The organism is Pseudomonas helmanticensis, assembly GCF_900182985.1.
GTDB lineage: Bacteria > Pseudomonadota > Gammaproteobacteria > Pseudomonadales > Pseudomonadaceae > Aquipseudomonas > Aquipseudomonas helmanticensis.
Map to the genome: position 1 here is coordinate 1,606,159 of NZ_FXUY01000001.1, position 115,343 is coordinate 1,721,501.

99 protein-coding genes, 4 pseudogenes and 2 riboswitches (1 of these 105 running past the window's edge) are annotated in these 115,343 nt (G+C 59.4%); of the genes and pseudogenes, 56 read left to right on the forward strand and 47 right to left on the reverse strand.

Annotated elements, in window-relative coordinates; all coding sequences use genetic code 11:
* Positions 1-388 precede the first annotated feature (388 nt).
* From QOL84_RS07165 to QOL84_RS07205, 9 genes and pseudogenes are all read right to left on the reverse strand, one after another.
* Positions 389-709, reverse strand: coding sequence for a hypothetical protein (locus QOL84_RS07165; RefSeq protein WP_283436724.1), 321 nt, complete (start codon positions 707-709; stop codon positions 389-391).
* A 54-nt stretch (positions 710-763) separates the two neighbouring features.
* Positions 764-1,144, reverse strand: coding sequence for a hypothetical protein (locus QOL84_RS07170; protein ID WP_129393045.1), 381 nt, complete (start codon positions 1,142-1,144; stop codon positions 764-766).
* Complete coding sequence (locus QOL84_RS07175; RefSeq protein WP_283436725.1) at positions 1,144-2,469, reverse strand: hypothetical protein; 1,326 nt, start codon at positions 2,467-2,469, stop codon at positions 1,144-1,146. The genes QOL84_RS07170 and QOL84_RS07175 overlap by 1 nt, the downstream gene beginning before the upstream one ends.
* A gap of 306 nt (positions 2,470-2,775) precedes the next feature.
* Positions 2,776-3,135, reverse strand: a complete 360-nt coding sequence (locus tag QOL84_RS07180; protein WP_008087957.1) for a DUF6124 family protein — start codon at positions 3,133-3,135, stop codon at positions 2,776-2,778.
* A 365-nt stretch (positions 3,136-3,500) separates the two neighbouring features.
* Positions 3,501-3,884: a hypothetical protein gene (locus QOL84_RS07185; protein WP_283436726.1), complete on the reverse strand. Its 384-nt coding sequence runs from the start codon at positions 3,882-3,884 to the stop codon at positions 3,501-3,503.
* Positions 3,885-4,067: 183 nt separating this feature from the next.
* On the reverse strand, positions 4,068-4,445 hold the full coding sequence (locus tag QOL84_RS07190) for an Ltp family lipoprotein (RefSeq protein ID WP_074907285.1): 378 nt from the start codon (positions 4,443-4,445) through the stop codon (positions 4,068-4,070).
* Positions 4,446-4,668: 223 nt separating this feature from the next.
* Complete coding sequence (locus QOL84_RS07195; protein WP_283436727.1) at positions 4,669-5,076, reverse strand: hypothetical protein; 408 nt, start codon at positions 5,074-5,076, stop codon at positions 4,669-4,671.
* A 10-nt stretch (positions 5,077-5,086) separates the two neighbouring features.
* Entirely contained in the window at positions 5,087-5,557 is a 471-nt protein-coding gene (locus tag QOL84_RS07200; protein ID WP_283436728.1) for a DUF6998 domain-containing protein, read from the reverse strand.
* 8 nt (positions 5,558-5,565) lie between these two features.
* Positions 5,566-5,788: pseudogene (locus tag QOL84_RS07205) on the reverse strand (antirestriction protein ArdR).
* Positions 5,789-6,125: 337 nt separating this feature from the next.
* Between QOL84_RS07205 and QOL84_RS07210 the strand changes: the two are divergent.
* From QOL84_RS07210 to QOL84_RS07220, 3 genes and pseudogenes are all read left to right on the forward strand, one after another.
* Positions 6,126-7,657 (forward strand): annotated as a pseudogene (locus QOL84_RS07210) (TIGR04141 family sporadically distributed protein).
* A 107-nt stretch (positions 7,658-7,764) separates the two neighbouring features.
* Positions 7,765-8,115, forward strand: a pseudogene (locus QOL84_RS29460) (S-type pyocin domain-containing protein); the annotation flags it as partial.
* Between the two features lie 167 nt (positions 8,116-8,282).
* A complete protein-coding gene (locus QOL84_RS07220) occupies positions 8,283-8,636 on the forward strand; it encodes a DUF6572 domain-containing protein (protein ID WP_283436730.1) in 354 nt (117 codons plus the stop codon).
* Positions 8,637-8,714: 78 nt separating this feature from the next.
* On the opposite strand, the gene QOL84_RS07225 is transcribed toward QOL84_RS07220, so the two are convergent.
* Positions 8,715-9,146, reverse strand: coding sequence for a type II secretion system protein N (locus QOL84_RS07225; protein WP_283436731.1), 432 nt, complete (start codon positions 9,144-9,146; stop codon positions 8,715-8,717).
* Positions 9,147-9,266: 120 nt separating this feature from the next.
* Here QOL84_RS07225 and gspH point away from each other — a divergent pair, with 120 nt between their 5' ends.
* Together gspH and QOL84_RS07235 are read left to right on the forward strand one after the other, a co-directional pair.
* A complete protein-coding gene (gspH, locus tag QOL84_RS07230) occupies positions 9,267-9,719 on the forward strand; it encodes a type II secretion system minor pseudopilin GspH (RefSeq protein WP_129393015.1) in 453 nt (150 codons plus the stop codon).
* Positions 9,716-10,324: a type II secretion system protein GspJ gene (locus QOL84_RS07235; protein ID WP_283436732.1), complete on the forward strand. Its 609-nt coding sequence runs from the start codon at positions 9,716-9,718 to the stop codon at positions 10,322-10,324. Before gspH ends, QOL84_RS07235 begins: the two co-directional genes overlap by 4 nt.
* A gap of 704 nt (positions 10,325-11,028) precedes the next feature.
* On the opposite strand, the gene QOL84_RS07240 is transcribed toward QOL84_RS07235, so the two are convergent.
* From QOL84_RS07240 to QOL84_RS07250, 3 genes are read right to left on the reverse strand one after another with little or no spacing between them, the layout of a single operon-like run.
* Positions 11,029-11,967: a FecR family protein gene (locus tag QOL84_RS07240; RefSeq protein ID WP_283436733.1), complete on the reverse strand. Its 939-nt coding sequence runs from the start codon at positions 11,965-11,967 to the stop codon at positions 11,029-11,031.
* A 31-nt stretch (positions 11,968-11,998) separates the two neighbouring features.
* Positions 11,999-12,550 carry an RNA polymerase sigma factor gene (locus tag QOL84_RS07245; protein WP_129393006.1) on the reverse strand — a complete coding sequence of 184 codons (552 nt, stop codon included), beginning with the start codon at positions 12,548-12,550 and terminating at the stop codon, positions 11,999-12,001.
* Positions 12,547-13,269 (reverse strand): secretin and TonB N-terminal domain-containing protein, encoded by a 723-nt coding sequence (locus tag QOL84_RS07250; protein ID WP_129393003.1) that lies wholly within the window; start codon positions 13,267-13,269, stop codon positions 12,547-12,549. The genes QOL84_RS07245 and QOL84_RS07250 overlap by 4 nt, the downstream gene beginning before the upstream one ends.
* 150 nt (positions 13,270-13,419) lie before the next feature.
* On the opposite strand from QOL84_RS07250, the gene QOL84_RS07255 reads away from it, so the two are divergent.
* The gene (locus QOL84_RS07255; RefSeq protein ID WP_283436734.1) at positions 13,420-13,734 is read left to right on the forward strand and encodes a hypothetical protein; all 315 of its coding nucleotides are present in this window, start codon (positions 13,420-13,422) and stop codon (positions 13,732-13,734) included.
* 136 nt (positions 13,735-13,870) lie between these two features.
* On the opposite strand, the gene QOL84_RS07260 is transcribed toward QOL84_RS07255, so the two are convergent.
* Complete coding sequence (locus QOL84_RS07260; protein WP_129393000.1) at positions 13,871-14,311, reverse strand: carboxymuconolactone decarboxylase family protein; 441 nt, start codon at positions 14,309-14,311, stop codon at positions 13,871-13,873.
* Between the two features lie 424 nt (positions 14,312-14,735).
* Between QOL84_RS07260 and pdxR the strand changes: the two genes are divergently transcribed.
* From pdxR to QOL84_RS07280, 4 genes are all read left to right on the forward strand, one after another.
* Complete coding sequence (gene pdxR, locus QOL84_RS07265; protein ID WP_283436735.1) at positions 14,736-16,169, forward strand: MocR-like pyridoxine biosynthesis transcription factor PdxR; 1,434 nt, start codon at positions 14,736-14,738, stop codon at positions 16,167-16,169.
* A gap of 124 nt (positions 16,170-16,293) precedes the next feature.
* Positions 16,294-16,587, forward strand: a complete 294-nt coding sequence (locus QOL84_RS07270; protein WP_016984406.1) for a putative quinol monooxygenase — start codon at positions 16,294-16,296, stop codon at positions 16,585-16,587.
* Positions 16,588-16,775: 188 nt separating this feature from the next.
* The gene (locus QOL84_RS07275) at positions 16,776-17,180 is read left to right on the forward strand and encodes a cupin domain-containing protein (RefSeq protein ID WP_283436736.1); all 405 of its coding nucleotides are present in this window, start codon (positions 16,776-16,778) and stop codon (positions 17,178-17,180) included.
* A 228-nt stretch (positions 17,181-17,408) separates the two neighbouring features.
* Positions 17,409-18,122: an ATPase gene (locus QOL84_RS07280; RefSeq protein ID WP_283436737.1), complete on the forward strand. Its 714-nt coding sequence runs from the start codon at positions 17,409-17,411 to the stop codon at positions 18,120-18,122.
* 167 nt (positions 18,123-18,289) lie between these two features.
* Here QOL84_RS07280 and QOL84_RS07285 read toward each other — a convergent pair whose 3' ends face one another.
* Positions 18,290-23,185 carry an NAD-glutamate dehydrogenase gene (locus QOL84_RS07285; protein WP_283436738.1) on the reverse strand — a complete coding sequence of 1,632 codons (4,896 nt, stop codon included), beginning with the start codon at positions 23,183-23,185 and terminating at the stop codon, positions 18,290-18,292.
* A gap of 504 nt (positions 23,186-23,689) precedes the next feature.
* On the opposite strand from QOL84_RS07285, the gene QOL84_RS07290 reads away from it, so the two are divergent.
* The 7 genes from QOL84_RS07290 to QOL84_RS07320 all read left to right on the forward strand — a co-directional run bounded on the left by QOL84_RS07290 (position 23,690) and on the right by QOL84_RS07320 (position 31,155).
* On the forward strand, positions 23,690-24,043 hold the full coding sequence (locus QOL84_RS07290; RefSeq protein WP_283436739.1) for a hypothetical protein: 354 nt from the start codon (positions 23,690-23,692) through the stop codon (positions 24,041-24,043).
* Positions 24,044-24,312: 269 nt separating this feature from the next.
* Positions 24,313-25,272, forward strand: coding sequence for an AAA family ATPase (locus QOL84_RS07295; protein ID WP_003218556.1), 960 nt, complete (start codon positions 24,313-24,315; stop codon positions 25,270-25,272).
* 5 nt (positions 25,273-25,277) lie between these two features.
* On the forward strand, positions 25,278-26,222 hold the full coding sequence (locus QOL84_RS07300; protein WP_283436740.1) for a DUF58 domain-containing protein: 945 nt from the start codon (positions 25,278-25,280) through the stop codon (positions 26,220-26,222).
* Complete coding sequence (locus tag QOL84_RS07305; RefSeq protein WP_129392979.1) at positions 26,219-26,716, forward strand: DUF4381 domain-containing protein; 498 nt, start codon at positions 26,219-26,221, stop codon at positions 26,714-26,716. The genes QOL84_RS07300 and QOL84_RS07305 overlap by 4 nt, the downstream gene beginning before the upstream one ends.
* On the forward strand, positions 26,709-27,788 hold the full coding sequence (locus QOL84_RS07310) for a vWA domain-containing protein (protein ID WP_129392976.1): 1,080 nt from the start codon (positions 26,709-26,711) through the stop codon (positions 27,786-27,788). Before QOL84_RS07305 ends, QOL84_RS07310 begins: the two co-directional genes overlap by 8 nt.
* Positions 27,785-29,521 carry a vWA domain-containing protein gene (locus tag QOL84_RS07315; RefSeq protein ID WP_283436741.1) on the forward strand — a complete coding sequence of 579 codons (1,737 nt, stop codon included), beginning with the start codon at positions 27,785-27,787 and terminating at the stop codon, positions 29,519-29,521. Before QOL84_RS07310 ends, QOL84_RS07315 begins: the two co-directional genes overlap by 4 nt.
* Positions 29,518-31,155, forward strand: a complete 1,638-nt coding sequence (locus QOL84_RS07320) for a BatD family protein (protein WP_283436742.1) — start codon at positions 29,518-29,520, stop codon at positions 31,153-31,155. Before QOL84_RS07315 ends, QOL84_RS07320 begins: the two co-directional genes overlap by 4 nt.
* Positions 31,156-31,259: 104 nt before the next feature.
* Here QOL84_RS07320 and QOL84_RS07325 read toward each other — a convergent pair whose 3' ends face one another.
* Genes QOL84_RS07325 through QOL84_RS07335 form a run of 3 tightly spaced genes read right to left on the reverse strand, consistent with a single transcriptional unit; the run spans position 31,260 to position 32,311 of the window.
* The gene (locus QOL84_RS07325) at positions 31,260-31,493 is read right to left on the reverse strand and encodes a hypothetical protein (RefSeq protein WP_283436743.1); all 234 of its coding nucleotides are present in this window, start codon (positions 31,491-31,493) and stop codon (positions 31,260-31,262) included.
* Positions 31,494-31,502: 9 nt separating this feature from the next.
* Complete coding sequence (locus tag QOL84_RS07330; RefSeq protein ID WP_283436744.1) at positions 31,503-31,901, reverse strand: hypothetical protein; 399 nt, start codon at positions 31,899-31,901, stop codon at positions 31,503-31,505.
* A gap of 41 nt (positions 31,902-31,942) precedes the next feature.
* Positions 31,943-32,311 carry a hypothetical protein gene (locus tag QOL84_RS07335; RefSeq protein ID WP_283436745.1) on the reverse strand — a complete coding sequence of 123 codons (369 nt, stop codon included), beginning with the start codon at positions 32,309-32,311 and terminating at the stop codon, positions 31,943-31,945.
* 222 nt (positions 32,312-32,533) lie between these two features.
* Between QOL84_RS07335 and QOL84_RS07340 the strand changes: the two genes are divergently transcribed.
* The 3 genes from QOL84_RS07340 to QOL84_RS07350 are packed head-to-tail and all read left to right on the forward strand — an operon-like array spanning position 32,534 to position 37,997.
* The gene (locus QOL84_RS07340) at positions 32,534-33,778 is read left to right on the forward strand and encodes an exonuclease SbcCD subunit D C-terminal domain-containing protein (protein WP_283436746.1); all 1,245 of its coding nucleotides are present in this window, start codon (positions 32,534-32,536) and stop codon (positions 33,776-33,778) included.
* Positions 33,775-37,416 carry an AAA family ATPase gene (locus tag QOL84_RS07345; protein ID WP_283436747.1) on the forward strand — a complete coding sequence of 1,214 codons (3,642 nt, stop codon included), beginning with the start codon at positions 33,775-33,777 and terminating at the stop codon, positions 37,414-37,416. Before QOL84_RS07340 ends, QOL84_RS07345 begins: the two co-directional genes overlap by 4 nt.
* Positions 37,413-37,997, forward strand: coding sequence for a glutathione S-transferase (locus QOL84_RS07350; protein WP_283436748.1), 585 nt, complete (start codon positions 37,413-37,415; stop codon positions 37,995-37,997). Before QOL84_RS07345 ends, QOL84_RS07350 begins: the two co-directional genes overlap by 4 nt.
* A 164-nt stretch (positions 37,998-38,161) precedes the next feature.
* Here QOL84_RS07350 and QOL84_RS07355 read toward each other — a convergent pair whose 3' ends face one another.
* The 8 genes from QOL84_RS07355 to QOL84_RS07390 form a co-directional block, all read right to left on the reverse strand.
* Complete coding sequence (locus QOL84_RS07355) at positions 38,162-38,419, reverse strand: hypothetical protein (protein ID WP_283436749.1); 258 nt, start codon at positions 38,417-38,419, stop codon at positions 38,162-38,164.
* Positions 38,416-38,628 (reverse strand): hypothetical protein, encoded by a 213-nt coding sequence (locus tag QOL84_RS07360; protein WP_283436750.1) that lies wholly within the window; start codon positions 38,626-38,628, stop codon positions 38,416-38,418. Before QOL84_RS07360 ends, QOL84_RS07355 begins: the two co-directional genes overlap by 4 nt.
* A gap of 334 nt (positions 38,629-38,962) precedes the next feature.
* Positions 38,963-39,142 carry a hypothetical protein gene (locus QOL84_RS07365; RefSeq protein ID WP_129392952.1) on the reverse strand — a complete coding sequence of 60 codons (180 nt, stop codon included), beginning with the start codon at positions 39,140-39,142 and terminating at the stop codon, positions 38,963-38,965.
* A 156-nt stretch (positions 39,143-39,298) separates the two neighbouring features.
* Positions 39,299-40,474 carry a lactonase family protein gene (locus tag QOL84_RS07370; RefSeq protein ID WP_283436751.1) on the reverse strand — a complete coding sequence of 392 codons (1,176 nt, stop codon included), beginning with the start codon at positions 40,472-40,474 and terminating at the stop codon, positions 39,299-39,301.
* A complete protein-coding gene (locus QOL84_RS07375; RefSeq protein ID WP_008088034.1) occupies positions 40,461-40,772 on the reverse strand; it encodes a DUF5629 family protein in 312 nt (103 codons plus the stop codon). The genes QOL84_RS07370 and QOL84_RS07375 overlap by 14 nt, the downstream gene beginning before the upstream one ends.
* Positions 40,773-40,948: 176 nt before the next feature.
* Complete coding sequence (locus tag QOL84_RS07380) at positions 40,949-42,529, reverse strand: aldehyde dehydrogenase (NADP(+)) (RefSeq protein WP_283436752.1); 1,581 nt, start codon at positions 42,527-42,529, stop codon at positions 40,949-40,951.
* Between the two features lie 9 nt (positions 42,530-42,538).
* Entirely contained in the window at positions 42,539-43,531 is a 993-nt protein-coding gene (gene araD1 / locus QOL84_RS07385) for an AraD1 family protein (protein WP_283436753.1), read from the reverse strand.
* A gap of 145 nt (positions 43,532-43,676) precedes the next feature.
* On the reverse strand, positions 43,677-44,999 hold the full coding sequence (locus QOL84_RS07390) for an MFS transporter (protein ID WP_283436754.1): 1,323 nt from the start codon (positions 44,997-44,999) through the stop codon (positions 43,677-43,679).
* A 193-nt stretch (positions 45,000-45,192) separates the two neighbouring features.
* On the opposite strand from QOL84_RS07390, the gene QOL84_RS07395 reads away from it, so the two are divergent.
* Entirely contained in the window at positions 45,193-46,929 is a 1,737-nt protein-coding gene (locus QOL84_RS07395) for an IlvD/Edd family dehydratase (protein WP_053121166.1), read from the forward strand.
* Positions 46,930-47,165: 236 nt separating this feature from the next.
* Positions 47,166-47,885 (forward strand): FadR/GntR family transcriptional regulator, encoded by a 720-nt coding sequence (locus QOL84_RS07400; RefSeq protein ID WP_129392937.1) that lies wholly within the window; start codon positions 47,166-47,168, stop codon positions 47,883-47,885.
* A 305-nt stretch (positions 47,886-48,190) separates the two neighbouring features.
* Here QOL84_RS07400 and QOL84_RS07405 read toward each other — a convergent pair whose 3' ends face one another.
* On the reverse strand, positions 48,191-50,575 hold the full coding sequence (locus tag QOL84_RS07405; RefSeq protein ID WP_283436755.1) for an efflux RND transporter permease subunit: 2,385 nt from the start codon (positions 50,573-50,575) through the stop codon (positions 48,191-48,193).
* Positions 50,572-51,615: a WD40/YVTN/BNR-like repeat-containing protein gene (locus QOL84_RS07410; RefSeq protein ID WP_283436756.1), complete on the reverse strand. Its 1,044-nt coding sequence runs from the start codon at positions 51,613-51,615 to the stop codon at positions 50,572-50,574. The genes QOL84_RS07405 and QOL84_RS07410 overlap by 4 nt, the downstream gene beginning before the upstream one ends.
* Before the next feature lie 427 nt (positions 51,616-52,042).
* Here QOL84_RS07410 and QOL84_RS07415 point away from each other — a divergent pair, with 427 nt between their 5' ends.
* The 7 genes from QOL84_RS07415 (at position 52,043) to QOL84_RS07445 (ending at position 57,380) form a co-directional block, all read left to right on the forward strand.
* Entirely contained in the window at positions 52,043-52,633 is a 591-nt protein-coding gene (locus QOL84_RS07415) for an amino acid synthesis family protein (protein ID WP_122594276.1), read from the forward strand.
* Between the two features lie 31 nt (positions 52,634-52,664).
* Positions 52,665-53,498 carry an alpha/beta fold hydrolase gene (locus tag QOL84_RS07420; RefSeq protein WP_283436757.1) on the forward strand — a complete coding sequence of 278 codons (834 nt, stop codon included), beginning with the start codon at positions 52,665-52,667 and terminating at the stop codon, positions 53,496-53,498.
* Positions 53,495-54,976 (forward strand): aldehyde dehydrogenase, encoded by a 1,482-nt coding sequence (locus QOL84_RS07425; protein ID WP_283436758.1) that lies wholly within the window; start codon positions 53,495-53,497, stop codon positions 54,974-54,976. Before QOL84_RS07420 ends, QOL84_RS07425 begins: the two co-directional genes overlap by 4 nt.
* 12 nt (positions 54,977-54,988) lie before the next feature.
* The gene (locus QOL84_RS07430) at positions 54,989-55,474 is read left to right on the forward strand and encodes a flavin reductase family protein (RefSeq protein WP_283436759.1); all 486 of its coding nucleotides are present in this window, start codon (positions 54,989-54,991) and stop codon (positions 55,472-55,474) included.
* A 129-nt stretch (positions 55,475-55,603) separates the two neighbouring features.
* Positions 55,604-56,008, forward strand: coding sequence for a carboxymuconolactone decarboxylase family protein (locus tag QOL84_RS07435; RefSeq protein WP_053121180.1), 405 nt, complete (start codon positions 55,604-55,606; stop codon positions 56,006-56,008).
* A 42-nt stretch (positions 56,009-56,050) separates the two neighbouring features.
* Entirely contained in the window at positions 56,051-56,815 is a 765-nt protein-coding gene (locus QOL84_RS07440) for a GntR family transcriptional regulator (RefSeq protein ID WP_283436760.1), read from the forward strand.
* A 1-nt stretch (position 56,816) separates the two neighbouring features.
* Positions 56,817-57,380, forward strand: coding sequence for an NUDIX hydrolase (locus QOL84_RS07445; protein ID WP_008088079.1), 564 nt, complete (start codon positions 56,817-56,819; stop codon positions 57,378-57,380).
* A 146-nt stretch (positions 57,381-57,526) separates the two neighbouring features.
* On the opposite strand, the gene QOL84_RS07450 is transcribed toward QOL84_RS07445, so the two are convergent.
* Complete coding sequence (locus QOL84_RS07450; protein ID WP_283436761.1) at positions 57,527-57,823, reverse strand: DUF1330 domain-containing protein; 297 nt, start codon at positions 57,821-57,823, stop codon at positions 57,527-57,529.
* Between the two features lie 69 nt (positions 57,824-57,892).
* Here QOL84_RS07450 and ribBA point away from each other — a divergent pair, with 69 nt between their 5' ends.
* From ribBA to QOL84_RS07480, 6 genes are all read left to right on the forward strand, one after another.
* Entirely contained in the window at positions 57,893-59,002 is a 1,110-nt protein-coding gene (gene ribBA / locus QOL84_RS07455; protein WP_283436762.1) for a bifunctional 3,4-dihydroxy-2-butanone-4-phosphate synthase/GTP cyclohydrolase II, read from the forward strand.
* Positions 59,003-59,321: 319 nt separating this feature from the next.
* On the forward strand, positions 59,322-60,347 hold the full coding sequence (locus QOL84_RS07460; RefSeq protein WP_129392910.1) for an ABC transporter substrate-binding protein: 1,026 nt from the start codon (positions 59,322-59,324) through the stop codon (positions 60,345-60,347).
* Positions 60,344-61,291: an ABC transporter permease gene (locus QOL84_RS07465; protein WP_283438637.1), complete on the forward strand. Its 948-nt coding sequence runs from the start codon at positions 60,344-60,346 to the stop codon at positions 61,289-61,291. The genes QOL84_RS07460 and QOL84_RS07465 overlap by 4 nt, the downstream gene beginning before the upstream one ends.
* 6 nt (positions 61,292-61,297) lie before the next feature.
* On the forward strand, positions 61,298-62,107 hold the full coding sequence (locus QOL84_RS07470; RefSeq protein ID WP_007918021.1) for an ABC transporter permease: 810 nt from the start codon (positions 61,298-61,300) through the stop codon (positions 62,105-62,107).
* A 17-nt stretch (positions 62,108-62,124) separates the two neighbouring features.
* A complete protein-coding gene (locus QOL84_RS07475) occupies positions 62,125-63,279 on the forward strand; it encodes an ABC transporter ATP-binding protein (protein WP_283436763.1) in 1,155 nt (384 codons plus the stop codon).
* Between the two features lie 271 nt (positions 63,280-63,550).
* Positions 63,551-64,435, forward strand: a complete 885-nt coding sequence (locus QOL84_RS07480; RefSeq protein WP_283436764.1) for an alpha/beta hydrolase family protein — start codon at positions 63,551-63,553, stop codon at positions 64,433-64,435.
* A gap of 215 nt (positions 64,436-64,650) precedes the next feature.
* On the opposite strand, the gene map is transcribed toward QOL84_RS07480, so the two are convergent.
* From map to QOL84_RS07495, 3 genes are all read right to left on the reverse strand, one after another.
* Positions 64,651-65,442, reverse strand: coding sequence for a type I methionyl aminopeptidase (gene map, locus QOL84_RS07485; RefSeq protein WP_283436765.1), 792 nt, complete (start codon positions 65,440-65,442; stop codon positions 64,651-64,653).
* Positions 65,439-65,666: a ParD-like family protein gene (locus tag QOL84_RS07490; protein ID WP_007918027.1), complete on the reverse strand. Its 228-nt coding sequence runs from the start codon at positions 65,664-65,666 to the stop codon at positions 65,439-65,441. The genes map and QOL84_RS07490 overlap by 4 nt, the downstream gene beginning before the upstream one ends.
* A gap of 67 nt (positions 65,667-65,733) precedes the next feature.
* On the reverse strand, positions 65,734-66,591 hold the full coding sequence (locus tag QOL84_RS07495) for a LysR substrate-binding domain-containing protein (protein ID WP_283436766.1): 858 nt from the start codon (positions 66,589-66,591) through the stop codon (positions 65,734-65,736).
* A 109-nt stretch (positions 66,592-66,700) separates the two neighbouring features.
* Here QOL84_RS07495 and phnD point away from each other — a divergent pair, with 109 nt between their 5' ends.
* From phnD to QOL84_RS07550, 11 genes are all read left to right on the forward strand, one after another.
* Entirely contained in the window at positions 66,701-67,567 is an 867-nt protein-coding gene (gene phnD / locus QOL84_RS07500) for a phosphonate ABC transporter substrate-binding protein (RefSeq protein ID WP_283436767.1), read from the forward strand.
* Positions 67,564-68,355 carry a phosphonate ABC transporter ATP-binding protein gene (phnC, locus tag QOL84_RS07505; protein WP_283436768.1) on the forward strand — a complete coding sequence of 264 codons (792 nt, stop codon included), beginning with the start codon at positions 67,564-67,566 and terminating at the stop codon, positions 68,353-68,355. The genes phnD and phnC overlap by 4 nt, the downstream gene beginning before the upstream one ends.
* Positions 68,356-68,357: 2 nt before the next feature.
* Positions 68,358-69,176: a phosphonate ABC transporter, permease protein PhnE gene (phnE, locus tag QOL84_RS07510; protein WP_283436769.1), complete on the forward strand. Its 819-nt coding sequence runs from the start codon at positions 68,358-68,360 to the stop codon at positions 69,174-69,176.
* Positions 69,177-69,285: 109 nt separating this feature from the next.
* Positions 69,286-70,377 (forward strand): iron-containing alcohol dehydrogenase PsrA, encoded by a 1,092-nt coding sequence (psrA, locus tag QOL84_RS07515; protein WP_129392883.1) that lies wholly within the window; start codon positions 69,286-69,288, stop codon positions 70,375-70,377.
* A gap of 130 nt (positions 70,378-70,507) precedes the next feature.
* The gene (locus tag QOL84_RS07520) at positions 70,508-71,803 is read left to right on the forward strand and encodes an MFS transporter (RefSeq protein ID WP_283436770.1); all 1,296 of its coding nucleotides are present in this window, start codon (positions 70,508-70,510) and stop codon (positions 71,801-71,803) included.
* A 10-nt stretch (positions 71,804-71,813) separates the two neighbouring features.
* The gene (locus QOL84_RS07525) at positions 71,814-72,683 is read left to right on the forward strand and encodes a LysR substrate-binding domain-containing protein (RefSeq protein ID WP_283436771.1); all 870 of its coding nucleotides are present in this window, start codon (positions 71,814-71,816) and stop codon (positions 72,681-72,683) included.
* Between the two features lie 73 nt (positions 72,684-72,756).
* Positions 72,757-73,584 carry a phosphonoacetaldehyde hydrolase gene (gene phnX, locus QOL84_RS07530; RefSeq protein WP_283436772.1) on the forward strand — a complete coding sequence of 276 codons (828 nt, stop codon included), beginning with the start codon at positions 72,757-72,759 and terminating at the stop codon, positions 73,582-73,584.
* A 370-nt stretch (positions 73,585-73,954) separates the two neighbouring features.
* Positions 73,955-74,890 (forward strand): Ppx/GppA family phosphatase, encoded by a 936-nt coding sequence (locus QOL84_RS07535; RefSeq protein ID WP_283436773.1) that lies wholly within the window; start codon positions 73,955-73,957, stop codon positions 74,888-74,890.
* Between the two features lie 41 nt (positions 74,891-74,931).
* Positions 74,932-75,126: riboswitch (cobalamin riboswitch) on the forward strand.
* A 144-nt stretch (positions 75,127-75,270) separates the two neighbouring features.
* Positions 75,271-76,284 (forward strand): ABC transporter substrate-binding protein, encoded by a 1,014-nt coding sequence (locus tag QOL84_RS07540; RefSeq protein ID WP_283436774.1) that lies wholly within the window; start codon positions 75,271-75,273, stop codon positions 76,282-76,284.
* Complete coding sequence (locus QOL84_RS07545) at positions 76,281-77,297, forward strand: FecCD family ABC transporter permease (RefSeq protein WP_488168962.1); 1,017 nt, start codon at positions 76,281-76,283, stop codon at positions 77,295-77,297. The genes QOL84_RS07540 and QOL84_RS07545 overlap by 4 nt, the downstream gene beginning before the upstream one ends.
* Complete coding sequence (locus tag QOL84_RS07550; RefSeq protein ID WP_283436775.1) at positions 77,294-78,058, forward strand: ABC transporter ATP-binding protein; 765 nt, start codon at positions 77,294-77,296, stop codon at positions 78,056-78,058. Before QOL84_RS07545 ends, QOL84_RS07550 begins: the two co-directional genes overlap by 4 nt.
* A 230-nt stretch (positions 78,059-78,288) precedes the next feature.
* Here the strand turns inward: QOL84_RS07550 and metE are convergent, their stop codons facing one another.
* On the reverse strand, positions 78,289-80,577 hold the full coding sequence (metE, locus tag QOL84_RS07555; protein ID WP_283436776.1) for a 5-methyltetrahydropteroyltriglutamate--homocysteine S-methyltransferase: 2,289 nt from the start codon (positions 80,575-80,577) through the stop codon (positions 78,289-78,291).
* A gap of 414 nt (positions 80,578-80,991) precedes the next feature.
* On the opposite strand from metE, the gene QOL84_RS07560 reads away from it, so the two are divergent.
* The 3 genes from QOL84_RS07560 (at position 80,992) to QOL84_RS07570 (ending at position 84,660) form a co-directional block, all read left to right on the forward strand.
* On the forward strand, positions 80,992-82,368 hold the full coding sequence (locus QOL84_RS07560) for a pyridoxal-phosphate dependent enzyme (protein ID WP_129392857.1): 1,377 nt from the start codon (positions 80,992-80,994) through the stop codon (positions 82,366-82,368).
* On the forward strand, positions 82,365-83,537 hold the full coding sequence (locus QOL84_RS07565; RefSeq protein WP_283436777.1) for a cystathionine gamma-synthase: 1,173 nt from the start codon (positions 82,365-82,367) through the stop codon (positions 83,535-83,537). Before QOL84_RS07560 ends, QOL84_RS07565 begins: the two co-directional genes overlap by 4 nt.
* Before the next feature lie 553 nt (positions 83,538-84,090).
* A complete protein-coding gene (locus QOL84_RS07570; RefSeq protein WP_283436778.1) occupies positions 84,091-84,660 on the forward strand; it encodes a phage infection protein in 570 nt (189 codons plus the stop codon).
* 130 nt (positions 84,661-84,790) lie between these two features.
* On the opposite strand, the gene QOL84_RS07575 is transcribed toward QOL84_RS07570, so the two are convergent.
* Positions 84,791-85,789 (reverse strand): bile acid:sodium symporter family protein, encoded by a 999-nt coding sequence (locus QOL84_RS07575; RefSeq protein WP_283436779.1) that lies wholly within the window; start codon positions 85,787-85,789, stop codon positions 84,791-84,793.
* An 84-nt stretch (positions 85,790-85,873) separates the two neighbouring features.
* Here QOL84_RS07575 and QOL84_RS07580 point away from each other — a divergent pair, with 84 nt between their 5' ends.
* Both QOL84_RS07580 and QOL84_RS07585 read left to right on the forward strand, forming a co-directional pair.
* The gene (locus tag QOL84_RS07580; RefSeq protein WP_283436780.1) at positions 85,874-86,662 is read left to right on the forward strand and encodes an AraC family transcriptional regulator; all 789 of its coding nucleotides are present in this window, start codon (positions 85,874-85,876) and stop codon (positions 86,660-86,662) included.
* A 137-nt stretch (positions 86,663-86,799) separates the two neighbouring features.
* The gene (locus QOL84_RS07585) at positions 86,800-88,503 is read left to right on the forward strand and encodes an amidase (RefSeq protein WP_283436781.1); all 1,704 of its coding nucleotides are present in this window, start codon (positions 86,800-86,802) and stop codon (positions 88,501-88,503) included.
* A 44-nt stretch (positions 88,504-88,547) separates the two neighbouring features.
* Here QOL84_RS07585 and QOL84_RS07590 read toward each other — a convergent pair whose 3' ends face one another.
* Positions 88,548-89,492 (reverse strand): Dyp-type peroxidase, encoded by a 945-nt coding sequence (locus QOL84_RS07590; RefSeq protein ID WP_283436782.1) that lies wholly within the window; start codon positions 89,490-89,492, stop codon positions 88,548-88,550.
* Between the two features lie 175 nt (positions 89,493-89,667).
* Here QOL84_RS07590 and QOL84_RS07595 point away from each other — a divergent pair, with 175 nt between their 5' ends.
* Positions 89,668-90,645 (forward strand): TerC family protein, encoded by a 978-nt coding sequence (locus QOL84_RS07595; RefSeq protein ID WP_283436783.1) that lies wholly within the window; start codon positions 89,668-89,670, stop codon positions 90,643-90,645.
* Between the two features lie 103 nt (positions 90,646-90,748).
* Here the strand turns inward: QOL84_RS07595 and QOL84_RS07600 are convergent, their stop codons facing one another.
* Both QOL84_RS07600 and QOL84_RS07605 read right to left on the reverse strand, forming a co-directional pair.
* Positions 90,749-91,849, reverse strand: a complete 1,101-nt coding sequence (locus tag QOL84_RS07600; protein WP_129392836.1) for a polyamine ABC transporter substrate-binding protein — start codon at positions 91,847-91,849, stop codon at positions 90,749-90,751.
* A 359-nt stretch (positions 91,850-92,208) separates the two neighbouring features.
* Positions 92,209-93,615, reverse strand: a complete 1,407-nt coding sequence (locus QOL84_RS07605) for a purine-cytosine permease family protein (protein ID WP_283436784.1) — start codon at positions 93,613-93,615, stop codon at positions 92,209-92,211.
* Positions 93,616-93,939: 324 nt separating this feature from the next.
* Between QOL84_RS07605 and QOL84_RS07610 the strand changes: the two genes are divergently transcribed.
* A complete protein-coding gene (locus tag QOL84_RS07610) occupies positions 93,940-94,425 on the forward strand; it encodes a flavin reductase family protein (RefSeq protein WP_122594237.1) in 486 nt (161 codons plus the stop codon).
* A gap of 148 nt (positions 94,426-94,573) precedes the next feature.
* Here QOL84_RS07610 and QOL84_RS29465 read toward each other — a convergent pair whose 3' ends face one another.
* Both QOL84_RS29465 and QOL84_RS29470 read right to left on the reverse strand, forming a co-directional pair.
* Positions 94,574-95,341 (reverse strand): methyl-accepting chemotaxis protein, encoded by a 768-nt coding sequence (locus QOL84_RS29465; protein WP_400772405.1) that lies wholly within the window; start codon positions 95,339-95,341, stop codon positions 94,574-94,576.
* A gap of 90 nt (positions 95,342-95,431) precedes the next feature.
* Positions 95,432-96,520 (reverse strand): annotated as a pseudogene (locus tag QOL84_RS29470) (cache domain-containing protein); the annotation flags it as partial.
* A 202-nt stretch (positions 96,521-96,722) separates the two neighbouring features.
* On the opposite strand from QOL84_RS29470, the gene QOL84_RS07620 reads away from it, so the two are divergent.
* Positions 96,723-97,766 (forward strand): LLM class flavin-dependent oxidoreductase, encoded by a 1,044-nt coding sequence (locus QOL84_RS07620; RefSeq protein ID WP_283436786.1) that lies wholly within the window; start codon positions 96,723-96,725, stop codon positions 97,764-97,766.
* 553 nt (positions 97,767-98,319) lie between these two features.
* Here the strand turns inward: QOL84_RS07620 and QOL84_RS07625 are convergent.
* The 6 genes from QOL84_RS07625 to QOL84_RS07650 all read right to left on the reverse strand — a co-directional run bounded on the left by QOL84_RS07625 (position 98,320) and on the right by QOL84_RS07650 (position 111,263).
* The gene (locus tag QOL84_RS07625) at positions 98,320-98,568 is read right to left on the reverse strand and encodes a hypothetical protein (RefSeq protein ID WP_283436787.1); all 249 of its coding nucleotides are present in this window, start codon (positions 98,566-98,568) and stop codon (positions 98,320-98,322) included.
* A 196-nt stretch (positions 98,569-98,764) separates the two neighbouring features.
* The gene (locus QOL84_RS07630; protein ID WP_430458707.1) at positions 98,765-99,166 is read right to left on the reverse strand and encodes a DUF6911 family protein; all 402 of its coding nucleotides are present in this window, start codon (positions 99,164-99,166) and stop codon (positions 98,765-98,767) included.
* Between the two features lie 264 nt (positions 99,167-99,430).
* Entirely contained in the window at positions 99,431-99,904 is a 474-nt protein-coding gene (locus tag QOL84_RS07635; protein ID WP_283436789.1) for a hypothetical protein, read from the reverse strand.
* Positions 99,904-108,960 carry a two-partner secretion domain-containing protein gene (locus QOL84_RS07640; protein WP_283436790.1) on the reverse strand — a complete coding sequence of 3,019 codons (9,057 nt, stop codon included), beginning with the start codon at positions 108,958-108,960 and terminating at the stop codon, positions 99,904-99,906. Before QOL84_RS07640 ends, QOL84_RS07635 begins: the two co-directional genes overlap by 1 nt.
* Positions 108,961-108,985: 25 nt before the next feature.
* The gene (locus QOL84_RS07645; RefSeq protein WP_129392804.1) at positions 108,986-110,692 is read right to left on the reverse strand and encodes a ShlB/FhaC/HecB family hemolysin secretion/activation protein; all 1,707 of its coding nucleotides are present in this window, start codon (positions 110,690-110,692) and stop codon (positions 108,986-108,988) included.
* Positions 110,693-110,813: 121 nt separating this feature from the next.
* Positions 110,814-111,263 carry a winged helix-turn-helix transcriptional regulator gene (locus QOL84_RS07650; RefSeq protein WP_283436791.1) on the reverse strand — a complete coding sequence of 150 codons (450 nt, stop codon included), beginning with the start codon at positions 111,261-111,263 and terminating at the stop codon, positions 110,814-110,816.
* 178 nt (positions 111,264-111,441) lie between these two features.
* Between QOL84_RS07650 and QOL84_RS07655 the strand changes: the two genes are divergently transcribed.
* Both QOL84_RS07655 and mntP read left to right on the forward strand, forming a co-directional pair.
* Positions 111,442-112,260, forward strand: a complete 819-nt coding sequence (locus QOL84_RS07655) for an alpha/beta fold hydrolase (protein WP_283436792.1) — start codon at positions 111,442-111,444, stop codon at positions 112,258-112,260.
* Between the two features lie 100 nt (positions 112,261-112,360).
* A riboswitch (yybP-ykoY riboswitch) is annotated at positions 112,361-112,532 on the forward strand.
* Positions 112,533-112,540: 8 nt separating this feature from the next.
* On the forward strand, positions 112,541-113,104 hold the full coding sequence (mntP, locus tag QOL84_RS07660) for a manganese efflux pump MntP (protein ID WP_129392794.1): 564 nt from the start codon (positions 112,541-112,543) through the stop codon (positions 113,102-113,104).
* 1 nt (position 113,105) lies between these two features.
* Here mntP and QOL84_RS07665 read toward each other — a convergent pair whose 3' ends face one another.
* Both QOL84_RS07665 and QOL84_RS07670 read right to left on the reverse strand, forming a co-directional pair.
* Entirely contained in the window at positions 113,106-113,822 is a 717-nt protein-coding gene (locus QOL84_RS07665) for a DUF72 domain-containing protein (protein ID WP_283438639.1), read from the reverse strand.
* Between the two features lie 116 nt (positions 113,823-113,938).
* Positions 113,939-115,343, reverse strand: partial view of a thiamine pyrophosphate-requiring protein gene (locus QOL84_RS07670; protein ID WP_129392791.1) — the 3' portion only. 383 nt of this gene lie beyond the right edge of the window; 1,405 of the gene's 1,788 nt are visible here — the last part of the coding sequence; its start codon lies beyond the right edge, outside the window — the gene reads right to left on this strand; its stop codon occupies positions 113,939-113,941.

A 115,343-nucleotide genomic window follows, 5' to 3' on the forward strand; every position in this document is an offset into this window, starting at 1 on the left:
GCACAGCCACCATATCGTCATCGCAAACGTCTGCGACAAACTGGAGCGTCGTTGAACTTATACCTGGTCGGGTCGCTAAACCCGGTCGCTGGGTTGCCAGCGACCCATAGACGATATAGACCAGGTACAAAGCCCACAAGCCGACGGATTCTGGCGTAGCTGTAGGCAAAGGCGCAAGGGCGTGTAGCCTGAGAGAGTGTCTGGAGATGTCTTTTTAAACGTTGGCGTTTATCGAGACCTCATTTCGTCACGCACCAGCAACAGATCCGTCCCCTTATCCCAACAGACGTAAGAAAATGGCGAGATTGCTAGCCTGGTGCTTACTCGAACAGTCCTAAATATTCCGCCCAACCATACAAAGCCAGAATTCCCAGCAGAGAAAATGCATTCAATCGATATGGAATTTCGACCCACCGCCGCAATTCAGCGGAAGGCTCCGGACATCTTCTAGGGCACCCGGATTATCCGGCAACAGGCGCGAAGGACGTTTACGAAGTAACGCAGTGATCAGATTGAGCCTGTACCTGCGCGCCAAAAAACCAGAACGTCCCATCTGCGGGCAGTTGTGGAGCAGGAAGCAATTTTCAAGGTGCAATTCAATTTCGGAAAGCTTGAAATACCCGACATAGATCATCACCAGAACGTTGGAGATGACCAGCACCAGTAACGCAATGCCGGTGGCGGCGAACAGAAGTTTGATTTCAGTCATGGGGAGAGTCTTCGTAAACGACCTCACCGATGGACTGATTTTCTTTTTGCCCCATTACAAAAAACCTCTGTATTTCCCATACAGCCAAAGCAGTGACGTCCCGCCGCACACGAAATAGCCAACATGAAACGGACACGTCGCCCAGAACCTGAGTCCTCTGGGAAGGCGTTGAACGGCGTCGATCAGCAAGGGTTCCTGCCGTTGGATACTCTTGGACGTAATCAACCGACTGACAGCGGTCATCCGCTGAGTTCTCGAGTAAAAACTTCCCCCTGATGAACCACAGTCCATGGATAGATACAGCCACTCATCAAAGTGTTTTTCCAGAGCGTCGAGTTTTGTATAAACGGCGTAGAAAATCATTGCGCAGTTGATCACGCCCATCACGATCTGCGCCCCACATGCCCAGGCAAATACTGTGCTGGTGATTTCCATTACTCGGAATACTCATGAATTTCTTGCCCCAATAACTCTCCTAGCTCCGTCATCTGAGTTCCTGTCTCCACGGACCCTGCCGCACCGACCACAAGCACACACACAAGTTTTCCCATTCCTTTCAATTTCGCGCATACCGCCAAACCTACTTTCCCTCCGATATATCCACCTGCAAGAGCTCCAGCGGTACCGCCGACCATTTTCCCTCCCTCTACAAACCTCACTTGCCTGCATTCCGCCTCGCGGTCGGACGCGCAGACCTCGTAGATTTTTGAGCTGGATGCGCCCAGTTGCAGACCTATGCCGAGATAACCACCTCCCTTCATGAACTTCGCTGCTCTGGCAACGCCCGCAATGTTAGTTGCATATCCGGGCAGTTTTGCCGGTGCGCCTGCTTTGCCCCATCGGTGAACAATTCGGCGACTGGACAATCCCAGTGCACGTTTGAGTTTTGGTTGATCTGGCAAACCGGTGCCCTTGCGTACCAGCGGCCCAAGGCTCGCATCAAGTTTCGCCATCAGACGTTTGCGTTTGGCAAAGAACTCCGGCGAATGCAGATGGCGATGTTGGGTGTATTGCTGCTGATGCAGATGCTCCAACTCTTTGAGGGTGTTTTTCAATCCTTCCAGATGCTGCCCAATCATGAATGACGCAACGCCCAATGTGCCTGCCGACACCTCCAGAAACGGCTCAATGACCTCATGATGCTCAACCATGAACGAAGCTTCTTCATCCGAAAGGTCTTTCAACGCCTCGTTCACCTTCTCCGCAGCGGCCATCATCTGTGCTTCTTCGCGCCGGCACATGTAGTTACGTGAGTCGCTGAACAAGACCATTTGCCCAGGCTTGACCCGCTCACCGAGATGTCGATTGAGTGAACGGAATTCGCGACGCAGTGAGTCGCCGGGACTGATTTCGTACAACTCCCGTTCAAGCGCCTCGAGCGTCATGGGTTTCTGAACGATGTGGAAACCCGATTCAGCCGGTTGCGGCAAGGTGTAGGCGTGTTCCTCCACCAAGTGTTGTGCAGGAGGAGGCTCGGGTTTGGGGTTGAAGGCATTCCAGGAGGCGCCGCCGTTGTCTGTAGCCATGCGTGGCTTCACCAGTGCCCAATCACCGTTACGCACAGCATCGATGAGTTTTTGCTCATTCGCGCCTTGCATGTAGTTGGAACGATGCAGGCCCATGGCGTTTAACAAGTCGTCGAATCCGGGCAAGTCGTCCGGGCGACTCAATGCCTGTCGGAAATGTTCCATGGATTGATAGGAATCGAGGATCTGCTCTCGCTGGCCATGGACCTCGCTTTGTGGGATGAGTCTGGTCACGTCCGTGTCCCGTTCTGAAAACGCAGAACTTTGGCGAACGGACTCAGGTTTGAATGCAGGATGGATCGGTGTTCGTTGTAGGGAAAATCCGGTTTTCTGACTTGCAGACGCCGCGCTCAAATCATCAATGTTTTAAGGCGGTACTGGGTGGGGCAGAAAATAGATCCGTCGCCAATGTTTGCTCCCACAGGTATCAGCGTCGTACACAGCATCTGCAATCAGCATAAAACCCTGTGGGAGCGAGCCTGCTCGCGAAGGCGCCAGAATGAACACCCGATCAATCACCAGGTGATCCCGGCACCCGCATCACTCCGGCAATTGCAAATTATCCAACGCCCGATTCACCGCCAACTCCCCAAGCATGATCAACTGCGCAATCCCCGCCAGCGCATGGCGCTGTGATGCCGGCAACAGGCTGGAGACGTTCTGGGCGATGGTTTTGGCCGAAGCGAGTGTTGCACTGGCATCGACCAGCAGTTCTTCGGTTTTGTTGTCCGCCGTCACGGCGTACATCCCACGGTTTTTACGTGGGGGCGGCGTGGAACCGGGTGGACAGAGATAATGGTCGAGCGCGCGGTCGGCGGCTTCGTGGAGTTTTTTTGAATCGATGGATTCGTAGGGGGAAACCGAGGCGGTTTCGGGTGGGTTGGGTGTTGGTTTGATCATGGTGAAGCTCCAAATTTATACCTGGTGGAACCACCAGCACCTGTCGCTAAACAAGTAAGGGTGGCAGCTGTACGCGGGTTAGCGAACCGAGAGGTATAAGACCCGGCAGACCCGAAGGTCTCCCACGCACAGCCACCATATCGTCGTCGCAAACGTCTGCGACAAACTGGAGCGTCGTTGTACTTATACCTGGTCAGGTCGCTAAACCCGGTCGCTGGGTTGCCAGCGACCCATAGACGATATAGACCAGGTACAAAGCCCACAAGCCGGCGGATTCTGGCGTAGCTGTAGGCAAAGGCGCAAGGGTGTGTAGCCTGAGAGAGTGTCTGGAAATGTCTTTTTAAACGTTGGTGTTTATCAGAACCTTACAATTTAAAGACTCGATCCAGAAACTCCTCAGATGCCTTATCTTTCGAAATTTCCGAACGTGCAATACCTTGTCTTCTCCAACTGCAAGATAAGTTCTCGAAGTATAATTCCTCCAGTTTTCCTGGATCTGCACCTTTAACTTTATCTAACTCCCCAATGAAAGCTGTCACCTTCACACACTTCAAGTAATTATTAATATAATCGAGACTATTTAAAGGCAAATACGCAACTTCTGCATGAGACCAATACAAGACAACGCCCTCTTCCCGAAGCCAAATACTCACTTCACCATCTTTTTTAGCCTTTAGAAGCTCGATATGTTCTGCCGCTTTTTTTTGATGTCTATCTACAAGACTTTTGACATAATCTATAGTTAACATTTATCCACCCATTTCCTACTGGTTCACGTTGTCCGCAGCGGCACGAGCCAAATCGGCACGGGCAAACTATGCTTCGTGGTGACATTGGTCAACATCTTGCTATTTCAGCCCAACGGCCTAGAACGATGGTTGTAGGCGGATTCGATTATTCCAATGTAACTATCGTTTGAACCACGCCATTTTTCAGCAACCATCTGCATGTTTTGCCCCGTAGGTTGCTTGGTCCACAGTGTATTTTTCTCCAGCACTCGAGGAAAGTTGCTTAATGAGGCCTTTGCACGAGAAGCCCATCATATTGAGATACTGCTTCGCAGACCTCACCGCCTGCTGGTTCCAATCAATGTTCATGCTGTCCACCGCTATCGTAGCGTCAGAAACATCGAAACCCTCTCCAGCATCAGATGAAAGCTGATGAATAAGCCCATTCCGTGAGAAGCCCGTCATGCTGAGATACTGCTTCGCTGATCTGACTGCATTATTTTGAGGTCCAGTCAAATCTCCAGCCCATGAGGGCCCAGCAGCAAAAAAAGTGACGGCCAATATTACTTTCAAAAAATTCATCGAGATATCTCCAGAACCCATGCAGCGCCTTTAACGGCCTTAATATTCTTGTTTTACGGGTTAACTTTAGATGACACGTCCCTTTGAGGGAACTCAGCGAATTTCCTCGGCTTTCACCTGGTCACTCAGTGTCTGCAGCTGCGGCGGTAGGCCAAGAATCACGTTTATCACGAGAGTCATTTTTTCCGAGGTCAGTTGAATAACCGATGAAGTCCCACCGGCTTCAACCGGCGAACCTCTCCCATTTTTTGATCCCTAGTCGAGCGTTCCTTTCTTCATCGCCATTCTTGCTCGCAAAGACATCAATAAATTTCAAATGAGCGTCCATGTAAGAATCGAAATCCTTAACCGGCACCCCATAGTCAAGGGCGCGGCTCCACCAAGAGAACGCAATAGCCAGCTTGCCAATTTCAGGATCGCTATTTATATAGTCGCTTTTCAGACGATCTAGCCCGCCATCATTGCAGGCGACCGCCCAGCCAAATGCTTTCGAAAACTCCCTAACTTTTCGCAGTTGTACGCCAGAAGCTAACTTTTTGTGTATCGTTTTGTGGGTTTTTATATCGCCCTCGTCGGTTGGGTCATACATAAGTCCACAGACACGACACTCACCATTTTCATTCATTTGCATCGTCTTTTTCCTAAACTGAGGCCCGCTCCCAGCGTAGCGAACTTATTGCTTTGAATTGGCTGATACCGACTGATCCACGCTCGTTCCTAGCTTTTGATCCAGGCCTTGTCAGCAACGCCTCTACCGAAGGCCTGGCTGCTTCATAAATCTGAAAGGCGTTGTAATCGGCATCGAGCAGCACCAGGAGAACCGTATCGAAAGACTGCTTTAGATCGATTGATCCCACTCGGCCGCCTCGCATTTGAGGATCGGAAAAATACCTCCCCTTAATTTGAATCTTGAGAGTCTCCCCGTCTCTCGTTTCCGTCGCGTCATACCCCGCCTGCCTAGCCAACTCCAATTTGAGATTGAGGATCCGGGCGGCCTCATACTCCGCAACCTCACCCGTAACACCCAGCGGCTTGCCTGTGAGGTGATAATACCGCCGAGCAAGGACTTTCGCGTCGCTCAGGATCTGATAAACCTCATCGGTTGCTTCCATGCTTTTTCCTATGCTCGGGCCGGGTCAGCTGCGACCCAGCACTCTGCACCGTTGTACTCGTCGCCGCCTTCGGCAATGAAGACGTGGCCATGTTCGTCCACGGCGTACACGCCAGAGCGTTCGTGGCTTGCATCACGCAACGCAAACCAGCACGACGCCGCCATGGTGTTCCTGGTTGCCTAATCGCCACTTTTTGGCAGTTGCGCGTAGCGCCTCGATGAGTTGTGCCATGGTCGGTCCTTTCAGTTGAAGTCGTGGGTCACTCGGGCAGTCGGTCAATCTGCTCGCTTATGCTTCGCGCCAAGGCTACAGCAGCACGATTTGCCTGCCACGTAGTGTTTTAGACTTAAGGGGACTGATTTATTTTCTAGAAATAAATCAGTCCCCTTAAATTATGGGTGATACGAAAGCGTAATGCGTCCTCGCTCATAAACCTCGAAATTCGCAGGGGGGAGGTTTAACGGTGGTTTTTAACCACATCGTGCATGCCTTGACGGAAAGAGAGGCAGATGCCAATTTAACATCAAAGCGAGAGGTCAAGGAGTGACGTGTGAAGATCACCATCAACGTGTTCCTGCTCAAGGACGGGCGAACCGCCCGGGACGCACTTTCCGATGAGGTCAACTTGCGACCTATCGCTTTTTCATTGGGCGATGTTGAGTGCCTCTTTTACCATCAGAAAAACCCTTCTCATCCTAAGTGGACCCAACTATTCAGTGCCATCCCAGAAGTGGCTGGCCTAGACCTTACCGGCAGATCGCTCAAAGCTCTGCTCGTCCTGGCAGTCCACGGCAGGGTCTTTTGCTTCACTTTTGGCCACGCCAGACACCTAATCGATCAGCTAGCCATTGAGCGTTATTTCGGGTTGCGCACGGCGCTTAGCTTGACTGATCCACTACTGATCAAGTCCGTGGAAAAGTCCAATATTGATCGTACACCGCTGCGCTCAAAGGCGCAGTCATCGAGGCTACTGTCGATTTCGGAGTTCGATTTTAAGTTCGACTCGGAGATCCTGAAATCGCTAACCGGCGTCGTGGAGAACGAGCAGGATGAGGGCGAGTACGTTAGCGGTTCGGACTCATTGGCGTTGCATTCCGATGTAAAGCTCGAAGACTTCCCGGAGATCGCACTTCGACTGTTGACGGCGTACGAAGACGAGCATTGCAAGGATAAATACCCTTGGATGGATTTCATTGTCCCAGTACGCGACTCCACACTCATGGGCCAACTCGATGGGCTTCTAGTGGCTGCGATAAATACAGAGCAGTTCGACCGCGTCCGCGCGGCGCCACCCGAGCTACTTGGCAACGACATCAGCGGCTTCGGTTATGTGAAACACAGCGCCCGGTCTCGCAACGGCCCGACCATTGCGTTCGACCTCGATCTGCGGCAGGCGCTGCTCGCAAAGCACCTTCTGCGAGGTATCACCCGACAGGCGCTGGCATCCGAACGTATCTACCTTTATGGTGCAGATGAGCAACGACTTGCTGCGTGGCCTCTGTATACGTGCCTTGAGGCGGAAATCGAACACGAAGGAAAAATCTATCTGCTAGCGAGGGTGATTGGTACCAGATTGACCGCGATTACACCGAGCAAGTGAACCGCTTTTTTGACGCTGCAGTTCCATGCAATCTGGTGTTTCCTCCGTATGATACCGACCACGAGGGCGCTTACCTTAGACGCATCGCAGACAACATAAATTTCTATCTGCTGGATCAGAAATTAGTGAGGTTGACGGGTGCTGGTGGCCCATTCGAATTTTGTGACCTGCTCACGCCGGATCACCACATCATTCACGTCAAGAAGTACTCATCGTCGAGCGTGCTGAGCCATCTCTTTTCTCAGGCCTACGTATCCGCTGAAGCTCTGATCAATACCCCCGATGTCGTTACGCAGGTGAACGCCTATCTGGCGGAGTTGGGTAATTTTCAGTTCGACTTCAACCCTGTCACGCAACCGCGCAACAGAATCGTGTTCGCTATAATGCAACCCAACAATACGTTACACATGCCGTTTTTCTCGAAGGTTAACTTCCGACAGTTTGCCCAGCGGCTCGGTGCAATGGGCTACCAGGTTGAGGTTTGTAGAATTGGTAATTGACAGAACTGGCCACGGTCAATCAGACCGGCCGGGACATTTCGTGCACTCAAAGTCAAATGGAAGGTTTACTTTTCGAAAATAAATCCGTCCCCTTTGTCTCAGACACGAAACCCACCCCCATGGGCTGCGTCTTCGCCAAAAGCTGCAACCTGCCCGACGGCGAAATCAACCACACCAACCCCGCTGGATTCGTCCCCGTTGAAAAACTGGCGGACTACGGTCTATGGGCCGTACTGGCCACAGGCGCAGCAATCACCGCCGAAGGCACCTCGCTCCAGTTAGTTGGCGGATCCACAACCGGCAGCGCTATAGCCCAACGACTAGGCGGCTCCCTCGCGCTAGGTTTGCTTGAGAGTGCAGGTACATTGGCAGCAGGCGCCGCCATCGGCACCGTCGCGCTATTAATGCCCAACACCTGCCTCGCCCCCGACAGCGCTTTCTACAAAACCGACCAATACAGAAACAGCGCCGCTCACACGCAACCAAAAACTCGGCTTTCCAGAAATAGAAAAGACCGGCGCAACAGTCGTTGGCAAAGGCAAACCCGGTTTCACCGGCGGTACCATAATCCCACCCACCAGAGTCGACATCATTCGACCTGACCCGACCCTCTGAGGGAGCAGACATGTCCATCACCGAAACGAAAGTCGTCGACATCATCGCAGTACCCGAGTGGGAGCCCGACAACGTCGTACTCGTCATCACCGATCACCTGGAATGGGGCGACAAAGCCCAACAGGGCGAACACCTGCTGTTGCTTCAAGAGAAGATCAACACCTACATCGCCTTCATTGAGAGCGGCGAATTGCTGGATAGCTACCCGCCAGCCAAGGGCAAAAACCCGAAGATCCGCATCAATGGCCTTTACCAATTGCCTGAGCAAGGTGAGTCCTTCATCGACCGCGTCACAGAAGTGCTCAAAGGCGTGGGCATTGGAATGGAATTTGTCCTCAAGGACGAATTAGCATTACGCCACTAGTCGTCAGGAGGGTGAGAAGGAATCGCGCTGGCGCATTCATAGTTCAGTGCAATACCTTACTCACTTCAATCCCGCAAATCACTGCCTCACCAACCTAGGCAACACGCCCCCCTCCGCCAACCTCTCCACCCCCAACCGCACCCTCTCCCCACCCTGCTCAATCACCACCCCATCCCCCTCCACCGCCACCAACTTCACCCCAGGCCCCACCCTCTCCCCCGGCAAAAAACTCCTCGGCGGCCCATCGTTCAGACTCAATATCGCCACCGCCGCCGAACCACCCGCCATCACCCCACTCACCTTGATATCCACCGGGGCCATCTGATTGGAAAACCACTGCAACGCCGGACTATCACTGCGCACTGCCAGCAATTGCGGAGCCACTGCCGGAGTGTGGGATTCGGCGGTGGTCAGTAGCAGCGACGACCATGTCGCGACGCCGACCAGCGCTGCAACCAGTGCCAATACCTGAACCATTTGTGGTGGCGAAACACGTGTGGCGAATGTCATGGGCTGAATCTCCTTTTTATCCCTGCGCTCAGCCTACGCGGCAATTCTCTCCGTTTTATTTCACACGCCTTACATGTTCGCCGTGCACTCTGGAAATTGACGCAAAGGAGCGCGCAATCGATGAACGTGGGCAAGCAACAGGGCTTCACTCTGATTGAGCTGATGGTGGTGCTGGTGATCATTGGGATCGCGAGTGCGGCGATCAGTCTGAGTATCAAACCGGATCCGCTGCAGTTGCTGCGCAAGGATGCCGAGCGCGTGGCGCAGTTGCTGCAGGTGGCGCAGGCGGAGGCGCGGGCGGATGGTCGGCCGATTGTGTGGTTGAGCGATGCCAAGGGGTTTCGGTTTAGTCGGCGTGGCGACGGTGGCAAGGGGTTTGATCATTTTGCGCAGGATCAGCAGTTGCGTCCGCGTGCCTGGCAGAGTCCGAAAATTGATGTGCGGGTGGAGCCGAAGCAGCGGGTTGTGCTGAATGCTGAGTGGATCAATCCGCCGCTGCAATTGATGTTGTCGGATGGCTTGAATCGGTTGAGCGTAGTGCGCGATGGCGCTGGGCGGATCAGTATCCAATGAAGAATCAGCACGGGTTTACGTTGATTGAGGTGATGGTCGCGATTTTGCTGATGGCGGTGGTGAGTCTGATTGCCTGGCGGGGGCTGGACAGTGTGACGCGGGCGGACAGTCATTTGCAGGCGAGTGGTGAGCAGAGCGACAGTTTGTTGCGGGCGCTGAATCAGTTGCAGCGGGATGTGGAGATGCGGGCGGGGGTTGAGCTGACTGAGCCGAAGAAGGTTGGCGTGGATGATGAGCCGCTGACGGCGCCGCCGGCGATTACTGTGCGTAGCAGTGACAGTAAGGGGTTCCGGCTGGACATTATTCGCACTGCGGCGGATCAGCCGGGGGCGTTGCAGCGGGTGCGGTGGTGGGTCAAGGGCGACACTTTGTATCGGGCGGTGGCTGAGGCGCGGAGTCGGTATCCGCTGCCGGCGCCTGGGAATGGGGTTGCTGTTTTGAGTGATGTCAGTGATGTGCAGGTGCGGGTTTGGGAGGTGGATAAGGGGTGGCGGCAGTTGAGCGGGAATCGGCGGGAGGATCCGTTGGGGTTGGAGATTCGGTTGAGTCGGGGGACGGCGCAGGGGGTGGAGAAGTATCGGCAGGTGATTGGGCCGTTGGAGTGACGGACATCGGATGTCACTGTAGGAGCTGCCGGAGGCTGCGATCTTTTGACTTTGATTTTCAAGATCAAAAGATCGCAGCCTTCGGCAGCTCCTACATTGGGATTTGGGTGCGGTCAGTTGGAGGGTGGTTGCGTGGTAGGCCGTCTTCGCGAGCAGGCTCGCTCCTACAGTTTTAAATTTGCGTACAACCCAAGCGGCGAAGCCGCACCACTCAACAGGATGAGCGCAAGCTCGGCTGCAGCTTTTGATCTTGTTCCACGGGCGACGTCGGAAGGCTTCGTTCCGGGATTCATCCGGGGGTGGGAGCGCAGCGACCGTTTGGCGCAGCCAAATGCAGCGAGAGGAGGTGCAGCGAAGCAAACCGTAGGCGATGCGCCCGGATGGATCCCGCAGCGAAGGAACCCCGAGCTTTAGCGAGCGGGCCGCACGCAGGAGCAAGCCTTTTGGGTTACCTTTTCGCTGGGCCGGCACTCCGGCGTTTGGAAAAGGTGACCCGCCGTAAGGGCGGAACCCTAAGCAGCCATTACCGCAGCAACGGATATGTATTCGGTCATCCCCGCAAAAAAGCCAAGATCAAAAGATCGCAGCCTTCGGCAGCTCCTACAGTGGGGTTGGATGTAGTCAGTTAGAGAATTGTTGGATGGCAGGCCGCAATCGCTGGCAAGCCAGCTCCCACAGGGATTGGTGGTATTGGCGGGAATGGATTAACTGAGGACGACTACTCCGCCGGGCAGCTCAGTGCATTTGACGCCGTAGGCGTCGCGGATGAGCAGCGCAACGCCAGCGAGTTGGTCGAGGCTGAAGCGGGCCTGGACGCGGCGTTGTCCGAGTTCGCGGTTAAGCAACAGCAACATCCCCGGCCGATACCGATTGATCTCATCAATCATCTGGCTCAGCGTAGCGCCGTTGAACACCAACACTTGCTGACGCCAATTCATCACCGCCGCCGTGTCGACACTCTGCACACTGCCAACCTGCCGCGCGTCGTAGGTCACCTGCTGCCCCGGTTCAAGCCGCAAACTACGCCCCTCAACATCCACTTCAACCGCACCATCAAGGCAAGTCACACAAACTTGCTGATCAGTGTTACGCAAGTTGAAACGCCCCTGACTGGCACGCAACCACCCTCCCCCAGCCTGCATCGCCAGCGGCAACCGCGCGGTCTGCACTTCGACTTCGCCGCTGACCAGTTCAAAGCCTTGCACGCCGTTATCGATTGAGCGCTGATTGATCCGCGTCTGGGTGTTCAGCTCCAGGCTCACGCCTTGCGCCGGTTCGAAGCGGCGCTGTTGGCCAACTTCAGTGATGTAGTCGGCACCGAGCCCTTCGAAGCCGCCGGGAATCGTCCCGCGCACCAGCAAAAACGCCGCCGATGCGGCAATCGCGCCGCCGAGAAACGCACGACGGCCAAACCCGCGCGGCGCCTGCATTTGCTCCAAGGCCGGTTGCAGTTGCTGCCATAACCGCTTGGCATCTTCGAACGCGCGGGCATGATCGGCGCTCTGCGCGCACCATTCGCGCAGGGCGCGGGCGTCGGCCACGGTGGCGCGGCCCGAGGTCAGCAGGATCAGCCAGTCGTGAGCTTCGCTGTGCAGATTGTCGGCCACCGATGGCTCGGCAGGTGTCAGTCGAAAGATGTTCAAACGCGCAGATTCTCAACGGATTAATCGGGCACTACTCTGAAGACGGTTTTCCGGCCCCGCGACCGAACCGCTGAAACACTTTTCTTTCCAGTTTTGCGGCGCAGAAGCCCAATGCGGCTTTGATTTCCTTTTCGACCATGCGCGTGGAGATGCCGAAACGCTGGGAGATTTCCAGGTGCGGCGCCTCTTCCAGACGCGCGGCGATGAAGATTCTGCGGCGCCGCGCTGGCAGCTCGTAGAGGGCGCTGAGCAGCGACTGGATTTCCTTTTGCCCGCCTACCACGCGCGCCGGATCGAGGGCTTCGTCGCCGATTTGCAGCAGCTCTTCGACTTCCTCGCCGGTGAGCAGGCGCGCGTCGGCCTGACGGCGGTCGGCGGCGATGTTCAGGGCCATGCGATAGAGGTAGGCGTTGGGCCGGGCGATATTCGCCGGCGTTTCCATGCGGTCGACGCGCAAGTAGGTTTCATGCAGCACGTCGTTGGCCAGATCCTCTGAGCCGAGACGCCTGCGCAGACGCACCCGAAAGTCCTCGTAGGACGTCAGGAACAGTTGGACCATCGAACCTTGTCCGGTGTCTTTCATCCCCCGGAAACTCCTTCCCATTTGGTGCATTCCATGCGTTTCCCTGACGACTCCGGTAACAACAGCAACGTGACCGGCTGGCGTAACGCGCTGGGCGTTGGCCGGTCGATCCTTAGATTGCGAAAGCTTTCCACCAGCGCGGTATCGCGCCGTACATCACCGGTCGAGGTGACCAACCGGTTGTGCTGCACCACGCCGTCGCGACCGACCCATACCTGCAACACCGCGCGATAACTGCCGGGCCGGGTCAGCGGCGAACGACAGAGGTTGCGCTCGATCGCCGCTTGCACGGCGGTGGCGTAGCTGCGGCTGACGGCGACGCTTTCCGGCGTCTGTCTTTGTGTCGGCGCCGGCACGTCTTCGACCTGCGCCACTTGCAGGGTGAACGCATCGTTGCGCGCGTAACGCGCCATCAAGCCGCTGCCACCGAGCAAACGGCGCAAGGCGTCGGCGGCGGTGTATTCGCCATCGACGGCCAATGAACGTCGGCCACGACTTAGCTGACTGTCGACCAGCACTGCAACGCCGGTGGCGCGGCTGTACTGATCGAGCGCCCGGGCCAGATCCTGCGCGGGAATGTGCAGCGTCATGCGCAAGTCCGCCGGCACCGGTTCCGCCGTCGCTTCAACCGCCAGCAAGGCACACAGCAGCCCCAGCCACACCCGGTGCACAAGAGTCGTTGAACGCTGAAGACCGTCCCTGGAACTGCCTCGCTGCACGGCTGACGAATCCTTGGAAATCGTCATCCTGAGGGCTGTTTATGACTCTGGTGTGACGGCCGGTGCAAAAAAACCATCACGGGAATTGCGCGAGGCTTGCACTAGACTCAAGCCATAGCGCGGCCCCGTCGGGCCGGCCAGGAGGCGAGCATGAACACACTGTGGCGATCAAGCCTTGGCGGGCTGTTGTTGATGGCGCTGTCGAGCGCTTATGCCGAGCAGCCGCTGGGCTGCGTGGAAGTGACGGTCGGCGGCTACAAAGCGCCGAATTACGATTGCTTGAGCCAGCAGATGGGCAACAACCCTGAAGGGGCTGCGGCGGCGGAAAAGAATCAGGAGGCGCTGAATGTGCCGGTAAACAAGCGCCCGCCGAATCAGGTGGGCCTGGCGACACCGGCCGCGACCAGCACGCGGATGGGCAATACCTTTGGCACCTCGGTAAAACCGCAACGCCCCCCACAATGACATCGACCAACCGATTGATCGTTCCCACGCTCCGCGTGGGAATGCAGCCCGGGACGCTCCGCGTCCCATTCAGAGCCGAACGCGGAGCGTCCGTTGAGGCATTCCCACGCAGAGCGTGGGAACGATCATAGGGGGTTCAATCGCTGGGGGTTTGGCGGAAGCTGACGGCCAGGCGGTTCCAGCTGTTGATGGTGGTGACGGCCATGGTCAGGTCGACCATTTCGCCTTCGCTGAATTGCTCGCGGGCTTGCTGATAGACATCGTCGGGCACGTGGCTCTCGGCTAACAGTGTCACCGCTTCGGCCCAGCCCAGCGCCGCACGTTCGCGCGGATTGAAGAAGTTGCTGTCGCGCCACACCGCGATCGCGTACAAGCGCCGATCACTCTCCCCGGCCCGGCGCGCATCCACCGAGTGCATGTCGGTGCAGAACGCGCAGCCATTGAGCTGCGAGGCGCGGATCCGGATCAGTTGCAGCAGCGGTTGCTCGATGCTCAGGTTGCTGGTCAGCGCCTCCATGGCGATCATCGCTTTCATCGCCTTGGGCGAAGCGTTGTAGTAATCCAGACGCGGGGACATGGCGGGTCTCGGGGAGGCGGAATAATGAGTTCACCGTAAACGCCGACAGCGGCGCATTACAGCCCCAATTGCACGAAAAACCGCTACACCACTGAATCCCCGCTAAACACCAATGATCGTTCCCACGCTCCGCGTTGGAATGCAGCCATGGACGCTCCGCGTCCACTGTGACGCAGAGCGTCACGGGAGGAGTTACCACGCGGAGCGTGGGAACGATCAAAACACCAATCTCCTGTAGGAGCTGCCGAAGGCTGCGATCTTTTGATGTTGTTTTTTGAAAAGCAAGATCAAAAGATCGCAGCCTTCGGCAGCTCCTACAGGGGTTCTGCGCCAATTTTGGTTTTTTGGGCTGCGCAACTATTGTGGATCGTGCAACGGCGGTACTCTGGCGGGCACCTCAATCAGTCTCGGGAGCCTTGTCGGTATGGAACTTCACGTCGTGATCAACGGCCGCAAGGATCTCGCCGGTCAGTTGTATCAGCAACTGCGCGGGGCCATCGAAACCGGGCGCCTCGCGGCTGGCACGCAGTTGCCGCCGAGCCGTCTGCTCGCCGAGCAACTGGGCATCTCGCGCAAGACCATTTCCGACACCTACGCGCAACTGACCTACGAAAACTTCCTCACCGGGGTGATCGGCAAAGGCACCTACGTCAACGCGCGCCCGGCGCAGGCCCAGCGCAAACAAAGCCACACCGAGCTGGCCAGTGCCGAGGTGATCGAGAGCTGGCGCAATCTGCCGGTGTTCCTGCGTCATCCGACGCTGGAAGGCTCGTTGCGCTACGACTTTATCGGCGGCGCCACCAGCAAGGGCCAGTTTCCGCAGGACGAGTGGCGCCGCTGCGTGTCCCATGCGATGCGTCAGATGGCCCAGTCGAAAGGCTTCTACAGCGTCGCCGAAGGCCTGCCCGCGCTGCGCAATGCGATTGCCCGGCACATCGCGTTTTCCCGTGGAATCAACTGTCAGGACGAAGACATCGTCGTGTGCAACGGCGCGCAACAGGCGCTGGATCTGATCACCCGCGTGCTGATCCGCCCCGGCAGTCTGGTGGCGACGGAAGACCCCGGTTATCCGCCGGCACGCCTGCTGTTCGGCACGCATGGCGCCGAGGTGGTCGGGATTCCGGTGGATGCCGAGGGCATTCAGGTCGAGCACATTCCCGAGGGCACGCGGCTCATCTATGTGACGCCGTCGCACCAGTTTCCGCTGGGCATGCCGATGAGTCAGGCGCGCCGTGAAGCCTTGCTGGCTCGCGCGCATGAGTTGGGCGCGATCATCATCGAGGACGACTATGACAGCGAGTTCCGCTACGAAGGCCGGCCGACCGATTCGCTGTTCAATCTCGATCAGCGTGGCATCGTCGCCTACGTCGGGACCTTCTCGAAGACCCTGCTGCCCGAGCTGCGCCTGGGTTACGCGATTCTGCCGCCGGCCATTCTCGAGGCGGTGATCCGCGCCAAGCAGCTCACCGATCTGCACGCTTCGACGCTGCCACAATGGGCGTTGGCCAAGTTCATCGCCGAAGGTTATCTGCTCAAGCACATTCGCCGCTGCCACGCGATTTATGCGCAGCGCCGCGAGCGTATTCTGGCGCGCATGGCCAGCGATCTCGCGCCGTGGCTTGCGGCGGTACCGGCCAGCGCCGGGTTCCACATGGCGGTGTTCTGCAAGGTGCCGATCGACTTGCCGCTGCTGATCGAGCTGGCGAAGAAGGTCGAGGTCGGTTTGTACTCGATCAACGGCTTCTATTATCAGCAACCGCCGAAAGACGGTTTGTACTTCGGTTTCGGCGCCATCGACACGCTGGACATCGATATCGCCCTCGATCGCCTGCGCGACATCCTGCAGCAGGTCGCCTGAAGGCATTGGTCTGAAGATTTAACCGCCGATTGGTTATTGGTGTTCCGGGGGTGCAGGCCTATCCTGCACAGACGTTATCCCTCAGTGAGCAGGATTCGTCCGGCCTGATTCAGGAGTGTGAGCAATGTCCAACGAAGTGATCAATACGGTCCAGGTGCAGGCTGCCGCCGGCCGCTCGGATGAACTGGGCAGGCAACTGCAGAAGATTGTCGAAACCCTGCGCGAAACGCCGGGCTGCGATTCCTACCTGGTCGACCGCTGCCCCGAGGACAGCCACCGCTGGACGGTCAGTGCCCGTTGGCAGTCCGAAGCGGCGATGCAGGCGCATTTCAACCGTCCTGAGGCGCAGGGGTTTATCGACCTGATCGATAGCCGGCTGGCCAATAGCGTCGACTTCAACAGCTTCCCTATTGTTTAAAGCAAGATCAAAAGATCGCAGCCTTCGGCAGCTCCTACAGAGATCGGTGTAGGAGCTGCCGAAGGCTGCGATCTTTGGCTTTTGGATTCCCTGAATTGGTCACCTGATCTTCCCGAATATTGGCCGTTTGAATGCTCCACCTCGCGGACTACTGTGATTGCACCCCCAACCCTCACAGGTAACCCGCCATGAAAGCCCTGCCCTTCTTCGCCGCCGCCCTCGCCCTGAGCCTTTTCACTTCGGCCGCTTTCGCCCACGACCCGTCGGAAAAAGTCACCGTCCTCCAAGACCAGGTGCTGAAAAACGCCCCTGGCAAAAAAGCCATGATGATTGAGGTCGACTACAAACCCGGCCAGGCCTCCATCGCCCACAAACACGACGGCACCGCGATGGCTTACGTGCTCGAAGGCGAAGTGATCTCTCAAGTGAAGGGCGAACAGGCGATTACCTACAAGAAAGGTCAGTTCTGGTACGAACCGGCTGGCTCCGAGCATCTGGTGTCAAAAAACGCCAGCGCCACCAAGCCTGCCAAGTTGCTGGTGTTCATGGTGCTGTCCCCGGACGAGCAAGTGTTGATCCCGCTGAAAAACTGATGGATGTTTAATCAGCCATAAATAAAAAGGCGCAAATCATCGATTTGCGCCTTTTTATTTCCCGACGCAATTAACCGGGTCGGGTTACAGCAAATAAAACTATTCAACACTAAACAAGACAGCAAATTGTCAGGTTACTTACAGCCCGCCAGGTTTAGTCTGAATTAACGGTCGTCGTCGACGACTACTCAAACTTTCCGACTGATGTTGTTTCACGGGAGAAACACCATGAAACTTGCCTTTGCCAGTACCTTGGCGATATCGGTTTTAGCCTTGTCCGCCTGTTCTGTCCCCACCGCACCCAAAGCGGTTTCGTCCCTCGACACACTCTTCACCCAACCGGTCGGCCGCAGCAGTGCCGCCCAGGTGAAAAGTGGTCCCGGCGTGTCGCTCGGCGTGGTCTACAGCCCAAGCACGCAAAGCAACCGCGAATACCTGCGCGACTATCAGGCCAACGCCGGCACCGGTTTCGGCCAGAGCCTGCTGGTGCAACCGATACATGACGCCTACGTCGCCACCTCGAAACCGGACATGGCGGTGGAATGGGTGAATGCTTCGCTGCAACGTCAATTTGGCTCGGTGACGGTCTATCCAGACATGCAAAGCCTGCGTGCGGCCAAGCCGGATGTGGTGGCAATCGTCGACACTCACAGCCAGTTGATTACCTCGCGCAGCTCCGATATCAAGGCCGATGTCAGTGCCGATTTTTATGATGCGCAGTTGAACTATATCGGTACGGCGAAAGGTTCGGATGCACGTGAGTTGACGCCGGTGTGGGCGGACTTCAAGCGGTCGGAAGAGATTGTTGCGGATATTAATCAGCAGCAGGATGTGCAAGTTAGGGCGTTGCAGAAGTTTGACCAATCGCTCAACAATTTAGTCGCTCGGCCTTCGGACAAAGTATCGATGCTCGATAACAAACAAGGTCAGAAGTTGTATTGATACCTGCCCCCTGTAGGAGCTGCCGAAGGCTGCGATCTTTTGATCTTGATCTTTAAAAGGCAAAAGATCGCAGCCTTCGGCAGCTCCTACACCGGTCGGTACGAATCCAGAGACATAAAAAAGCCCCGGCATCTCTCGACACCGGGGCTTTTTCATTCAGCCACTACTTACGCCAGTTCAAGCTCGGCATTCGCAGTCACCGCAGGCACTACCGCTTGCCCACTCAACGCCAGATCCAGCAGTTCACGGTTGGCCACTGCATACATGGCGTAGTCCGTGCCGCTCGCCGCACGGATTTCCACCAGCATGGCGCGCCAGCGCGAGATCATGCTTTCGTGTTGTTCCATCCACAGCGCCAGACGTGCTTCCACGTCCAGTGTGCCGTCGCCCTGTTGCAGGACAGAGATGGTGATCGCACGTTGCTGCCAGTCGACATCGTCACGGAACGCTTCACGGGCCAGAGCTTGCCAGTTGTTTTCAACCGGCAGTGCGCTGATCTGTTGCAGGTACCAGGTGATGTCCAGCGCACTGCCCACAGCGAAGTAAGCCTTGGCCACTTCTGCAGGGTTCTGGCCAGTCACGTCGGAGGCTTCGATGATCGGCAGCAGCGTGTACAGGTGCGAAGTGCCCGCAACCATACGCGCCAGCAATTCCGGGACACCGGCTTCGACGTAAGCCTGATAGCGCGCCTGCCAGTTTTCACGGATTTCGCCGCTCAGCAGTTCGTCGAGTTTCAGGCCCAGCTCTTTCAGGTGCGGACCGAAATGCGCGACGTCACGGGCAGCGTTCTGCTCGTTGCGACGGGCACGCAGGAACCAGCGCGTGGCGCGACGGCCCAGACGCATCAGCTCGTCCATCAGCTCCAGCTGCACGTCAGCGCTGACTTGGTAGTCCAGCGCTTCGATCTGACGGAACCAGTGCGGGAGGTGGAAGATGTCGCGCACGATCACATAAGCGCCAGCGACGTTCGCCGGGCTCATGCCGGTCGACTCTTTGAGTCGTTGAACGAAGGTGATGCCCATGTGGTTGACCAGGTCGTTGGCGATCTGGGTGCTGACGATCTCGCGCTTCAGACGGTGACGACGCATGGCTTCGGAGAACTTGCTGACCAGGGTCGGCGGGAACGCCGTTTCCATGTCGCGGGTCAGGTAATCGTCGTCCGGCACCAAGGAACCCAACAGCTGCTCCTTGAGGTCGATCTTGCTGTAAGAGATCAGCACCGACAGCTCAGGACGGGTCAGACCGTGGCCTTCGGCAATGCGCTCGTTGATCTGCTCTTCGGTCGGCAGGAACTCGATGGCGCGGTCCAACTTGCCACGGCCTTCCAGATCGCTCATCAGACGCTTGTACTCAGCGATGCGCGCATACGCACGACGCGCCGCCAGGGACAGGGCCTGAGTCTGCTTGTAGTTGTTGCCCAGCACCAGATTGCCGACTTCGTCGGTCATGCTCGCCAGCAACTGGTTGCGTTGCTTGTCGGTCATGTCACCGGCCTGAACCACTTCGTTCAGCAGGATCTTGATGTTCACTTCGTGGTCGGAGCAGTCCACGCCACCGGCGTTGTCGATGAAGTCGGTGTTGGAACCGCCGCCATTCAGACCGAATTCGACACGACCCAGTTGGGTCATGCCGAGGTTACCGCCCTCGCCCACGACCTTGCAGCGCAACTCGTTGCCGTTCACGCGCAGTGCATCGTTGGCCTTGTCGCCGACATCGGCGTGGCTTTCGGTGCTGGCTTTGACGTAAGTGCCGATACCGCCGTTCCACAACAGATCCACCGGCGCCTTGAGCAAGGCGTTGAGCAGTTCGGTCGGGGTCAGCTTGTCAGCCTTGATGGCGAAGCGTTCCTGCATTTGCGGCGAGATCGCGATGCTCTTCGCGCTGCGCGAGAAGATACCGCCACCTTCGGACATGATGCTCGTGTCGTAGTCGGTCCAGGCCGAACGCGGCAGGTCGAACATGCGCTGACGCTCGACGAAGCTGGTCGCCGGGTTCGGGTTTGGATCGATGAAGATGTGCAGGTGGTTGAAGGCCGCGACCAGTTGCAGCTTGTCGGACATCAACAGGCCGTTACCGAACACGTCACCGGCCATGTCGCCGACGCCGACCACAGTGATGCTGTCTTCCTGAACATTGATGCCGCGCTCGCGGAAGTGACGTTGTACGCCGACCCACGCGCCTTTGGCGGTAATGCCCATTTTCTTGTGGTCGTAACCGGCCGAACCACCGGACGCAAACGCGTCACCCAGCCAGAAGCCGTAGTCGATGGCGATGCCATTGGCGATGTCGGAGAAGGTTGCAGTGCCCTTGTCCGCTGCCACGACCAGGTACGGGTCGTCATCGTCGTGGCGAACCACGTTCAATGGCGGCACCAGCGCGCCGTCTTTCAGGTTGTCGGTGATGTCCAACAGGCCGGAAATGAAGATGCGGTAGCAGGCGATGCCCTCGGCCGCGATCTCGTCACGGCTGCCGCCCAGTGGCAGGCGACGCGGCAGGAAGCCGCCCTTCGCACCCACTGGCACGATGACCGAGTTTTTCACTTGTTGAGCTTTCACCAGGCCGAGGACTTCGGTACGGAAGTCTTCTTCACGGTCGGACCAGCGCAGACCACCACGGGCAACGTTACCGAAGCGCAGGTGCACGCCTTCAACGCGAGGCGAGTAGACGAAGATTTCGAACTTCGGCACTGGCTTCGGCAGTTCAGGGATCGCGTGCGGGTTGAACTTGAAGCTGAAGTACGACTTGTTCTGGCCGTTGGCATCAGTCTGATAGAAGTTGGTACGCAGGGTCGCTTTGATCAGGTCGAGGTAACGACGCAGGATGCGGTCTTCGTTGAGCACCTGGACGTCGTCCAGTGCGGTCAGAATCGCTTGTTCCAGACGCTGTTGCTTGTCTTCCAGATCTTCATCGCTGAGTTTGCGCGCCAGATAGAAGCGGGTCTTGAACAACCGGGTCAGTTCGCGAGCGATGTCGGTGTGGTTGTTCAGGGTGCTGGCGATGTAGCCCAGATCGAAGCCCAGACGAATCTGCTTCAGGTAACGCGCGTAAGCACGCAGCAGCGCAACGTCGCGCCATGGCAGGCCGGCGGTCAGTACCAGACGGTTGAACGCATCGTTCTCGGCTTCGCCACGGACGATGTGGACAAAGGCGTCCTGCAGGGTGTCGTTGAGTTGCTGGATGTCGAGGTCCAGACCTTCAGCGGCGGTGAACGCGAAGTCGTGAATCCAGAACTCGCGGCCATTGGTGTGACGCAGACGGTACGGGAATTCACCCAGTACGCGCAGACCGAGGTTTTCCAGGATCGGCAGCACGTCGGACAGCGCCAGCGGGGTGTCGGCGTGGTACAGCTTGCAATGCAGCTCGCGCTGGCCGGAGACCTGACCGAGCGGCTGATAGAAGCTCATCACCAGCGGATTTTTTTCGTTGAGGCTCAGCAGGTGCTGCATGTCGACCACGGCCGAATGCGCAGCGAAACGCTCGCGGTAGCCGGCCGGAAAGCCTTTCGGGAAGTCCGCCAGCACGTTGGTGCCGTGGGCTTCGCCGAAGCTTTCGACGGTCAGTGCGGCGTAGTCGTCCTGCCAGCTGCGGCACGCTTGCACGACTTCTTTTTCCAGCAGCACCGGGTCGATGTCGAGACGGTTTTTCGGGTCGACACGCAGGATCAACTGCACGCGCGCCAGTACCGACTCGGAGAAGAACGTCCAGAATTCGCAATCGGAAGCCTTCAGGCGTTCCATCAGCACTTGCTGGATCTTCTGGCGAACTTCGGTGGAGTAGATGTCGCGCGGCACGTAGGCCAGGCAGTAGCAGAAGCGACCGTACGGGTCTTTGCGCAGGAACACGCGGATCTTGTTGCGTTCCTGGATCTGCACGATCGACATCACGGTGGTGAACAGTTCGTCGACCGGGGTCTGGAACAGGTCGTCACGCGGCAATACTTCGAGCACCTGCGCCAGTTCCTTGCCCAGGTGAGCCTTGGACTGGAAGCCGGAGCGGCGTTCGATTTCTTCGACCTTGCGGCGGATGAACGGGATGACCCGCACGCTCTCGCCATACACCGAGGAGGTGTACAGGCCCATGAAGCGGTGTTCCTTGATGACTTTGCCGTCGGCGTCGATTTCACGGATCGACACGTAATCCGGGTACGCCGGACGGTGTACACGGCTCGGGTGCGCAGCCTTGGCGAACGACAGCAGGGTCGGTTCGCGCAGGTAGTTCACCGCGTAATCTTCGATGCGCAGGTCATCGTAGGTCAGGCCGGTGCGCAGCAGTTTGGTCAGGCCGAGGAAGGAATTCTGGTCGTACTCGATGTGGCCGCCATCGGCCTGATCGGTAACCACGAACTCTTCGTAGCCGAGGAAGGTGAAGTGGTTGCCCACCAGCCATTCCAGGAAGCTCTTGATCTCGTTCTTTTCGTCGGTATCGACGGCGAACGCGCTGTTGTCGAGCCGGGTGAGGATGTCCTGCACCTTGGCTTTCATCGGCTCGAAATCGGCGACCGCGACGCGGACTTCACCGAGAACCTGTTCCAGCTCTTTGCTCAGCACATTCAGTTCGGCCGCGTTGGCGCAGCGGTCGATTTCCAGGTACATCAGCGATTCGTGCAGAACGCCTTCGCCGGTGCTGCCTTTTGGCAGGATTTCCAGCAATTCGCCCTTGCTGCCACGACGCACGCTGAGCACGGTGGTTTGCAGGGTGTGGATGCTGTAGCCGCGACGGTTCAGTTCGGTGCGGACCGAGTCGACGAGGAATGGCAGGTCGTGGTGCAGGACTTCGACCGCGGTGTGGGTCGACTGCCAGCCATGACGCTCGTAATCAGGGTTGTAGACGCGCACTTGCGGTTGCGCGTGATCGAAGCGCTCAAGCAGGCGCCACGCGGAAAGAGTACAGCCAGCGAGGTCGGAGAGGCGACGTTGAGTCAGCTCGTCCAGGGAAATGATGCCGAAGAATTGTTCAGCGAACAGCGCCACTTGTGGCAGTGCCTGTTCACTGATGTGCTGCGCCAGTGCCGCTTGCAGTTGGTGCTGGAAGTCGGCTTTGCTGGCTGCGGTGAAGAACGCCATCTGTGGTACTCCGCTTAAGCTTGTTATTGATGGAAAGCGTCGCGTGCAACACCCCTCTCGGGGCTACTGTCGCCCTGTTCCTGAATCTCGGGCAGAGGAAACAGGGTGACAGGTGGGTGAAGCTGGACGAGACACTCAGGTCACATTCACCTTCCATTGAATGGGCATCTGCAAAAACGACTGCCAACGGTGCCGACAATGCCTTTACGGGTGCTCATCCGTTGCGCAGCTTAATGGGTGCGACAATGTGTCTGCTTGCGGTGCTGCGACATATTCGGTCATTGGCACGTAAACGAGGGCTTTGGCACCGGTAAACACTAGCACTCGTGGCGCAAAACGCTGGTCTGAATGCCCGTTTTTACGGTACATGCGAGCCAGAAATGACCATTGACCCACGTCGCGTTCACGACACATCCTCTGACACTCTCACATGCAGAAATTCCCGAGGGCTGGCAGAATCGCGCCCAATTGCGACCAACACGCCCCTTGAGGCAGGAATTCCCCATGCAAATGACCACCGCGCTACTCATCGTCAACCCGTGCGATGACGAAGAAGACAACATGGCCATGCTCTGCTGCCACAGCGACAAGGGCGACATGTTCCTGATGAGCCGCTACCCGGATGAGGATGAGTTGGAGATCACCCTGGATGGCGAGCCGTCGACGCTGGATGGCGTGAAGGTCACGCTGACGTCGACGCTGCTGAAAATCGAGATCGCGGCAGGGGATGCCGATGCGCTGAATGGCGATGATGTGCTGGAGATCAGCTTTAACCCGGACATGGTGGACATGGATGAGGTGGTCGAGACCTTGACGAATATCCTTGACGGGACTGGCACGTTCATTAACGAAGTTTGATGGTGTCTGGGCCGACGCCATCGCGAGCAGGCTCACTCCTACAGGTCGGTGTACGGCGATCCATTGTAGGAGTGAGCCTGCTCGCGATAGGGCCAACACAGGCAACCAATCACTCCCCGGCTACAAAAATCCAACAATTGCCCCGGTCATTTCCCGCACTTTGCGCAAAATGCCGTTAGTCGCCACCCCCCGCGATGGATTAAAGTAACGCCCCCAGCCCCGGCGTTATCCGAACGCCTGGGGCCACCCCTTTCCAGGAACAGTCACCGATGGAACATCGTGAAGCGCTGCTGGCGCTGCGAACCTTTCTTTCAACGCAGATTCTCGGCCAGGAAAAACTCATCGAGCGTTTGCTCATCGCCCTGCTCGCCGACGGCCACATGCTGGTCGAGGGCGCGCCGGGTCTGGCCAAGACCAAAGCGATCAAAGAACTCGCCGAGGGCATCGAAGCCCAGTTCCATCGCATCCAGTTCACCCCTGACCTGCTGCCCGCCGACATCACCGGCACCGAGATCTATCGCCCGGAAACCGGCAGCTTTGTGTTCCAGCAAGGGCCGATCTTCCACAACCTGGTGCTGGCGGACGAAATCAACCGTGCCCCGGCCAAGGTGCAATCGGCGCTGCTCGAAGCCATGGCCGAGCGTCAGGTCAGTGTCGGTCGCAGCACCTATGAACTGTCGCCGCTGTTTCTGGTGATGGCCACGCAGAACCCGATCGAACAGGAAGGCACCTACCCGCTGCCGGAAGCCCAGCTCGACCGTTTCCTCATGCACGTGAAGATCGGCTTCCCCGATGCCGCCGTCGAACGGCGCATCCTCCAGCAGGCCCGTGGCGAAGCGTTGAACGGTGAAACCAAGCCTGAACGCCGCGTCAGCCAGCAAGCGATCTTCGCCGCGCGCAAGGAAATCCTCGGTCTGTACATGGCCGACGCCGTGGAGGAATACCTCGTGCAACTGGTCATGGCCACGCGCACACCGGCCAAGTTCGACCCGGAAATGGCCGAGTGGATCGCCTATGGCGCCAGCCCGCGTGGCTCGATCGCCCTTGACCGCTGTGCCCGCGCCCACGCCTGGCTGGCCGGTCGCGACTTCGTCAGCCCGGAAGACATTCAAGCGGTGCTGTTCGATGTGTTGCGTCACCGCATCATTCTGTCGTTTGAAGCCGAGGCCGCCGGCATCGATCAGGATCGGGTGGTGCAGCGGATTCTCGACGTCGTAGCCGTCGCTTGACCCCCATGAACACCCCCTTGCCGTCCGAACCCGGTATTCGCGTCAGCCTCGCCGAGCTGATCGAGATGCGTCACCGGGTGCGCGAAGTACAGCTGTTTTCCACGCCGAGCCAGCGCAGCCCGCTGATCGGCCTGCATCACTCGAAATTCCGTGGTCGCGGTGTCGACTTCGATCAGGTGCGGGTCTATCAGGCCGGCGACGACGTGCGCACCATCGATTGGCGTGTCACGGCGCGCACGCAAGAGCCACACACCAAGATGTTCCATGAAGAACGTGAACGACCGATTTTCATCATGGTCGAGCAAAGCACGCGACTGTTTTTCGGGTCCGGGCTGATGTTCAAATCGGTGCTGGCGGCGCAAGCGGCAGCGTTGATCGGCTGGGCTGCACTCGGCCATAACGATCGGGTTGGCGGGCTGGTGTTCGGCGACAACGAGCACTACGAAATCAAGCCACGGCGCAGCAAACAAAGCCTGCTGCAATTGCTCAACCGCTTGGTCAAGGTCAATCAGTCGCTGCACAGCGAGCGCGAGCCGGACCGCGATGCCTTTGGCGTGGCTCTGCGCCGGGCGCGTGAGGTACTGCGTCCGGGCAGTCTGGCCATCGTGATTTGCGATGAGCGCGCGTTGTCCGACAGCGCCGAGCAACAGCTGAGTCTGCTGTCGCGCCATTGCGACCTGTTGATGCTGCCGATTTCCGATCCACTCGATCACGCCCTCCCCGCTGCCGGCCTGCTCAGGTTCGCCGAACGCGGCGCACAGCTGGAACTCGACACGCTGAATTTCGACCTGCGCCAGACCTATCGCGCCCAGGCCGAAGCACGCATCGCGCGCTGGGAATTGCTCGCGCAAAAGCTGCGGGTGCTGTTGATGCCGTTGAGTACACAAAGTGAAATGGTCGAGCAGATGCGTGAATTCCTCAATCCGCAGCGTCCGGGGAAAGGTCGATGAACGGCCTCGAACAACTGCAACCGCTGATCTCGCCGCCACCGATTGCCTTTTGGCCGCCGGCGCCGGGCTGGTGGCTGCTGTTGCTGTTATTGCCGTTGCTCGGTTTGGCGGCGTGGAAGCTGCGCCGTTTCATTCCCATGAAGAAGCGCCCAATCGTGCGCGCCGAACAACCGCTCGACCCGGTGCGCATCGCCGCCCTCGCCGAACTCGCGCAAATGCCCAAACCCTACGACGGCGCGCCGGCCGGTGCCTGGCTGCAGCAACTCAACGGCCTGCTCAAACGCCTGTGCCGCAACCATTATCCCTACAGCCAGAGCCACACCCTCAACGGTCGCAAATGGCTGGCGTTCCTCGACAACCGTTGCCCGGCGGCGGGCCTGACTCGCTGGATGGTGCTGGTCGAAGGCGCGTACAAACCGGAATGCAAACTCGACGACAAAGCCATCGCCGGCCTGACCCAAGCGGTCGACACGTGGATTCGCAAACATGTTTGAGTTCGCCTGGCCGTGGATCTTTGCGCTGTTGCCGCTGCCGTGGTTGATGCGCCTTGTGTTGCCGGTGGCCGACAGCGGCGAGCCGGCGCTGAAAGTCAGCTTTCTGTCCGACCTCGAAGGCCTCGCCCGGCGTCGCGCCCGCGCCAACTTGCCGGCGTGGCGCCAACAGGCACCGTTCATGCTCTTGTGGTTGCTGCTGTTGACCGCCGCCGCCCGTCCGCAGTGGCTCGGCGAACCGTTGCCGATTGCCGCCAGCGGCCGAGATTTGCTGGTGGCGGTGGACGTGTCCGGCTCGATGGATTTCCCCGACATGCAGTGGCAGGACGAAGACGTCAGCCGTCTCTCGCTGGTTCAGCACCTGCTCGGCGACTTCCTCGAAAGCCGCGACGGCGACCGCGTCGGCTTGATCCTGTTCGGCAGCAAAGCCTACCTGCAAGCGCCATTGACCTTCGACCGCCACACCGTGCGCGTCTGGCTCGACGAAGCGCGGATCGGCATCGCCGGCAAGAACACCGCCATCGGCGACGCTATCGGTCTGGCGCTGAAACGCCTGCGCATGCGTCCGGCGCAAAGCCGCGTGCTGATTCTGGTCACTGACGGCGCCAACAATGGCGGTGAAATCGATCCGCTGACGGCCGCGAAACTGGCAGCCAGCGAAGGCGTGAAAATCTATCCGATCGGCATCGGCGCCAATCCCGAGGACAGCGGTTCGACCGGACTGCTCGGGGTCAACCCGAGCCTGGATCTCGACGAGCCCGCACTCAAGGCGATCGCCGCAGCGACCGGTGGCCAGTACTTCCGTGCCCACGATGGCAAAGAACTGCAAGCGATCAAGGACACCCTCGACCAGCTCGAACCGGTAACCCAACAACCGACCCAGGCGCGTCCGGCGCAAGCCTTGTATCACTGGCCGCTGGCATTGGCGCTGTGGTTGAGCCTGCTGCTGGTGGCGCGCGAATTGTGGCCGGACAATTTCTTGCAACGCCTGTTCACCAAGGAGCTGTATCTGCAAAGCCCGTTACCTGACTGGCGCGAGCGTCTCAAGCGCCTGCGTCTGCGGAGGCGTCGATGATCGCCCTCTGGCCGCACTGGTTCCGTCCTTGGTGGCTGTTGCTGTTGCCGCTGCTCGGCTGGTTGCTTTGGCAGCTCTGGCACCGGCAAAAACGCGCCGGACGCTGGCAGATGATTCTGCCGCCGGCGTTCCACGCCACTTTGCTCAGCGGTGGTAACGGACGCGACAGCAAATTGCCGTGGATCGCCCTCGGCGTGGCGTGGTTGCTGACCATTCTGGCGCTGCTCGGGCCGAGTTGGGAGCGTGTCGAACAGACCAGCCAGAAACCTGCCGATCCGTTGGTGGTTGTACTGGAACTGACCCCGGAAATGCTCGCCACCGATGCGCCGCCGACCCGCCTCGAGCAAGCGCGGCGCAAGCTGTTCGACCTGTTGCAGGCGCGCAGCGATGCGCAGACCGCCATCGTCGTCTACGCCGGCAGCGCGCACACGCTGGTGCCGCTGTCGGATGATCTGGCGACCAGTCGCAATCTGCTCGACGCGCTCAAGCCATCGCTGATGCCAGAGAGCGGTCATCGCGCCGATCTGGCGGTGAGCAAGGCGCTGGCCTTGTTGAAACAGGGCGCACTCGGTCAGGGGCGGATTCTGTTGATCGGCTCGTCCTTGAGCGAAGAGGAACGCCAAGGCATTCGTCGTGCCTTGAGCGGTGAATCTGCGCAACTGTTGATGCTCGGCGTCGGCACTGCCGAAGGGGCACCGATTGCTCAAGAGGACGGCAGTTTCCTGAAAGACGACCAAGGTGCGATTCGCGTGCCGCAACTCGACAGCCCGGGCCTTGGCGCGTTCCTCAACAGTGTTGGCGGTGAATACCACGCTGCACGGCTGGACGAAGCTGATCTCGGCGCGCTCGGCCTGCTCAATGGCCCGCGCAGTTTGCGCAACGATGGCCAGACCGTGCGCCTCGATACCTGGGCCGATCAGGGTTATTGGCTGCTGTTGCCGCTGTTGTTGCTGGCCGCGTGTGCCGGGCGGCGTGGCTGGTTGTTCTGCCTGCCGCTGCTGTTGTGTCTGCCGCAGCCGAGCTACGCGTTCGACTTCGAAGATTTGTGGCTGCGCCCGGATCAACAGGGCCTGCATTTGCTCAAGCAGAAGCGCCCCGCCGAGGCCGCCGCCCATTTTGACGATCACCAATGGCAAGGGGTGGCGTTGTACGAGGCCGGCGATTACAGTGGCGCCGCCCAGCGCTTTGCCGAAGGCAGCGATGCCCGCGCGCACTACAATCGTGGCAACGCTTTGGCAAAAAGCGCTGAGCTGGAAGCCGCCATCGATGCCTACGAGCAGGCGCTGGAACTGCAACCGGATCTGCGCCCGGCACAGACCAACAAGGCACTGGTGGAGAACCTGCTGAAGCAGAAAAACACCCCGCCGCCCGTTGAGCCGGAAAACAAGCCAACCGAACAGAGTCTGCCGGGCGACGAAACTCCGCCAGTGACCGCACCACCGCCAGCGGTGAAAAGTGAAACCCAGGGCGATGCGCAACCGGCCGAACCGGCCAGCGAACCGCCGCCGGCCACGCCACCGCAACCCGGTCCCAACGAAGTACCGGGCAGCGATGAGGAAGAGCAGACGGACACCGTGCCGACCCTGCGCCCAAGCGAGGACAACCTCGAAGGCGAGCAGCGTCAAGCACTGGAGCAATGGCTGGGGAAGATCCCGGATGATCCGGGCGAACTGCTGCGACGCAAATTCTGGTACGAACAGCAACAACATCAGGATCAGGAAAACACTCGATGACCCGCTTCACCGCTCTCTTGCTGCCCCTGCTGATCTGCACGGCCACCGCCCAGGCGGCCGAGTTGACCGCCAGCGTGGATCGCAGTCGCCTGAACTCCGGCGAGACGGTCGAACTCACCCTCGAAACCAGCGACGTTACCCAGTTCGGCAAACCTGACCTGACCCCGCTGGAACCACTGTTCGAGGTGCGCGGCACGCGTCAGGTCAACCAGTTGAACACGCTCAATGGCGACAACCGCGCGACCACGCGCTGGATCATCACGCTGCTACCGAAAGAGAACGGCAGCGTGGTGATTCCGCCGTTGCAGATGGGCGACGTGCAGAGCCAGCCCATCACCGTGCAAGTGGTCGAAAGCGACACCCACGAAGACAAGAACAGCCTCGACCCGGTGTTCATCGAGGCCAGCCTCGATCAGTCCAGCGTGTATGTGCAGGCGCAAGCGATCCTGACCCTGCGCATCTACCATTCGGTGTCGCTGTACGACGACAGCAGCCTGACCCCGCTGCAAATCGCCGATGCGCGCGTCGAACAACTGGGCGACACCCGCACGTACGAAAAAGACATCAACGGTGTGCGCCACGGCGTGATCGAGATGCGCTATGCCATCTATCCGCAACACAGCGGCTTGCTGACCATCGCCCCGCAAACCTTCAGCGCCACGCTGGTCGACACCCAGCCGTCCGCAGACGCCACCGCGCAAGGGCCGAAGCCGGGCAAATTGATGCGCGTCAGCTCCGCCGACATCCCGTTGACGGTCAAGCCGAAACCGCTGACCTACCCGCTCGACGCCCCGTGGTTACCGGCGCGCAGCCTGAGCCTCAGCGAAAGCTGGAACCCGGAACCCGAACACACCCAAGTCGGCGACTCGCTGACGCGCAGCCTGATCCTGAAAGTCGAAGGCCTCGCCAGTTCGCAACTGCCGGCGCTGCCCGCCACCGACGTCAACGGTTTGCGCCGCTATCCTGACCAACCGGTGCTCACCAACCAGAGCACTGACCGGGGACTTGTCGGCAGCCGCGAAGAACGTGAAGCACTGGTGCCGAGTCGCAGCGGTTCGATCGAGCTGCCAACGGTCGACGTGGTCTGGTGGAACACTTTCGAAGATCACCTTGAACACAGCAGCTTGCCCGCGCGCACCCTGCAAGTGGCGAACAATCCGAGCCTGCAAGTCGACACCCCGGCGGGCAGCTTGCAACCGAGCGCCGTCGATAACGATGTGTTGTGGTGGTGGAAACTGAGCACGCTGATCCTCGCCTGCACCACCCTGCTCGGCTTCGGCCTGTGGTGGCGTGCGCGCTGGCAACCGGCGATCCTGCGCGCCGCGCAGACCGGGCCAAGCCCGCGCACGCTGCTTGACGACATCAAACGCGCGAGCCAGGCCAACGATCCGCAAGCGACGCGGCAGGCGCTGGATGCATGGGCGCGGCAGCAGCCGGAAACGCTGGCGGATATGGCGGCGCGGTTTGTGCCCTTGTCGGATGCGCTCGACGGCCTCAATGGCGCGCTGTACAGCGAGACCGGGCAGCATTGGCAAGGTGAGGATTTGTGGCGCGCGATCCGCACTATTCCGACCGCTGAGCGCGTCCACGATCCAGTAGGCGACAGTGGGTTGCCACCGCTTTATCCGAAGTAAAAGATCAAAAGATCGCAGCCTCCGGCAGCTCCTACATTTGATCTCTGTAGGAGCTGCCGCAGGCTGCGATCTGTTGACTTTGAGACGTCTGACTCAATCGATCTTCAATCAGTGTTGGAAACAAAAGGGTCAACACCCTCACGGATCAATCGCTCCTGCAACTCAAACAAAAACTTCATAACTGCTTCCTCACCCATGGCTGCGGTCAGCGCTTCCTGTTCCGAAATCTCATCCTCACGCCTGACATCCACATGACTGCCCGCGTCGTACTTGATGAAATAACGCTCATGGCGCCGGCAAATTTCCACATCACGAAACTTGAATAACAATTTATCCATGTCGACTTCTCATTGGAAAGTCGAAAGCAAACTCACTTTCCCCGTCGTTTGCCTCGCACGTTCAGTCGCAGCATTGATCTCATCCGCATACGCCGACACGTCCAGACCCAGACTGATCATCGACCTGATCGATTCCAATGCGACGTAAATCGCCTGGCTTCCCCGACGTGAAGTCACCTTCAGCAATACGACCAGTGCTCTTTCATCCGGGTCTCCCAACGTCTCGCATAACCGCAATACCCAGAAATCGCTTTTGCTGTCTACGACTGTCAATAGCTCCAGCCAATCGGCGTCAGAAAAGCCATCCAGCATTTCGGAGGCGCTGATAATGGCGACATCAGACCAGAAATCGCTTGGGTACTCTTCATCAGCAAACATCTCGATAAATTTATCAAACTTAATAAACATCGTCGCTTGGCTCACCCTGTGAAGAAACCACCTACCGACTTCTAAAGAAGAAAAAGCTTTCGTACAGTTTCCATGTCCGATTGGATAATCTCCAACTCCTCGTCATCGGCATCTGCCTCAACCAGGCTCTCAATGCTGCACTGGCTGTAGGTCTGCGCCAAAATATCCAACATATCGCTCGTGTATGAATCTTCTTTCGACAGCTTCAGACCGCGACGATGCCCCTCCATATAAATGGCCGTCTGAAGAATTGCATTCGGGCCGGGCGCATCTTTGCGCAGCAAGAGTTCCAGCTCATCCTGAACATAGGCAAAAGCTTGTTCCGGACGAAACCCAAGCTCATCCATCGCGTGGAAATAAAGCCCTTTAACCATGCCTCTGGCCTGATTGAACAAGCTTTCAACCCGCATTTCTGTTTTCCTCCGGCTTCAACCAGCGGCGAATCGCCACCAGCCAAAAATGACATCAATATAGTGGCGCGATGGTAGGCAGCGGGTTTCAGGTCGTCAATTGACGAATTCACCCCAATCGCGCACAAGCCCTCCGCCCGCAATAGTCTGTAAACTCTCCCCTCTTTCGCCGCCCTCATTTCACCTGCGGCCATCACCTCTTTAATTGTTGCGGAGTCCGCCTTGCGTCTGTTTCACACCTCCGACTGGCACCTTGGGCAAAACCTCCACGGCCAGGAGCGCGATTTCGAGCACGCCTGTTTTCTCGAATGGCTGCTGGGTCAACTGAAACTGGCGCAGCCGGATGTGCTGCTGATCGCCGGTGACATTTTCGACACGGTCAATCCGCCGGTCAAAGCCCAGGAACGCCTCTACGATTTCATCGTCAGCGCCCATGAACAGCAACCGTTGCTGACCATCGTGATGATTGCCGGCAACCACGATTCCGGTTCACGGATCGAGTTACCCGCGCCACTGATGCGCCGTTTGCGCACGCATGCGCTGGGTCGGGTGTTGTGGCTGGATGACGGGCAATTGGATGCCGAGCGTCTGTTGCTGCCGCTGCCGGATAAAACCGGCGAAATTGCCGCGTGGTGCCTGGCGCTGCCGTTCCTGCGCCCGGCGGAAGTGACCGGCGCGCATTTGGGTGACAACTATTTGCGCGGCATCGGTCAGGTGCACGAATGGCTGATCGAAGCGGCCAACGCCAAGCGCACACCCGGTCAGGCTTTGATTGCCATCAGCCACGCGCACATGGCCGGCGGCTCGGTATCGGAAGATTCCGAGCGCAGCCTGATCATCGGCAATGCCGAAGCCCTGCCCGCCAGCCTGTTCGGGCCGAGCATCAGCTATGTTGCCCTCGGCCATTTGCACAAGCCGCAGAAGGTCAACGGTGAGGAACGCATTCGCTACAGCGGTTCGCCGATTCCGTTGTCGTTCTCCGAAATCGGCTATCAGCACCAGATTCTCGACGTCACCCTCGATGGCGAAAGCCTGGTCAGTGTTGAATCAAAACTGATTCCGCGCTCGGTCAATCTGCAACGCATCGGCCCGGCACCGCTGGCCGAGATCCTGCTGCAACTGGCAGACCTGCCGAACATCGACCTGCTCGCTGAAACCCAGCGCCAGCCGTGGCTGGAGGTGCGCGTGCGCCTCGACGAGCCGCAACCGGATCTGCGCCACCAAGTGGAAAACGCCCTGCAAGGCAAAGCCGTGCGGCTGGTGCGCATCGCCGCTGAATACGCCGGCAACCGGGGCGCTGACGGCGAGGCGGACGGCACCACGCTGATCGAACTCGACCAACTGACGCCGCAGGAGTTGTTCAGCCGCGCCTGGCTCGACAACTACGGCAACGAGGTTGATGAGCAGACGCTGAAGGACTTCGCCGAACTGCTGCAAGACGTGCAACTGGAGGGCGAGCAGCCATGAAGATTCTCGCCATTCGGTTGAAAAACCTCGCCTCGCTGGCCGGCCCGTTCGAGATCGATTTCACCGCTGAACCGTTGGCCAGCGCCGGCTTGTTTGCGATTACCGGGCCGACCGGCGCCGGCAAAAGTACCTTGCTCGACGCTTTGTGCCTGGCGCTGTTCGGTGCCGTACCGCGCCTGAACAACACCGGCCGCGACGCGAAAGTCCCGGATGCCGACGGCGAAATCGCCACGGGCGACCCGCGCACCTTACTGCGGCGCGGCACCGGTGAAGGCTATGCGGAAGTCGATTTTGTCGGTGTCGATGGCCGGCGCTATCGAGCGCGCTGGGAAGCCAATCGCGCTCGCGAGAAGGCCGGCGGCAAGCTGCAAGCCAGCCGCCAGAGCCTGCGCGATATCGATCAGGATCAACTGCTCGCCAGCCAGAAAGGCGAGTACAAAACCCAGCTGGAAACCGCGCTCGGCCTGAACTTCGAACAGTTCACCCGCGCCGTGCTGCTGGCCCAGAGCGAGTTCAGTGCGTTCCTCAAGGCCGACGACAACGACCGCAGCGAACTGCTGGAAAAACTCACCGACACGGCGCTCTACACGCGGCTCGGTCGTCGCGCCTTCGACAAGACCAAAGAGGCCCGCGAAGCGCACAAGCTGTTGCAGGATCAGGCCACTGGCGTCACGCCGCTGAGCGCTGAAGCCCGCGCCGAGCTGGATGAGCGTTTCAACAACGCCCAGCAACAACTGAAACTGCAACAGGCGCAGCTGAAACAGCTTGAGCAGCAGCACACGTGGCTCAAGGATTTGCGCCTGTTGCAGGACGCGCAGCACGCCGCCAGCGAGCAACTGCACAGCGCTCAGCAACAACGCGAAGGCCTGGCTGGCGAACGGCTCAAGTTGACGCGACTCGAGCAACTCGGCCCGCAACGCCATCAGTTCGCGCGCAAAAACCAGCTCGATGCGCTGCTGACGCCGTTGGCGGCACAGATCGCCGAACACACTCGCCAGCATGCCGAACTGACTGAGCGCCAGACGCAACTGGAGCAGAATCTCGAAGCAGCGAAAGTCGCACTGAGCGAGGCGCAGCAACGCCAGTCTGGGAATGCGCCGCTGTTGCGTCAGGCCTTCGAGGAGCAAAGCACCCTCGCCCGTCTGGCCAAGGATGTCGCCGCTGGCGCTGAAGCCAAAGCCGCAGCACAACAGGCGTGCAGCGACGGTCAGGGCGCGATTCAAGCCTTGCTGGAAAAACAGGCCCAGGTCGCCGAGCGCTTGCAACGCATTGCCGCCGAGCTTGAGCAAAGCGCTCATCTGGCACCGTTAAGCGATGCGTGGAATGCCTATCGCGATCGTCTGCAGCAGTTGATGCTGATCGGCAATCGCCTGAACAAAGGTCAGGCTGAACTGGCCAGTCTCGAGCAGAACGCCGCCCACAGCGCCGAAGCGTTCACCACCCAGAAGCAGCAGCTTGAAGTGCTGTTCAAAGAGGCCGGCGCCGAACCGGATGCCGTTGCCGAGCAGATCGGCATTCTCGGCACGCTGTTGCAGGACAACCGCAAACAGCTGCGCGCCTTTGAAGATTTGTCGCGCCTGTGGGCCAGCCAGCAGGATCTGCTCAAGCGCGGCGCCGAGCTGCAACAACGCCAGCTCAGCGCCCAGCAGGAGCGCGAACGGTTGACCCAGGACGGGGTGAAAAGCAAAGCCGAACTGACCGTCGCCGAGCAAACCCTCAACGTCACCCGCGAACTGCTTGAACGCCAGCGCCTCGCGCGCAGTGCCAGCGTCGAAGAGTTGCGCGGGCAGTTGCAGGATGACCAGCCGTGCCCGGTGTGCGGGAGCAACGAGCATCCGTATCACCAACCGGAAGCGCTGCTGCAAAGCCTCGGCCGCCACGATGAGAGTGAGCAGGCCAACGCGCAGCTAGTGGTCGATCAGCTCAAGGAAAAGCTCATCGAACTGCGTGCCGAAGTCGGCGGCGTCATCGCGCAACAGAAAGAATTGTTGCAACAACAGGAGCAACTGGCCGCCCAGCAACAGGTCTTGGCACCGAGCCTCGATGCTCATCCGCTGTCCGCCCAATTGCTCAATCAAGATGCCGACAAACGCGATGCCTGGCTCAGTCGTCAGAACGAACAGCTCAACCAGAGCATCGCGCAGGACGAACAACGCCAGAGCGCCCTGCTCACTCTGCAACAGGATGCCGCGCGGCTGACGCAACAATTGCGTCAGGCGGAAACCGCGCATCAGCAAGCCGCGCAGCACCTGGGCAATCAGCAGCGCGAACTGAGCAGCGACCGCCAGCGCCTCGACGAGGAACTGACGGCGTTCGCCACTCTGCTGCCGGCCGACACCCTTGAAGCCCTGCGCCAGGAGCCTGCGGCGACGTTCCTGCAGCTCGACCGGCAGATCGCCGAACGCTTGGCGCAAGTCGAGCAGCAGAAGGAAGAATTGAGCGAGCAGCAGCAACGTCAGCAGACACTGGAGAAAGACCAGGATCGTCAGCAGACGCGCCTGCAACAAGCGCAAATCGCTGAACAGCAGTACGCTGCGTTAGCCGAGCAACAGCAGCGCTGCCAGGAGAAACTCGCGCAATTGCTTGGCGAGCACAGCTGCGCCGAGCAGTGGCAGCAGCAACTGGAACACGCCGTCGAACAGGCGCGCAACACTGAAACCAGCACGGCGCAGGAGCTGCAAAGCGTGCGCACGCAGCGGGTGCAGACCGGCGCTGAACTGAAGGCGCAGCAGGAGCGTTTGCAGGCGCTGGAAAGCGAAGACCAGGATCTCACCGGCAAGATCGCCGACTGGCGCGCGGGTCATCCCGAGCTGGACGATGGCGGCCTCGAAGACTTGTTGCGGGTCGATGACGCGCAACTCGGCGAACTGCGCCAGCGTCTGCAACTCAACGAAAAAGCGATCGAGCAAGCCTCGGTGTTGTTGCAGGAGCGTGAGCGCTTGTTGGTCGACCATCAAGCCCACAGCAATGGCGATCTCGACGCTGAGCAACTCGCCACCGCGCTGGTTGATCTGCAACAGCAGTCCACTGTCAGCGAGCAGCAATGCGCCGAACTGCGCGCCGAACAAGTCGAAGATCAGCGCCGGCAGAATGCCAATCAGGCACTGGCGCAGCAGATCGCCGACGCCTATGCCGAATACCAGCGCTGGGCGCGGCTGAGTGCCTTGATCGGATCGGCCACCGGCGACACCTTCCGCAAGATCGCCCAGGCCTACAACCTCGACCTGCTGGTGCACCACGCCAATGTGCAACTGCGCCAACTGGTCAAACGCTATCGCCTGAAACGCGGCGGCAGCATGCTCGGCTTGTTGGTGATGGACACGGAAATGGGCGACGAACTGCGCTCGGTGCATTCGTTGTCCGGCGGCGAAACGTTCCTCGTGTCGCTGGCGCTGGCGTTGGGTCTGGCATCGATGGCGTCGAGTACGCTGAAAATCGAATCGCTGTTTATCGATGAAGGCTTTGGCAGTCTCGATCCGGAGTCGCTGCAATTGGCGATGGATGCGCTCGACGGCTTGCAGGCGCAAGGCCGCAAGGTCGCGGTGATTTCCCACGTACAGGAAATGCACGAGCGGATCCCGGTGCAGATTCAGGTCCAGCGTCAGGGCAACGGTTTGAGCACCGTGGAGGTGAAATGAACAAGCTGTATTCCTTCCGCCGCTGCCCCTATGCGATGCGGGCGCGGATGGCTCTGCGTTATTCCGGCGTGCCAGTGGAGATGGTTGAAGTCAGCCTCAAGGCCAAACCACCGGAGATGCTGGCGATCTCGCCGAAAGGCACGGTGCCAGTGCTGGATGCCGGTGGCCGGGTGATTGATGAGAGCCTGGAAATCATGCACTGGGCGTTGGCGCAGAATGATCCGCAGGGTTGGTTGCTGGAGGGTGATGCGCGGATTGCCGAATTGATCGAGGCGAATGATCAGGGGTTCAAGGTGCATCTGAACCGCTACAAATATGCCGAGCGCTATCCGGAACAACCGATGGAGGTTTATCGGGCTGAAGGGGCGGTGTTTTTGCAGCGGCTGGAGGCGCTGCTCAAGGATCGCGATTACTTGCTGACTGATCATCCGAGCCTGGCCGATATCGCCTTGCTGCCGTTCGTTCGGCAGTTTGCCCATGTTGATCGTGAGTGGTTTGCGCAGACGCCTTATGTACGGTTGCAGGTTTGGTTGCAGCGCTTCCTCGAATCCGAGCTCTTCACCTCGATCATGAAAAAGTAACTACAGCGCCTCAACCCCTGTGGCGAGGGGATTTATCCCCGTTCGGCTGCGAAGCAGTCGTGAAACATTCTATGCGGTGTGACAGGCAAATTTGAGTTGCAGGATTTGGGGCTGCTTCGCAGCCCAACGGGGATAAATCCCCTCGCCACAATGGATTGCGGTGTCTAGGCGAGTGCATTGCACATCCCAAGCGCCATGCAATCAACTTCGAAGGGACCGAGGAAATTGGTCGAAACCTTCACCGGTGGATTCCCCGCCATCAACCCCAGCGTATTCGCCCGTTCGATGTTATGCGCGATGGTGTGATTAGCCTCTATGGCCCGCGCCAACCCGCCCACCGAGCCTTGACCAACGCCCAGTAACGAAGCGCCGTTGGTCATGACCGCCAGACTGGCAATGACCCAAAGTCTGTAACCTTTCATGCGCCGCCGACTCCTGCGAGTTCAGCCCGGTCGACCGTCACGCTTTGCGAGCGGACTTCGAACTGGATGCCAGGGTGGGCGACGTCAATCGGTGCGCTGAAGCGATGTTCCATTTGCGAGGCGACGCTGACAACGAGCACCACGGCCAGGTAAAGACCGATGGCCAGGTAGGCGCCGCGTTTGGCTGAAGTGATGATTTCGCTGGCCATGGTGTTCTCCCGTGGGCATGTTTCGATGGCCACAGAATCGATCAAAACAGCGGTGGCAACCACTCAGGGTTTTCCATAGTGAACATCAGCTTCGTTGATTATTTAGCCGGTCTATTTGCGTGTTGAAGAAAACCTATGACGCTACGAAACGCACACGAGGGCGACGGTCTTTACCGATCGTTCCCACGCTCTGCGTGGGAACGATCAACAACGATCAACAACGCACACGTGTAAGAGCTGCCGAAGGCTGCGATCTTTTGATTTTGCTTTTTAAAAACAAGATCAAAAGATCGCAGCCTTCGGCAGCTCCTACAGGGGAGTTGTGTGCTGGTGCTCAGTGTTGGCTTTTGTGATCCAGGGCGGCGTAGAAGTTGGCGCTCTGTTGCAGGTATTTCTGGGTGTAGCTCTGGGTGTGGGATTTTTTGCTGGCGATTTCAACGTTGGCACCGGCTGGCAGAACCACGGTGGCGGAGATGGCGGAAGCGGCGATAACGGAGAAGAGATTGAAGTTCATGGCGGTAACCCTCGTGTTCGGTTGGCTTGCTCGCCCGGTTGGGCCGTGAAGCAAACTTAACGCTCGAGGGCTGATCGCTTGAAATGCTTTGTAACGTTAGCGCATATCAGTGCAATTAATACAACCAGACAGGCCCCGTAAACCGGGGCCTGTGGCTTATTGTCGCACTATAAACTTGAGGTCACTCGGGGCGTCCATCGGCAGTTTCTGCACGGTTTTGCCGAGCAGACCGGTCTTGCTGTCGCGCTCGACGACAACAATCTGGTTGCTCTTCTGGTTGGCAATCAACAGGAACTTGCCACTCGGATCGAGGCTGAATTCGCGTGGGTGATCACCTTCCACCGAGCGCTTTTGCAGCTCTTTGAGCTGGGCAGTCGCCGGATCGATGCTGAATACCACCAATTGATTGGCGGTGCCGCGATTGCTGACATAGAGGAACTTGCCGTCCGCCGAGGTGTGCAGCGCGGCGCCGGCCTTGTCCGACGTCGGCTGACCTGCAGCCAGATCGACCAATTGGGTCTGGGTCAGCACGCCGTCGTTGTAATCAAACACCGCGACCTGCGCGCTCATTTCCATGCTCAGCCAGGCGTGCTTGCCGTCAGCGCTGAACAGCAGATGACGCGGGCCACTGCCTGCCGGGAGGGACACCGAGGCGGATTTCGCCGGGGTCAGCGGCAAATCCGGATTGGCCTTTGGGTCGAATTTGTAGATGAAGACCTTGTCCGCACCCAGATCGTTGGAGAACACGTAGCGACCGTCCGGCGAAGAGACCGTCGAGTGCACGTGGTTCGAGGCCTGACGCTCAGGATTGACCCGGCTCGCCGGGTGCGCGCTCATCTGTACGACCGGCTTCAGTTTGCCGTCAGCACCGACCGGCAGCACCGCGAGGGTTCCACCCGGATCTTCCATTACCGAATAGTTGCTGACGAACAGGTGACTGGCGTCAGCGCTGAGGCTCGAATGAGTCGGTTCGTTGCCCAGGCTCTGCACCTGATTGATCAGGCTCAGCGCGTGGGTCTTCGGATCGATCGCATAGCTGCTGACGCGGCCGACCGGGTCTTTCTGGCCCGGGCCGTTTTCATTGACCACGAACAGGCGATGCTGGTCTTTGGACAAGGTCAGCCACGACGGGTTTTCGCTCTTGACCACTTGCAATGGCTTGGCATCGATCTGGCCGGTGGCGCTGTCGAAGTTCATGCGATAGATGCCCTGGCTGGTGCCAGCGGTGTAGGAGCCGACCAGCAACTGGAAGCTTTCTGCCGATGCCGTGGACAGGCCCATGGCGCCGACGCTGCCGGCCATCAGCAGCGGCCAGAATTTACGCATTTTCATCAGTGTCATCCTCGTCGTCGCTGCTGCTGACTACATCGCCATGACAAACCAGGCGATGTTCGCCGATCGCTTTGGTTTCGTTGAAATAGCCGACGATCAACCAGCTCTGCAAAGAGTCATCGAAGGTTGCCGCGGCAACCTGCGCCGGAGTGAATTCCCAATGTTTGGCCGCTCGGCCGTCGATGCATTCGATGTGCAGGTTATCGTCTTCATCGAGGGCGAATTCGAAGGCGTGCAGGCCGTCGATTTCGACCATACCGCAGTGTTCGAGGGCGTTGAGAAGGGTTTGGGCAGTCATGGCAGTAAAGTCTTTCAGGGGGAAACCGGCAATGATAGCTCAAGAAGCACACTCCCCCTGTAGGAGCTGCCGAAGGCTGCGATCTTTTGATGCCTGATCGTTCCCACACTCAGCGTGGGAACGATCAAACAAGATCAAAGGATCGCAGCCTTCGGCAGCTCCTACAGGGGTGTTTTTCAGAGGGCTTCGCGGCTGGGTTTACCGTCGACCAGGCGCTGAATGCGCAGCGGGTTGGCGTTTTTCAGCGGCTCAGGCAGCAAGCTGTCCGGGTAGTTCTGGAAACACACCGGGCGCAGGAAACGGTCGATCGCCAGCGTGCCGACGGAGGTGCCGCGCGCATCGGATGTCGCCGGATACGGCCCGCCGTGGACCATCGAATCGCACACCTCGACACCGGTCGGATAACCATTAAGCAGAATCCGCCCGACCTTCTGCTCCAGCAACGGCGTCAGTTCGGCGAAGCGCTCGAAGTCCGCCAGTTCGCCGATAATCGTCGCCGTCAGTTGACCATGCAGGCCGTGTAGTGCAGCGCTGAGTTGCGCCTTGTCGGCCACTTCGACAATCACCGTGGTCGGGCCAAACACTTCTTCCTGCAGCACTTCATCGCCATCGATCAACAGGCTGGCGTCGGCCTTGAACAACTGCGGCTGCGCCTGATTGCCCTGCTGCGGATGACCGGCCAGATGCTCGATACCGGGATGCGCCAACAGCTTCTGCAAGCCTTTGCCGTAGCTGCCGAGGGTGCCGGCGTTGAGCATGGTTTGCGCCGGTTGATCAGCGATCAAACCAGCGACCTGCTGCACGAACGCGCTGAACTGTGGCGAGCGGATGCCGATCACCAGACCCGGATTGGTACAGAACTGACCGCAGCCCTGCACCACCGACGCAGTCAGGTCGCGAGCAACCGTTTCCGAACGTTCAGCCAATGCCTGCGGCAAGACAATCACCGGGTTGATACTCGACATCTCGGCGAACACCGGGATCGGTTGCGCACGCGCGGCGGCCATGTCGCACAGCGCTCGACCACCCTTGAGCGAACCGGTGAAACCGACCGCCTGAATCGCCGGATGCTTGACCAGCCATTCACCGACGCCACCGCCGTAGATCATGTTGAACACGCCGGCCGGCATCGCGGTTTTTTCGGCGGCGCGGATCAGCGCATCGGCGACCAGTTCTGCTGTCGCCATATGGCCGCTATGGGCCTTGAACACCACCGGGCAACCGGCGGCCAGCGCTGAAGCCGTGTCGCCGCCAGCGGTGGAAAATGCCAGCGGAAAGTTGCTTGCGCCGAATACCGCGACAGGGCCGAGACCGATGCGGTACTGGCGCAAATCGGGACGTGGCAATGGCTGACGATCCGGCAACGGCAGATCGATCCGCGCACCGTAGAAATCGCCCCGGCGCAGCACTTTGGCGAACAGCCGCATCTGCCCGCTGGTACGCCCGCGCTCACCCTGAATGCGCCCCGCCGGCAAGGCGGTTTCGCGGCAGACCACGGCGACGAAGTCATCACCCAGCGCATCGAGTTCATCGGCAATCGCGTCGAGAAATTGCGCGCGGCGCTCAGCGCTGAGGCTGCGATACGCCGGGTACGCGGTAGCGGCAGCCTTGGCGGCGGCGTCAACTTCTTCCACCGTGGCCTGGATGAAATCGTGGGGCAGTTGCTCGCCCGTGGTTGCGTCGACCGATTGCAGTTTGACGTCGCCAGCGGCACTGCGCTGACCGCCGATGTAGTTGTGACCGAGAATCTGAGTCATGGGATCTCCTTAAAGGGTGCCGATGCTGTCCGGTTCAAACACCGCGGTAACCGGGACGATGCCGTTGACCAGCGGCGCGCCGAATTCGGCCTGGCTGATTTCGAAGACGTCGCCCGGTTGGGTGCGAATGCCGTCGGCAAACGACAGGGTCGCGGTGCCGAAGAAGTGAATGTGCACGTCGCCCGGACGGAGGAACTGGCTGTATTTGAAGTGGTGGTATTCGAGGTTGGCGAGGCTGTGGCACATGTTCGCCTCGCCGCTGAGAAACTCGTTCTGCCAGTGCACTTCGCCGTCACGCAGGATACGACTGGTGCCTGCCAGATGTTGAGGCAGTTCGCCGGTGCGAAGTTCCGGGCCGTAGCTGCAACTGCGCAGTTTCGAGTGCGCGAGGTAGAGGTAATTCTTGCGCTCCATGATGTGATCGGAGAATTCGTTGCCGACCGCGAAGCCCAAGCGATAAGGCTTGCCGTCGTTGCCGATGAGGTACAGGCCGGCCATCTCCGGTTCTTCGCCTGCGTCTTCGGCAAACGGCGGTACCGGGAACGGCTGGCCGGGACGGACGACGATGCTGCCGTCGCCTTTGTAGAACCATTCCGGCTGCACACCGGCCTGCCCCGCCGCCGGTTTGCCGCCCTCCACGCCCCATTTGAAGATGCGCATGGTGTCGGTCATCGTCGCTTCGTCGCCGGCCTGCTGGTGCATTTTGTCGCGCGCCGAGGCGCTGCCCAGGTGGGTCAGACCGGTGCCGCTGATCAACATGTGCGCCGGATCCGGGTGGTCGAGTGGCGGCAGGATGCGCAGTTGCGACAGCAGTTCGGCATAGTCGTGGCTGATGCCAAGGCCCAAGGTTTGCACTTGCTGCTCAAGGGTGTTGCCGGCCTCAATGGCGGCGAGCGCCAGATCGCGCACTGTGCGGGCGTCCTGCACTTCGCGCACCAGACCGTTGTCGACCACGCCGACACGGCGTTCGCGGTTGCTTAATTCGAATTGAACCAGATGCATGTTCTTCTCCTGTGTTATTCGAAACACCGCAGCTCCTTGTAGGAGTGAGCCTGCTCGCGATAGCGGTGTGTCAGCCAAAAAGTTGCCAACTGATAGACCGCTATCGCGAGCAGGCTCACTCCTACAGGGGACCGGTGTTGGTCATTCAGGTGCGGGTGGCGCCGCGGGCGCTGGCGGCGAATTGGTCGACTGGCAGAACGTGTTTGCGTTCCAGCACGCGGTAGACGATTGCGGTCAGGATCAAACCGAAGACCATCACCCCCGAGAGGAAGTACAGGCCGGACGCGAGGTTGCCGGTGTATTCCTTCAACGCCCCAATCACGAATGGCCCGATATACCCGCCCAGGTTCCCCACCGAATTAATCAAGGCAATCCCCGCCGCCGCACTCGCCCCGGCAAAGAACCGCCCAGGCAAAGTCCAGAACACCGCCGTGCAGGAAAACAGCGCAAACGCCACCAGACATAACGCTGCCAGTTGCGCCACCGGCAACGACAGCCACGCGCTCATGAACAGACCAATCGCGCCCAGCACATAAAGCACGGCCAGATGCCCGTAGCGATCATTCAAGCGATCAGAACTGCGCGGCACGATCAGCAAGCCGATGATCCCGAAAATGTACGGCACCGACGACACGAAACCAGTGACCAGATCACTGCCACCGAACTGTTTGATCAGCGTCGGCAACCACAAACCCAAGCCATAAATGCTCAACGTCACCGGCAAATAAAACAGCGCCAGCAGCAACACGCGTTTGTCTTTCAGCGCATGCAGCGGGTTGCCGTGGCGGGTCTGGCCGTATGCCTGCAGATCTTTTTTCAGCTCGCCGGTCAGCCAGTCTTTTTCCGCCTGATCCATCCACTGCACTTGCTGCGGGCCATCCGGCAACCAGCGCAAGACCGGCCAGGTCAGCAGGATCGCCGGCGTGCCGATGACGATGAACAGCCACTGCCAGCCGTGCAGACCAAAGACGCCGTCCATGCCGAGCAAACCGCCGGACACCGGGCCGGTAATCATCATCGCGATGGGCTGAGAAAGGATGAACAGCCCGAGGATCTTGCCGCGATGACGCACCGGGAACCATTGGGTGATGTAGTAGAGAACGCCGGGGAAGAACCCCGCTTCAGCCGCGCCGAGCAGAAAGCGCATCACGTAGAAACTGTGCGGCCCTTGGACGAAGGCCATGCCGATGGTGATGGCGCCCCAGGTGATCATGATTCGCGCAAACCAGCGCCTCGCGCCGAAGCGTTCGAGCATCAGGTTGCTGGGAATTTCGAGGAGGAAGTAGCCAATGAAGAACAGCCCGGCACCGAGGCCATAAGCAGCATCGCCAATGCCGATGTCGGCGCCCATGTGCAGCTTGGCGAAGCCGACGGCGGAGCGATCCACATAGGCGATCAGGTACAGCAGGATCAGGAAGGGAATCAGTTTCAGCGTGATACGCCGGATTAGCCGCAGTTCCTGGCTCATGAGATCGGTCTCCGATTGTTGTTTTTATAGAACCTCGGGGGACGCCTCTCACGGAAAACCGTCAGGGCCAACCCTCCGTCGAAAACGACTATATAGTAATACTAATTCACCAACAACACTTCCAAACCTAGGATTTTGCGCTTAGATTAGGCCGTAGCTTGAACACTATAGTCATACAATAAGAGAATCGATCATGTCTGATAAGAAACCCACCCTGCGCTCCGCCCAATGGTTTGGCACGGCCGACAAGAACGGCTTCATGTACCGCAGCTGGATGAAGAATCAGGGCATCGCCGACCACCAGTTCCACGGCAAGCCGATCATCGGCATCTGCAACACCTGGTCGGAACTGACCCCGTGCAACGCGCACTTCCGCCAGATCGCGGAGCACGTCAAACGCGGGGTGATCGAGGCCGGTGGGTTTCCAGTGGAATTCCCGGTGTTCTCCAACGGCGAATCGAACCTGCGCCCGACCGCCATGCTCACCCGCAACCTGGCGAGCATGGACGTTGAAGAAGCGATTCGCGGCAACCCGATCGACGGCGTAGTGCTGCTGACCGGTTGCGACAAAACCACCCCGGCGCTGTTGATGGGCGCGGCCAGTTGCGACGTGCCGGCCATCGTCGTCACCGGCGGGCCGATGCTCAACGGCAAGCACAAGGGCAAGGACATCGGTTCCGGCACGGTGGTCTGGCAGCTCAGCGAACAGGTCAAGGCCGGCACCATCACGATTGACGATTTCCTCGCGGCCGAGGGCGGCATGTCGCGTTCGGCGGGCACCTGCAACACCATGGGCACCGCATCGACCATGGCCTGCATGGCTGAAGCACTCGGCACGTCCTTGCCGCACAACGCGGCGATTCCGGCGGTGGATGCGCGGCGTTATGTGTTGGCGCACATGTCCGGCATGCGTGCCGTAGAGATGGTTCGCGAAGATTTGAAACTGTCGAAGATTCTGACTAAAGAAGCCTTCGAGAATGCTATCCGCGTGAACGCCGCCATCGGTGGTTCGACCAACGCGGTGATTCACTTGAAAGCCATTGCCGGGCGCATCGGTGTCGAGCTGGATCTGGATGACTGGACGCGCATGGGGCGCGGCATGCCGACCATTGTCGACCTGCAACCGTCGGGGCGTTTTCTGATGGAAGAGTTCTATTACGCCGGTGGTTTGCCCGCAGTATTGCGTCGCCTCGGTGAAGCCAATCTGATTCCTCATCCGAATGCGCTGACGGTGAACGGCAAGTCCATCGGCGAGAACACCAAGGACGCGCCGATCTATGGCGAAGACGAAGTGATCCGCACGCTCGACAATCCGATCCGCGCCGACGGCGGGATTTGTGTGTTGCGCGGCAACCTGGCGCCGCTGGGTGCGGTGCTCAAGCCGTCCGCTGCAACGCCGGAACTGATGCAGCATCGCGGCCGCGCGGTGGTGTTTGAGAACTTCGACATGTACAAGGCGCGGATCAATGATCCGGAGCTGGATGTCGACAAGGATTCGATTCTGGTGATGAAGAACTGCGGGCCGAAGGGTTATCCGGGCATGGCTGAAGTCGGCAACATGGGGCTGCCGGCCAAGTTGCTGGCGCAGGGTGTGACGGACATGGTGCGGATTTCCGACGCGCGGATGAGCGGCACCGCGTACGGCACGGTGGTTTTGCACGTGGCACCGGAAGCGGCGGCTGGCGGGCCTTTGGCGACGGTGAAGGAAGGCGACTGGATCGAACTGGATTGCGCCACTGGCCGTTTGCACCTGGATATTCCGGATGCGGAACTGGCGGCGCGGATGGCGGATCTGCAACCACCGCAGCAGTTGTTGGTGGGCGGCTATCGTCAGTTGTACATCGACCATGTGCTGCAAGCGGATCAGGGCTGTGACTTTGATTTCCTGGTCGGTTGCCGAGGGGCTGAAGTGCCTCGTCATTCCCATTAAGAGCAAAAGATCGCAGCCTTCGGCAGCTCCTACATTGGAATGCATTCCCCTGTTTGATCGTTCCCACGCTTCGCGTGGGAATGCCTCTAGGGACGCTCCGCGTTCCAGCTCTGAAATGGGACACAGAGCGTCCCGGGGCAGCATTCCCACATTTGGCCTTTGTGCATTCCCTCAAGATTGTGTCGTGCCTGCTATGATGCGCGGCATCTCCATCGCTCAGGATCGCGCCGTTCCCCATGGATTACCGCAAACCCTCCGACCGCAAAAGCATGCACTCGCGCATCGTCCAGGAACTGGGCATGCAGATCGTCTCCGGACGCTTCAAGCCCGACGACAAACTGCCCGCCGAAGCCTTGCTCTGCGAGGAGTACGCGGTCAGCCGGCCGGTGTTGCGTGAAGCCACGCGGGTACTCGTGGCCAAGGGGCTGGTGTATTCCAGGCCGCGCGTCGGCACGGTGGTCAAGGCGCGCCGCGAATGGCACATGCTCGACCCGGACGTGCTGCACTGGCTGATGCAAAGCAGCCCGCAGAATGAATTCTTCAATGTGCTGACCAGCGTGCGCAGCATTATCGAACCGGCCGCTGCCGCCCTCGCCGCCCAGCATGCGACCGATGTCGAAATTGCCGCGATTGGTGAGGCTTACCAGCGCATGGAGGCGGCGCCGACACCGGAAGCGTTGTTGCAGCCGGATCTGGACTTTCACAGCCGGATCGCCGATGCGACGCACAATGATTTGCTGGCGAACCTGTGCAACATGTTGTCGGTGGCGATTGCCGAGGCGTTGAAGCATTCGAATCAGCGGCCGAATCTGCATGAATTGGCGTTGCCTCGGCATAAGGCGATTTTGACTGCTATCGAGAATCGCGATGCCCTTGGCGCCCGGCATGCGACGTTGGTGCAGCTGGATGATGCGCGTAGTGCTTTGAGTGTTGTGCTTGGCGCTGAACTCACTTAACGCTTGAGATCCTCTGCCCTCACCCTAGCCCTCTCCCAGAGGTAGAGGGGACCGATTGGGGGATATTCGAGATTTACGCCGACTTGAACGATTTGCTGTGAATCCACAATCGACTGGTATCTCAAGTCTAATGATTTGCTGTGAATCCATAATCAACTCGGTATTTCAGGTCGATGTATCAAGCCGCCCCCCTCGGTCAGTCCCCTCTCCCTCCGGGAGAGGGTTAGGGTGAGGGGCTCTTGATCTTCAGCCACAAAAAAAGCCGCAACCCTAAGGTTGCGGCTTTTTCGTTTCAGCCTTTCAGATCAATGGGCAAACAGCGAATTACCCTTCTGCCCCGCCAGTTTCTCCGGCTTGATCAGGAACCGCGCCAGTGCCGGCAGCAGCCACAGTGCACCGAACATGTTCCACAGGAGCATGAAGGTCAGCATCAGGCCCATGTCGGCCTGGAACTTGATCGCCGAGAAGATCCACGTGCACACGCCAATCGCCAGGCACAGGCCGGTAAACAGCACCGCTTTACCGGTGGATTTCAGCGTCTGGTAATACGCTTCCTGCAACGGCAGACCGGCACGCAGGAAACTCTCCAGACGGCTGTAGATGTAGATGCCGTAGTCGACACCAATCCCCACACCCAGCGCCACCACCGGCAGCGTCGCAACCTTCACGCCAATGCCCATGAACGCCATCAGTGCGTTGCCGAGTACAGAGGTCAGTACCAGTGGCAGGACGATGCACAAGGTCGCCGCCCATGAACGGAAGGTGATCATGCACATCACCGCCACGCAGATGTACACCAGGATCAGGATGGTCAGCTCAGCCTGCTTGATGACTTCGTTGGTAGCCGCTTCGATCCCGGCGTTACCGGCGGCGAGGATGAATTCCAGGCCGTCCTTGTTGTTGTCCTTGGCGAATTCCTGCACCGCGTGCACCGCCCGATCCAGGGTTTCCGCCTTGTGATCGTTGAGGAACACCAGCACCGGCGCCAGTGAGCAACTGTTGTTGTACAGACCGTCGGCGCGGGCAATCGAGTTGTTCAGCACGTCCGGGTTGCGTGACAGGGTTTCCCATTTCAGGTTGCCCTCGTTCATGCCCTTGATCATCTGCTTGGACACGGTCACCAGCGAGATCGCCGACTGCACGCCCTCGGTGTTCTGCATCTTCCACATCAGCTCGTCGATCGGCGCCATGGCCTCAAAGCGCGAGCAGCCTTCAGCCTTGGTCTTGACCATCACCACCAGCACGTCAGAACTGGTCGAGTAGTTGTTGATGATAAAGTTGTTGTCCTTGTTGTAGCGCGAGTCCGGACGCAGTTCCGGCGCGCCCTGGTCGAGGTCACCGATTTTCAGGTTCTGGCTGTACCAGAGGCCGCCACCGAAGGCGATCAGCGCCAGCACCACCGAGATGCGTGCGACTTTCGGGTTGGCGAAATTCGACAGCAAGCGCCAGAACGGATGTTCGCGGTTGGCGTCCTTCTTGCTCCGGGCAATCGCGCGCTTGCTGATGCCGACATAGGAAATCGCCACCGGCAGCAGAATCAGGTTGGTGAACACGATCACCGCAACGCCGATCGATGCGCCAATGGCCAGTTCACGGATCACGCCGATGTCGATGATCAGCAGCGTGATGAAACCCACCGCATCCGCGAGAATCGCGATCATCCCCGGCAGGAACAGTTGCCGGAACGTACGTCGCGCTGCGGTCAGGGCGTTGTCGGCCTCGCTGGATTGCAGGGCGATGCCGTTAATCTTTTGCACGCCGTGGGAAATACCGATGGCGAAGATCAGGAACGGTACCAGCATCGAATACGGATCGAGCCCGAAACCGAAGAAGTGCATCAGACCGAGCTGCCAGACCACCGCCACCAGCGTCGTACTCAACACCGCGATGGTGCTGCGTACGCAGTTGGTGAACCACAACAGCAGGATCAGGGTGATGACGAAGGCGATGCCGAAGAACAGCACCACCATCACCAGGCCGTCGATCAGATCGCCGACTTTCTTGGCGAAACCGACGATGTGGATCTTGACGTTGGGGTTCTGCGCTTCGAACTTGTTGCGGATCTTGTCTTCGAGCTCATGGGAGAACTGCCGGTAGTCCAGCGCCAGCAATTTGCCCTGATCCTGCGGGTCCGGATAGGACTCCAACAACGGGATATCGACGATGCTCGACTTGAAGTCGTTGGACACCAGGCGCCCGACCTGACCGGACTTGAGCACGTTGTTGCGCAGCAGATCGAGGCTGTCCTGCGAGCCGTTGTAGCTCTGCGGGATCACTTCACCGCCGGCAAAACCCTCTTCGGTCACTTCGGTCCAGCGTACGCTCGGGCTCCACAGCGACTTCAGCCCGGAACGGTCGACGCCGGAGATGTAGAACACTTCGTCGTTGATCTGGCGCAGGGTCTCCATGTACTCCTTGGAGAAGATGTCGCCATCGGTGGCTTCCACCGAAATCCGTACGGTGTTGCCGAGGTTCGCCAGGTCGTTGCGGTGCTCCATCATCTTCTCGATGAACGGATGCTTGAGCGGGATCATTTTTTCGAAACTGGTCGACGGCCGGATCAGCGTGGCCTGCCAGAACAGGAAAATGCTCACCACCAGACAGATCAGAATCACTGCCGGGCGGTTGTTGAAGATCAGGCGCTCAAGGAACGTCGCCTTTTCCTGCTGAGGAGTGATCAAGGAAGTCATAGCCCCGCCTTCTTATTATTGATTTCGGCACCGTTCGGCTGCGTGGTGTGGACGCCGCCCTGCCCGGTCAGGATCAGGTTGCCGTCGCCGGCAGCGGTGACGGAAGACAGCGAGATGCGATCCGGGCGGTTGAACACGCTGAAGGTTTCGCCGTTGTCGCTGCTGCTGATCACCGAGCCGCCGTTGCCGACGATCACGATTGAACCGTCAGGCAGCAAGGTCGCGCCGGACAAGCCGAATTCCAGTGAGCCACGGGCGGCTTTCAGTTCGACCTGCTCCCAGGTACTGCCGAAGTCGGTGGAACGGTAGAGGTTGCCGCGCAAGCCGTAGGCCAGCAGGGTTTGCGACTGAGCCGTACCGATCACGCCGAACAGCGAGCCTTCGTACGGGCCTTCGAGTTTTTCCCAGGTCTGGCCCCAGTCGGCGGAGCGGAACATGCTGCCCGACTCGCCGACGATGAACAGCCCGGCGTCCTTCACCGCCGCGATGGCGTTGAGGTGGAACTGGTCTTCGTTGTCGAGGCGGTCGCTGACGTCTTGCCAACTCTTGCCGCCGTCGGTGGTTTCCAGCAGCGCGCCATACGCGCCCACGGCGAGGCCGCTGTTGACGTCCTTGAACCAGACATCGAGCAGCGGCGATTCACGTTTGAGGTCTTCGAATTGTTTGCTCCAGGTCAGACCGCCGTCTGCGCTGGCGAGGATTTGCGCGTCGTGGCCGACCGCCCAGCCGTGTTTGTCGTCGACAAAATACACCGCGGTCAGCAGTTGCCGGCTTGGCACCTTGGCCTGGGTCCAGGTTTTGCCCTGGTCATCGGAATAGAGAATGTGCCCGCGATCCCCGACTGCTACCAGGCGCGTGCCGGCGTGGACGACATCAAGAATCAGGCTTTTCGCGGCTTTGCCGGATTCGGTGGCATAAACCACGTCGGCTGGAGCCTCGGCGGCCAGCACAGGTGCCGATAACGTGGCGAAGCCCAGCAGGGCGAGTGCTGTGGCCAGCAAAGCGGTGTTGCGTAACGCCGGCGGGCGGCAACGACTCATAGACCTTCCCCTATTTATTATTGTTAGGCCTTCTGGCCTTCAAGGGCGCCGCAAGTGTGCTCCGCTGATGGCTGCTCAGGAGCATAGTCCTGAAACCCGCAATCCAGAGCCACTTCGGAAGCTGGCTCATCCTATCGGGCTTTCGAAACGTCTGACAATCGGCGCCACGTTATCTTTTGTTAACCGCATGGCATGAACGCACAACCCTGTAGGAGCTGACGAGTGAAACGAGGCTGCGATCTTTTGATCCTGGCCTTTAAAGATCAAAAGATCGCAGCGTGCCGCAGCTCCTACAGGGATTTCGCGTTGTGATGACGGAGGATTCGTCGGATGGATGAGGGGAATCTTGCGAGGGGGACTTGCACGATTGGTATTATGGTATACCATCAGACGCACAGACACTCTCAATCCCCCAACGGAGCAGCTCATGAGTTTCGAAATTCGCAAGATCGTCAGCTATGTCGAAGAAACCTTCATCGAAGGCGGCAAAGCCACCGACAAGCCGGTGACCATGGTCGGCCTCGCCGTGGTGATGAAAAACCCTTGGGTGGGCAACGGTTTCGTTGAAGACCTCAAGCCGCAGATCCGCGCCAACTGCTCCGACCTCGGCGCGCTGATGGTCGAGCGTCTGGTCGGCATCATCGGCGGTGCGGACAAAATCGAGGCCTACGGCAAAGCCGCCGTGGTCGGTGCTGATGGCGAGATCGAACACGCCTCCGCCGTGATCCACACCCTGCGCTTCGGCAACCACTACCGCGAAGCCGTCAACGCCAAGAGTTACCTGAGCTTCACCAACAAGCGCGGCGGCCCGGGCACCTCGATTCAGATCCCGATGATGCACAAGGACGACGAAGGTCAGCGTTCGCACTACATCACTCTGGAAATGCAGATCGAAGACGCCCCGCGTGCCGACGAAATCGTCGTCGTGCTGGGTTGCGCCGACGGTGGTCGCCTGCACCCGCGCATCGGCAACCGCTACATCGATCTGGAAGAACTGGCCGCCGAAAAAGCCCAGTAACCACAATAAAAAGGCATTGCAGGAGCGCTCCATGATTCGGCTCACCGCTGAACTCACCCCGGCTGGCACCAGTTACCTGGCGACCGGCCAAGGCCAGCCCGTGGTTTTGATCCACGGCGTGGGCCTGAACAAAGAAATGTGGGGCGGCCAGATTGTCGGCCTGTCCAGCCAATACCAAGTGATCGCCTACGACATGCTCGGGCATGGCGCCAGCCCGCGACCGGCCAGCGGCACCAATCTGCTCGGTTACGCCGATCAGTTGCTGGAGTTGCTCGATCACCTGAATCTGCCGCAGGCAGCGGTGATCGGTTTTTCCATGGGCGGTCTGGTCGCGCGGGCTTTTGCCCTGCATTACCCGCAGCGCCTGCAAAGCCTGGTGGTGTTGAACAGCGTGTTCAATCGCAGTGAAGAACAGCGTGCCGGCGTCATCGCCCGCACCGCGCAAGCGGCCGAACATGGCCCGGACGCCAATGCCGAAGCCGCGCTGTCACGCTGGTTCAGCCGCGAATATCAAGCGGCCAACCCGGCGCAGATCGCTGCGATCCGCCAGACCCTGGCCGGTAATGATCCGCAAGGCTATCTGACCACCTATGAATTGTTCGCTACTCAAGACATGTACCGCGTCGACGACCTGGGCAGCATTCAGGCGCCGACGCTGATCGCCACCGGCGAACTCGACCCCGGTTCGACCCCGGAAATGGCCGAGCAACTGGCCCGACGCATCCCCGGTGCGAAGGTTGCCGTGCTGGCCGAGCAACGGCATATGATGCCCGTAGAGTCGCCGCGTCTGGTCAATCAGACGCTGCTGGAATTTCTCCAATTCGCACACTCCCGACAAAACCATGTAAAGGGGATCGTTGCATGACACTCGCACGCTTCCAGATGTGCATCGGCGGAGAATGGGTCGACGCCCTCTCCGGCAAGACCTTCGAAAGCCTCAACCCGGCCTCCGCACAAGCCTGGGCAGAATTGCCTGACGCTGATGAAGCTGACGTCGAACGCGCCGTGCAATCGGCACAGACTGCGTTCGACAGCCCGGCATGGCGTGGCCTGACCGCCACCGCGCGCGGCAAACTGCTGCGCCGACTCGGCGACTTGATCGCGGAAAACAAGGAACAACTGGCGCAGCTGGAAAGTCGCGACAACGGCAAGCTGATCCGCGAAACCCGTGGCCAGGTCAGTTATCTGCCGGAGTTTTTCCATTACACCGCAGGGCTGGCCGACAAGCTCGAAGGCGGCACGCTGCCGCTGGATAAGCCGGATCTGTTCGCCTACACCGTGCATGAAGCGATGGGCGTAGTCGCCGCGATCATTCCGTGGAACAGCCCGCTGTACCTGACCGCGATCAAACTCGCCCCGGCCCTCGCCGCCGGCAACACGATTGTGATCAAGCCGTCCGAACACGCTTCGGCGACCATTCTTGAGCTGGCACGTCTGGCCCTCGAAGCCGGGATTCCGCCGGGTGTGGTCAACGTCGTCACCGGTTACGGCCCGAGCACTGGCGCCGCCCTCACCCGCCATCCGCTGATCCGCAAAATCGCCTTCACCGGCGGCGCGGCGACGGCGCGGCACGTGGTGCGCAGCAGCGCCGAGAACTTCGCCAAACTGTCGCTGGAACTTGGCGGCAAGTCGCCGAACATCATCTTCGCCGACGCCGATCTCGACAGTGCAATCAACGGCGCGATTGCCGGGATCTATGCCGCCTCCGGGCAGAGTTGCGTGTCCGGTTCGCGCCTGTTGGTGCAGGACGAAATCTACGACGAATTTGTCAATCGACTGGTCGAACGCGCCCAGCGCATTCGCATCGGCAACCCGCAAGAAGACGCCAGCGAAATGGGCCCGATGGCGACCGCGCAGCAACTGGCGGTGGTCGAAGGTCTGGTCGCCGATGCCATCGCTGAGGGCGCGCGTTTGCGCACGGGTGGCAAGCGTCCGAGCGGTCTCGGCGAAGGCTGGTTCTACGAGCCGACGCTGTTCGAATGCGACCACAATTCGATGAAGATCATGCAGGAAGAAGTCTTTGGCCCGGTGGCGTCGGTGATCCGCTTCAAAGATGAAGCCGAAGCGCTGGCGATCGCCAACGACTCGCAGTTCGGCCTCGCGGCGGGCATCTGGACGCGTGATTTGGGCCGGGCTCATCGCCTCGCTCGCGATGTGCGTTCGGGGATTATCTGGGTCAACACCTACCGCGCGGTCTCGGCGATGGCGCCGATCGGCGGCTTCAAGAACAGTGGCTATGGACGCGAAAGCGGCATCGATTCGGTGCTGGCCTACACCGAACTGAAAACGGTGTGGATCAACCTTTCCCAGGCGCCAATGCCTGATCCGTTTGTGATGCGCTAGGAGTCCTGCGAAATGATCGAACCCGGCATTTACAAAGACGTCATGAGCTCGTTTCCGTCCGGCGTCACGGTGGTGACCACCCTTGACCCGGAAGGTGGAATCGTCGGCATCACCGCCAGCGCCTTCAGTGCGCTGTCGATTGACCCGGCGCTGGTGTTGTTCTGCCCCAACTACGCTTCCGACACCTACCCGGTGCTGCGTGACAGCAAGAAGTTCGCGATCCATTTGCTGTCCGCCGACCAGACCGCCGAGGCCTACGCCTTCGCCGGTAAGGGCAAGGACAAGGCCCAGAACATCGAGTGGCATTTGAGCGAGTTGGGTAACCCGATTCTGGCCAAAGCCACGGCGATCATCGAGTGCGAGTTGTGGCGTGAATATGACGGTGGAGATCACGCGATCATCGTTGGCGCGGTGAAGAACCTGATCCTGCCAGCGCAACCGGTGACACCGATGATCTACCACAAAGGCAAGCTCGGCCCCCTACCAACCCTGGCCTGACATATCCACACACATCCCTGTAGGAGCTGCCGAAGGCTGCGATCTTTTGACGTTGATTCTCAAGAGCAAGATCAAAAGATCGCAGCCTTCGGCAGCTCCTACAGGGGAATTGGGGAGATTGGAGGAATGATGAGTAACGAAAAGTACGAAAAAGGCTTGAAGATCCGCACCCAGGTATTGGGCGAAGCCTACGTTCAGCGTTCAATCGACAACGCCGACGACTTCACCCGCCCCTTGCAGGAAATGGTCACCGAATACTGCTGGGGCCATGTCTGGGGTCGTGAAGGTTTGTCGCTCAAAGAGCGCAGCATGATCAACCTGGCGATGATCTCGGCGCTCAACCGTCCGCACGAACTCAAGCTGCATGTGCGTGGCGCCTTGCGTAACGGCCTGAGTCGTGAGCAAATACGCGAAATTCTGCTTCAGGTCGGTATTTATTGCGGCGTTCCGGCAGCCGTGGACAGTTTCCGGCTGGCCCGTGAAGCCTTTGCCGAAGCCGACGCCGAAGCCCCAGTCAACCCCTCGGCTGTTTAGATGCCCGTCTGGCATGGACAGCCAACCGAAAGAGCGGACCCCATGAAACGCCAGCCACTCGACGACAGCTTCAAGGTCAATCGCAACCCCGTTACCCTGCGCGAAATCGTGCTGGATAAACTGCGTAGCGCGATCATGAATTTCCAGCTCATGCCCGGTGATCGTCTGGTCGAGCGCGATCTGTGCGATCGCCTTGGCGTCAGCCGCACCTCCGTGCGCGAGGCCTTGCGTCACCTCGAATCCGAAGGCCTGGTCGAGTTCGCCGATGCCAAAGGCCCGCGTGTCGCCATCATCACATTGGCCGATGCCGTCGATATCTACGAACTGCGCTGCGTGCTCGAAGGTTTGATCGTGCAGTTGTTCACCCTGCGCGCCAAGGCCAAGGACATCAAAGCCCTGGAAAAAGCCCTCGACGACAACCGCAAGGCACTCAAGGATGGCGAGTTGCAGCAGGTAATCGACTCGGTGCAGGGTTTCTACGATGTGCTGCTCGAAGGTTCGGGCAACCATGTCGCGGCGACTCAGTTGCGTCAGTTGCAGGCACGCATCAGCTACCTGCGCGCGACTTCGGTTTCGCAGGAAAACCGGCGCGGCGCGAGTAATCAGGAAATGGAAAAAATGGTTGAGGCGATCAAGAGCGGCGATCCGCTGGTGGCGCATCAGGCCTGTGTCGATCACGTGCGCGCTGCCGCTGCGGTGGCGCTCGACTACCTCAAGCGCAAACAGGAAGAGACTGGCTCTGCCGTCAAAGGCACGCCGCCGATCACCCTGCCCATCGCGCTGAAAGAACCGCGTATAGGTCACTGATATGTTCAGCCCGAGCTTTTGCCCGAAATGCGGTGGCCCTGATCTTGGTCAGCAGATACCGCCGGGCGATACGCACGAGCGCCTGATGTGCCGCGGTTGCGGCTACATCCACTACATCAATCCGAAGATCATTGCCGGCTGCATCATCGAGCAGGACGGCAAATACCTGCTGTGCCAACGGGCTATCCCACCGCGCCCCGGCACCTGGACGCTGCCGGCCGGTTTCATGGAGAGCGGCGAGACCACCGAGCAAGCGGCGGTCCGCGAAGTCTGGGAAGAAAGCGGCGTGCGCGCGGAAATCGTCTCGCCGTATTCGATTTTCAGCGTGCCGAAGATCAGCGAGGTGTACATCATCTTCCGCGCGATCGCGCTGGAGATCACCGGGCAGTACGGGCCGGAGACCATGGATTACAAATTCTTCGCCCCGGAAGACATTCCGTGGGAGCAGATCTACTACCCGGCGATCCGGCAGATTCTTGAGCGCTATATCGAAGAGCGCCAGGCTGGGGTGTATGGGATCTATATGGGCAATGATGACAGCGGCAAGATCCACTTTATCCGCTGATCACCACCTATCCCCCCCGTCTGATCGTTCCCACGCTCCGCGTGGGAATGCAGACCGGGACGCTCCGCGTCCCTTCAGCAGCCGAACGCGGAGCGTCCGAAGAGGCGTTCCCACGCGGAGCGTGGGAACGATCATTACCGTGGGCTTCACAGTGGGGCGATGCCTTCTACGATGATGATTTGCGCCGTCGCCCATTCTTCGCGATAACGCTTCGCTTCCTGGTACGCCGCCGAGTGGTAGCACGCCACGGCTTTTTCGTAGCTCTCGAACTCGATCACCACGCTGCGCTGCGGCGTCTCGCGCCCTTCCATCGCTTCGCTGCGCCCGCCCCTCGCCAGTAACTTCGCGCCGAACGCGGCGAAGGCTGCCGGCGCGCGCTGGGTGTATTGGCTGTAGTGATCGGCATCGGCTATATCCACATGAGCAATCCAGTACGCCTTCATAGTGACCTCTTTGTTGATTTTGTATTATGGTATACCAATATTATTTCCAACAAACCCTGAGAGTCCAGCATGGCCTTCAACAGCATCGAAGAAATCATCGAAGATTATCGCCTCGGCAAAATGGTCCTGCTGGTCGATGACGAAGATCGCGAGAACGAGGGCGACCTGTTGCTGGCCGCCGACCGTTGCACGCCCGAAGCGATCAGCTTCATGGCCCGCGAAGCGCGCGGGCTGATTTGCCTGACGCTGACTGATGAACATTGCCAGCGTTTGGGCCTGGAGCAAATGGTCCCGGCCAATGGCAGCGTGTTCAGCACCGCGTTTACCGTGTCGATTGAAGCCGCGGTTGGCGTGACCACCGGCATCTCCGCAGCTGATCGCGCCTGCACCGTTGCCGCCGCTGTCGCGCCGAATGCCCGCGCTGAAGACCTGGTGCAGCCCGGCCATATCTTTCCGCTGCGCGCCAAGGAAGGTGGCGTGCTGACCCGCGCCGGGCATACCGAGGCGGGTTGCGATCTGGCCCGTTTGGCCGGTCTCACCCCCGCCTCGGTGATTGTCGAGGTCATGAACGACGACGGCACCATGGCCCGTCGCCCGGATCTGGAAGTGTTCGCGCGCAAGCACGGGATCAAGATCGGCACCATCGCTGACCTGATCCACTATCGCCTGAGCACCGAACACACCATCGAGCGCATTGGCGAACGCGAGCTGCCGACGGTGCACGGCACCTTCCGTTTGATCACCTTCGAGGATCGCATCGAAGGCGGCGTGCACATGGCGATGGTCATGGGTGATTTGCGCCGTGAAGAGCCGACGCTGGTGCGTGTGCATGTGATCGATCCGCTGCGTGATCTGGTCGGTGCCGAGTACAGCGGGCCGACGAACTGGACGTTGTGGGCGGCGCTGCAACGGGTCGCGGCTGAGGGTCATGGGGTTGTTGTGGTGCTGGCCAATCATGAATCGTCGCAGGCGCTGCTGGAGCGCGTGCCGCAATTGACCCAGCCGCCACGGCAGTTCAGCCGCTCGCAATCGCGGATTTATTCGGAGGTCGGGACTGGGGCGCAGATTCTGCAGAACCTTGGGGTTGGCAAACTGCGGCATCTTGGGCCGCCGCTGAAATACGCCGGGCTGACCGGGTATGACCTGGAAGTGGTCGAGAGCATCCCCTTTACCGAATAACCCCGGGCGGCCAGGCTAAAAATGTGGGAGGGGGCTTGCTCCCGAAGGCGGTGGATCAGTTGACATAGATGTTGACTGATCCACCGCCTTCGGGAGCAAGCCCCCTCCCACAAAAGTTATGCATTGCAGATTCATTTCTTCGAACCACAAAAAAGGACAGCCGCCAGATAACCGGTAAGGCAAAGTGCTTGCACAAAGTTTGGAATACCATAATATGATATTCCATAGACCGGACACTCCAACGAACGTCCAGCTACTGCTCCCGACAGGCGGGCAACAACGCAAGCCCGCTCAAAAACACAACAATGAGGGCGTGAAAATGGTGTTGAACAAAGCTGCAACCGCGATCTTTTTTGCGGGACTGCTCAGCGTCACCGGCCAGGCTGCAATGGCTGCCGAAAGCGTGAATTTTGTCAGTTGGGGCGGAAGCACCCAGGATGCGCAGAAACAGGCCTGGGCCGATCCGTTCAGCAAGGCCAGCGGCATCACCGTCGTGCAGGACGGCCCGACCGATTACGGCAAACTCAAAGCCATGGTCGAGAGTGGCAACGTGCAGTGGGACGTGGTCGATGTCGAAGCCGATTTCGCCCTGCGCGCCGCTGCCGAAGGCCTGCTCGAACCCCTCGACTTCAAGACCATCCAGCGCGACAAGATCGACCCGCGTTTCGTCAGCGATTACGGCGTCGGCTCGTTCTTCTTCTCCTTCGTCCTCGGCTACAACGAGGGCAAACTCGGCGCCAACAAGCCGCAGGACTGGAGCGCCCTGTTCGACACCAAGACCTACCCCGGCAAACGCGCCCTGTACAAATGGCCAAGCCCTGGCGTGCTCGAACTGGCGCTGCTGGCCGACGGCGTACCTGCCGACAAGCTCTACCCGCTGGACCTGGATCGCGCCTTCAAAAAACTCGACACCATCAAGAAAGACATCGTCTGGTGGGGCGGCGGCGCGCAGTCGCAGCAACTGCTGGCGTCCGGTGAAGCGAGCATGGGCCAGTTCTGGAACGGTCGCATTCACGCCCTGCAAGAAGACGGCGCGCCGGTTGGCGTGAGCTGGAAACAGAACCTGGTCATGGCCGACATTCTGGTCATCCCCAAAGGCTCGAAAAACAAGGACGCGGCGATGAAGTTTCTGGCCAGCGCCAGCAGCGCCAAAGGCCAGGCCGACTTCTCCAACCTGACCGCCTACGCCCCGGTCAACCTCGACAGTGTGGAGCGTCTGGATTCGACGCTGGCCCCCAACCTGCCGACTGCCTACGCTAAGGATCAGATCACTCTTGATTTCGCGTACTGGGCCAAAAACGGCCAGGCCATCGCGACACGGTGGAACGAATGGCTGGTCAAATGAAAATGGCGGCCACCGCGTCCCGTCCCTCCACTGCCACCGACAGCGCCCAAAGCGCTGCCGGTTCGGCCCACGGAACACAGGCGGTTGCGATGCAGCAAGCCCCTTCCCTCAGACAACGCTGGCGCGGCGCCGGCAACCTCGTGCCGGCGCTGTTGTTCATCGGCCTGTTCTTTCTCGCGCCGTTGATTGGCCTGCTGTTGCGCGGCGTGCTCGAACCGACGCCTGGCCTTGGCAACTATGAACAACTGTTCGCCAACTCCGCTTATGCGCGAGTGCTGCTCAACACCTTTTCGGTGGCCGGGCTGGTGACGCTGTTCAGCCTGCTATTGGGCTTTCCGCTGGCCTGGGCGATCACGCTGGTGCCGCGCGGCTGGGGTCGATGGATTCTCAACATCGTGCTGCTGTCGATGTGGACCAGCCTGCTCGCCCGCACCTATTCGTGGCTGGTGTTGCTGCAAGCCTCCGGTGTGATCAACAAGGCTTTGCTGGCGCTGGGCATCATCGATCAGCCGCTGGAAATGGTGCACAACCTCACCGGCGTGGTGATCGGCATGAGCTACATCATGATCCCGTTCATCGTGCTGCCGTTGCAGGCGACCATGCAGGCCATTGATCCGATGATTCTGCAGGCCGGTTCAATCTGCGGCGCCAGTCCGTGGACCAACTTCTTCCGGGTGTTCCTGCCGCTGTGCCGGCCGGGTCTGGCCTCCGGTGGCTTGATGGTGTTCGTCATGTCGCTCGGTTACTACGTGACCCCGGCGCTGCTCGGCGGGGCGCAGAACATGATGCTGCCGGAGTTCATCATTCAGCAGGTGCAATCGTTCCTCAACTGGGGCCTGGCCAGTGCCGGCGCCGCGTTGCTGATCGCGATCACTCTGGTGCTGTTCTACTTCTACCTGAAGCTTCAGCCGGAATCCCCGGTTGGCGCCAGTAACGCGAGGTAAGCCGACATGCTCCTGACCCCCAATGCGATGAGCCGCCGCATGCGCTTCGGCTTGTATGCAACCACCGGGCTGATCGGTCTGTTCCTGCTGTTGCCGATCGTATTTATCGTGCTGCTGTCGTTCGGCTCCTCGCAGTGGCTGGTGTTCCCGCCGCCGGGCTGGACGCTGAAATGGTACGGCCAGTTCTTCTCCAACCCTGACTGGATGAACGCCGCCGCGGCCAGCCTCAAAGTTGCTGTGCTGACCACGATCTGCGCCGTGGCCCTTGGTTTGCCGACTGCGTTTGCGCTGGTGCGCGGACGCTTTCCTGGCCGGGAAATGCTCTACGGCCTGTTCACCCTGCCGATGATCGTGCCGCTGGTGATCATCGCCGTGGCGGTGTACGCGCTGTTCCTCAAGCTCGGTTACACCGGGACGATGTTCGCCTTCGTCGTCAGCCATGTGATCGTCGCGCTGCCGTTCACCATCATCTCGATCATCAACTCGCTGAAGCTGTTCGATCAGTCGATTGAAGACGCGGCGGTGATCTGCGGTGCCTCGCGCCTGCAAGCGGTGTTCAAGGTGACGTTCCCGGCGATTCGCCCGGGCATGGTCGCCGGCGCCCTCTTCGCCTTTCTGGTTTCGTGGGATGAAGTCGTGCTCAGCGTGATGATGGCCAGCCCGACCCTGCAAACCCTTCCCGTGAAAATGTGGACCACCCTGCGCCAGGACCTGACGCCAGTGATCGCCGTCGCTTCGACGCTGCTGATCGGCTTGTCTGTTTTGGTCATGGTCATCGCCGCCGCATTGCGCCGGCGCAACGAAATCAGCGCCTGAGCGCCCAGGAGTACGACATGAGTGCCGTGATCAAAGACGCTTCCCAGCAGAATGACAAACCCCTGGTCAGCCTGCGCAATCTGAACAAGCACTACGGCGACTTTGCCGCCGTCGACAACATCTCGCTGGACATCAAGGACGGCGAGTTCCTGACCTTCCTCGGTTCCAGCGGCTCGGGCAAAAGTACGACCCTGTCGATGCTCGCCGGGTTTGAAACGCCGAGCAGCGGCGAGATCCTCGTCAATGGTGAGTCGCTGGTGAACGTGCCGCCGCACAAGCGCGACATCGGCATGGTGTTCCAGCGTTATTCGCTGTTCCCGCACCTGTCGGTACGCGACAACATTGCCTTCCCGTTGGCGATTCGCAAACTCGCTGCCGCCGAACGCGAGAAGCGCGTCGATGCGATGTTGAAACTGGTGCAGCTTGAGCAGTTCGCTCATCGCCGCCCTTCGCAATTGTCTGGCGGCCAGCAACAACGCGTCGCCATCGCCCGCGCCCTGGTTTACGAACCACGCATTCTGTTGATGGACGAACCGCTGGGGGCGCTGGATAAAAAGCTGCGCGAGGACTTGCAGGATGAGCTGCGCCAACTGCATCGCCGGCTGGGCATCACCATTGTTTACGTGACCCACGACCAGGAAGAAGCCATGCGTTTGTCGCAGCGCATCGCGATTTTCAGTCACGGCAAGATTGTCGGTCTGGGCAGCGGTTATGACCTTTATCAGAATCCGCCGAATGCGTTTGTCGCCTCCTTCCTCGGCAACTCGAACTTCCTCAAGCTCAAGGCACAGGGCAATGCGGCGGTTTCATTTGAAGGGCAGTCACTGTCGATTCGACTGACAGCCGGGTTGCACACCGATCAGGATGTGCTGCTGATGGTGCGCCCGGAAAAGGCACTGGCGTTGAGCGTGGCGCAAGCGATCAGCGAACCGTTGCCGTCGGGTTGGAATGAGGTTTCAGCGAAGGTTGTGGAAGTGCTGTTCCTCGGCGAAAGCCAGACCTGCAGCGTGGTCACCTCGGGCGGCACATCAATGACAGTGAAAGCACTGTCAGCCGCCGGCATGCCGCTCAAGGCTGGCGACCCGGTGCAAGTACGCTGGGCCACCGCCGACGCCTGCGTCTACACCGAATGGACCGAAAGCGACCTCAACAAAGCCGCCGGCTCCCACTGAACACCCCTGTAGGAGCTGCCGCAGGCTGCGATCTTTTGATCTTGTTCTAAATGCAAGATCACAAGATCGCAGCCTGCGGCAGCTCCTACATCGGCATTCAGGATAACTGGCGGTGATTCCTTGATATAAGCCTGTCCCTCGCGCTTTGACGGTGACCTACTGTTCGATTAGTTTCCATGTACCCAACTGGCGATGATGTAAAGGTGCGCACCGGTGTTCAAAGGTCGCCGACGGTTTGGCTCAACTCAATCGGAAGAGACCTGTGCACACCATGGCCACCCCCCTCGCTGACTCGATCCAGAGACAAGACATCACATTGGTTGCCGACGACGGTTATGCATTGTCGGCGATCCGCTACAGCGCATCCGGCGAGGCCAAAGGCAACCTGATCATGGCCGGCGCCACCGGCGTGCAGCAGCGCTTTTATCGGCGCTTTGCCGAGCATGCGGCGCGCCAGGGTTTCAACGTGCTGACGCTTGACTACCGGGGTGTCGGCCAGTCGAAACCGGCTGAGTTGAAAGGCTTTCAGATGGCGTATCTGGATTGGGCCTTCCAGGATCTGGCGGCGGCAGTCGACCTGCTGCGTCAGCAAGCATTGCCGCTGTATTGGGTCGGCCATTCTTTCGGTGGTCACGCGATTGGCCTGCTCCCCAACCACCACGCCCTGACCGCCTGCTACACCGTGGGCAGCGGAGCCGGCTGGAGTGGCTGGATGTCGCGGACCGAAGGCTGGAAAATCCGCTTTATGTGGAAGTTTGTGCTGCCGCTGATCGTCGCCCGCAAAGGCTACATGGCCTGGAGCTTATTGGGCATGGGCGATGATTTGCCGCTGGGCGTTTACAACGACTGGAAACGCTGGTGCAAAAACCCCTACTACTATTTCGATGACCCCGAGATGGCACATCTGCGTGGGCTGTACGCAGAGGTCAAAACCCCGTGCGTTTTCGCCACATCGGTCGATGATCCCTGGGCACCGCCGCGCTCACGCGATGCGTTTGTCAAAGCCATGGTGAATGCACCGCTGACCCTGCTGGATCTGCAGCCACCTCCGGACGGTCAGCCATACGGACACATGGGTTATTTTCGCGAGAGTGCGCAGCCATTGTGGGACGAGATGCTCGACTGGCTGCAAAGCATCCCCGCACACACCAGATAACCTGTAGGAGCTGCCGCAGGCTGCGATCTGTTGATCTTGCAGTTGAAAAACAAGATCAAAAGATCGCAGCCTCGTTTCACTCGACAGCTCCTACAGGAATGCATTTCAAATGTGGGAGCGGGCTTGCTCGCGAAGAGTCCGTGTCAGTCATCAACAATGTTGAATGACACACCGCTTTCGCGAGCAAGCCCGCTCCCACATAGGGTTTATGGTGTTTAGGTGATTGGGGAATAGCCTTCGATCTGATCCGGCCACGCCGTAAGAATTTCAAATCCGGTCTCCGTCACCGCGACCATGTGTTCCCACTGCGCCGACAGCGAGCCGTCCTTGGTCAGCACGGTCCAGCCATCCGGCATGTTCTTCACATGCCGCTTGCCGGCATTGAGCATCGGCTCCACGGTAAAAATCATCCCGGCCTTGAGCTTCATGCCCTGATCGGGAAAGCCGTAATGCAGGATTTGCGGTTCATCGTGGTAGACCTTGCCGATGCCGTGCCCGCAGTACTCGCGCACCACGCTGAAACCTTCCTTCTCTGCCAGGCTCTGGATCGCGTGACCGATATCGCCCAGTGTCACGCCCGGTTTGACCACGCGAATCCCCGCGCACATGGCGTCATAGGTGGTCTTGATCAGGTGCTGCGCTTCAGGCGTTGGCTCACCGACCACGTACATGCGGCTGGTATCACCGAACCAGCCATCCTTGATCACCGCGATGTCGAGGTTGACGATGTCGCCATCCTTCAACGGCGTGCCCGACGGAATCCCGTGGCACACCACGTCATTGACCGAGGCGCAGACGGTTTTCGGAAAGCCGTGATAACCGACGTTGGCCGGCACCGCTTTCTGCACGTTGACGATGTAGTCGTTGCACAACCGGTCCAGCTCGTCAGTGGTCACGCCAGCCTTGACGTGCGGCACCAGCATTGCCAGGACTTCGGCGGCGAGTTTGCCGGCAGCACGTGATTGCGCGATGTCGGCCGGGGTGTTGATCTTGATCTGGTTTCTCATGCGCTGACGGCTTCCTGAGTCAGTTGTTGCAGATCCAGCCCGCCGTTCTGTTCGGCGCGGATCAGCAAGCGGCAAATGGCGCTGTGGTCGAGGTTGGGGTGCAGCTCGGCGAGCATGCCGATGCGCATCCAGTGCTCGGCCTGCGCGTTGATCGAGCGGCTGAGGGCGTTGCTGGAGATGCGCAGATTCTCGTGCATGTCCTCTGAAATCTTTACGATGCCCATATATGAATCCGATACGATGTGTATATGTATCGTATATTAGCCAAGCCTCGTTGAAAATTGCAAATCCTCAGCCCAGCGCTGCCTCGAAAAACGACGAGATGAGCCGACTGGAGCGCCGCTCGGCCAGACAGTACAGGTAGGTCTCGGTATACAGCGCTTCACCCTCAATGCGGATCGTGCGGATTTTCGGGTCGGCAATGAATTCCGCTTCCGACACCACACCCAATCCCAGCCCGCGCACCACCGCTTCACGCAAAGCCTCGCGACTGCCGATTTCCATGGCGATCCTCGGCTTCACTTGCGCCGCATTCAGCGCCTGCTCCAGTACCAGCCGCGTGGTCGAACCGGGCTCTCGTTGCAGCAGCCGCTGCCCTTCCAGTTCTTCCAGGCGCACGCTGCCGCGATTGGCCAGCGGATGCTCATGGTGCGCAAACAAGATGATCGCATGCCGCGCATAACGCACCGAACACAACGCCGGATCATCCTGACGCCCGGCCAGCACGGCGATGTCGGTCACGTAGTTTTCCAGATCCGATAACACTTGCGCCGAGTTACCCACGCGGATCGACACATCGATATTCGGATGCTGTTGCAGATAGCTGTCGACCATCTCGATCACATGGAACGGCCCCACCGCACCGACTTTGAGCTGGCCGCTGTCAAGCCGCCCGGAGTCGCGCAACAGGTTGTGCGCTTCCAGTTCCAGCAAGGCCAGCCGCTGCGCGATCGGCAGCAATTGCCGTCCAACATCCGACAGCTCGATCCGCCGCCCGCGCCGATGAAACAGTTCGACGTTGTGCTGACGTTCCAGGCTTTGCACCTGCGTGGTCAGTGTCGGCTGGCTCAAACCCGACGCGCGCGCCCCGGCGCTGAAACTGCCGTGACGGGCGACCGCCAGAAAAGCCCGCAATTTCGCGCTCGACATCCATAGACTCCATCAATAGTTAAGTGCTGTTTCTCATATTGAATTGATTGAATGACTGTCACGTGACAGACCTAGCCTGTGGCAACTCCCAACCACAGCGTGGAATGCCATGAAAACAATTAACCAGTTCCTGCGTGCCGCCAGCCTTGCCGTACTTGCCCTGAGTGCCAGCCAGGTCTGGGCCAAGGACAAACTGACGATTGGCCTGATCCCCTCGGAAGACTCGCAGGCGATGATCGAATCGAGCAAACAAGTGCTCGACGATCTGCAAGCCAAGATCGGCATGCCGGTGGTGCCGTTCGTGGCCACCGATTACAACGGCATCATCGAGGCGCTGCGCTCGGGCAAACTCGACGTCGCTTATCTCGGGCCGTTCTCGTATGTGCTGGCGACCTCGGTGGCCGATGTTGAAGCGTTCTCGGTAGCCGTCACCAAGAAGACCGGCCAGAGCGCTTACAAAAGTGTGATTCTGGCGCGCAAGGACAGCGGCATCCATTCGCTGGCCGACCTCAAGGGCCATACGTTCGCGTTCGTCGACCCGAGTTCGGCGTCCGGCCATCTGTTTCCAAAAGCCGGTCTGGAACAGGCCGGTTTCGCGCCGGACAGCTTGTTCAAGCGAGTGATTTTCTCCGGCTCCCACGACGCCAGCATCCTTGCGGTCGAGAACAGGAAAGTCGACGCCGCCGCCGTGGCTGACCGCATCTTTGCCAGCGCCGTGGCCAAAGGCGTGGTCAAGCAGGATGACTTCGAAATCGTCTGGCGTTCCAAGCCGATCCCTGAATCGCCGATGGTCTGGCGCAAGGCGCTCGATCCGGAGTTGAAGAAGAAAGTCGCCGACGCGCTGGCCTCGATCAAGGACGTGCCGTGGGGTGATCAGGGCGTGCTCAATGGCTTCCAGCCCACCACGGATGCGTCCTATGACGTGGTGCGCGAAACCGCCAAGGTCCTCGATCTCGATTTGCGGAGCATGAAATGATCAGCATCCGCCAACTGAGCAAACATTACGGCAGCAATCCGGTGTTGCGCGGCATCGACCTCGACGTTGCGCCCGGCGAGTTCGTCGTGGTGTTGGGCCAGTCCGGTGCCGGTAAATCGACCTTGCTGCGCTGCATCAATCGACTGGCGCAAGCCGACAGCGGCACGCTGAACGTCGCCGGTATTGACGCCCTCGCCTGCGCGGACACCAGTGTTTTACGCCGTGAAGTGGCAATGATTTTTCAGCACCACAACGTCGTGCCGCGCTTGAGCGTGCTGAAGAATGTGCTGACCGGCCGTCTCGGTTCCGTCGGCACCCTCGCCTCGATTCTGCAACTGTTTCGCCGTGACGATGTGGCGCTGGCGATGCAATGCCTGGAGCGCGTGGAACTGGCGCACAAGGCCGGTGAGCGCACTGATTCGCTGTCCGGCGGCCAGAAACAGCGTGTCGGCATTGCCCGCGCACTGGCGCAGCGGCCGAAGGTGATTCTGGCCGATGAGCCGATCGCCAGCCTCGATCCGAAAACCGCACGACTGGTCTTGCAGTACCTGCGCGATGCCACCCGCGAACTGGGCATCACCGTGCTGTGCAATCTGCACCAGGTCGAATACGCCCGCGAGTTTGGCGACCGCGTGGTCGGCCTCGCTCACGGCAACCTGGTGTTCGATGGCCAAGCGTCGAGCATGACCGAGGCCGATCTGGCGCGAATCTATCCGGGGCAATCGGCCGAGCCATGCGCCGCCATCCCGACACCCAGCCTGACCTACCGCGCCGCCTCGAGGGCCTGAACATGCAATCGCAAAATTATCAGTGGGTCGGTGACCACCCTCGTGGCACGCGCAGCTGGCTGACCACCGCCGGCATCGTCCTGATCGTGCTGTGGACGCTGAACTGGAGCGCACAAGGCGCGCAGCTCAGCCTCGGTGAACTGGCGGCGGGATTGCCGCAGATCGGTGACTTTCTTTCGCGCACCTTTCCGCCGGATCTGAGCATTCTTCCGCGTCTGATCGCACCAGCGGTGGAGACTTTGCAGATCGCCATTTGGGGCACCTTGCTCGGGGTGTTGCTGGCGATTCCAATGTCGTTTCTCGCCGCGCGCAATCTGAGCCGCAATCGCTGGGTGTTTCACATCACGCGCCAGGCGCTGAACTTCACCCGCAGCATCAACGAACTGATCCTCGCGCTGATCTTTGTCTCGGCCGTCGGCCTCGGTCCGTTTCCCGGCGTGCTGGCGCTGGCGCTGCATGGCCTGGGCATGCTCGGCAAGTTCTTCGCCGAGAGCATCGAAGAGATCGACCAAGGCCCGATCGAAGCGCTGCAAGCCACTGGCGCGCGCCCGCTGCAAGTGATCGTGTTCGGCGTTTTACCGCAGGTCATCACTGCCTGGATCGCGGTGATTCTTTACCGCTTCGAGGTCAATCTGCGCTCGGCCACGGTGCTCGGAATGGTCGGTGCCGGCGGCTTGGGGTTCGAGCTGGTGAGCAGTCTCAAACTGTTCAAATACCCGGAAACCGCGACCTGCATCATCGTCATTACCGTCATGGTGATCGTGGCGGACGCCGTTTCCAGTCGCCTGCGTGCAGCGATCCAGAGCGGCTCTTCCCATTAGCAGCCGCTGTTATCGGCTCAGCCGATTCAACCCTGCGATTTATCGATTTGTAGCGTTGTCGGCCGCCATCGAGTATGTGCCCACACGACAACAACAAGAAGGATCCACCATGACTGCCCGTTTCCAGAACCCCGTCGATACCCGTTTCGGCTGGGGCAGCCTGCAAGAACTTGCCGCCATCACCGAACAGCAGACCGTCGCCCTCGTGACCTTCCCTGAGGCGCGTGGGCTGGGGCTGGTGGATCGCCTGCAAGCCCTGCTCGGGGAGCGCCTGGTCTATGTATTCGAAGATGTGCAGCCCAATCCCGACGTCGCGCATTTGCGCAGCACCTACGAAGATTTCTGGCAGCAGGCCGGCGACTGTGATGTGGTCCTGGCTGTCGGTGGCGGCAGCGCCATCGACACGGCCAAGGCGTTGATCGTCGGCACCGCGTCGGGGCGTTTCGATGAACTGCTGAATCTGCTGGCGACCGGCAAACCGTTCACCCCGCCGCGCTGCAAACAGCTGATCGCCGCGCCGACCACCGCCGGCACCGGCAGCGAGGTCACGCCATGGGCAACCATCTGGGACAGCGCCAGCCAGAAGAAATACTCGCTGCACCTGGATTGCACCTGGCCGCGCGTGGCGATCATCGACCCGCAGTTGATGCTCACCGTACCCGCCAGCGTCACCGTTTCCACCGGGCTCGATGCGCTGTCCCATGCACTGGAGTCGATCTGGAACGTCAACGCCAATCCAGTCTCGGATACCTTCGCCATCTCGGCGATCGAAGACATTCTCGAATGCCTGCCGAGCCTGCAAAAAGACTTGTCCAGCCAGGAGCTGCGCACGCGCATGGCACTGGCGGCGCTCAAGGCCGGGCTGGCGTTTTCCAACACCAAAACCGCGTTGGCACACTCCATTTCCTATGAAATGACCTTGCGCCATGGCCTGCCCCACGGCATCGCCTGCTCCTTCACTCTGCCACTGGTGCTCGGTCTGGCGTGGGGCCATGACGCCACCCGCGACCGCGTCCTGCAGCGGGTGTTCGGCGCAGACCTGCCCAAGGCTCAACAGCAGTTGCGCGAGTTTCTCCATGCGCTGGGTGTGAAGACCGAGTTTGCCGACTACGGCGTCTCGGCCAAGGACGCCGACGACATCATTCACCTGGCGATGCAGGGCGCACGCGGCAAGAACTTCATCGGTTCTCAAGCTGCCTGACCTCGCCCGACACCTGAACAACCCAAGCTCAGCCAGCGGCGTAAACGCTGCGGTGATTTCCTGTCGCACCAAAAAAGAGTGCACCCGCCGACGACATCCGGCGGGAATCCACAACAATAAGGAAAAGATCATGAATCGTGCCGAAACAATGCCTGGTCTCGCCGAACGTTCTGCCTCGTTCCGTGTCGCGCAGTGGCGCATGCTGCTGGCGGCGATGTTCTGCTATCTGTTTTTCTACACCGGGCGACAAACCTTCGGTTTCGCCATTCCGGGGATCCAGGCCGAGTTCGGTCTGAGCAAGGAAACCCTCGGCTGGGCCTCTGCCGCGATGCTCTGGGCCTACGCGATTGGTCAGGCGATCAACGGCAACCTCGCCGACAAATTCGGTGGCCGGCGCATCATGACCCTCGGCGCGGTGTTGTCCTGCGCGGCGAACTGGGTGACCAGTTTTGCCGGCGGTTTCTCCAGCCTGATTCTGCCATGGGGCGTCAACGGCTACTTTCAGGCCTTGGGCTGGGCGCCGGGCGGTCGGCTGATTGCCAATTGGTGGGCGGCCGGCGAGCGCGGCAAGGTCTATGGCTTCTACACCTTTGCCGCCGGCTGCGCGTCAGTGCTGTCGTACATCACCTCTATCGTCGTGCTCGAAGTGCTGCAACTGGAATGGCGCTGGATCTTCCGCTTGCCGGTGCTGCTGATGCTTGCCGGCGGCATCATTTTCTATCTGGTCGCCCGCGAACGGCCGCAGGACCTGGGCTTCGAACCGTTGGCCGATACCGGTGTGGCCAATACTGATGACAAACATCAGGAAGCCGCTTACGGCGCAGTCGAGTCCTCGGCACAACGCTACAAAGCCGTGCTGAAGAATCCTCGCCTGCTGATCGCCGCACTGTCGCTGGGCTTTCAGAACGCGGCGCGCTACGGCTTGATCGTCTGGGTGCCGGTGCACTTTCTCGGCGCTGACTGGAAAAGCGGCGACAGCATGATCGACCCGAAATGGATCACCGTCGCCCTCCCCGTCGGCATGGCGGTCGGCGCCCTGAGCAATGGCTGGGTGTCGGACAAGCTGTTCGGCTCCAAGCGTTATCTGGCGATCATGCTCTATATGGTCCTCGGCGCCGCGACCAGCCTGTGGATGTGGAGCCTGCCGCCGCACAGCGTCATTGGCCTGGTGGCTTTGTTCCTTTGTGGATTCTTCGTCTATGGGCCGGCATCGAGTTTCTGGGCGCTCTGCCCGGATCTGGTCGGTGCCAAACGCGCCGGCACGGCAACCGGGATCATGAACTTTTCGTCCTATCTGTTCGCCGGCTTGGCCGAGCCGATGATTGGTCGTTTGCTTGACACCACGGCAAACACGTCTCTCATCTTCATAGTGGTCACCAGCGCCTGCCTGTGCAGCGCGGCAGTGGCATTGTTCATCCGACGCTGACGGGGCTTGCATGTACCAGTATCACAAGTGGTTGCGTTCGTTTCATGCGGTGGCCAAGACCGGCAGCTTCACGTTAGCCGCCGAGTATCTCTGCGTCGGCCAGCCGACCGTCAGCGAACAGGTCAACGCACTTGAGAAAACCTTCTCGGTGGAGCTGTTCCACCGCCGTGGGCGCTACATCGAGATGAGTTCGGCCGGGCACAAGCTCTATGCGATCACCCAGGGCTTGTTCGGCCAGGAAGATGAAGCGGTGCAACTGCTGCAGAGTTTCAAACAACGCAAGACCGGCATGCTGCGCCTCGGTGCGGTGTCGCCACCGATTGCGATGAACCTGACGTATGAGCTGATGCAACGCCACCCGGATATCGAACTGGAAACTTCGTTCTCTTCGGAAAAGGACACCCTGGCGCGGTTGTTCAACTTCGATATCGACGTGGCGATTCTGGCGTTGTCGGAATTCGATGAGCGCTTTCATACGCAGCTGTATCACCGCTACCCGATCATTGCCGTGGTGCGCGATGACCATCCCTGGGCCAGCCAGACGCAGGTTCACGTCAGCGCGATCAGCAAGGAAAAATGGGTAATGCGCGAAACCAGCGCACGCACCCGACAACTGGTGGAAGAACGCTGCAAGCGCCTCGACATCGAACTCAATTGCGTCATGCAACTGAACAGCCGCGAAGCCATCGTCCACGCAATCGTCAAAGGCATCGGCATCGGTTTCGTATCGGCCGTCGAGTACGCCGAAACGCCCGGCACCACGCCGATCACCTTTGTCGATCACCCGTTCTTTATCGAATACCACCTGTGTTGCCTCGGCATCCGCAGGAACCGGCCGGTGATTGCCGAACTGTTCGACTCAGCGCCACCGATGAATTGATTCAATCCTGCCTCAAACTGCCTGCCTTTGATTTGAGGGACGGCCAACGCTTACCTGAAAACGGAGATTGACCATGCAGTACAAGCAACCGACTCACCTGCAAGCCGCCATCCTCGACTGGGCTGGCACCGTTGTTGATTTCGGCTCGTTCGCACCAACGCAGATTTTCGTCGAAGCCTTCGCCGAGTTCGACGTCGCGGTATCACTGGAGGAAGCGCGCGGGCCGATGGGCATGGGCAAGTGGGACCACATCCGCACTTTGTGCAACCTGCCGCAGATTGGCGAACGTTACCGTTCTGCGTTTGGTCGTTTGCCAAGCGATGCTGACGTGACCGCGATTTATGAGCGTTTCATGCCACTGCAGATCGAGAAAATCGCCCTGCATTCGGCGCTGATCCCTGGCGCGATTGCAGCGATTGCCGCGTTGCGTGACAAGGGCTTGAAAATCGGTTCGTGCTCCGGATATCCAGCGGTGGTGATGGCCAAGGTTGTCGAACTCGCGCGGGAAAACGGCTATGTCGCCGATCATGTGGTCGCCACCGATGAAGTGCCCAATGGCCGGCCGCACCCGGCGCAGGCGCTGGCCAACGTGATTGCCCTGGGCATCGACGACGTGGCCGCGTGCGTCAAGGTCGACGACACCTGGCCGGGCATTCTTGAAGGTCGCAGCGCCGGCATGTGGACGGTGGCGCTGACCTGCTCCGGCAACGCGCTGGGCCTGACCTACGAGCAATACCAGGCGCTGCCGTCGGACCGACTGGCCGAAGAGCGCGCGCGGATCGGCAAGATGTTCGCCCCTTCGCGCCCGCATTACCTGATCGACACCATCGCCGAGCTGCCGGAAGTCATTGACGACATCAACGCGCGCCTGGCACGCGGCGAAACCCCACAGTCCTGCTAACCCCACCGCCCCGGTAGGAGCTGCCGAAGGCTGCGATCTGATCGTTCCCACGCTCTGCGTGGGAATGCAGCCCGTGACGCTCCGCGTCACTGGACGCGGAGCGTCCCTAGAGGCATTCCCACGCAGAGCATGGGAACGATCTGTGGCCACGCTTGAATCGCAGGCAAAAAAAAGCTGCCACGAATGGCAGCAGAAACTTTAAGAACACGCGATGTATTGAGGTCAGCATAGACGCCGGATAATGACAGTGTCATGACAGCCGCAAATTCATTGAATCACCCCTGCCCCGTCATCAGGATGTCATCAAGATCACCGCACAATCCTCGCAAACCGTCTTGAGCCTCGCGACGGATGTTTTGCAGGGATTCCCATGAAAGACGACGCCTCGCTGTTTGCCGCCATCGACCTGGGTTCGAATGCCTTTCGCCTGATGATCGGGCAGTCAGTGCGCAGCCGCAAAGGCCTGCTGATACAGGAAGTGAAAACCCTGCGTGAACCGGTGCGGCTTGCCGAGGGTTTTGACGGTGGCGCGCTCGACGCGCTGGCGCTGGATCGCGGCTGGCAGGCATTGGCGCGGTTCGGCAAGAAACTGCGTGGCTTCGAAGCCGGTCGCGTGCGCGCGGTGGCGACCAGCGCCGTGCGCGAGGCCGACAATGCGCAGCTGTTTCTCGCCAGCGCCGAACGGCATCTGGGTTTTCCGATCGACGTTATCTGCGGCCATGAAGAGGCGCGGCTGGTTTACGCCGGCGTCACCCACGCCTTGCCGAGCGCCGTCGACATGCGCCTGGTGGTCGACATCGGCGGCGGTTCCACCGAGCTGATCCTCGGCCAGGGCGCGCAACCGTTGCTCACCGAAAGTATCGCCATCGGCAGCGGCACCTTGAGCACACGCTTCTTTCGCGGCGGCGACCTGTCCGCCGCTGCGTTACAGGAAGCCGAACGTTTCGCCATCCTGCAGTTTGAAAAAGTTGCCCGGCGCTACCGTGCTCAGGGCTGGCAGCAAACCATCGGCTCTTCCGGCACTGCGCGCATGCTGGCTAAAGTGCTCAAGGCCAATCGTCTCAACGACTACGGTCAGGACGGCATCACCTACGGCGGGCTCCTACGCCTGTCGTTGCTTCTGCTGAAGGTGAACAACGTCCAGCAATTGAAACTGGCCGGGCTGCAACCTCATCGTCAGAGCATTCTGCCCGGTGGTCTGGTGCTGATGCTGGCCGCCTTCAAAGTGTTCGGCATCGCACAAATGCTGCCGTCGGAACCGGGCCTGCGCCTCGGCGTGTTGCACGGTTTGATGAGCCAGCATTAATCCTCACCCGGCAGATTCGTCTCCCCTTCAGCGGCCTGATCGACTACCATGCCGCCGCCGGTTTCCAAACGGGATTAATAGGGAATCCGAGGTGCTTGCACAGCATCGATCGGAACTGCCCCCGCAACTGTAGGTGCTGAGCCTGCTCCACGACTGCCACTGGGTGAACCCCGGGAAGGCCGGAGCATTGGCGATGACGCATCAGTCAGGAGACCTGCCGGCACAGTGACTGACTAACCGGCGGGGTGTCCGGGAAGGACACCGTGCCGTGCGCGTCTTCCGGGATGAGCGGCCTTGCGCTGTTGCCCTGACCGCGCTCGATGGTGTGTTTCCGAACCGTACTCTGCCGCTCCCCGTACGGTTTTCCTGGAGACTGCCTCATGCTGCTGCCCCGCGTTGCCACCCTCATCACCGGCCTGTGCCTTGGCACGCTGGCCCATGCGGCACCGACTCAATACCCGCTGACCATCGAAAACTGCGGCAGCAGCCTGACCTTTGAGCATGCTCCCGCTCGTACGGTGACCATCGGCCAGGCCGGCACGGAACTGCTCTACGCCATGGGCCTGAGCGACAAAGTCGTCGGCACCTCGCTGTGGTTCAACAATGTGCTGGCCAAGTACAAGACGCAGGACGACAAGATCGAGCGCCTGGCCGACAACGAACCGAGCTTCGAATCGGTGATCGGCAAACGCCCGGAACTGGTCGCCGTGGAGCTGGAATGGATGGTCGGCCCGCAAGGTGCGGTCGGTACCCGTGAGCAGTTTCATGAGCTGAAGATTCCGACCTACCTGCTGCCCTCCGATTGCGAAGCCAAGGACAATCTGGTCGGCGCCGACGGCACGCGACTGGCGCCATTTCGCATCGACAGCATTTACAAGAGCGTGAGCCAACTGGCGCAGATCTTCGATGTGCAGGATCGCGGACACCAACTCAACGAGCAACTCAAGGCCAGCCTTGCCAAGTCGATTGCCACCGCACAGGGCAAACAACTGAAAGACGCCAGCGCGCTGGTGTGGTTCTCCAGCGCACAAATGGACATCGAGCCCTTCGTGGCCGGGCACAAAGGCATTCCCGATTTCATGCTGAGCACCCTCGGCGTGCGCAACGTGGTGGAATCCGATGAAGAGTGGCCGACGGTCGGCTGGGAAACCATCGCCAAAGCCAACCCGACGTTCCTCGTCATCGCCCGCATGGATCGCCGTCGCTTCCCCGCTGACGACTATGAAAAGAAACTCGCCTTCCTGCGCAGCGATCCGGTGACGCGCAACATGGACGCGGTGAAAAACAACCGCATCATCATTCTTGACGCCATGGCCATGCAGGCCAGCCAGCGCATGTTCGATGGCCTGGAACAACTGGCCACGGCCATCAACGGCTACGACCTGTCGAAATGAGTGCAAGCCTGATCCGCACGTTGCTGGCCCTGGCGACATTGTTGATGGCCGTGGTGGCTGGCGTGGCCATCGGTGAAACTTCGATTGAACCGGGCGTGGTCCTGCAAGTATTGGCCAATAAGTTGTGGGGGGCCGGTTATGTGCTCGACCCCATTGATGAAGGCATCGTCTGGAACTACCGCCTGACCCGCGCACTGGTCGCCGCTGCCTGCGGTGCCGGTCTGGCGACGTGCGGGGTGATTCTGCAATCGCTGCTGCGCAACCCGTTGGCCGATCCGTATCTGCTGGGGATTTCTGCCGGCGCTTCGACCGGGGCGGTGATGGTCGCGTTGCTCGGCGTCGGTGCCGGAGTCATCTCATTGTCGGTCGGCGCCTTTGCCGGGGCGGTGACCGCCTTCGTGCTGGTGATTCTGTTGGCGCGCGTCAGCGGTTCGGCCAGCGGCACCGGGCAGATCATTCTCGCCGGGATCGCCGGCTCGCAATTGTTCAACGCGCTGACGGCATTTCTGATTACCCGCTCGGCGAGCTCCGAACAGGCGCGCGGGATCATGTTCTGGTTGCTGGGCAATCTTGGCGGCGTGCGCTGGCCCTCGGTATGGCTGGCGGTGCCGGTGGCCATCGCGGGTTTGCTGGTGTGCCTGTGGCATCGGCGGGCGCTGGATGCGTTTACCTTTGGCGCGGATTCGGCGGCGTCGCTCGGCATCCCGGTACGCCGAGTGCAGATCCTGCTGATCGGTTGCGCGGCGCTGGTGACGGCGGTGATGGTGTCGATTGTCGGCTCGATCGGTTTCGTCGGTCTGGTGATTCCGCATGCCGCGCGACTGTTGCTCGGCACCGGTCATGCCCGTCTGCTGCCTGCCAGTGCGCTGGGCGGCGCGGTGTTTCTGATTGCCGCTGACGTGTTGTCGCGCACGTTGATCAAGGGCCAGGTGATCCCGGTCGGGGTGATTACCGCGCTGGTCGGTGCGCCGGTGTTTGCCCTGATTCTGGTTGGTCGGAGATCGGCGCGATGAGCAACGTCCTCAGTTGCGCAGGCTTGACGTTCAGGGTGCGCGGCGCCGAGCTGCTCAACGGCGTCAGCCTGGAGGTCACGCGCGGTGAAACCCTCGGCATCGTCGGGCCAAATGGCTCGGGCAAATCGACCTTGCTGAAACTGCTTGCCGGATTGCGTGAACCGAGCGCTGGCGAGGTGCTGCTGGAAGGTCAGCGCCTCGGCAAAATGCCCCGTCGCAGCATCGCGCAAAAACTTGCGGTGGTGGAACAGCAGGCCGACACCGACGACGGCATTCGCGTGTTCGACGCCGTTGCACTGGGCCGCACGCCGTGGCTTTCGGCGTTGCAACCGTGGTCGCATGCCGACGACGCCATCGTCCAGCAAGCGCTGACCGACGTTGACGCGACTCACCTGCGCAATCGTCTTTGGCGCAGCCTGTCGGGCGGTGAACGGCAGCGAGTGCACATCGCCCGGGCGTTGGCGCAGCGACCGCAAATTCTACTGTTGGACGAGCCGGCCAATCATCTCGACATTCAGCATCAACTGACCATTCTCAACGTGGTGCAGGCGTTGCCGGTGACCACGTTGATCGCCCTGCATGATCTAAATCAGGCGTTGAAATGCGATCGTCTGGCGGTACTGGAGCGCGGGCGGTTGGTGGCGTTGGGCGAGCCGCTGGAGGTGCTGACACCACAGCGGTTACAGGAAACATTCGGGGTCAAAGCGCATTACCTGACGGACCCGTTCGATGGGGCACAGATTCTGCGTTTTCACGCATGAAGGCGTGCATGTGTGTCGTCTGCCACACTTGGACTGCCGCTGGACACAGTAGCAACAGCCTCCCGGCGATGCCAAGGAAATCCCCGATTCTGAACTTCACACACAACCCTTGTAGGAGTGAGCCTGCTCGCGATAGCGGTGTGTCAGTCAACTCATTACTGACTGATGCGACGCCATCGCGAGCAGGCTCACTCCTACAAGGGGTTGTGTTTATTCAGGAGGTTAAGGTGTTACGCCAGTTCTTTACGCAGCTGGCGGGCGGCGGTGACCATGTGCACCAGCGCTGCTTCGGTTTCCGGCCAGCCACGGGTTTTCAGGCCGCAATCCGGGTTGACCCACAGCCGTTCAGCGGGAATGCGCTTGGCGGCCTTGCGCAGCAGGTTGGCCATTTCCGCAGCATCCGGAATACGTGGCGAGTGGATGTCGTAGACGCCCGGGCCGATTTCGTTCGGGTAGGCAAAGGCTTCGAAAGCGTCGAGCAGCTCCATGTCGGAACGCGAGGTTTCGATGGTGATCACGTCGGCATCCATTGCCGCGATGGACTCGATCACGTCGTTGAACTCGCTGTAGCACATGTGTGTATGGATCTGCGTTTCGTCGCGCACGCCGGAAGCGCACAGGCGGAACACCTCGGTCGCCCAGTCCAGGTAATGCTGCCACTGGGCCTGACGCAACGGCAGACCTTCACGGAACGCCGCTTCGTCGATCTGCACGATCTTGATGCCGGCAGCTTCCAGGTCAACCACTTCGTCACGGATCGCCAGCGCCAGTTGTCGCGCCTGCACTTCACGGCTGACGTCTTCACGCGGGAACGACCACATCAGCATGGTCACCGGACCGGTCAGCATGCCCTTCATGACCTTGCCGGTCAGGCCCTGAGCGTAGCGAATCCACTCCACGGTCATGGCTTTCGGCCGGCTGAGGTCGCCGAAGATCACCGCCGGTTTGACGCAGCGCGAACCGTAACTCTGCACCCAGCCAAAACGCGTGAACACATAGCCGTCGAGTTGCTCGGCGAAGTACTCGACCATGTCGTTGCGCTCGGCTTCACCGTGGACCAGCACGTCGAGGCCCAGCCGCTCCTGGATTTCCACTGCATGGCGGATTTCGCTGTGCATGGCTTCGGTGTATTCGGCCAGGGTCAGCTTGCCTTGCTTGAACGACTGCCGAGCCAGGCGGATCGACGCGGTCTGCGGGAACGAACCGATGGTGGTCGTCGGGAACAGCGGCAAATCAAGACCCGCGCGCTGCTTGGCGATGCGCTGGGCGAACAGCGATTGACGCTGACTGTCCTTGGCGGTTATCGCCGCGACACGCGCTTGCACCGCCGGTTTGTGAATGCGCGGCGAAGCGGCACGGGCGGCCTGCACCGAACGGCTTTCGGTCAGGGCACGCAGGACTTTCGGCGCTTCGGGCTGGTTGACGGCCTGAGCCAGCACAGCCACTTCCTCACACTTCTGCACGGCGAAGGCCAGCCAGCTTTTCAGCTCAGCATCGAGCTTGTCTTCACGACCGAGATCCACCGGGCTGTGCAGCAACGAGCAGGATGGCGCGATCCACAGGCGATCGCCCAGACGCTCATGCGCATGCTGCAACGTCGCCAAGGCATTTTCCAGATCGCAGCGCCAGACGTTACGGCCGTTGACCACACCCAGCGATAACACTTTATAAGCCGGCAGACGATCAAGAATGGTCGGGTACTGCTCCGGTGCGCGCACCAGATCGATGTGCAAACCGTCGACGGGCAGATTGGCCGCCAGACCAAGGTTTTCTTCCAGGCCACCAAAGTAGGTAGCCACCAGCTTCTTCAGCGGATCGCGCTGGATCTGGTTGTAGGCACGCTCGAAAGCGTTTTTCCATTCCTGTGGCAGGTCGAGCACCAGAATCGGCTCGTCGATCTGCACCCACTCGACACCTTGAGCGGCAAGACGCGAGAAAATCTGGCCGTACAGCGGCAGCAGACGATCGAGCAGTTCCAGCTTGTCGAACTCGGCGCCCTTGGCCTTGCCCAGCCACAGGTACGTCAGCGGGCCGATGATCACTGGCTTGACGTTGTGGCCCAGCGCGCGGGCTTCCTCGACTTCTTCGAACAACTGCTCCCAACCCAGCTGGAACTGTTGATCAGCGCTGAATTCCGGGACCAGATAGTGGTAGTTGGTGTCGAACCACTTGGTCATTTCCTGTGCATGGGCACCGCCGCAGCAGCTGTCGCTGACGCCACGCGCCATGCCGAACAGGGTTTGCAGACTGGCTTTGCCAACGTGCGGACGGAAACGCTCAGGGATCACCCCGAACATCAGCGAGTGCGTCAGCACCTGGTCGTACCAGGCAAAATCGCCGACTGGCAGCAATTCAATCCCGGCGTTTTTCTGCAAATCCCAGTGCGCCTTGCGCAGCTCGCGACCCACTTCACGCAGGCCTGCCTCGTTCAGTTCTCCTTTCCAGAACGCCTCTTGCGCTTTCTTCAGTTCGCGGTCGCGACCGATGCGCGGAAATCCAAGGGAATGGGCCAGTGCCATAACAAACAACTCCAATGTCTTGTTGATGGGGGCCATTGTCGACAGCGGTCACGATTGAGACAAACTCATTTTAATCTTGATGATCACGAGTTCCACTCATGATCACCGCGATCACTGGAAAACGCTTTGGCACCGTTGCGATAGCAGAATGACCGAGCGGTTTCCCTGCAGGATATTGCTGCGCAGATCAAGCGCTGCGTGGCGCTGAAGACGCCCTTTGAATACTCGATGGCGCCTCCCTGTAAACCCACGAAAATCTTGCCGTCGCGGCCTCCGATTTGGTTCTATGGTTAGATCGAAATGGCAGTATTTCCAACGGACTAATGGTTGCGACAGTCCCTGTCTGAGCCTATGTTGCACGCGAGTCTTTTCCCCGCGAATGGAACGCGATCAACACCACAAAGAGGTGAAGAAATGTCTAAGGAATCACGCCCTGCCGTACTTGGGCTGATCGGCAATACTCCGCTAGTGCAAGTCACTCGCTTCGACACTGGTCTGTGCACACTGTTTCTCAAACTCGAATCGCAGAACCCCGGTGGCTCGATCAAGGACCGTATCGGTCTGGCGATGATCGATGCGGCTGAACGCGATGGTCGCCTGCAACCCGGCGGTACCATCGTCGAGGCCACTGCCGGCAACACCGGCCTCGGTCTGGCACTGGTTGGCCGCGCCAAAGGCTATCGTGTGGTGCTGGTGGTGCCGGACAAAATGTCCACCGAAAAAGTCCTGCACCTGAAGGCCATGGGCGCCGAGGTGCACATCACCCGCTCCGACGTCGGCAAGGGCCATCCGGAGTATTACCAGGACGTCGCCGCCCGTTTGGCGAAAGACATTCCCGGCGCATTCTTCGCCGACCAGTTCAACAACCCGGCCAACCCACTGGCCCACGAATGCAGCACCGCGCCGGAAATCTGGGCACAGACCGAACATGATCTGGACGCCATCGTCGTCGGTGTCGGTTCGGCAGGGACGCTGACCGGCCTGAGTCGCTTCTTCAAGCGGGTGCAACCGGATCTGGAAATGGTCCTCGCCGATCCGATCGGCTCGGTCATGGCGCAATACAGCCGTGACGGCACGATGCCGACGCCCGGTTCATGGGCGGTGGAAGGCATTGGCGAGGACTTCATTCCGTCGATTACCGATCTCTCCAGCGTGCGTCACGCCTACTCGATCAGTGACGAGGAAAGCTTCTCTCACGCCCGCCAGTTGCTCAAGGCCGAAGGCATTCTGGGTGGTTCGTCGACCGGCACCCTGCTCGCCGCCGCGCTGCGTTATTGCCGCGAACAGACCGAACCGAAACGCGTGGTCAGCTTCGTCTGCGACACCGGTACGCGTTATCTGTCGAAGGTTTACAACGACCAGTGGATGACCGATCAAGGCCTGTTGCAGCGCAAGGGCTACGGCGATTTGCGTGATTTGATCGCTCGCCGTTTCGAAGATGGCCGCGTCATCAGCGTCGGCCCTGACGACACCCTGCTGACCGCGTTCCAGCGCATGCGCCTGGCGGATGTTTCGCAACTGCCAGTGCTGGTGGAAGGCAAGCAACTGGTCGGCGTGATCGACGAATCCGACATCCTCCTGCCGGTGCACGAAGATGCCGCGCGCTTCAGTCAATCGGTCTCCAGCGTGATGACTGACAAACTGCAAACCCTCGCCCCCGGCGCTACGCTTGCCGAACTCGAAGCGGTGCTCAGCCGTGGCCTCGTCGCGATCATTGCCGACGCCTCAGGCTTCCACGGTCTGATCACCCGCACCGACATGCTCAACCAATTACGGAGATCCCTCGCATGAGTCAGCACGACGATAAATCCCAAGGCTTCGCGACCCGGGTGATCCACGCCGGGCAGGCGCCGGACCCGACCACCGGCGCACTGATGCCGCCGATCTACGCCAACTCCACCTATCTGCAAGACAGCCCCGGCGTGCACAAGGGTTTCGATTACGGGCGCTCGCACAACCCGACGCGTTTTGCCCTCGAGCGCTGCGTTGCCGATCTCGAAGGCGGCACGCAGGCCTTCGCGTTCGCCTCGGGGCTGGCGACGATTTCGACCGTGCTGGAATTGCTCGATGCCGGTTCGCACATTGTCTCTGGCAACGATCTGTACGGCGGCACATTCCGCCTGTTCGACAAGGTGCGTCAGCGCAGTGCCGGGCACCGTTTCAGCTTTGTCGATCTGACGGATCTGTCGGCGTTCGAAGCCTCGTTGCAGGACGACACGCGCATGGTCATGGTCGAAACGCCGACCAACCCGCTGCTGAGCCTGTCAGACCTGGCGGCCATCGCCCGTATCTGCCGGGCACGCGGGATCATCTCGGTGGCTGACAATACCTTTGCCAGCCCGTATATCCAGCGCCCGCTGGAGCTGGGTTTCGACATCGTCCTGCACTCGACCACCAAGTACCTGAACGGCCACTCCGATGTGATCGGCGGTATTGCCGTGGTTGGCCAGAACGCTGAGCTGGCCGAGAAGCTCGGCTTTTTGCAGAACGCAGTCGGCGCCATCGCCGGTCCGTTCGATGCGTTTCTGACCCTGCGCGGGGTGAAAACCCTGGCGCTGCGCATGGAGCGTCATTGCAGCAACGCACTGGATCTGGCGCAGTGGCTGGAGCAGCAGCCGCAGGTCAAACGGGTCTATTACCCAGGACTGGAATCGCACCCGCAACACGCCTTGGCCAAGCGCCAGATGCGTGGTTTCGGCGGCATGATCTCGGTGGATCTGAACAGCGATCTGGCCGGCGCGCGACGCTTCCTCGAGAACGTGAAGATCTTTGCCTTGGCGGAAAGCCTCGGTGGCGTCGAGAGCCTGATCGAGCACCCGGCGATCATGACTCACGCGACCATCCCGGCGGACACCCGCGCGAAACTCGGCATCGGTGATGGGCTGGTGCGCCTGTCGGTGGGGGTCGAGGACGTCGAAGACCTGCGCGCCGACCTGGCGCAGGCGCTGCAGTCGATCTGACCTGGCGAGAACGACAAAGCCCGCACGAAGCGGGCTTTGGAGTTCGAGTAGGCGGCCAGTGCTGGTCTCTGGCTTACAAGGTTTATCGGGCTTCCCACAGTACCGGACCAAATTGAAAAGGTACGGCCTCGGCTGCTTCACACGGCATAAGGGCTGGATCTCAGCGCGGAGATCTTTCTAACCGTGTACCCTTCGGAGCGCGCCCCACGCCCCCTTGCTATCCGATTGCGCATCAGTCTGCGTCTTCGCCTACACCTTTGAGCCTAGCAAAGGCTCGCTCGCCCAGACTGGCATTTTTAGATTGATTTCGCCTTTGCCCGCCAAGTGAAGGAAACGAAACGCCTAACGCCCGTCGATCCCCCCGCCATGCCGTAACGGTTCAGCGATCTATACTGATTCAGTTCGATACTTATTACGTCGACACCCGTGCGCCTGACGGTGCGCTCGTGCCTTTCGCCAACCAGATCAACCCGAGCCAATGAGTCGTAGCGCCAGTCATCGTACGGCGGACGATGCGTTAACGCTTTGTGGCTGCCGGGTCGTGGAGAAAATCATGAAATACAGGCTTTTGTCAGGCGTGGTTCTGGCGGTTGCGGCTGCGGTTGTAGTGCCTGGGGCATGGGCGGCGCAGCCTCAGGCGGTGGCTTCTGATGGTTCTGATCATGTTGGTGCCGGTGCGGTGGCTTCTGACGGTTCTGATCATGTTGGTGCCGGTGCGGTGGCTTCTGACGGTTCCGATCATGTTGGTGCCGGTGCGGTGGCTTCTGACGGTTCCGATCATGTCGGTGCCGGTGCGGTGGCTTCTGACGGTTCAGATCATGTCGGCGCGGGTGCGGTGGCTTCTGACGGTTCCGATCATGTTGGTGCCGGTGCGGTGGCTTCTGACGGTTCCGATCATGTCGGTGCCGGCGCGGTGGCTTCTGATGGTTCTGATCATGTCGGCGCGGGTGCGGTGGCTTCTGACGGTTCCGATCATGTTGGTGCCGGTGCGGTGGCTGCCGATGGCGCTGATCGTACGGGCATCAATCGATTTGCCTATTCCCGTGTCGGTGTCGGCTCTGATCGGGTCGCTTCGGCGCTGATGACCGGCAGTTATTCCGACCAGTTCAACAGCCCTCAATAACCCCTTCTCTTGCGGGGAACGGCATCCCTGTAGGAGCTGTCGAGTGCAACGAGGCTGCGATCTTTTGATCTTGTCTGTTAAAAACAAGATCAAAAGATCGCGGCCTGCGGCAGCTCCTACAGGGGGAATTTTATGGGTCGACTTGTGCCATGAGGTCGGGCACCGATTCCGGGCGTTTCGCATAACGCTGCGCCAGCACCGCGCAGACCATCAATTGAATCTGATGAAACAGCATCAACGGCAGAATCAACACGCCAATGGTGCTGCCGGCAAACAACACCTGCGCCATCGGTACACCGGTGGCCAGGCTCTTTTTCGAGCCACAGAACAGAATGGTGATGCGGTCTTCCTGACTGAAGCCGAAGGCCTTGCCGAGCACCGTCGATGCCAGCAACACCAACGCCAGCAGGATGCAGCAAACCACCACCAGCCCGAGCAGATCGACGACCGGAATCTGATGCCAGATGCCTTCGTTGACCGCCTCGCTGAACGCACCGTAAACCACCAACAGAATCGAACCCTGATCGACGAACTTCAGCCAGTTCTTGTTGCGCCCCACCCATGCGCCGATCCAGCGGCGGGCGATCTGCCCGGCAACGAATGGCAGGAGCAATTGCACACTGATTTTCAGGATCGCGTCCAGCGTCGAACCGCCATCACCGTGGACGTTGAGCAGCAGTGTCACCAGCAATGGCGTGAGGAATATGCCGAACAGGCTCGACGCCGCCGCGCTGCAAATCGCCGCCGGTATATTGCCCCGCGCCAGCGAAGTAAAAGCAATCGCCGATTGCACCGTGGCCGGCAGCGCGCAGAGGTAGAGCATGCCCATGTACAGCTTGTCGCCGACGAGCGGTGACAGCAGCGGTTTCAACGCTAACCCCAGAATCGGGAACAACACAAAGGTCAGGCCGAACACCAGCAAGTGCAGGCGCCAATGACCGGCACCGGCGATGATCGATTCGCGAGAGAGTTTGGCGCCGTGCAGGAAAAACAGCAGTGCAATAGCGAGGTTGGTCAGCCAGCCAAAGCCGACCGCGACCTGGCCGCTGGCCGGCAGGAAGCTGGCGAGCAGCACAACGCCGATCAGGGTCAAGGTGAAGTTGTCGGGCAAGAATCTTGGGCGCGTCATGGTTTGCTCATCCGGGGGTTGCCAGTACGTGACAGCGACTTTAACGTGAGTGCAAATTACCGACTAACGCCGAAGATCCTCCAGATGCCGCCAAAAGGACACGACAAAAGCGTCAGACGCAGCATTCCCGGGCTGCCCAGCCTGCCGCGTCCGTTGTACGGGCGCACCGAATCACTGCCTAATCGTGCGTTGACCCGCCGTCACAGTCACCCGTGGGTGCAATTGTCGTACGCGATTCAGGGTGTACTCGAAGTGCAGACCAGCGCCGGCCGCTTCGTCGCGCCGCCGGAGCGCGCGGTGTGGATTCCGGCGGGTGTGCCGCATCGGGTGTTCAGTTCGCCGCACACCGAGATGCGCAGTCTGTACATCGATTGCAGCGTCGCCGGCTGGGCCGCCGAGCGTTGCCATGTGCTCGGGGTCAGCGATTTGCTCAGAGAACTGATCCGCGCCTTCAGTCAGGTGCCGGTGGAGTACGACCTGAGCGGCGCACACGGGCGGCTCGCGCAAGTGATCCTCGATCAACTCGCCGAAGCCCCGCCGATCGACCTGATGCTGCCGCTGCCACAAGACGCGCGCCTGAAGCAGATCTACCAGAGCCTGGAGCAGCATCCGGAACAGCAGACCACGCTGAGTCACTGGAGCGAAAAATTCGGCGTCACCGAGAAAACCCTCACGCGGCTGTTTCTGCGCGACACCGGCCTGACCTTCCGCGCCTGGCGGCAACGCTTGCGCTTGCTCGGCGCACTGACACCGCTGGAGCGCGGCGAACGCGTCACCGACGTGGCATTGGCCTGCGGATATGACTCGACCTCGGCGTTCATTTCAGCATTCCGCCAGCAATTCGGAGAGACTCCTGGAGAATTTTTCCGCTGAATAACCCGATAATTATCGAACTTGCGCGAGCCTTTGCTCGAAGTTCAAGGTAGAGTTACGTCCATCGAAAATCTTTCTGCACGCTTCACAACAACAATGATGAACAACCCTTTTGAGAACCTGACGGCGGTAATGACATGATCGAAGTCACTGAAGTTTCCATTGCCCAGCTACGCGCGGCGCTGCAATCTGGCCAGACCACTTCGGTCGAGCTGGTGCAGGCTTATCTGGCGCGAATCGATGCCTACGATGGCGCGGACAGCGCCACCGCACTCAACGCGGTGGTCGTGCGTAACCCCGACGCACTGCAAGAAGCGCAGGCTGCCGACGACCGTCGTGCCAAAGGCGAAACCCTCGGTCCGCTCGATGGCATTCCCTACACCGCCAAGGACAGCTACCTGGTCAAAGGCCTCACCGCCGCGTCCGGAAGCCCGGCATTTGTCGATCTTGTCGCGCACCGCGATGCATTCACCATCGAGCGCCTGCGCGCCGCCGGGGCGATCTGTCTGGGCAAGACCAACATGCCGCCGATGGCCAATGGCGGCATGCAGCGCGGCGTCTACGGTCGCGCCGAAAGTCCGTATAACGCCGATTACCTGACCGCACCCTTTGCCTCCGGCTCGTCCAACGGTGCCGGCACCGCCACGGCCGCCAGTTTTGCCGCATTCGGTCTGGCCGAAGAAACCTGGTCGAGCGGTCGCGGCCCGGCGTCGAACAACGGTTTGTGCGCCTACACGCCTTCGCGCGGGGTGATTTCGGTGCGCGGCAACTGGCCGCTGACGCCGACCATGGACGTGGTCGTGCCTTACGCGCGGACCATGGCTGATCTGCTCGAAGTGCTCGACGTCGTGGTTGCTGAAGACACCGACACCCGTGGCGATCTGTGGCGCCTGCAACCGTGGGTGCCGATCCCCAGCGTGATGTCCGTGCGCCCTGCTTCCTACGCGGAACTGGCGGTGAAGGCCGACGCTCTGGCCGGCAAACGTCTGGGCGTGCCGAAGATGTACATCAACGCCGACCCCGACGCCGGCACCAGCGCAGAGCCGGGCATCGGTGGCCCGACCGGGCAACGCATCAACACCCGTGAATCAATGATCGACCTGTGGAAACAGGCGCGCGCCGCCCTGGAAGCCGCCGGCGCCGAAGTCATCGAAGTCGATTTCCCGCTAGTGTCCAATTGCGAAGGCGACCGTCCCGGCGCGCCGACCGTGTTCAATCGCGGCATCGTCTCCAAAGAGTTCCTGCACCACGAACTGTGGGATCTGTCGGCCTGGGCCTTCGATGATTTCCTGCGGGCCAACGGTGATCCAAAACTCAATCGCCTGGTCGATGTCGACGGGCCGAAAATCTTCCCGCACGACCCGGGGACCCTGCCCAACCGTGAAGGTGATCTGGCCGCTGGCATGGATGAATACGTGCGCATGGCCGAGCGTGGCATTACGCCGTGGGATCAGATTTCAACGTTGCCCGACGGTCTGCGCGGCCTGGAGAAGACCCGCAAGCTCGATCTGGAAGACTGGATGGATGCGCTGAAACTCGACGCCGTACTGTTCCCGACGGTGGCCGACGTCGGTCCGGCGGATGCCGATGTTAATCCGCAATCGGCGGACATCGCCTGGAGCAACGGTGTCTGGGTCGCCAACGGCAACCTCGCGATCCGTCACCTCGGCGTGCCGACGGTAACGGTGCCAATGGGCGTCATGGCCGACATCGGCATGCCGGCCGGATTGACCTTCGCCGGTCGCGCTTATGACGATTCGACGCTGCTGCGTTTGGCCTCGGCGTTTGAATCGACGGGCTCCAAGCGTTTGGTGCCGCCGCGCACGCCGCCGCTGTCCTGAACAAAAACGGGGTCGGGATTGATCAGTCCCGACCCCGTTTGCAGTCAGCGATCCGCCAACTCCTCCAGCAAATCGGCTGACGGCACGAAATACAGGCTGCCGGTGACGGCGGTGCTGAAATCCAGCAACTTGTCGTAATTGCCCACTGGCTTACCGACAAACATGTTTTCCAGCATCTGCTCCATCGGTTCGGGCGAACGCGCGTAGCCGATGAAAAACGTGCCGAACTCCCCCGCTCCCGGCCGACCGAACGGCATGTTGTCGCGCAGGATCTTCACTTCCTCGCCCGCTGCGTTAGTGATGGTGGTCAGCGCACTGTGGGAATTGCTCGGTTTGACGTCTTCACCCAGTTCGATATCCGATAACTTCGTGCGCCCGATCACTCGCTCTTGGGCCTCGACACTCAAACCGTTCCACGCGGTCATGTTGTGCAGATACTTCTGCACCAGCACGTAACTGCCGCCGCTGAAGTCCGCATCTTCATCACCGACGATGGTGAAATTCACCGCTTTGCGGCCGACCGGGTTTTCCGTGCCGTCGACAAAACCGATGATGCTGCGCATGTCGAAATAGCGGAACCCCTGAACCTCGTCGACCACCGTCACGGCATCGCCGAGCACGGCCATGATCTGTGTGGCCAGCTCAAAACACAGGTCCATCTGATCGGCGCGGATGTGCAGCAACAGATCGCCCGGTGTGGCCGGTGCGTGGCGCCCTGCGACGCCGAACTCACGAAAACCGTGCAATGACGCCGGACGTGGACTGCCGAACAGGCGATCCCAGGCATTCGAAGAAAACCCGCAGATACACGTCAGGTTGCCCGCCGGTACGCGCTTGCCCACCGAGCGCACCAGCCCGGCGACATCGCCGCACCAGCCCTTCACTTTTTCCGCTGCGTCGGGGCCGGCATTGAGCGTTGCGACGATGAAAATCGCACTGCTGGTGATCGGACTGCCGACTGCTTGAGGTTCCAGAGGGTCGTTGCTCATCGCTGAAATAGTCGCTCCAAAAAAAGAGGTTCGAGAAAGGATCTAATCGCCGCCGCGCACCCGACACTTCGTTTTTAACGAACTGTTGCGCAGAAATAAACGATTTTTCTTTGCCGCAGCGTCGTCGCTAGCATGACCTCGTCTGACTCTAAACCAATAAGACCGGGAGCGTGACATGTCTGCCACGAACATCAATATCGGCGAACCGTGGATGTGGGGCGCCTTCATCGTTTTCGTTCTTGCCATGCTGGCATTGGACCTGTTTGTCTTCGGCGGACGCAAGGCGCACCGCGTGTCAGTGCGCGAAGCGTTGTCCTGGGTCATTGCCTGGTGCCTGCTGGCACTGAGCTTTGCCGGCCTGCTCTGGTGGTATCTGAACGGCAGCTTTGGCGGCGAAATCGCCCGACAGAAAACCCTCGAATTCCTCACCGGTTATCTGATCGAACAATCGCTGTCGATCGATAACATGTTCGTCTTTGTGATGATCTTCAGCTACTTCGCCGTGCCGCCGGAGTTGCAGCGCCGGGTGCTGCTGTACGGTGTGCTCGGGGCGATCGTGATGCGCGCGGTGATGATCTTTGCCGGTGTGTGGCTGGTCTCGCAGTTCGAATGGCTGCTGTACGCGTTCGGTGTGTTCCTGATCGTCACCGGGATCAAGATGCTGGTGTTCGCCGAGCAGCAACCGGATCTGGATAAGAATCCGTTGCTGCGCTGGGTGCGTGGGCATTTGCGCATCACCAGCGGCTTTCATGGCGAGCGGTTCTTCGTCCTGCAGAACGGCGTGCGCTGGGCGACGCCGATGTTTCTGGTGCTGGTGCTGATCGAGGCCAGCGACCTGATGTTCGCGGTCGACAGCATCCCGGCGATCTTCGCCGTCACCACCGATCCGTTCATTGTCTTCACCTCGAACATCTTCGCGATCATGGGATTACGCGCGCTGTACTTCCTGCTGGCGGACATGGCTGACCGCTTTCATTTGCTCAAGTATGGGCTGGCGATTGTGCTGGTGTTTATCGGCGGCAAGATGGTGTTGATGCCGTGGCTGCACATGCCGGTGGAGTGGTCGCTGGTGGTGGTAGGTGGGGTGATTCTCGGCTCGGTCCTGCTGAGCCTGCTCATCTCCCGCAAAGAGAACCGCACGCACTCCCTGTAGGAGCTGCCGCAGGCTGCGATCTTTTGACTTTGATTTTTAAAAACAAGATCAAAAGATCGCAGCCTGCGGCAGCTCCTACAGGGGGATTTCGTCTGGACGAAGGTTATTTATCGGATTTGATGCTGGTCCAGACGCGGGTGCGTACGCGTTCGAGTTTCTGCGGCAATGGCTGGACGACGTAGAGGTTTTTCAGCGCTTCGGGAGTCGGTGTCAGGTTCGGGTTGTCGGTGATCTCTTTGTTGATCAGCGGGATCGAATCCTTGTTCGCATTCGGGTATCCGAGGAAGTCACTGATCGGCGCGATGACTTTTGGATCAAGCAGGGTGTTGAGGAATTCGTGGGCCTCTTCGACGTTCTTCGCGCTCTTCGGAATCGCGAAGGTGTCGAACCAGATCGGCGCGCCTTCCTTCGGCAAGCGCCAGTCGACGACCACACCATTTTTCGCCTCTTTGGCGCGGTTGCCGAACTGATAGAAACTGCCGGAGTAACCGATGGCCACGCAGATGTCGCCATTGGCGATATCGGTCATGTATTTGGCCGAGTTGAAGTAGGTCACGTAAGGGCGAACCTTGAGCATCAACTCCTTGGCTTTTTCGTAATCGGCGGGGTTTTGGCTGTTTGGGTCGAGGCCGAGATAATGCAGGGCCAGCGGGAGGATTTCCGTCGGTGAATCGAGCATCGCTACACCGCAGGATTTGAGCTTTTCCATGTTCTGCGGCTTGAACACCAGATCCCAGCTATCCACCGGCGCGTTATCGCCCAATGCCGCCTTGACCTTGGCCGGGTTGAAGCCGATCAGCACGGTGCCGACCATGTAAGGCACGCCGTACTGGTTGCCCGGATCGTTCTTGCCCAGCAGTTTCAACAACTCCGGATCCTGGTGGCTCCAATTCGGCAGCTTGGACTTGTCGAGTTTCTGGAACACGCCGGCCTTGATCTGCGTTTCCAGGAACTGGTTCGACGGCACCACGAGGTCGTATCCAGAGTTGCCGGTCAGCAATTTGGCTTCGAGGGATTCGTTGGTGTCGAAGGTGTCCCAGGTCACTTTGATGCCGCTTTTCGCAGCGAAATCCTTGGGTACGGCCGGCAGGATGTAATCCGCCCAGTTGTACACGCGCAGTTCGCGTTGCTCGGCCTGGACAGCGCTGGCCAGCAGCGTCAGCCCACACACGGTGGCGCCCAGAATGCGTTTCATCGTGACCATGGTTGTTTCCCCAGAATGCGGCGTGAGTTCGATGGTTTTTATGTTCTGTACACGGCAGCGGCTGCAAGGGTAGCCGAGGGCAAAAAAGATCCAGCGTCTAGTTGTGGTTTTGATTCTTGCCGACAGCGTAGACGGATCACAGTGGGGAATGGGCCAAAAGGGGATCGATATGGCCAATATGAATGACCACCGGGATGCGTGAGCATCCCGCAGATCACTTGTGGCGAGGGGATTTATCCCCGTTGGGCTGCGAAGCGGCCCCCTTCAACCCAAGGGAGAAACGCATTCGCTGATTTCACGACTGCTGCGCAGCCGAACGGGGATAAATCCCCTCGCCACAGTTTTAGCTGCGGGATGACTCAGTCTGTGTACCCCAGTTTCGCCGCCCTGCTCTGCTGGACCTGGCCGCGTGTCGCCAGGCAGTAATACAGCGGAACGGTGACGACCAGACCCACCAGCCACGACAGATCCGCGCCGTCGACCAGATTGGCGTAAGGCCCGACATACAGCGACGTATTGGCGAACGGTAGCTGCACGATAATGCCGATGAAGTAGGCAATGATCGCGTGCAGATTGAAGCGCCCGTAAACCCCGCCGTCAGCCCGGAAGATCGAGGTGACGTCGTAGTTGCCACGCTTGATCAGGTAGAAGTCGATCAGGTTGATCGAGGCCCACGGCACCAGCACCAGCAACAGCGCCAGAATCAAACCGATGAATTCGGAAATGAAGTCCGCCGAGGCGCCGAGCGCGACCACACAGCAGCCTGCCAGTACCACGCTCGACAACATCACGCGCACCTTGATGCTCGGCGTCCATTGGCTGGCGAACGTCTGGATCGAGGTGATGATCGACAGCACCGCACCATACAGATTCAACGCGTTGTGGCTGATGATATTGAGCAGAAACAACACCATCAGAATCGGCCCCAGCCATCCGGTGGACTGCTTGACCGCAACCATCGCTTCGGTGCCTTCCGGCGTCGCCAGCACCGCAACAGCGCCAAAACTGAACGACAGAATCGTACCCAGCGTCGCGCCCAGATAGGTCGCCCAGAACGGCTTGGCGATGCCGATGTCGGCTGGCAGATAACGCGAATAGTCGGAGACGTACGGCGAGAAACTGATCTGCCAGATGATCCCCAGCGACACCGTCGCCAGCCAGCCGGACAGGTTGAAACTGCCACGGGTGAAGAAGTCCGCCGGCAAGTCATGGGCGAAGATGTAGATGAAACCGGCGAGCAACGCGCTGCCCATCACCCAGGTGCCAATGCGGTTCAGCGTGTGGATGAAGTTGTAGCCGATCACGCCGATGGCCGTAGCGGCCAGTGCGCCGATCAAAATACTCAGCGGCGCCGGCACCGACGGCGCAATGCCGACGATGGATTTGCCCGCGAGGACAATGTTGGAAATGAAGAAGCCGATGTAAATGATCGCCGCGAAAAACACGATCAACAGTGCGCCATAACGACCGAACTGACCGCGACTCTGGACCATCTGCGGAATGCCCATGCGCGGGCCTTGTGCCGACGCCAGCGCAATCACTACGCCGCCGATCATGTGCCCCAGCGCAATCGCCAGCAGGCCCCAGAGCAGATCGAGATGGAACACCTGAACCACCATGGCGCCGGTGACGATGGGCAGTGGCGCAATGTTGGTGCTGAACCAAAGGGTGAAAAGGTCGCGGGCCTTCCCGTGGCGTTCCGCGAGTGGGACGTAGTCGACCGTGTGATTCTCGATCAACGGATCTTGCCGGGACATCTGGGACATATGCATGAACTCGAGTTTGTCTGTTCTTATCGTTGTATGAAGCCAAACCGGGGGGACTCTCTGGTCGCCCCTCAGATGCGAACCATATTATGGTATTCCAAGCTTTGCACAAGACTGATCCGGCAATTTGAGCGCTACCTGATCCGCTATCCTCGCTGATCACGCTCTCCTTTGACTAGGCAAAAGCCCCGTAAACATTGACTTTCCGACGAAAGCAGCACGTTTATCGGTTCAACTGTAAATCCCTTGCAAAGAATGTATTACGGTATACCATCAGACCTACAAACACATAAAAACCGCGTCACAACACCCGAGGACCACCCAATGATCGATGCTGCCATCTATAAACAAGTCATGGGCTCGTTCCCGTCCGGCGTCACCGTGATCACCACGCTGGATGACGACGGCCAGATCGTCGGCCTGACCGCCAGCGCGTTCAGTTCGCTGTCGATGGACCCGGCGCTGGTGCTGTTCTGCCCCAACTACAGCTCCGATTCCTATCCAGTGCTGATCAAGAACAAGCGCTTTGCCATTCACGTTTTGTCCGGCGGACAGCAAAGCGAAGCCTATGCCTTCGCGCGCAAAGGCAAGGACAAGGCGCAGGGCATCGAGTGGACGTTGAGCGAGTTGGGCAACCCGATCCTGGCCAATGCGACGGCGGTGATCGAGTGCGAGTTGTGGCGCGAATACGAAGGGGGCGACCACGCGATCATGGTCGGCGCGGTGAAGAACCTGATCGTGCCTGAGCAGGTTGCCGGACCGCTGGTGTATTGCCACGGCAAGATGGGTGCGTTGCCTGCGGTGGCCTGATCCAGAACTCTAGATCACGCACAAATCAACTGTAGGAGTGAGCCTGCTCGCGATAGCGTTGTGTCAGTTAACTTAGATGTCGGCTGACATAACGCTATCGCGAGCAGGCTCACTCCTACAGGGGTTTTGTGGTGTCTGGGCTGGCGGATCAGGTGCGGAACCGGCTTACCAGTTGATTCAATGTCTGTGACAACGCCGTCAGATTCTGCGCATCCTGCCGCGTCGAATCCGCCAGGCTCGCCACCAACTGCGCATCACCATGAATCTGGCTGATATGCCGATTGATGTCCTCGGCCACTTGATGCTGCTCCTCCGCTGCGGTGGCAATCTGCGTGTTCATGTCGCGGATCACGTCCACCGATTCGCGAATCAATTCAAAGCTCGCCCGCGCCTCATTGATCGACACCACAGTCTCCTGCGACACCTCAAGGCTCGCATGCATCTGCTTGCCCATCTGATGCGTGCGGCGCGCGAGGTTGCCGAGCAAGGCGTCGATCTCGCCGGTGGAATCCGCCGTGCGCTTGGCCAGCGCGCGCACTTCATCGGCGACTACGGCAAAACCACGGCCCTGCTCTCCCGCCCGCGCGGCTTCAATTGCCGCATTCAGCGCGAGCAGATTGGTCTGCTCGGCAATCGAGCGGATGGTGCCGAGAATCGACTGGATGTCGGTGCTGTCCTGCTCCAGTTGCTGCATCGATTCGGCGCTGTGGCCGATCTCCTGACTCAAGCGCCCGACATTGCTCACCGCCGCATCGATCTGCTGCTGCCCGGTGTGCGCCTGACGCTGGCCGTTATCAGCCGAGTCCGCAGCCTGGCTGCACGAACGCGCAACTTCGTTGGAGGTGGCGACCATTTCATGAAACGCCGTCGAGACCATGTCCACCGCCTCGCGCTGCCGTGAGGCCACTTCCGCCATTTCCGCCGAGACTTGGGTGGCGCTGCCGGAGCTGCTGTGAATCTGCCCGGCCGCCTGACCGATGCGCTGAATCAACGTGCGAATCGCTTCAAGAAACTGATTGAACCAGCCAGCCAATTGCGCGGTTTCATCCTGCCCGCGCACCTCCAGCCGCGCCGTCAGATCGCCCTCGCCCTGCGCAATCCCTTCAAGCCCACTGGCCACCCCGCGAATCGGCTTGACCATCAAGCCGGCAAACCACGCGCCCGCCATGGCGAACAGCAGCGCGCAAACGGCAGCGATGGCGCCGATGATCCAGGTCAAACGTGTGGCGCCGGCCATGACTTCACTGGCCCTGACCACACCGACAAAACGCCAGCCCAGCGCTTCCGACGGCCAGACCAGCGCCATGTACCGCTCGCCAGCAAGCTCCACTTCGACAAGACCTTTGCCAGCCTCGGCCAGTTGTTGGTAACCATCGCCCAGCGCGTCGAGTTTCTTGAAGTTATGCGACGGATCGCTCGGGTCGACCAGCACCGTGTTATTGGCTTCCATCAGCATCAGATAACCGCTGTCGCCGAGGCGGATCTGCTTGACCAGATCGGTCAGTTGCTTGAGCGACACATCGATATTCACCACCCCGGCGTTGCTGCCCAACTGATTGTTGAAACTGCGCACGGTGCTCACCAGCACCACGTCATCCGCCGCCCAGTAATAGGCATCGGTGCGCAGGGTCTTGCCGGGATTGGCCATCGCAGTTTGGTACCAGGGCCGCGTACGCGGGTCGTAACTGGCCAGCTGCGGGTCGCCCGGCCAGAACAGATAGCCGCCCTCCTGCGTCCCCAGCGAGAGATAGGTGTAAGCCGGGTGGGCCTTGGCCAGACCGGCGAATAGCGTGAACACTTGCTGATCCTGCGGCCCCAGCGGGATCTGCGCGGCATCACTGCTCAGATAGCGTTTAAGGCTGCCATCAGTCCCCTGCAATTGCGGATGCTCAGCCAGATACGCGACGTTCTGGCTGATGCCTTCAAAGAACAGCTGCATGGCGTTCTCGACCTGACGCACCTCACGCCCGGTACTGTCGATGAAGTTGTCACGTGCCGCCTCGCGCACGTTGATAATGATCAGCATCGCTACCAGCAGTACCGGCAGGCTGGCGATGGCCGCGAATGCCAAGGTCAATTTTTGTTTGATGTTCATCTACTGCGCCTTCCTTGTTCGAAGTGTCGGTCAGAAATATTTTGCGGATATTCCGTATTATGGTATACCAATATTCAATCAACCGACCAGCCGTCTCGAAGGCGTGCTTGAATGGTGAGAAGACTTGCGAGCGTTCAGCGCTCATGCCAGTGACACAGGCCCGCAAACGACCGGCCATCAACAAAAGATCCGAGGTAGCGTCATGAAATTTTCCCTGTTCGTACACATGGAACGCTGGGACGAAAGCGTCAGCCACCGCCAACTGTTCGAAGACCTGACCGAACTGACCCTGATGGCCGAGGCCGGCGGTTTCAGCACCGTGTGGATCGGCGAACACCACGCCATGGAATACACCATCTCGCCGAGCCCGATGCCGCTGCTGGCCTACCTCGCGGCGAAAACCACGACCATCCACCTCGGCGCCGGCACCATCATCGCGCCGTTCTGGCACCCGTTGCGGGTCGCCGGGGAATGCGCCCTGCTCGATGTGATCAGTAACGGTCGCATGGAAGTCGGCCTGGCCCGTGGCGCCTATCAAGTTGAGTTCGATCGCATGGCCGGCGGCATGCCCGCCTCATCCGGCGGCCAGGCCCTGCGCGAGATGGTTCCGGTGGTCCGCGCCCTGTGGCAAGGCGACTATGCCCACGACGGCGACATCTGGAAATTCCCCACTTCGACCAGCGTGCCGAAGCCGATTCAAAAACCGAATCCGCCAATGTGGATCGCCGCCCGCGACCCGGACTCACACAACTTCGCCGTGGCCAACGGCTGCAACGTCATGGTCACGCCATTGATGAAGGGCGACGAAGAAGTCCTCGACCTGAAGAACAAATTCCAGACTGCCCTGGACAACAACCCGGACGTACCTCGCCCGCAACTGATGGTGCTGCGCCACACCCACGTGCACACCGCCGACGACCCGGACGGCTGGCAAGTCGGCGCGAAAGCGATCTCACGTTTCTACCGCACCTTCGATGCGTGGTTCGGCAACAAGGCAACGCCGGTCAACGGCTTCCTCGACCCAAGCCCGGAAGAGAAATTTGCCGGGCGTCCGGAGTTTGAACTGGAGAGTTTGCACAAGACGGCCATGATCGGCACGCCGGAGGAAATCATCCCGCGCATCAAGTATTACCAGGAACTGGGCGTGGATGAGTTCAGCTTCTGGTGTGACAACAGCTTGCCGCATGCGGAGAAGAAGAAATCGCTGGAGTTGTTTATCAAGCATGTCGTGCCGGCGTTTAGGTAAACGCTTACTGGCTCGGCCCAGTAAATGAAAACGCCCCGGCGGAGTTCGGGGCGTTTGAGTCTTACGGGGGTTCATCGTCCCAGAAATTTCCTGCGAGTGCGTATTGTCCATCTTGGAAAACAGCGCACCAACCCAAGCTTCGGTAGAACATTTCAAGATCAACGATCTGGTAAAGGCCTTCGCAAATTTTACTTAAGGTAATCAGACTATTGGCATAGTGGGTGTATTGACCACCCGCACCGGCAACCACCCGTCGCTCCAGCTCCTCACGATTCCAACCCGATACGATCCCGGATGATTCAAAGACCGTATCCGAGAAGAAACTTTCGAACTGCGTTGAAACCTTTCAAAGGCAGGGAATTCGTTGCTGCCTGAGCAAATCATCGGAGATGAGGCTGTCAGCGACAATGAATGTTTAATTTCAAATGGCTCAGGCTCCGCTGTAGCTACGTCGTCCTCGAAAACGGTGAAAAACGGGGTCAGCCGACGTTTCTAATTATTTTCCAAACGTGGTCTGTCCCGTTTATCTCTCCGTTCATCTTCTTTTTGGCGCTCACTCAAACTCGATAGAGTCCAAAATTGCTTGCAGCTTGGCGGGATCGGCGGCACCACCAAAGTAGTACTCATTACCACCTAAATCTTTCAAATCGTCCGGGGTTCCTTTCCAATAAAGAACAAAGAATTTTTCATCCAGTAAGTCCTCCATGGCCCCGCCATCCTCAAACGATGACACCCTAATAAACGGCCCATAAATATCGTCGAGATAGACCACAACTCGCTCACCAGTTACCGAGTCAATCATTTCTCAATCCCACTTTATACTGTTGAACCATTCGAGCTCCTCCTTTGTCGGGGGTAAAAAGGGGACAGACCACGTTTTCAGAGTGCTTTCTAAACGTGGTCCGCCCCCATTTATCCAGTCCCCATTTATCTCCTTGGACGCCTTAGCAGGTTTAGCAAATGCCTGGGCAGGGATCTTCTGTATTTTTGCCGCCACTCTAAACGCTTAACACTAATGAACTTACATCGCCAGAACATAAAAACTCTTGAAAACAAGAGACAACGACCTCTATATCTCTTGTAATTAAACTTGCCTGATACCAATCACCCAGAATGTCAACCAGTTTTGTTCCGGCTGACGTATTATTAAGGGTACGCACAACGTGCCCGCCATCATCCAGGTATTGATTCAACATCAGAAGATAATTTCCAGAATCAGCATAAAGATTAATTTCGTAAGGCCCAGTTTCAGGTGCAGGCGTAATAGACAACGAAGTTACGCCATCGAAATTACCACACTCAAATATAATGGATTTAACATCATCCATAGTCGGCTGATGAACAAGAGGGATTTGCACTCTACCGTACTCAGGACTAAGCGTATACCCTCCGATTATCATCTAATTCTTCTCCTTAATGGACTTCATACCTGGCTCCTAGTAATAGTTTTTCGGCCGCCCTGTTTTATCATCTACAGAGGTAAAAAGTAAAAAGGGGACAGACCATGTTTTCAGAGTGCTTTCTAAACGTGGTCTGTCCCCATTTATTCCCATTTATTCCTGGAGAAAGCTCTGCGTGATAAGGTACATCATCAGGAGCAGAGCCTGGAGTAGATTTGTGGGGATCCCTCAGGGTCTGCCCCCAATTTATCCAAGCCAAGACTTCTACAGTTCATTGGCTGAGATATGCAATTCTGAGAATTTTTTACGAATATACTCAGTTAACCCAACCAAGTCTTCAAAGGCAATAGAGCCAAACTCAGGCTCATACTTGGCAAGATAGCTTCCAGAAGACTGCCCTAAAAATTGGGCTTTAGCCTCTACCTCCTTAATATATGCAGGCTCAATTACCCAATTCATGCCAAAGGATGCATAACGCTCACAACCTGTCAGCACCCAAGAAATCAAGCCATTATACGAACCAATCACCTCATTCAAAACAGAGATAATATATTCATTTTCTTTTTCAAATCGAAAAGCTATATATGGAGGAAATCTCGAACGATCCTCTCTTTCAAAATGATCACCCATCCAGACCTCTGGATTACGTTGCCCATACTTTCTCCACTCAAGTGCATTCAAGTCATGAAGAATATTAAGCAGCTCACCTTCCGAGTCTAAAACTCTAGTCACGCCCATTACTGCAACCCCTTCAACTTATCAGAGATCGACACTCCGCCCGGGTTAATATTTTTAATATGCTGCTCCCAATCCCCTTTAGGAATAGGGTTGGACGATAGCCTTGGATCATAAACATACCGACCATCAGTATAGACCTGGTGATAAAATTGACCCGGCTCTTTAACTCCATTCTCATAAACATTTAAATCGCCAGCTCTCGCAGGGCGAACTTCAATGACCGTCCCTTTACCGCCAGAAGCATCAAACAACTTGCTTGCAATATCTGAACAGTCTGTCCTGGAACAACCCACCATATTTTTAATTTGCGGGCTCTCCATTGCATCAACAACAGACTTGCTCGGCGGAAACTCTGGGTTAACAGGACGGAATGGGCGATCCATTCCTGGAGGAATAAACTCGTCTACCTTTCCGGCAGCGCCACCAGTAGCTTTTGCACCATCCGCAAAATAATCCGGAGGCAAATCACAAGGCCCAGTGTTGTGTACCCAGGTCTTGAGCTCGCCAACGTAGAACGTATGCCCCACATCGACCGTCAGATTGTATGTTTTGCCCTCGGGCAGGTACAGCTCAAGCGATTCGACTTCGGACGAGGTGTTTTCGGTGTCGCCATCAGCCAGTGACTGCAGCAGATCACCCGGTTCCAGATCTTTGACAGGAATGAAATCACGTTTGGCGGGTACATAGAAGGGGTGGCTCGGCGTAACCAGCAGGGTTTCGCCTTCCGCTGCGCCAGCGCCACGAACACTTTTGAGCTTGAGGCGGTAGATCGGCTGATCCGAACGCTGATGCGTTGCCAGAATGGCAGCAGCGAACGGCTTGCCCCCTTTCTCAGGCTTGCTCCAGACAACATCTCCCACCTTGAGCGACTCAATAACGCGGTCGCCTTGCGGTGTAGAAACTTTCGTACCCGCAGCAAAGCAGCAAGGCCCCTTCGTTACTGGGGTTCCCGTTGTGCCTTTTGCACTAACCCACTTCCCACCAACCCACTCAACGGCTCTGTCCCCAATATAGGCGGTGACAAGCCCGGTGGCCGCATCGAAAGCCATACCGCCCAACTCTTGGGCGGACGCGGTCGCTACTTTATCAAACTGTTTTTCCAGCGTATGCGACGGGATCGGACTGGTAATCCAGTCTTTGAACCCCACCGCTAACCCACCTATGCCCCCAGCGATTGCACCAATCGTATCTAAAGGTGATGACACTGCCTTCCAGATCGATTCCGCTGCCTTAACTGCCTCACCTGGCAGAGCAACAGCATTTTTACCAACGCCAATCCCCGCTTCTCTGGCCAGAAACCCCGGATCCATCGACGGAGGGTAAACAGTTGTAAGCTCCCTTGGGTCAATGCCGGAAAAATAACTCGCAATGGCTGCATCGTATTGCTCGCGCGTCCACCCTTCTTGTAGTGCTTGTAGCTGAGTCTTACGCCCAAACTCCTCCATTTCACGCTGTCTTTCGCCATCCAATGCGGCTACCGCCCGGGTGATATTGTCCCGGCACGTTTGACCTCCATCCCCGGTACCACAAGCTGCTCGAGCTTTATCTGCCGCTACAACCTCTCTATGTAACAGCCAGTTGTACTGGGTGGCGTTCTTCGCAATATTTGCCCCCTGCTGAAAATCCCCATCCACGGCCGAGGCGGCAATGAGCCCGGTTAGCTGCGACAGCATCAAGTGCAACTCGTCATTGCCGCCAGCGAAGTCGATGAGCACATTCATCGCGGCTTCGTTCAGCCCGGCCGCAGCAGCGCCCGTAGCAAAATCCCCGCCCATGACTTGGGAGATCAAACCACCCATCAACGCATGCGCTACTACCTTTTCAACACTGCCTTCCGGAAACTTGATTGTGTTGTCGCCAACAAAATTAAATCCGGTCGCCATGGCGACACTGCTCGCCTCCCCCAGCAATGCAGCACCAAAGTTGTCACCAAAGCTACCGCCGCCGATGGTCGTGGAGATGCCACTGGAAATGACAGCACGTCCTGTAGTGCGGATCGCGACGTCGGTAAAGTTGCTGCTGGTTAAGATGCTCGCCGTTTTGCTGTTTCCAGCCGCGAACCAGTTGGCATCCGCGTAATCGAGCATGCCCGCCGTGAATCCGGCGATGGCTGCACCCTTCAGGCTGTCGGCACTGAATGTTTCTTTGAAGGCAGCACCCAGATTGCCTTTGTTACTGATGGTGCTGGTTACAGCCGTCGTCGCCAGACTGGTAGCAACGACACCGGTGAAGCCTCCGCTGACCAGAGCCAACCCACCCGGCCCCATTACGAACGACATCATGATCGCGATAGCGATTTGTGCCGCCGGACCAACCCCCGAATTCTCATACTTGAACGACTCGTGAATCTCCTTCACGCGCCGCCAGTCAACATCCCCCCGCGCCTCGGCATCCTTCAACCACGCCAGTTGCGGATCGGCCTTGACCATCGTGTCGATTGTCTGGCTCACGGACTCCTGATTGACATCCTTGATATCAATCTTCAGCCCATCGACCGCTTTGATGATGATGTTGCCCTTGGCAATCATCTGCGTCTGGCGCAGGGTTTCGTCGGTGTTGCCGCGACCTTTCGCCGAGACCCACGCGGCGTTGTTGTTGGTTTTGGTATGGCTCTCATCATGCAGATCCTTCACCCCTTCGAAGGTGATGGAGCCGCCGCTGTCGAGGATGATGTCCTTGCCGCTGTCGAGCTTGGCCACCTGGTAGCGCTGGTCGCCTTTGCTGACCAGTGAGAGGTTGCCGCCGGTCTTGATTTCGCTGCCGACGTAGGTGGTGTCGGTGACTTCGTCGCGTTGCAGTTTCAGGTTGCCGAAACCACCCTTCTCCTTCATGTCGTAAAGGGTGTAATCCTTGTTCTGCGCGGCCAGCAGGTTCAGGTCGTTGCCCGCGTAGACGTAAGCTTCGTTGCCCGCGCTGATCTTGCTCGCGACCAGTGTGGTGTCGCGGCCGGAGTTGGTTTTTACGTCGCCGCCAGCGATGAATTCAGCGGCCTTCTGGACGGTGTGGTTATCTTCTTCGTGGACGCGTTTCTTGCCGTCCTTGCTGTGGGTTTCGACGTTGTTTTCGTCGCCGGCCGAGGACATGAAGATGTCGCGCTTGGCGTCGGCGGTGAGGTTGCCTTTGGCTTCGGCGGTGCTGGCGACGACGTTGATGTCGCGACCGGCATCAAGCTTCAGGTTGCCGCCGGTTTTCACTGTCGAGGACAGATTGTCCACGGTGGTGGTAATGGTTGAGCGATGGCCGCCATCGAACGATTCGTGCAGTTCGTTTTCTTCGCGCGTCGCCAACAGGTTGATGTCGCGGGACGCGCTCAGGCTGGCGTCGCCGCCGCTGCTGATGGATGACGAGTTGACCAGATCGTTGCCCGATTTGATGGTAAGGCTGTCCCGTGCGCTGATGTTGCCGCCGTCATCGACGAGGGTGCGCATGCCGTTGCCGTCGCGCACGGCGATGGCGGTGCGATCGTTGACGATGTCGCCTTTGAGGCTGGTCAGTTCGACTTGGTTGCCACGAATTTCGCCGGCCAGTGCGTTGCGAATGCTGTCGGTCGCCATGAGTTTGATGCGTTCATTGGCTTCGACCAGGCCGCCCTGATAGAGGCTGCCCTTCACATCGACAGAGACGTCTTTGCTCGCACTCAGAGTGCCGACGTTGACCAGGTCATTACCGGCGATCAGCTCCAGGTCGCGGCCCTGAATCAGGCTGCCGCCGCGCACGTTGCGCGATTCGGCCTGGGCCAGATACAGCACCGGCACCAGCACTTTCTGGCCGTCGACGATGCGTTCTTCCATCCACACGATGTCGTGGGTCAGTGCGGCGACCTGTTCCGAGGTCAGGCTGACGCCGACCGACAGGTTCAGTTCGTTTTTGCTGGCGAGCGCGTTATCCATCAGATAACGGAATTGCTCGTAGTCATTCTCCAGGCCGCCGGCAAGGAAACGCTGACCGGTCTGGGCCATGACGGCGTCGCTGATCAGGCGCGATTCATAGCGGCCATCACCGAGGCGGCGCGCGGTTTCATCGGCGCTGAAATTGAGTTTGCCGAGCAGGTAGTCGGAACTCATGAACGGCGCGGTCTGAGTCAGCTCCGGGTTGGTCTCGATCAGGTAGCGGCTCTGCGGGTTGCTGCTCTGCACGAACATGCCGTACGGGCCTTTCGGCAGACGGAACGTCGAGGACGCCGTTGGATCGACCGCCGCAAACGGCACGCCTTTGAAGTCCACGGGTACGAAGCTGATCTGCTTCACGCCATCGGCATCGATGTGTTCGATACGGGTAACGGATTTCGGCGCCTGCGCGCTGGCGTCGGTGCTGTGCTTACCGAGGTTGATGTTGATGCCACCGACCGCATCGGTCTGGTCGCTGGACAAGGCGCCGGTCAGTTGACCATAGGTGTTGTCGTACAGCGTGCCGTTCTGGATGCTGTTGGCGACGTCGAGTTTGACCTTGCCGCCGGCCTGCATCACGGCCGAGTAGACGGTGTTGCCGTTTTCATTCCAGGTGGTGACATCGCTGGTCGGCAAGAATCGGGAGTCGCTGGAGCGACTGGCCAGTTCGTCGAACCGCGCCTGATCGAAATTACCCGCCGCCGTCGCCGCGTTGAAAGCCGGGATATCGATGAATTCCATCTGATCCCACAGGCTGTTGGCGATGTGCTCCGGTGTACCGATTTTCAGCACACGTTGTCCCGAGCGCGAAGCGGCGCCCTGGTTCAACAGGCTGTCGGCAGTGACTGTCAGATCACCGTTGGCGGCCAGCAGGCTGTAGCGGTTTTCCACCCGATTGGCGTGGATATTGAGGTTCTTCCCGGCAACGAAGCGTGCCGCCCGCGAATCCTTGAGAACCTGATCGTTGAAGTCGGTAATGATGGTGATGTAGCCGCGTTTCCAACCATCGCCGCCCCCGCAATGCTGAGCGCACACCCAGCTGAGGCTCCCGGACGACTGCCCCGAGGTCAGCTCGAATTCGGCCTTGGCGTTTTCCACCGAGACCGCATTGATGTCGATGTCGCCCTCGCCTTCAACGGTGCCCGACAGGTTACTGAACACCGCAGCGCGACCACCACCGACGGCGTCGAAGCTCAGGTTGCCGCGACTGTAGATGTCGCCATAGAAGTTGTTCAGGCTGTTGCCGTGCAGCTTCATCGTGCCGCCGCTGAACAGCAGCGTATCGGCGTCGTTGTAGATGCCATTGGCGGCGGTGAATTCGAGGTTGCCTTGGGCACCGAGGGTGCCGTTATTGTTGATCCGCGCCGCCGTCACCGTGAGGTTCTGGTTGGCGATCAGACGGCCGAGGTTGTCCAGCGTGCCGCGCAGGGTCATGACGGTGTCGCCACCGCTGACCAGTCGACCGTCCTGTTGAATCACGTCGTTGGCGTTGATCGTGAGTTTCTGCTGCGCCGAAACTTTACCGCTGTTGAGCAGATTGCCGCCCAGGTTCAGGGTCAGGTCACCGTCGCTCGCCAATTGCCCGGCGTTGTTCAGGTTGGCGACATTGAGGTTCAGCGTCGAAGCACTGGCGATGCGGTCGCCGGCGTTGAGGCTCAGATCCTGCGCGCTGGTGTAGGTCAGGCCGCCGTTGAGTTGCCAGGTGCCGACGCCGTTGACCGAGCCGACATCCCAAACGCCTTTGCCCAGACCCGTGAGGCTGCCTTGCGTGCCGGTCAGATTAGTCAGGTCCAGATCGAACAAGCCCTGCGCCGCATGGCGCACGTTGCCGCTGAGGTTATTCAGTTGCGCGCCGGACAGCACCAAATCCTGGCTGCCGATTTCGATTGCACCGCTTTGGTTGTTGAGGTTGCCGGTCAGTTTGATTTGACTGGAGGCGCCCCCCAGTGCGCGGACTTGGCCGCCAGCGCTGTTATCCAGGCCGCTGGCAACCAGCTTGAGGCTGGTGGCCGATTCGATCAGGCCGCCCTGATTGAGAATCTGCCCGACCGCTTCGAGGCCCAGTTGATTGCCACTGATCTCGCCGCCCGTGTTATCCAGGCTGGTGCCGCTGAAGATCACCTGATCCTTGCCGAACAGTTTGCCGGCGCGGTTGGTCAGGCGCGTCACGGTCAGTGTCAGGTCATCGATCAGACTGGAGATCAAACCGGCCTTACCGTTGACTGCACTGTTATCGAGGTCGGCGCTGGTGATCTCCAGCGAGTCGGCTTGCAGCGTTCCCCCTTGGTTTTGCAGGCTGCCAGTACCGAGGACCAGTTCGGCATGACTGCCGTTGGCGAGAATCACGCCTTGCTGATTGAGCAGGGTTTTACCGGTGATTTTAAGGCCGTCGCTGCCAGCGACAATCTGCCCGGCATCGTTGTTGTTGATCGCGGCGCTGGTGATGTCCAGACGCTTGCCGCGCAGGGTGCCGCCACGGTTGTCCAGCGAAGTGAGCTGATTGAGCAGCAGACGCTGATCGGCGGCATCGACCACACCGGTCACGTTGCTGAAGACTCCGGCAATGTTGAGGACAACATCACCACCGTTGCCAACGATACCGCCCTTGTCGTTGTTGCTCAGTTGCGTGGCGTTGATGTCGATGGTTTTGCCGAGCAGGACACCGGCGCTGTTATCGACGACATCGCTGTCGATCTGCAACTGCCCTTCGCTCTGAATCCGGCCCTTGTGGTTAAGCAGTTGCGATTGCCCCGGCGCGGTTTGCTTGAGGATCAATCGCGCACCATCGGCACCCGCCGCCAACAAGCCGCTATCACTGTTATCGAGGCTCGCGACGTGCAGGTCCAGACCGTCGGCGATCATGCGCCCGCCACGGTTGTCGATGTGGCCGTCCTTAGCCACCATCAACAATTGTTTTGCGGCAACGACACCGCCACGGTTGTCGAGCGATCCGGCCTGAATGTCGACGTCAGCCTGACTCGATTGCAGGCGACCCAAAGCGTTGTTCAGGTGCTGCTCAACCACCAGCGTGAGCTTGCCGGTTGCGGCGCTGACGGTGCCGTCGTTGTTGCCCGAGAGATTGCGCAGGTTGGCATCGACCACGCCGCCGAGCAGTTTGCCGCCAGCGTTTTGGAAATCGCGCGCGGTCAGGTTCAGACGATCATTGCCTTGAATCAGGCCTTGGCTGTTGTCGAGGTCTGCGCTGGTGACCGCGCTGTCATCGGACGAAATCGTGCCTTGCGTGTTGTCGAGTGTGTCGCGGCTGCTGACTTCAAGGGTTTTGCCGATCAGGTTGGCGTTTCGGTTATCGATGCCTTTCGCCGCCACCGTCAGGCGATCCGAGGCCTGCACTTTGCCGTCGTGGTTATCCAGATCCTGGGTAAGCGTCAGTTCGGCAGTGCCGTTTTCGGCACTGACAACACCTTTGCCGCTGTTATCGAGGCGCGTCGCCGTGACCTTGATTTTGTCAGCGGCCAGCGTGCCGCCCTGATTGAGTAACTCTCCACCAGACACTGCCAGCGTGGTTTTCGCCTGGATCTTGCCTTTGCCATTGTCCAGACGTTCACGGGCAACAACCTTGGCATCATTCTGGCTGGCACCGATCAGGCCACCACTGTTATTGAGTTGCCGGGCGTCGATGTCGAGTCGTCCGGCAATGATTTTGCCGTCGGCGTTTTGCAGCTCACCTGCGTTGAGCTGGAGGCTGCCGCCAGCGATTTCGATCCGGCCTTGACGGTTGTCCAGACTGTCGACCGAAAGTGTCGCAGCCTGACCATCGGCAAAGCGGATCAGCCCGTTGAGATTGACCATCGCCGGAGCGCTGAGCGCCAGGCGCGTTTCACCATAAATGCGGGCGTTGAGCCCCTGGTTGACCAGGCGAGCCGCGCTCAGATTAACGTTTTGTGCTTGAACGATGCCGTTCTGGTTGTCGAACCCGGCGGCCACCGCCGCGCTCAGCGTACGGCTGGCTAAAATGCTGCCAGTGTTGCTCACCGCAGCACTGTTGATGGCCAAATCACCGCTGGCATTGCGACTGTTGTCAGCGTTTACCCCGGCCTCGATCACGCCGTTGTTGGTCAGCTTGCCAGCGCTGCTCAGGCTGACGCTGTCACGGGCGGCCAGGCTCTGGCGGTTGATCAGCTCTTCGGCGGTCTGCACGGCCAGTTGCGTGCCGGCGTACACCGGCCCTTGGGCATCGAGACTTTGCGCTTTGACGGTGACGGCATTGCTGGCGGTGGCTTTGGCCATGCGCAACTGACCGTTGACGTCGATCTGGATATCGCCAGCGCTGGCCGCCAGGTCGCCCGCCAGCTTCACACCGACGCCCTGCTCCGTGCCCACCAGTTTGATCGCGCCGGCATACATGCCGCCCAGCGCCGAGGAGTCGATGGCCAGTTGCGGTTTGGCGCTGCCATCATCGGCACGCGCGGTGGCGTTGAGCGTGTCGGCGTTGACGTCGTTGCGACCGGTGGTGATGTTGAGGTTCTTGGCGTGGATCTGCGCGTTGATCTGCGCACTGCGGGTGATGATTTCAAAGCTGTCGACGCTGCTCGCATCGAGGCCGACGCCGTCGATGGAGATGCTGCCCTGATCGACCTGAAAGTGATCCAGACGACCATTGTCGAGCACCGGTTTACCGGTGGTCAGCGTGACGCGCGGCGTGTTGATGAAACCGCAGCCGTTGCAACTGATGCCGTAAGGGTTGGCGACGATGACACGCGCCGACTGCCCCGCGACTTCGGTGTAACCGCGCAACTGACTTGGGCTGCCGCCGTTGACTTCATTGAGGATGGTTTGCGCCGCTGCACCACGCAGATTCTGGTTGCCGAGGATGATCCCGCCCAGCTGCGTCAGCTGCGTGCGTGCGGTGGCGTTATTGAGGATGACGCCCTGCGCGTCGACGTTGTAATCGTGAAACTGGTTATGCGACAGCCCGCTGCCATTGGGCGCGGCGATGTTGACGATCGGCACGCCATTGCCCGCGTTATCAAGGCTGGTGCCCGGCGCATTGACGACGATGCCATCGGCCTGTGCCCACATCGGTTGCCAAAACATGACGTTGGCCAGCAGGAACGCGAGGCCGCGTTTAGGCATGCCCCAGAAGCGTTCGCGCGGTTTTACGGCAGCAGAGGGTTGGCCGGCCATGAAGGTCAGGTGGCGAATGTCCATATCAGAATCTCGGGGCAGGCAAAAATTAAATGAAGAAATCCAGGCGGAAATAGATCGGCGCTTCGCGCTCGGTCAGCGCGTCCGGTCGTTCCAGCGAATGGGCAAACGTCACGCTGGCGGCGACGTGCTGACCCCGGGCGAACAACTCCACGGAGTTACTCGACATGCGCCCATGCTGGTCACCGTTGTAGCGATCACCGCGAATCACGCCCTGGTCGTAGCCGAGGCTGGTGCCGTACTCCGCGAATACCGGGCGCAGCCACTGCGCTGTGACCGGGCGGCTCCAGCGCAAATCGTTGCGCCAGTAACCACCGCTGTCACCGGACAACGACTGATCCTTGTAGCCCCGAATCGACGAAGAACCACCGAGGCTGCTGCGCTGCGGGCTGAACAGCACGTCTTCACTGCGCTGACCGGTCATCAGGCTGCTGAAGCTGAAGGACTCGCCCCATACCTTGAACGGCTGCAAGTAGCTCAGGGTTGCGGTGTATTTGCGGTAGCGCGCGTCCGGTTCGCCTGGGCCCGGATCGTGACTGCCCTGCGCGTCGAACGCGCCGATACCTTGCTGCATGCCGAGATCAACGTTGACGAAAGCACTGCCGATTCGACGGCCATGGTTGAGACCAAACTGCGCTTCGCTGATGCGGTTGCTGCTCAGTTTCAGCTTGCTGTCTTCAATGAAGCTGTTGGTGCGCAGGTACGACAGACCGGTACTGAGCGAGGTCTTGCTGACGGCGTCGCGGTGGATCACCCGCTCGGCACGCAACTGATGGTTTTCGCTGTCGCCGGTCTGCTTGAAATTGAATCCGTTGGCGGCAATCAGCGAGCGGTATTCGCTCTGGCTGTAGGTGTAGCTGAAGTTCCACCAGCCCCACGGCAGACTGTAATTGAGCATGGCGTTGTTGGAGGTGTGCTGATGATCAGTCATCGCATCGTGACCGCCACGCAGATTCAACTGATCGGCGAGGCCGAGCGGGCTGTCCCAATCGAACGAGGTGCCCCACTGCTGCTCACCGGTGCTGCGCTGGCCGTCGTTGTTGCGCGACAAACCAGCACGCCAGGGTTTTTCCGGCGTGTTGGTGACCAGCACCTCGCTGCCGCCAACGTTTTTGCCGGGCGACAATTCCATCTTGGTCTGATTCGACGGCAGTCGATTGAGCTGATCGACCATCTGCTCGATCTCGCGCAGGTTGATCAGGTCACCTGCCTTGCCGGGGAAAGCCATGGCCAATTCGCGATCGGAAAGCTTGCTGTTGTCGGCGCCCTTTATGCCTTCGAGTTTGCCTTCGACCACCAGCACTTTCAGGTGCCCGGCGGACAGATCCTGTTGCGGCAGATACGCGCGACTGGTGACCAGGCCTTTTTCGATGTAGTGATCGGTGATGGCTTTCAGCAGTTGGTTGAGCTGCGGCACCCCCACGCATGTACCGATGTAGGCTTGAAGCAGATGCGTTTTCTCGCGCTCGGAAAGGCTGTCGGCGCCTTTGAGCTCGATGTCTTTGATCAGGAAACAGCGAGTATCGGTGGGCGCTGCCGGTTGTACGGGCCGGGCGTCCTTGCCAGGCAATTCCTTGAGTTCATCGAGACGCCGCTGCTGCTCTTCGAGCAGGCGATTCTGGCGTTCGCGGATCAGATCGGTGTCACCGGGTGTGGGTGCAGCAACTACGGTTTGGAGCGGAGAAAGGCACAGCAAAGCCAAGCACAACCTCGCCACGAGGGCGGGTGAGGACATGTTCGATCCCTCGAGACGGAAAGTGATATCAAATTAGTGGCGCGATATTAGATGGCCATCATTTTGACGTCAAACTTATGTTTCTACCGTCTATCGAGATTTACCCAGCGCGCAAAGCACCTCAGTGCGCCACACCAAGGCGCGTAGCAACCTCATCCCCCCGCAACTTTCGCCCATCCTCGGCCAGCAGTTCCAGCTTGCGAATCGGCTGGCGATTCTGCGCATCGACCATCACCGAGCCCGACTCACCCGGCGCGTACATGAATTCCCCGCCCCACTGCGACAACGCAACGATTACCGTCTGCAAGGCCTTGCCGCGCTCAGTCAGCGCGTATTCCTTGTAGGCGCAGCCATCAGCGGCCGGCACCGTTTGCAGAATCCCTTGCTCGACCAGCGCCTTGAGCCGAGCGCTGAGGATGTTTTTCGCGATGTCGAGGCTCTTCTGAAAATCGCTGAAGCGGCGAATGCCTTCCAGTGCATCGCGAATGATCAACAGCGACCACCAGTCACCGATCAGATCGAGTGTCCGGGCGACCGGGCAGGCGTTGCCTTGCAGGCTTTTGCGCTTCACGTAAACGTACTCCATCAGCTCGTTGGGCAGCCTTGCGGCTCAGGGTTGCATCATACAACCCTGAGCGCTGTAACCCAGCACCTGCGTACAAGTGGCAAACGGACTTTGCGCGGATAGTGATCGTGGCCAATTCGGCATCGATACGTCCCTATATCATCCCCCGACGCAAGGAGTTTGCATGAGCACATTCACCACCCAAGACGGCACCGAGATCTATTTCAAGGATTGGGGCAGCGGCAAGCCCGTGCTGTTCAGCCACGGCTGGTCGCTGGATGCCGACATGTGGGAGTACCAGATGGAATACCTGAGCAGTCGCGGCTACCGCACCATCGCGTTCGACCGCCGGGGTTTCGGTCGTTCCGATCAACCGTGGACCGGCTACGACTACGACACGTTTGCCGATGACATCGCACAACTGATCAACCATCTGGATCTGCGCGACGTCACCCTGGTCGGGTTTTCCATGGGTGGCGGCGACGTCAGCCGCTACATCGCCCGCCACGGCAGCGAACGTGTCGCCGGGCTGGTATTGCTGGGTTCGGTCACGCCATTGTTCGGCAAGAAAGCCGACTTCCCGCAAGGCGTCGACACGTCGGTGTTCGACGGCATCAAGGCCGGCCTGCTGCAGGATCGTGCGCAGTTCATCGCGGATTTCGCCGCACCTTTCTATGGCACCAATCAGGGCCAGAAAGTCTCCGACGGCGTTCTTACGCAAACCCTGAACGTCGCGTTGCTGGCTTCGCTCAAAGGCACCGTCGACTGCGTGACGGCATTCTCGGAAACCGACTTCCGCGCCGACATGGCCAAGATCGATGTGCCGACGCTGGTGATCCATGGCGACGGCGATCAGATCGTGCCGTTCGAAACCACCGGCAAACTGGCCGCTGCTTCGATCAAGGACGCCGAGCTGAAGGTCTACGCCGGCGCGCCGCACGGGTTTGCCGTGACGCATGCACAGGCATTGAATGAAGACCTGCTGGCGTTTCTGCAGCGTTAAGACTCAGCAAAAATTTGGACAATGGCAGCGAGCCTGACTTGTTACGGCAAATTTCCGATTCGCTGCCTTGACGAATTTTTCATGTTTACCTGATAACATCCGCCCCCTCGTTGGGGAGTAGCCTGTTTCCGAGTCCCTCGGAAGCGTTCGTATCAACATTCTCGGCAACCTGCCGTGGTACGAACACCTTTTTGGTTGGTGAGACCGACGACACATCCATGCCTAAAGTCGGGCGTGTGGTTGTGTCGTTGACTCATAGCCCGACTGGAAGTGTGCCCCCGTGAATCCCGTTTCCCTGATATTCCTCGCTCTGGCCATGTCCACGGATGCGTTCGCCGCCGCCATCGGCAAAGGCTCCAGCCTGCACAAACCGCGTCTCACCGAAGCACTGCGCACCGGCCTGATCTTCGGCGTGATCGAAGCCATCACCCCCATCATCGGCTGGCTGATCGGCCAGGCTGCGACCCGCTGGGTTGCCGAATGGGATCACTGGATCGCCTTCACCCTGCTGGTGATTCTCGGCCTGCACATGATCTACAACGGTCTGAAGCACGAAGACGAAGAAGAACAAAAACCTGGCCAGCACTCCTTCATGATCCTCGCGGTCACCGCTTTTGCGACCAGCATTGATGCGCTCGCCGTGGGCGTTGGCCTGGCGTTTGTCGACGTGAATATCTGGGTGGCTGCGGCCGCGATCGGTCTGGCGACGATGACCATGGTCACGATTGGCGTGATGCTGGGTCGCGTGCTGGGCGCGGTGGTTGGCAAGCGTGCGGAAATCGTCGGTGGCGTGGTGCTGATGATCGTCGGTGCAACGATTCTGTATGAGCACCTTTCAGCCTGATTCAAGGGGATGTCAGTGTCGCCAGCGTCAACGCGTTGCCTGTCGCGGCGCCACTGGCGGTGTTGTCGAAGATGCACCAGGTCGCGGCGCCCTCGGCCGCCGCGATCTGCAGTGCTTGTTCGAGTCTTTGCACAAAGGCTGAATCGTAGGCGCTGTGGTAAATGCGCGGTGAGCCGTGCAAGCGCCAATATTTGACGCCGGCCCAACCTCTTGGCGCGGTGTCACTGCTGATGCGCGAGGGGTCGACCGCTGCCTGGGCAATCCGGAAATCGAGCAACATTGGTTCCGCCTCGCACCACGACTCGTGTCGGGGTTCCAGCACTACCGCGCCGCCAAAACGCTCCCGTAGCGCGGTAAAGAATGCCTCGGCAACTACCGCATCAAACGCCAGCGACGGTGGTAATTGCAGCAACAAACAACCCAATCGATCGCCCAATCCGGCGCATTGTTCGAGGAACTCATCGAGTGCTGCTGCGCAACCTGCCAGGCGCAGTTCATGGCTGATGAGCTTGGGTATCTTCACTGCAAAGGCAAACCCGTCCGGCACGGAATCCGCCCAACGCTCGTAGGTCTGACGACGATGCGCACGGTAGAACGAACTGTTGATTTCGACGCTATTGAGGCGTGCGGCATAGCGCTGCAAGTGCGTACCCTCAGCGGGAAATTCCGGCCAATGCTCGCGCCCAAGACTCCACCCCGCACAACCCACAAAAATCATCACACCTCCACTCCCCCTGTAGGAGCTGCCGAAGGCTGCGATCACTTGATCTAGATCTTAAAAACAAAGATCAAAAGATCGCAGCCTGCGGCAGCTCCTACAGGGGATTTAGCCGGTTATTTTTTTCCGGGCAGGACCGAGCTGAGCACTTGTTTGGCGGTTTGCAGGATGACACCGGCCTCGTCCGGGTCGCCTTTGAGCAAGGTCGTGGCGAACTTCTTCGCCTGCTCAAGCTTGATATGCGGCGGTAGCGGCGGCACGTTCGGGTCGGTCTTGAACTCGATCAGCACCGGTACATCAGACGCCAGCGCCTGCTCCCAGGCGGCGGCGACATCTTCTTCGCGATCGACAAAGATGCCTTTCAGGCCAATCGAAATCGCGAACAGGTGATACGGCACATCGGGAATGCTCTGCGACGCTTCGAACTTCGGATCGCCCTCCATCACCCGCTGTTCCCAGGTCACCTGATTGAGATCCTCGTTGTTGAACACCGCGCAGATCCACTTCGGACTCGCCCACTGGCGCCAGTATTTAGCGACCGTGATCAGCTCGGCCATGTTGTTCATCTGCATCGCGCCGTCACCCACCAACGCAATCACCGCGCGCTCGGGATGAGCAAACTTGGCGGCAATCGCATAGGGCACCGCAGCGCCCATCGACGCCAGGCCACCGGACAACGAACATTGCATGCCCCGCCGGATCTTCAGGTCCCGGGCATACCAGTTAGCGCAGGAGCCGGAGTCACTGGTGATGATCGCTTGATCGGGCAGGCGCGGAGACAGTTCGTACACCACCCGCTGCGGGTTGATCGGACTGGCTTTGGCCATCGCGCGTTTTTCCAGGGTTTTCTCCCAACTGCCGCGCCAGCCTTCGATTTTCTTGCGCCATTTGCTTGAGGTCTTTTGTTCCAGCAGCGGCAGAAGCGCGGCGAGGGTTTCAGCGGCATCGCCGACCAGATTGACCTCCATCGGATAACGCAAGCTGAGCATGTCCGGCTGCAAATCGATTTGCACACCGCGTGCCTGGCCTTCCTTGGGCAGAAATTCCGAGTATGGGAATCCGGAGCCAATCATCAACAAGGTGTCGCACTCGCTCATCAGCTTGTAGCTGGGCTCGGTGCCAAGCAGGCCGATGCTGCCGGTCACCCACGGCAGATCGTCCGGTAACGCAGCTTTGCCGAGCAGCGCCTTGGCCACCCCGGCGCCGAGTTTTTCCGCCACCGCAATCACTTCATCGGTGGCCTGCAACGCACCGGCACCGACCAGAATCGCGACCTTCTCGCCGGCATTCAAAACCTCCGCTGCACGCTGCAGATCGACGTCGTAAGGCAGTACTTTCGGCTTGGTATAACCGACCCCGGAATGCGCGGTGCCGTGCGCTCGGGCCGGCGCTTCATAGGGCAGATCCTGCAAGTCATTGGGCAGGATAATTGCCGTGACACGGCGCTCGCCAATGGCCGTGCGCACTGCACGGTCAAGCAGATGCCGGACTTGCGAGGGCGCCGACGCCTGCTGCACGAAT

Excerpts from the sequence above, each read along its gene's own strand:
- metE (WP_283436776.1), bottom strand. The coding sequence starts at position 80,577 with ATGGCACTGGCCCATTCCCTTGGATTTCCGCGCATCGGTCGCGACCGC.
- QOL84_RS07195 (WP_283436727.1), bottom strand. The coding sequence starts at position 5,076 with ATGCAAATGAATGAAAATGGTGAGTGTCGTGTCTGTGGACTTATGTAT.
- QOL84_RS07390 (WP_283436754.1), bottom strand. The coding sequence starts at position 44,999 with ATGAGCCAGGAACTGCGGCTAATCCGGCGTATCACGCTGAAACTGATT.
- QOL84_RS07610 (WP_122594237.1), top strand. The coding sequence starts at position 93,940 with ATGATCGATGCTGCCATCTATAAACAAGTCATGGGCTCGTTCCCGTCC.
- QOL84_RS07560 (WP_129392857.1), top strand. The coding sequence starts at position 80,992 with ATGTCTAAGGAATCACGCCCTGCCGTACTTGGGCTGATCGGCAATACT.
- pdxR (WP_283436735.1), top strand. The coding sequence starts at position 14,736 with ATGGAACTTCACGTCGTGATCAACGGCCGCAAGGATCTCGCCGGTCAG.
- QOL84_RS07295 (WP_003218556.1), top strand. The coding sequence starts at position 24,313 with ATGGAACATCGTGAAGCGCTGCTGGCGCTGCGAACCTTTCTTTCAACG.
- QOL84_RS07310 (WP_129392976.1), top strand. The coding sequence starts at position 26,709 with ATGTTTGAGTTCGCCTGGCCGTGGATCTTTGCGCTGTTGCCGCTGCCG.
- QOL84_RS07290 (WP_283436739.1), top strand. The coding sequence starts at position 23,690 with ATGCAAATGACCACCGCGCTACTCATCGTCAACCCGTGCGATGACGAA.
- QOL84_RS07320 (WP_283436742.1), top strand. The coding sequence starts at position 29,518 with ATGACCCGCTTCACCGCTCTCTTGCTGCCCCTGCTGATCTGCACGGCC.
- QOL84_RS07600 (WP_129392836.1), bottom strand. The coding sequence starts at position 91,849 with ATGGTCACGATGAAACGCATTCTGGGCGCCACCGTGTGTGGGCTGACG.
- QOL84_RS07550 (WP_283436775.1), top strand. The coding sequence starts at position 77,294 with ATGAGCAACGTCCTCAGTTGCGCAGGCTTGACGTTCAGGGTGCGCGGC.
- QOL84_RS07465 (WP_283438637.1), top strand. The coding sequence starts at position 60,344 with ATGAAAATGGCGGCCACCGCGTCCCGTCCCTCCACTGCCACCGACAGC.
- araD1 (WP_283436753.1), bottom strand. The coding sequence starts at position 43,531 with ATGCATCTGGTTCAATTCGAATTAAGCAACCGCGAACGCCGTGTCGGC.
- QOL84_RS07170 (WP_129393045.1), bottom strand. The coding sequence starts at position 1,144 with ATGGAAATCACCAGCACAGTATTTGCCTGGGCATGTGGGGCGCAGATC.
- QOL84_RS07365 (WP_129392952.1), bottom strand. The coding sequence starts at position 39,142 with ATGAACTTCAATCTCTTCTCCGTTATCGCCGCTTCCGCCATCTCCGCC.
- QOL84_RS07470 (WP_007918021.1), top strand. The coding sequence starts at position 61,298 with ATGCTCCTGACCCCCAATGCGATGAGCCGCCGCATGCGCTTCGGCTTG.
- QOL84_RS07635 (WP_283436789.1), bottom strand. The coding sequence starts at position 99,904 with ATGGGCGTGACTAGAGTTTTAGACTCGGAAGGTGAGCTGCTTAATATT.
- QOL84_RS07280 (WP_283436737.1), top strand. The coding sequence starts at position 17,409 with ATGAAACTTGCCTTTGCCAGTACCTTGGCGATATCGGTTTTAGCCTTG.
- QOL84_RS07335 (WP_283436745.1), bottom strand. The coding sequence starts at position 32,311 with ATGCGGGTTGAAAGCTTGTTCAATCAGGCCAGAGGCATGGTTAAAGGG.
- QOL84_RS07180 (WP_008087957.1), bottom strand. The coding sequence starts at position 3,135 with ATGATCAAACCAACACCCAACCCACCCGAAACCGCCTCGGTTTCCCCC.
- QOL84_RS07235 (WP_283436732.1), top strand. The coding sequence starts at position 9,716 with ATGAAGAATCAGCACGGGTTTACGTTGATTGAGGTGATGGTCGCGATT.
- QOL84_RS07380 (WP_283436752.1), bottom strand. The coding sequence starts at position 42,529 with ATGACTCAGATTCTCGGTCACAACTACATCGGCGGTCAGCGCAGTGCC.
- psrA (WP_129392883.1), top strand. The coding sequence starts at position 69,286 with ATGACTGCCCGTTTCCAGAACCCCGTCGATACCCGTTTCGGCTGGGGC.
- QOL84_RS07605 (WP_283436784.1), bottom strand. The coding sequence starts at position 93,615 with ATGTCCCAGATGTCCCGGCAAGATCCGTTGATCGAGAATCACACGGTC.
- ribBA (WP_283436762.1), top strand. The coding sequence starts at position 57,893 with ATGGCCTTCAACAGCATCGAAGAAATCATCGAAGATTATCGCCTCGGC.
- QOL84_RS07420 (WP_283436757.1), top strand. The coding sequence starts at position 52,665 with ATGATTCGGCTCACCGCTGAACTCACCCCGGCTGGCACCAGTTACCTG.
- QOL84_RS07285 (WP_283436738.1), bottom strand. The coding sequence starts at position 23,185 with ATGGCGTTCTTCACCGCAGCCAGCAAAGCCGACTTCCAGCACCAACTG.
- QOL84_RS07590 (WP_283436782.1), bottom strand. The coding sequence starts at position 89,492 with ATGAGCAACGACCCTCTGGAACCTCAAGCAGTCGGCAGTCCGATCACC.
- QOL84_RS07480 (WP_283436764.1), top strand. The coding sequence starts at position 63,551 with ATGGCCACCCCCCTCGCTGACTCGATCCAGAGACAAGACATCACATTG.
- QOL84_RS07565 (WP_283436777.1), top strand. The coding sequence starts at position 82,365 with ATGAGTCAGCACGACGATAAATCCCAAGGCTTCGCGACCCGGGTGATC.
- QOL84_RS07275 (WP_283436736.1), top strand. The coding sequence starts at position 16,776 with ATGAAAGCCCTGCCCTTCTTCGCCGCCGCCCTCGCCCTGAGCCTTTTC.
- QOL84_RS07245 (WP_129393006.1), bottom strand. The coding sequence starts at position 12,550 with ATGAAAGACACCGGACAAGGTTCGATGGTCCAACTGTTCCTGACGTCC.
- QOL84_RS07225 (WP_283436731.1), bottom strand. The coding sequence starts at position 9,146 with ATGACATTCGCCACACGTGTTTCGCCACCACAAATGGTTCAGGTATTG.
- gspH (WP_129393015.1), top strand. The coding sequence starts at position 9,267 with ATGAACGTGGGCAAGCAACAGGGCTTCACTCTGATTGAGCTGATGGTG.
- QOL84_RS07580 (WP_283436780.1), top strand. The coding sequence starts at position 85,874 with ATGCCGCCAAAAGGACACGACAAAAGCGTCAGACGCAGCATTCCCGGG.
- QOL84_RS07395 (WP_053121166.1), top strand. The coding sequence starts at position 45,193 with ATGTCTGATAAGAAACCCACCCTGCGCTCCGCCCAATGGTTTGGCACG.
- QOL84_RS07350 (WP_283436748.1), top strand. The coding sequence starts at position 37,413 with ATGAACAAGCTGTATTCCTTCCGCCGCTGCCCCTATGCGATGCGGGCG.
- QOL84_RS07575 (WP_283436779.1), bottom strand. The coding sequence starts at position 85,789 with ATGACGCGCCCAAGATTCTTGCCCGACAACTTCACCTTGACCCTGATC.
- QOL84_RS07640 (WP_283436790.1), bottom strand. The coding sequence starts at position 108,960 with ATGGACATTCGCCACCTGACCTTCATGGCCGGCCAACCCTCTGCTGCC.
- QOL84_RS07540 (WP_283436774.1), top strand. The coding sequence starts at position 75,271 with ATGCTGCTGCCCCGCGTTGCCACCCTCATCACCGGCCTGTGCCTTGGC.
- QOL84_RS07665 (WP_283438639.1), bottom strand. The coding sequence starts at position 113,822 with ATGATTTTTGTGGGTTGTGCGGGGTGGAGTCTTGGGCGCGAGCATTGG.
- QOL84_RS07300 (WP_283436740.1), top strand. The coding sequence starts at position 25,278 with ATGAACACCCCCTTGCCGTCCGAACCCGGTATTCGCGTCAGCCTCGCC.
- phnD (WP_283436767.1), top strand. The coding sequence starts at position 66,701 with ATGAAAACAATTAACCAGTTCCTGCGTGCCGCCAGCCTTGCCGTACTT.
- QOL84_RS07400 (WP_129392937.1), top strand. The coding sequence starts at position 47,166 with ATGGATTACCGCAAACCCTCCGACCGCAAAAGCATGCACTCGCGCATC.
- QOL84_RS07460 (WP_129392910.1), top strand. The coding sequence starts at position 59,322 with ATGGTGTTGAACAAAGCTGCAACCGCGATCTTTTTTGCGGGACTGCTC.
- phnE (WP_283436769.1), top strand. The coding sequence starts at position 68,358 with ATGCAATCGCAAAATTATCAGTGGGTCGGTGACCACCCTCGTGGCACG.
- QOL84_RS07445 (WP_008088079.1), top strand. The coding sequence starts at position 56,817 with ATGTTCAGCCCGAGCTTTTGCCCGAAATGCGGTGGCCCTGATCTTGGT.
- QOL84_RS07185 (WP_283436726.1), bottom strand. The coding sequence starts at position 3,884 with ATGTTAACTATAGATTATGTCAAAAGTCTTGTAGATAGACATCAAAAA.
- QOL84_RS07595 (WP_283436783.1), top strand. The coding sequence starts at position 89,668 with ATGTCTGCCACGAACATCAATATCGGCGAACCGTGGATGTGGGGCGCC.
- QOL84_RS07435 (WP_053121180.1), top strand. The coding sequence starts at position 55,604 with ATGAGTAACGAAAAGTACGAAAAAGGCTTGAAGATCCGCACCCAGGTA.
- QOL84_RS07325 (WP_283436743.1), bottom strand. The coding sequence starts at position 31,493 with ATGGATAAATTGTTATTCAAGTTTCGTGATGTGGAAATTTGCCGGCGC.
- QOL84_RS07570 (WP_283436778.1), top strand. The coding sequence starts at position 84,091 with ATGAAATACAGGCTTTTGTCAGGCGTGGTTCTGGCGGTTGCGGCTGCG.
- QOL84_RS07410 (WP_283436756.1), bottom strand. The coding sequence starts at position 51,615 with ATGAGTCGTTGCCGCCCGCCGGCGTTACGCAACACCGCTTTGCTGGCC.
- phnX (WP_283436772.1), top strand. The coding sequence starts at position 72,757 with ATGCAGTACAAGCAACCGACTCACCTGCAAGCCGCCATCCTCGACTGG.
- QOL84_RS07305 (WP_129392979.1), top strand. The coding sequence starts at position 26,219 with ATGAACGGCCTCGAACAACTGCAACCGCTGATCTCGCCGCCACCGATT.
- QOL84_RS29465 (WP_400772405.1), bottom strand. The coding sequence starts at position 95,341 with ATGGCGGAAGTGGCCTCACGGCAGCGCGAGGCGGTGGACATGGTCTCG.
- map (WP_283436765.1), bottom strand. The coding sequence starts at position 65,442 with ATGAGAAACCAGATCAAGATCAACACCCCGGCCGACATCGCGCAATCA.
- QOL84_RS07655 (WP_283436792.1), top strand. The coding sequence starts at position 111,442 with ATGAGCACATTCACCACCCAAGACGGCACCGAGATCTATTTCAAGGAT.
- QOL84_RS07360 (WP_283436750.1), bottom strand. The coding sequence starts at position 38,628 with ATGGCCAGCGAAATCATCACTTCAGCCAAACGCGGCGCCTACCTGGCC.
- QOL84_RS07375 (WP_008088034.1), bottom strand. The coding sequence starts at position 40,772 with ATGACTGCCCAAACCCTTCTCAACGCCCTCGAACACTGCGGTATGGTC.
- QOL84_RS07405 (WP_283436755.1), bottom strand. The coding sequence starts at position 50,575 with ATGACTTCCTTGATCACTCCTCAGCAGGAAAAGGCGACGTTCCTTGAG.
- QOL84_RS07440 (WP_283436760.1), top strand. The coding sequence starts at position 56,051 with ATGAAACGCCAGCCACTCGACGACAGCTTCAAGGTCAATCGCAACCCC.
- QOL84_RS07645 (WP_129392804.1), bottom strand. The coding sequence starts at position 110,692 with ATGTCCTCACCCGCCCTCGTGGCGAGGTTGTGCTTGGCTTTGCTGTGC.
- QOL84_RS07260 (WP_129393000.1), bottom strand. The coding sequence starts at position 14,311 with ATGTCCCCGCGTCTGGATTACTACAACGCTTCGCCCAAGGCGATGAAA.
- QOL84_RS07625 (WP_283436787.1), bottom strand. The coding sequence starts at position 98,568 with ATGATTGACTCGGTAACTGGTGAGCGAGTTGTGGTCTATCTCGACGAT.
- QOL84_RS07165 (WP_283436724.1), bottom strand. The coding sequence starts at position 709 with ATGACTGAAATCAAACTTCTGTTCGCCGCCACCGGCATTGCGTTACTG.
- QOL84_RS07355 (WP_283436749.1), bottom strand. The coding sequence starts at position 38,419 with ATGAAAGGTTACAGACTTTGGGTCATTGCCAGTCTGGCGGTCATGACC.
- QOL84_RS07495 (WP_283436766.1), bottom strand. The coding sequence starts at position 66,591 with ATGTCGAGCGCGAAATTGCGGGCTTTTCTGGCGGTCGCCCGTCACGGC.
- QOL84_RS07620 (WP_283436786.1), top strand. The coding sequence starts at position 96,723 with ATGAAATTTTCCCTGTTCGTACACATGGAACGCTGGGACGAAAGCGTC.
- QOL84_RS07630 (WP_430458707.1), bottom strand. The coding sequence starts at position 99,166 with ATGATAATCGGAGGGTATACGCTTAGTCCTGAGTACGGTAGAGTGCAA.
- QOL84_RS07520 (WP_283436770.1), top strand. The coding sequence starts at position 70,508 with ATGAATCGTGCCGAAACAATGCCTGGTCTCGCCGAACGTTCTGCCTCG.
- QOL84_RS07255 (WP_283436734.1), top strand. The coding sequence starts at position 13,420 with ATGAACACACTGTGGCGATCAAGCCTTGGCGGGCTGTTGTTGATGGCG.
- QOL84_RS07450 (WP_283436761.1), bottom strand. The coding sequence starts at position 57,823 with ATGAAGGCGTACTGGATTGCTCATGTGGATATAGCCGATGCCGATCAC.
- QOL84_RS07190 (WP_074907285.1), bottom strand. The coding sequence starts at position 4,445 with ATGAATTTTTTGAAAGTAATATTGGCCGTCACTTTTTTTGCTGCTGGG.
- QOL84_RS07270 (WP_016984406.1), top strand. The coding sequence starts at position 16,294 with ATGTCCAACGAAGTGATCAATACGGTCCAGGTGCAGGCTGCCGCCGGC.
- phnC (WP_283436768.1), top strand. The coding sequence starts at position 67,564 with ATGATCAGCATCCGCCAACTGAGCAAACATTACGGCAGCAATCCGGTG.
- QOL84_RS07345 (WP_283436747.1), top strand. The coding sequence starts at position 33,775 with ATGAAGATTCTCGCCATTCGGTTGAAAAACCTCGCCTCGCTGGCCGGC.
- QOL84_RS07430 (WP_283436759.1), top strand. The coding sequence starts at position 54,989 with ATGATCGAACCCGGCATTTACAAAGACGTCATGAGCTCGTTTCCGTCC.
- QOL84_RS07315 (WP_283436741.1), top strand. The coding sequence starts at position 27,785 with ATGATCGCCCTCTGGCCGCACTGGTTCCGTCCTTGGTGGCTGTTGCTG.
- QOL84_RS07525 (WP_283436771.1), top strand. The coding sequence starts at position 71,814 with ATGTACCAGTATCACAAGTGGTTGCGTTCGTTTCATGCGGTGGCCAAG.
- QOL84_RS07490 (WP_007918027.1), bottom strand. The coding sequence starts at position 65,666 with ATGGGCATCGTAAAGATTTCAGAGGACATGCACGAGAATCTGCGCATC.
- QOL84_RS07415 (WP_122594276.1), top strand. The coding sequence starts at position 52,043 with ATGAGTTTCGAAATTCGCAAGATCGTCAGCTATGTCGAAGAAACCTTC.
- QOL84_RS07370 (WP_283436751.1), bottom strand. The coding sequence starts at position 40,474 with ATGAAAATGCGTAAATTCTGGCCGCTGCTGATGGCCGGCAGCGTCGGC.
- QOL84_RS07545 (WP_488168962.1), top strand. The coding sequence starts at position 76,281 with ATGAGTGCAAGCCTGATCCGCACGTTGCTGGCCCTGGCGACATTGTTG.
- QOL84_RS07585 (WP_283436781.1), top strand. The coding sequence starts at position 86,800 with ATGATCGAAGTCACTGAAGTTTCCATTGCCCAGCTACGCGCGGCGCTG.
- QOL84_RS07475 (WP_283436763.1), top strand. The coding sequence starts at position 62,125 with ATGAGTGCCGTGATCAAAGACGCTTCCCAGCAGAATGACAAACCCCTG.
- QOL84_RS07425 (WP_283436758.1), top strand. The coding sequence starts at position 53,495 with ATGACACTCGCACGCTTCCAGATGTGCATCGGCGGAGAATGGGTCGAC.
- QOL84_RS07330 (WP_283436744.1), bottom strand. The coding sequence starts at position 31,901 with ATGTTTATTAAGTTTGATAAATTTATCGAGATGTTTGCTGATGAAGAG.
- QOL84_RS07535 (WP_283436773.1), top strand. The coding sequence starts at position 73,955 with ATGAAAGACGACGCCTCGCTGTTTGCCGCCATCGACCTGGGTTCGAAT.
- QOL84_RS07200 (WP_283436728.1), bottom strand. The coding sequence starts at position 5,557 with ATGGAAGCAACCGATGAGGTTTATCAGATCCTGAGCGACGCGAAAGTC.
- QOL84_RS07220 (WP_283436730.1), top strand. The coding sequence starts at position 8,283 with ATGTCCATCACCGAAACGAAAGTCGTCGACATCATCGCAGTACCCGAG.